A 115,343-nucleotide genomic window follows, 5' to 3' on the forward strand; every position below is an offset into this window, starting at 1 on the left:
AACCAGTTGTAGAAATGGCTAAAAAACTTGGTGTAGAACAAGATATATTACCAGTACCAGCCATTGCTTTAGGTACGCCAGATATTAGTGTTTACGAAATGGTAGCAGCCTATTCTACTTTCGCTAATAAAGGGGTTTACAATAAGCCAGTGATGGTTACGCGTATAGAAGACAAAAACGGAACGGTGCTATATCAATTCACTCCAGAAAGTAAGGATGTTCTAAGCGAAGAAGTGGCATATGTTACTGTTAACTTAATGGAAGGTGTTACCCAAGGAGGATCAGGTACTAGATTAAGACATAGTTGGGCTGTTAATAAACCAGAATACAAGGAAATTATAACAGGGTATCCCTATGAATTTGATAACCCTATTGCCGGTAAAACCGGAACTACTCAAAATCATAGCGACGGCTGGTTTATGGGCATGGTGCCAAACTTAGTAACTGGTGTATGGGTTGGTGCCGAAGATAGAGCAGCTCATTTTAGCACGATTACCTATGGTCAAGGTGCCTCAATGGCATTACCAATTTGGGGTTTATATATGAAAGCGTGTTATGCAGATGAAACGCTTAATGTTTCAAAAGGTGAATTTGAAGAACCTTCAGAACTTACTATCAGAACTGACTGTACTGTCACACCGTTAGAGGATCAGAATAATGATAAAGAATTGGTTGACGATATTGAAGATTTTTCAGATTTCTAAAACGCCTTTTTTACACCTCTATTTTGAATGAAATTCCTGTGATAATAGGGCATTGTTTTGTACTTTTCAAGAAGCAAACAACTAATTTATGATTACTAAAAAAGTATTAAATGTTGAAGAAGCATTACAGGGTGTTTCAGATAACATGACTTTTATGCTTGGTGGCTTTGGACTATCAGGAATACCTGAAAAAGCAATCGCTCAACTCGTAAAATTAAATGTAAAAGGCCTAACATGTATTTCTAATAATGCAGGAGTAGACGATTTTGGTTTAGGGCTTTTGCTTCAACAAAAACAAATTAAAAAGATGATATCCTCCTATGTTGGGGAAAATGATGAATTTGAGCGTCAAATGCTTTCTGGTGAACTTGAAGTTGAATTGATACCACAAGGGACTCTCGCAGAACGATGCAGGGCCGCGCAGTCAGGGTTCCCAGCTTTTTATACGCCTGCAGGTTATGGTACAGAGGTTGCAGAAGGAAAAGAGGTAAGAGAATTTAATGGCAAAATGCACATTTTAGAATATGCATTCAAAGCAGATTTTGGATTTATAAAAGCATGGAAAGGGGATACCGCAGGGAATTTGATATTTAAAGGCACGGCAAGAAATTTTAATCCAAATATGTGCGGTGCGGCTAATATAACTGTCGCTGAAGTCGAAGAGCTTGTTCCTGCAGGCCATTTAGATCCGAATCAAATACACATACCAGGGATTTTTGTACAACGCATATTTGAAGGCGTTAATTATGAAAAGCGTATAGAACAACTAACTGTAAGACAACATCAGTAATATGTTAGACAAAAATGGAATAGCAAAACGAATTGCTAAAGAAGTTAAGGACGGCTACTATGTTAATTTGGGAATAGGCATTCCTACATTAGTAGCAAATTTTGTTAGGGAAGATATTGAAGTTGAGTTCCAAAGTGAAAATGGTGTTCTTGGGATGGGTCCTTTTCCTTACGAGGGTGAAGAAGATCCAGATATTATCAATGCGGGGAAACAAACTATAACGACATTGCCTGGTGCTAGTTTTTTTGATTCTGCCATGAGTTTTTCAATGATTAGAGGAAAACATGTTGACCTTACAATTTTAGGCGCTATGGAAGTTGCTGAGAATGGTGACATCGCCAATTGGAAAATACCTGGTAAAATGGTAAAAGGTATGGGAGGCGCAATGGATTTGGTGGCAAGTGCGGAGAATATCATTGTGGCTATGATGCACACCAATAGAGCTGGCGCCTCGAAACTACTAAAACGATGTACACTTCCTTTGACTGGCGTAAATTGCGTAAAAAAAATTGTTACAAATATGGCTGTTTTAGAGGTTACTAAAGAAGGCTTTAAACTTTTAGAACGCGCCCCTGGTGTTTCAGTTGAAGAAATAAAAGATGCAACTGAAGGACATCTCATTGTTGAAGGTGAAATACCAGAGATGACTATTTAATTTATTAGGGCACAAAATCAATAATGCTCTACATATAATTTTGGAGTTTTATTAGAAGCGCAAGCCAATAAAAAGTTTAATTGTAGATGAACTTTTTTATAACAGGGCCATCATCTGTATTTATTCTAATTATATAAGCTCCTGAATTTAATTCTAATAAATCGTATTCATTGTAAGATCCTTGTTGAAGCTCTAAATCAAAAATTATTCTTCCATTTAAATCTATAATTACTAACGCTTTTAAATTAATTAAATCTGGGTTTACAATAACGATTTTACGTTTGTTATAATCATAGTGAATACTGAGGTTTTCTAATTCCCTATCTTGTATGGATAAAGAATCCAAATTTGAAAAGGTAATCTTAAACCTATTTAAGTATTGACCAGGCTCTAGATAAGTTGAGTAATTATGGGCTCTTAAATCATGGTACGAGTCCGAAATGGTATCATAAAGATAAATGACTAAGTCATCTGGAATATTTTCTAGCATTTCTATTGAAATATTTACAGAACCACTTTGATCTATAACCAAACCTAAAGGTAATTCCTGATCGCTATTAAAGTTATTAACCGCTTGTATAACAAACTCAGTATTTTCAATAATCCAATAGAAATCTTCAGTAGCTTTATCTAACATAGGCGCGTCATAGCCAAGATCAAAAGAGTTTGTTGCATTATCGTCTAATGCTACCATTATCTGTCTATGTAAACCGGTTGAAGAATCAAATTTTAGTCTAATTAATGAGCGTAAATCGGAACTGTTATCATCATCAATGGATTTGTTTGAAAAACCGATCCCTTCATTTCCCTTTTTTTGAGCTTGTTTCATGAACGAGGAACTCAATGGCTCTTCAGGGATGTAAACTCTTTGCGAATTATTAAAGATAATATCCCCACCATCAATGACAGTAATACCTGTCAAACCAGAATCTAGAGATGTACTTACGAAGAAACCTTGGTTAACGGGAATGTAACGTCCAGGTATCTTTATACCGCTTTCACCGGTTGCATTAATAAGTTCATCGTTTGCAATTGCAGGGACACCTCCAACTAAATTTCTTGTTGCATAACCTCCAATGTAAGAACCTAATATATGCGAGTTTTCTTCTCCAAAGTGATCCCAAAAATATAATGCGCCATTAAAAATATTGCCATTAGTGTTGTTGCCACCATCTGCAATACTTATGTTATCCATAATAAATTTCTCTGCGTCAATTGCTGAAGGGTAGGGATTTCCAACAAGCCTATCATTTCCTAAGCTTAAGGTCAGATTAATATCACCATTAAATGGTTTTCCTCTGTATACATAGTTTTGATGGGTTGTGATGGATTCAGTTCCAGAGCTGCCCTTCATGGTGTAACCTTCGCCTGGTAACATAGATGTGGTTTCATTTATGTTTTGCCACGAGTTATAGTCGTCATTAGCACCATTAAACTTAAAGAGCCAATACGAACTTATAGTAATAGGGTCAGTAACGCCTGCGTCAGCAGCTGTATGTGATCCTTGAAAATTTATTGTCTTTGGAAAAACACCATCATCTGGTAGAGATCCATCTAAAAGCACACCCTGAACAGTGTGGTTTGTATTTAAACTTGCTGTACCACGAGGCCCAGAAGACCCAATTGGCCCTACTGAAGATGACCAATAATTGTAGTTGAAGCTATTTGCCGTTCCTTGTTGGTCTCTTTCAATGTATCCAGAGCTATTAGCATCCAAAATACTTCCAGAGGTTTGGACTAATTGTGATTCGCCAACCAAATCTATAATGCCATCTAGTTCTAAGTATTTTGTCACCGTTAGGCTTTGACCACTATTATTATAATCTAATGGTTCTGACGGTTCTGCCATGGTTAATTCCTTGCCTGCCGTATCAAGTAATAGTCCTAATACAGTAATGTCTTTATCTCCTGAATTAATAGCATGAGAAACTTGAACTATATTCCAATCTATTGACGTTGCTCCATCAATTCCTATACTGTTTGGTGTTTTTACATCAGTAAAATTGGTCCATGTATCAGCAGTATTCCAGTTTTGGTTATCGATACGGGTACTGTATGGCAATGGAGCTGTTTGAGATTGGCTTGTGGTTGTATTTCTATTTACACCAAAGAAGTTGTTTGCCGATTTATCCTCGGCAACGTCGTCAGTAAATGTGTAGTAACCAATTAAGTTTTCCCATAATAAATCATCTGAAATATCAAGTGGTATAATCTTGCCTCTAACCTTTGTGCCATTGGTTTCGATTTCTTGGTTCATCATTTCATGAATTTGTTGCTCCGTTAAAGCAACATCCCAAATTCTTACTTCGTCTATAAATCCATCGAAATATTTTTTTGGGGTATTTGGCGTATCACTGTCATAGAGTGCGCCTAAAAGAAACTTTTCGGTACCAGAACTAGGGGTTACTGCAATGTTTTCTTCCGCAATTTTTACGCCATCAATAAATAAAGACGCTCTTGCTCCATCAAAGGTCGTAGAGATGTGGTACCATTTATTGTTAGTAATCGCATATGGAGAAACCATGTTCAAAATTAATGTGCCTGAAGCATCGTACCATTTTACGGTTGGAAAATTGTTTTCAAGCGCTACTACATACCCACGTTTATTACCTATTTTATCGTCACCTTTAGATAGAATTGTACCTGAGCTCGTGGTAGATTCTTGTAAAAACCAAGCCTCTACAGAGAATGGTCCTGAAAAAGAATGAGTATCACCAAAGTCAATATGGTCGTCGACACCATCAAAATCAATCTGCGTTGATGTGACGTCCAAATATGCAGTCTCCTTATCTGTCACTGCGTTCTCCAGTCCTTCTTTAGCTGTAGCGCGATAGGAAAATGAACCGGTCTGATTTAGAAATAGCTCATACTCGTAAGTATTAGAGCAACTTGTGGTGTTAACTAAGGTTGGCGTAATGGGCGTGCCCATCATATCTATTTCAAGGTCTGTGATATCATATGCGCCAAAAGGATCGGTTACCTCTGCTCTTAAATAAACTGCGTTACCGGCTTCTGAAGTGGTTATTGCAGTGCCTCCAGGATAGGGTGCGTCATAGACTTCAAAAGACGCTATTTCAATATAAGTTGAGGTATCAAACTCCACTTTTGAAGGTTTGGAAAGGCTATCAAACTCAATTTCAAATTCCAGACCAGACTCATTAGACCCAATAACAAGTGTTATTGCATCACCAGCTGGTATAGTGTTGTCTGCATCTAAAGACCCAGACCATGTTATGAGATTTGATGTTGCATCAAAAATCGGATCTGTAAGTGTTATAATAGTATTGGAGCAACTCGATTTTAAAATTGCAGTAATATCAGGATTATCTGGCATAGTACCGTTTACTACATTCACATAAGTCTCAACTGTAATTGGTGTATTTTCTTTTATCGTGAAAGGACTACAAAATTCGGGTGTTTGTCTAAAAGAAACGGCATTTAATGAATAGGTAACGGTTAGAATTGGTGGGTTTGCAGATTCTCTTGTGTCATACTCAGCCTCTCTATTTCCCATGCCACCACTTTCTTGATAAACACTAAGAGCCATACCATTATTAACCGAAACACCAGAAACCCAATCCTCGACCAAACAGGTTACGGGCCAGGTTTGAATTCCTGTTGAATTTACATTTATCGTCGATAATGGTGTTCCGCTATTGGAATTAGGCCCTATGGCACCTTCGGCACTCCAATTTTCTGTTGGTGTGCGTTGTAACCAATTCGATGCGCCACTAGCACCACATTGCGTGCCTTCATCCCAAACATCAGCATCTGCTATTTTAAAAACGCTAACATCCATGTCTGCGCCGGATGTACAATTCATTTTTAGTTCTGCATACTCAACCACTGCACCTGGAGGTAGTGAGGATAAGTCAAACTGAACCAACATCCTTTGACTATCTGTAGTTTCACGATCAATAATTATTGAAGTACAAGACCCGTAATTATTAGAATCATTTTTAAGCTTTATACCAGTATCTTTTGTCGCTATTAAATCAACAGTAACTGTTGTTCCCACCGTTAATATTGGAGATGTTGCTGTTGTATTGTCACCACTAGCAACAGGATCTATTCGGTCTAATGCTAGAGACGGATCTGAAAGGTATAGTTGTTTGGTAGCTTCTAAAAGGCCTAAAGATCTAGTGTCGCCATTGCAAAAACCATTATTCGGAGTTACGGAAATGGTTCCAGTTAAACTTCCTACAGTAACCGTAATACTATTTGTTGTACCTCCAGCAGTTTGTATCCATCCTGCTGGTAATACCCAGTTATAAGTAACTCCAGGGACATTTTCTACGCTATAGGTTTCAATTGCGCCTAGTGAAGGACTTGTGTTGCCAGTAATTTCACTTGGTAAATCTGGAGGAAAGATACCAACTCCTGAATCCCTTGAAAATGTAATATTAGATGGTTTTGTATCGCTATCGTAATCTATATAAAATGATACATTGGGTTCTGTTGTAGCAACTGTTAATGCGAGAGCCTCACCAGCTGGGATAGAAATATCTGACCCAAGAACTCCGGTCCACGTTAATAGGCCAGAAGCATTATCATAAGTTGGGTTGGTTAATGTAATTATATTGGTTGCACCATAATGCAATTCTGCAGATATTGATGGATTTACTGGCATGGTGCCACTTTCAATACTGATATAATTAGAAACGGTAATTGTCTCACTAGCCTTTATGGTTAGGGTGTTACATAGTGCAGGGGATTGTGTAAATGTTGTGTCTTCATTAGTACCTGGATTTATTGAAATCCCAGCTCTTGCTACTTCATTACTGGACGCACTGCTCCATGACATTAATGTTGATGTGGTTGTTGCTGTTTTAATACTTGACGCACCGGCAATTTCATCTCCTGATGATATATTGTATATTTCTGTTTGAGAAGGGTTTATTGTCTGTGTGCCATTTCGAATGGTAGAAACATCAAAAACCATTGAACCGATGGCCGAAGGAACATTTAAATCAAATGGACTTTCCCCACTATCTTTGTATGCTGCCGAAGCAAATGCCCCAAATGGATTTGAAGGATTTACTCCGGTAAAATTGTTAACTCCTACAACGATACCTTTGTCATAGTCTGAATCTAGTGTAACAATTACATTTGCTGTTCCAATAGGTGGATTAATAAAAGAATAAATGTACACATGAGACTTATCACCTGACTGAACTGGTGCTTGTGTAGAAACATTAGTATCGTCTAAATAACCGACCAGATTTAATCCTGTACCATCATAAGTTACAGAGGTAACTCTGGCATCCTTGCATGAAACACCAACAAGCATTAAGCGATCATTACCTGATAGAACCTGAACATTTGGAAGGGAAAAAACACTATTGTTATCGGCATCAAATCCAGTAAAACTATTTACAAAGTTCACTGTTGCCGTAGGAAAATAGCCTAATAATTCTGATTGTGAAGTAGTATTGTCTCCTGAAGCAACAGGGTCAATTAAATCCAAGGATTGTGACGGATCCGATAAAAACAGTTGTTGAGATACCGTTTGACCAGTCATACAAGATGGCATACCAATAATACATATTAATATGACCAACATTACTCGTAATGTGCCTAACATAATGCGGTTAAGGTTTTTAATTAAGGGTTAAGAGGGACAATGGATTTAGGACGCAAAATATAAAAAAGAAATAAAACATCGATTAACGTATGTTAATATCCGATGAAAAGCAATAAAAATTAACATTTATTAGAATTTGAAGAATAACCCTATAAGAATAAAATCACCTATGAATTTGTAAGAAAACACTTTTATAAATGCTTAAATGTTAAAAATAAATGTATTTTATCGATTAATTATGTATTTAAACTGATATATTAAAAATAAATATCATATTAGCAATCCCAAATTAAAATAACCAAGTTTACCATAAACTTAATTTATGATTTGTCCCAAATCTATCATAAACTTAACTTATGAAAACAGAACAGAATCTACCAGAACCTACGTTAACAGAAAACAATATGTTTTCTAATTTTAGAAAAACTATGAGGTTAGTCTCAAATGTTTTAAAATTAACTAAGAAAATTTTCATGCTATAGCTTCATGTTATGGCATGAATTTTTTTATCCTTTAGGAATAGCGTCAATTAATTTTTTGGTATAACTCTTACTAGGTGAATTAAAAATAGCATCTGCATCACCAATCTCCTCTATTTTACCAGCATTCATTACCAATAATTGATCTGCCATATACTTAACTACAGCAAGATCATGGGATATAAATATATAGGTAAATTTAAATTGTTCTTTTAGATCACTAAGTAGATTTAATACTTGGGCTTGTACCGATATATCTAGAGCGGAAACAGACTCATCACAGATTATTAATTTGGGTTGTAAGGCAATTGTCCGAGCAATACCAATACGTTGACGTTGGCCGCCAGAAAATTCATGTGGATATCTATTAAAGCTATCCTTTTGTAAACCTACTTTCTCGAGAATGTTTAGAACTTTTTGTTTACGTTCGTTATTGTTTTTACCAATACCATGAACTCTCATGGGTTCCATAATAGCTTCACCTATCATGAGTCTTGGATTTAGTGATGCATAAGGATCTTGAAAAATGATTTGAATTTCCTTTCTTATAGTCCTTAATTCGGTTTTATTCAGGTTGGTAATATCTTTTCCTTTATACTTTATTTTACCTGAAGTTGCCTTATCTAAATGGAGAATGGCATTACCCAAGGTGGACTTACCACATCCAGATTCGCCAACTAGCCCTAATGTTTCCCCAGGATAAACCTTAAAACTAACATCATTAACTGCCTTAAATGTATTTTGTTTTGAGAACCATCCTGTCTTTTTAAAATATGCTTTTTCTAAGTTATTTATTTCTAAGAGAGGCTCCTGATTGTACAAATCATGGTGCAATTTTGAGCGTTGAGCATTTGTGATAATTTCATTACTTAAGTTCCCTTGTATGTAATCCTTAATAGTAGGCAATCGTTTAAACCTTATTTCTGTAGAAGGTCTTGCATTAAGTAGCGCTTTTGTATAATTGTGCGAAGGTGATTTAAAGACTTTTTTGGTATTACCCTTTTCAACAATTTCACCATTATACATTACAATTACATTTTCAGCAAATTCAGACACAACCGACAAATCGTGCGATATAAACAAAATGCTCATTTTTGTTTCTTTTTGTATTGACTTTAACAAGTCTAAGATGTCCTTCTGCACGGTTACATCGAGCGCTGTAGTGGGTTCGTCGGCGATCAATAGTTTTGGCTTACAGGCAATTGCCATAGCTATCATAACACGTTGTTTTTGTCCACCAGATATTTGATGTGGGTAGGCATTGTAGATTCTGTTTGACTCAGGAAGCTTTACCTTATCAAAAAGCTCTAGTACTTGCGCTTTTATTTCGTTTTGGCTTAGGTTGGTATGTCGCCTTAGGATTTCTTCTACTTGTTTGCCGCAGCGCATCGATGGGTTCAATGAGCTCATTGGTTCCTGAAAAATCATCGCTATTTCGTTCCCTCTTAAAGATTGATACGTTTCTTCTGATAAACCAACAAGTTCAGTGCCATTAAATTGGATTGAACCTGATTTAATTCTGGAAATTTTAGCGGGCAACAAGCCCATAACAGAAAGTGAAGTTATAGACTTACCTGATCCGGATTCTCCTACGATAGCCGTTATTGAATTCTCTAGTATTCTAAAGCTTATATTTTTTAGAATATCAGCTTCTGTTTCATTATTATAAAATGAAATAGAGAGCGCTTTTACCTTTAATAAAATGGGATTATTCATGCTTAGATGTAAAAATAATAAAGTATAAGCAACCCATTTTCACAGGGTTATGTAAAAATTCTAAAAGTATAATAAAATTGTAAACTGTTGATAAGCATGTATTTAGAAATTAACAAGATCTACAAATATGCATTTCATCGAATAAATATGCATTTTATGGATAAAAATTCAAATAAAAGTATATATTAGCACCCTATTAATTTCATTATTAACCCCAAACTAATGAGAAACTTTACCTACTTAATGTTAGTGCTTTTGTTTGCGCTACAAAATTCTTATTCACAAGAAAAATATTCTAGGGTTAGGATTTCTAATCCAACTCAAAATCAAGTTTTAAGTATTCAAAAGCTTGGTATAGATCTTAACTGTGGCAGTAGTCATCATAACCATGATCTTATTGTAGAAATTTCAGACCGCGAAAAACTGCAATTAGAGCAACGTGGTATAAGTTATACAGTATTACAAGATGATCTTACAAGTTTTTATGCCGAAAGAGCAAGTAATGAATTGCCTCGTGCAAAAGCGTTACTTAAAGCAGAAAAAGCACGTGCTACTAACATTGCAAAGAGTTCAGTTTCGAATGTAGTTTTTGATAATGCCATACAATACACAGGTTGTGATGAAATTGATTGGGCTGTACCGAGTAATTTTAATTTTGGTAGTATGGGTGGTTGCTTAACTTTGAGCGAAATGAAGGCTGAGTTAGATAATATGTATACATATTCTCAATCCAATAGCCTGAATATTGTCTCACAAAAACAAGATGCTTCACCAACAAATCAAACTACCTGGGGAAATCCTAGTGGTACGATTACTAATAACGGATTAACTTATAGTGGCCAAGGAACAACACGTTGGAACCCTGAAACAATCTGGTATGTAAGAATTACAGGAAACGAAGATTCTACACCAGAAGGAACAAAACCACAGATATTATTTACTTCTATGATACATTCAAGAGAGTTGAGTGCTCTTATGAACAACATTTATTTTATGTGGTATATCATAGAAAATTATGAGACCGATGATGCTATTAAGGAGCTGGTTGACAATAATGAATTATATTTTGTACCTGTTGTTAACCCTGACGGACTTAGGTGGAATGAACACTTAAGCCCTGGCGGTGGAGGAATGCAACGTAAAAATCTAAGACCTAATACCGGCCCTACTACAAACACTACTCCTGATAGAGGGGTCGATTTAAATAGAAACTTTGATTACTATTGGGGATTGAATAATATAGGATCTTCTGGTACGCAGTCTAGTGGAACATATAGAGGACCTTCTCCGGCCTCTGAACCAGAAACCCAAATCATGGTTGACTTCATATCTAGCAGAAATTTTGAGACTGGTGTATGGAACCACTCATTTACAAACTCATTACCACACCCTTACGGAGGTGTACCTACTTTGAATTCTGGTCGAGAGGACGAATTTCATAGATGGCATGAAGAAATGAGTCGTTACAATAGATATTTGTATGGTGCAACCATATTTTATGAGTCAAACGGAATACCAGATGATTGGATGCTTGGTGGTGCACCCGATAACAATGGTTCTACCGGTTTTAATCAGGCTGTATTAGCCACAACACCCGAACACGGTGGTTCAAGCGAAGGTGGTTTCTGGCCAAGTTTATCTAATATTGTACCTATTGCCAAACGCTCTATGCGTGTTTCGCTGGCAACAGCTTATTATGGTGGCAAATATGCTAAGTTGCATGATCTTACTCAGAGTGATATTTCAAGTTTAAACTCGAATTTAGATTTTGGCATAGAACGTATTGGTCAAGCAGATAGTGATTTTACAGTAACTGTAACACCTGTTTCCACGAACATTGTTAGTATTAACTCACCTGCTACACAAACCGGTATACCGGTTTTAGAGCAAAGAAGCGTTACGGCAACTTTAGAATTAGATCCTGGGATTTCACCCAATGATAAGATAGAATATAACGTAAAGCTTATTAATGACAATGGTATTATTTATGAAGCTAACTTTGAAAAATACTACCAACCTACCGTATTATTTAATCAAAATCCAGATAATGATGGACTTACAGGATGGACGCAATCTGGCGGTTGGGCGACGACGACAGCAGACGCTTATTCAGGTAGTACATCTATAAACACGGGTACTTATTCTACAAATAATAATAAAACATTAACTACAGCGAGTAGTTATGATTTTTCCAACTCCTCAGAAGTATCTATTCAGTTTTATACAAAATGGGATATTGAGCGAAACTACGATTATGTGGAATTTCTTGCTTCACCTGATGGAGGAAGCAACTGGGTAACGCTTTGTGGAAAATACACTAAGCCTAATGCCACAAGTTTTACGACTAACCACGATAACAAAAGTGGCACATTTGCAAACTTTCAAAATAATAGTGGTGGTCAAATTTATGACGCAGATCGTATGGATAACTGGGTAATGGAAGAATATGTTATAGACAATACATATGCTTCTATCTTAAACTCGAGTAATGTAAGATTACGCTTTAATTTTAGAACTGATGGTGCCAATGTAATGGAGAATTATACAAGTACCTTAGATGGGTTCTTTATTGATGATTTTAAAATTATTGGTCTGACTATTCCTTGTGCTACAACCGTACCATCAGGTTTAGCGGTAGCATCTATAACCGCGTCAGGAGCAGATGCAAACTGGGACAATATACCATCTGCTACTTACGACATAAGATATAAAGAAACCCTTTCTTCTACTTGGATTGAAGTCACGGATTTGGCATCACCAAGCTACGCCATTACTGGTTTAACACCAACAACAGATTATGAGGTACAGGTAAGGACAAGATGTACAACAGCGACATCTGCATATACAGCATCAGTAAACTTTACAACAACTGATTTAACATACTGTACCGCTAGCGGTGCAAGTATTGCTGACGAGTATATAGGTGGAGTCACGTTGAATTCTATAACAAATGATACTTCGCCTTCTGGTAGTGGAACTTCTTCAGGTTACTCTGATTTTACAGGGTCATTCATTTTTGATCCAATTCAATTAGGAAGTACAGGTAATACTATTTCAGTTTCAAAATATTGGAATAATGTTTATAACGAAGCTGTATCTGTATGGATTGATTTTAATAAAAATGGAACCTTTGAGGTTTCTGAAAAAATATTAGAAGATGGAGCTAATCAAAACACACCAATTTCAAACACCTTTAGTGTCCCATTATCAGCTAGCACAGGGAATACAACGATGCGTGTAATAATGAAGTATATAGGAGGATTAGGTACCTTACAGACAGACCCGTGCGAAGACTTCAACTATGGTGAAGTTGAAGATTACAGTCTATATCTATATGATGGGTTGCTTTATACAAGTGGTACTTGGTATCCTAATGCACCAGATGCTACTACTGGATCAGAAAATGTTCTTATATTAGATGGGACATTTAACGCGAATACAAATTTTGAAGTCAATAATTTAACGATAAACACTGGCGCCACATTAAATTTAGATAAAGCTAATGCAATTACGGTTAATGGTAATGTTGCAGCGAACGGTATTTTAGTTTTAAATTCAGATTCAAACGAGTTCTCAAGTTTATTGGTTACTGGCAATGTAACTGGAGATGTAAAATACCATCGTCATGTTAACTCTAATACAGATGATAATGATTTAATTGCTCCTCCAGTTAGTGGCGAAACGTTTGTAGATTTCTTATCCAATAATAATAACGTGTTTGCGAATGGCACCCAAACTTTATTCTTGTTTGGAGATTTCGAAAAACCTTCAAATCAATATCAACTGTATTCAAATACTGAAACGGCAACTTTAGTTGCGGGTAAAGGTTATAGAGCAGCATCAACCGATGATGGAACGTTTGAATTTACTGGGACCGTTACGACCAGTGATCTCGTTGTACCTATAGAGAGAACAGGTACGACCTATACACAGTGGAATCTTATAGGAAACCCTTATACCTCATATATTAGATTATCGGATTTCTTGACGACAAACATTGGTGAACTGGACCCTTCTAGTGCGGCGGTTTATGGTTACGACGCAGACGATTCTAATGGTAGCAATTGGGCTATTTGGAATTTTGCCTATTCTGATGCAAATCCTGGTTCTTTAATAGCACCAGGTCAAGGATTCTTTGTGTCTGCAAGAACAGGCTCTAATGTTAATATTACTTTTGAGTCTACCATGAGAACAGCAGGTAATTCTGATGATTTTATTGCTGGTAGAAACAATACCTCAACAATTGCGCACTCTGTTTTTGAAATTGTAAAAGGAAGCGATTCTTATGAAACAGAATTGTATTTCACAGACAATGCTAGTGCTGGTCTTGATTTAGGTTACGATGCTGAACATTTTGGAGGCGCACCTTCTGATTTTTCTATATACACTGAGCTTGCAGAGGATAATACAGGAACAGATATAGCAATACAATCGATCTCTTTTAATGATGTTTCAAACGGAGTGATAATACCTGTTGGATTAAGTCTAAACCAAGGTGAACAAGCAACAATAAGAATGACAAATTCTGATGCATCTTTTGATATATTTTTAGAGGATACCCAAGAGAATTCATTCACATTGTTGAATAATTCTGAGTATACATTCACTGCGGATTCTAATATATCAGATATTGGGAGATTCTATTTGAGATTTAATGCAGATGTTCTTTCTACCAATGAATCGTCCTTAGATCGCATTCAAATTTATAATGATAATGATTTGGAAGAGATTATAATTAAAGGGCAATTAAATTCAAAAACAGCACTTTATTTATATGATATACAAGGGCGTGAAATATTAAACACAACTCTAAAAACGAATAACTCAATTAATAAAATTAATACAACAGGGTTTATGAGTGGTGTGTACTTGGTGAAATTACAGAACAGTTCAACAGCAATTACTAAAAAACTAATAATCAAATAATTTTATTTCAATAATTTAGAGAAAGGCCTAGACTTAAATCTGGGCCTTTTTTTATAGGCTAAAGAAAAAACTGACATATCGTTACGGTTTTTCCGCAATTTATAGAGTCAATCTAACAAATTTTATCTTTCTTAAAAGTATGTTAAAGAAAATTAACTACTTTGTTACGGAATGCTATTAATAAATTTATAACCCTAGCCATTATGAAAGTAAAATTACTTTTACTCATTCTAGTAATGAGTACATCCCTCAATTGGGCTCAATCAAAAGTGTTCTGGCAACAGCAAAATTTGCGCAATAACACTATTACAAAACCGAGCCATCAATCATTAAAGTCGTATCAAACATTTAGTTTGGATACCCAAGCGCTGAGGCAAGCACTAGTGAATGCTCCTGACCGTAACTCTAATGCCACCAGCTCAAATGTTGTTTTATCGTTCCCTAATTCTGAAGGAACATTGGAACGTTTTGCTATTATGGAAGCTTCTGTAATGCATCCGGATCTACAGGCAAGATATCCAAATATTAGATCTTATGTAGGTCAGGGTGTCGACGATGCGTCATCAGTGATTAGGTTTAGTATTACACCTCAAGGATTTAATGCTATGATTTTATCTGGCCATGGACCAAGTACTTTTATCGAGCCTATAGCACGCAATTCCAATAGCTATATCGTGTTTAATAGACGTGAAAGAATAGATTACAATGACAACTTTGAGTGCCAGGTTACAGACCACATAAATTCTTCAATGAGTTCTGGTACAGCATTAAGAAATGCCGATGATGGTATTTTACGAACTTATAGATTGGTTGTTTCTGCAACTGGAGAATATACACAGTTTCACGGTGGTACAAAGGCACAAGCACTCGCGGCAATAAATACCACGATGACTCGCGTAAATGGTATTTACGAAACTGATTTTAATGTTACTATGGTTCTCATTGCCAACACAGATGATGTAATTTATACAAATACTGCTACCGATCCCTATGGTAATACAACAAGTAACTATAACTCACAACTGCAAAATACCTTGACAAGTGTTATTGGAGAGTCCAATTATGACATTGGCCATTTATTTGCCAACCTTCAAAATAATGGTAATGCAGGTTGTATTGGTTGCGTTTGTGTAAACGGTCAAAAAGGCAGTGGATGGACCTCTTTAACCATACCAGAGGGCGATCCATTCGATGTGGATTATGTAGCTCACGAAATGGGCCATCAATTTGGCGGTAACCATACTTTTACATTTAGTAATGAAGGCACTGGGGCTCAGATGGAGCCAGGTAGTGGATCTACAATAATGGGTTATGCCGGTATCACTGGTGCTACTGATGTACAATCAAATAGCGATCCTTATTTTCACGCAGCTTCTGTACAACAAATTACAGATTACATTAAAACTACATCATGCCAAACAAATACTGCAACTGGTAATGCTGTTCCAGTTGTTAATGCAGGGCCAAACCATACAATTCCTGCAGGAACACCTTTTGTTTTGGATGGTACAGCAACAGATGCTGACACGGGCGATGTACTAACTTATTGTTGGGAACAATTTGATGTTGGCTCGCCAACAACCACTAATCCCAGTGTGAATAATACATCTGGAACTGCATTTAGATCTTTTACCCCAACCACAGATACTAAGCGATACTTTCCAAGATTAGCTACTGTAAAAACTGGTGCCACATCTTGGCAATGGGAAGCAGTACCAAATGTTTCTCGCAATATGACCTTTAGGTTAACAGTTAGAGATAATCAAGCAGGAGGTGGCACCAATAACAGTGATGATGTAGTTGTTTCCGTGACCGCTAATGCTGGCCCCTTTGTGGTCAATTCACCAAACACTAATGTTACTTGGGATGCAGGTACAACCAGAACTGTAACATGGAATGTAGCTGGGACTACAGGAAACAGTGTAAATGCTGCTAATGTTGATATCTTCTTGTCAACAGATGGTGGTGATACGTATCCTATAACTTTAGCAACAGGTGTTCCTAATGATGGTTCGCACGATATTGTAGTGCCAAACAATCAGGGGAATCAGAATAGAGTAATGGTTAAGGGAGCAAATAATATTTTCTTCGATATTTCCAATACCAATTTTACTATTGGACCACCAGTAGTGTGCAATGCAACCGTTCCAACTGGTTTAGCAGCTTCAAATGTTGGCGCAACAACCGCTACATTAAGTTGGAATGCTGTTCCAGGCGCAAGTTATGATTTAAGATATAGACAAGTTGGTACCTCAACATGGACTACAGAATCAGTTTCAGGCATCTCATCTTCTTTGAGTGGATTAACCACATTAACCCAATATGAAGCGCAAGTAAGAAGTAAGTGTGCAGGTGGAGCAACATCTGCTTATAGCGGATTAATAAATTTCACTACTACCGATGTGCAACTTAACTATTGCAACTCTGCAAGTACAAATGTTAACGATGAGTTTATTAGTAGAGTTCAATTAAATACAATTGATAATTCATCAGGAGGTCAATTCTATTCTGATTTTACAAGTATTTCAACAACGCTTACAAAAGGAACACAATATACAGTTACAATTACACCAACTTGGACTGGAACGGTTTATGCCGAGGGATACTCAGTTTGGATCGATTATAACCGAGATGGTGATTTTATTGATGCCGGCGAACAAGTCTTTACACAAGCACCAACACAGGCTACTCCTGTAAGTGGTAATTTTACGGTTCCTGCAGGCGCTACAGAGAATTCTACTAGAATGCGGGTTACGTTGAGTTACAATGCCAATGTTGGACCTTGCGATTCATTCACATATGGTGAAGTTGAAGACTATACCATTGTAATAGAAGGAAGTGGGCCAGATACTACACCACCTGTCATTACCTTAAATGGAGCTTCTCCAATAGACCTAACATTAGGCGGTACATATACAGAGTTGGGAGCATCTGCCAACGACAATGTTGATGGTGATATTTCTGCAAATGTTATAATTGGAGGTGATACAGTTGATACAAATACTCTTGGTACTTATATCGTTACCTATAATGTCAGCGATGCCGCAGGTAATGCGGCTACTGAGGTTACTAGAACAGTAAATGTAAATGAACCTTCGAATGGATGTTCAGGTGGTATATCAACATATCCTTACAACGAAGGATTTGAAGGAAGTATTGGATTATGGTCACAAAATACTGGAGATGATTTGGATTGGACCGTAAATTCAGGTACAACCCCTTCAAATAATACAGGACCATCTAGTGCTATTCAAGGATCAAGCTATATATATGTTGAGGCTTCAGGAAACGGTACAGGCTATCCTAATAAACGAGCAATAATTACATCACCTTGTTTTGACCTTAATGGAGTAGCATCTGCTTCTTTTGATTTCCAGTATCATATGTTTGGTGCTACAGATATGGGAACTATTGATTTAGAAATCACTAATGATGAGGGTGCTACATGGACCAGTATCTGGAGTCAGTCTGGTAATCAAGGCAACCAATGGAATAGCCAAAGTGTTAGCTTAGATAGCTATGTAGGTAGTGGTGTTCAACTTCGATTTAACAGATTTGTGGGAAGTACTTGGCAGGCTGATATTGCTATTGATGCTATTGCTTTGACAACTTCTGGTCCTGACGTTACACCTCCAGTTATTACTCTGAATGGCCCGGCTACTTTAGATTTAAATGTTGGGGAAACCTATACAGAACAGGGTGCAACAGCAACCGACAATGTTGATGGCGACCTTACAAGTTCCATAGTAATAGGAGGAGATGTTGTTAATACATCACTAGCAGGTGTTTATGTGGTGACCTACAATGTTAGTGACGCAGCAGGCAATGCGGCAACGCAAGTTACAAGAACCATTACGGTAATTGCCGACACGACACCTCCAGTTATTACTCTGAATGGCCCGGCTACTTTAGATTTAAATGTTGGCGAAACCTATACAGAACAAGGTGCAACAGCAACCGATAATATAGATGGCGATATTTCAAGTTCTATAGTTATTGGAGGTGATGCAGTGAATACATCTGTTGCTGGCGTTTACGTCGTGACTTACAATGTTAGTGATGCTGCAGGGAATGCGGCTACACAAGTTACGAGAACCGTAACAGTAATAGCCGACACGACACCTCCAGTTATTACCTTAATCGGAGCATCAACAATCGATTTGAACGTTGGCGAAACCTATACAGAACAAGGTGCAACAGCAACCGATAATATAGATGGCGATATTTCAAGTTCTATAGTTATTGGAGGTGATGTAGTGAATACATCTGTTGCTGGCGTTTACGTGGTGACCTATAATGTAAGTGATGCTGCAGGGAATGCGGCTACACAAGTTACGAGAACCGTAACAGTAATAGCCGACACGACACCTCCAGTTATAACTCTGATAGGTGCATCAATAATTAACTTAGAATTAGGCGATTCTTACACAGATCAAGGGGCTACGGCAACGGATAATATAGATGGTGATTTAACATCTAGTATTGTTGTTGGTGGAGCTATTGTTGATACAAATACAGTAGGTTCTTACGTAATTACCTATAACGTCAGTGATACAGCAGGCAATGCGGCTACCCAAGTTACAAGAACTGTAAATGTGAATCCAGACATAACACCACCTGTTATAACATTAATTGGGGCTAATCCAATAGACTTGAATGAAGGGGACACTTACAATGAATTAGGAGCAACGGCAACGGATAACATAGATGGCGATATTAGTGCAAACATTGTGATTACAGGAACCGTTAATACTGCCGTAGCAGGAACCTATTTTGTTAATTATAATGTTAGTGATGCTGCAGGAAACGCTGCGACTCAAGTTACAAGAACAGTTAATGTAATTGCAGATACAACACCACCAGTTATTACATTAATTGGAGCGTCAACAGTTAATTTATTTGTTGGGGACACCTATACGGAACAAGGTGCCACAGCAACAGATAATCTTGATGGTGACATAACAGCAAGCATTATTATTACAGGCAACGTAAACACAAATGTTGCTGGAAACTATCAAGTTGAATATAATGTGAGTGATAATGCTGGGAATGTAGCTACTGAAGTTATAAGGTCTGTTAATGTTTCTGAACTATCTACTGGCTGTTCAGGAGGCATTACAACATATCCCTACTCAGAAGGATTTGAAGGGTCAATTGGAGCTTGGACGCAATCTGTCGCAGATGACATTAATTGGACTGTTAATTCAAATGGTACGCCATCTTCAGGAACAGGACCTTCGAGCGCAATTGAAGGGACAAGTTACATTTATGTTGAGGCGTCTGGCAATGGAACAGGATACCCAAATAAAAGAGCGATAATTACCTCACCTTGTTTTAATCTATCAGGACTTTCTGAAGCATCTTTCAATTTTAGTTATCATCAGTTTGGTGCTGCCGATATGGGAACAATTGATCTTGAAATTAGTGATGATGATGGTGCTAGTTGGATCTCTATCTGGAATAGTTCAGGTAATCTTGGAAGTTCTTGGCAATTAGCTAATGTTAACTTGAATGCTTATGTTGGTGGTAGTGTACAATTACGATTTAATAGAGTAACCGGTAGCACTTGGCAAGCGGATATTGCGATTGATAATGTTAGTTTAACAGAAGGTGTACCAGTTGTTGAAGGTTGTTCAGGCGGTATTACATCTTTCCCTTACAGCGAAGGATTTGAAAACACATTAGGTGCTTGGACACAATCTACTGCTGACGACTTAAATTGGACTGTTGATGCTAATGGTACACCATCTTCTGGAACAGGGCCATCAAGTGCAATACAAGGGTCATTCTATATTTATGTGGAGGCATCTGGGAATAATGTTGGATATCCTAATAAACAAGCAATAATAAACTCACCTTGTTTTGATTTATCAAGTGTATCTGATGCTAATTTTAGTTTTAATTACCATCAATATGGAGCAACTGATATGGGAACACTTTCACTAGAAGCTAGTAATAATGATGGTGCGTCTTGGGTAAGTATTTGGAGTAGTTCAGGTAACTTAGGCAACTCTTGGCAATCCGAAACGGTAAGTCTTTCAGCTTATACAGGCGGAAGTGTACAACTTCGTTTTAATAGAGTAACCGGTGGTACTTGGCAAGCAGACATTGCAATTGATAATATTAATTTAACCACATCTGGTGCAGCAAGAGAGATTGACAATGTTGCAACTTCAGGAGAATTGAATTTTGACGTTGAGATTTTTCCAAATCCAGTTAAAGGACAATACTTAAATGTAAGAACGAAGCTGAAGGATATTAATTTTGAGGTTTATAATTCAATTGGTCAGCTCGTTTCTAAAGGAAAACTTACTGATTATAATATTAATGTAAGTGCCTTTGATGCAGGCGTATATCATGTACGTTTTATTAGTGAAGATAAAACGATAATTAAACGCTTTATTAAAAATCAGGAATAATAAGTATAAAAAACCCAGAAGATTTCTTCTGGGTTTTTTATATATGTTTAATCTCATCTTTACTCAGAAGTTCATCGCCTCTTAGCCTAAGTAAAATTTGAGCAACAGCGACAGTGTCTTTTTCGCAATAGTTTATAATGCGATCAATGTTCTTTTCTTCATAATAAACCCGATAAACTTCACTGCCGTCAATATCATCTTTTGGCGAAGGAATGCCTAAAACATTAGTGAGAAGTTTTAAAGAAGTATACGTTTTATAGTCGCCGAACTTCCATAACTCGAGTGTATCCAAATGAGGCACCTCCCAAGGTTTTTTGCCAAAGAGATTGAGCTTGTACGGTAATTGGATATTATGAATAATCATGCGACGTGCTATGTATGGAAAATCAAATTCCTTTCCGTTGTGCGCACAAAGTAAATGTTTGTTTTGGCTAAAATGAGCTATGACGAGGTTTTTAAAATCCTTCAGAATCTTTTCTTCTTCACCGTGAAATGAAGTGACCCTAAAAGTCCGTTCTTCGCCATTTAGTTTAAAATAACCAACGGAAATACAAATAATCTTACCAAATTCTGCCCAAATTCCCGCGCGGTCATAAAATTCTTCGGCAGTAAATTCGTCTTTTCTTTGATATTGTGATTTTGCTTCCCAAAGATTTTGCTTTATGGCATCAAGGTCATTGAAATTTTCAGTTTCCGGAACGGTCTCAATATCAAGAAATAGGATATTTTCAAGGTTTAATTTGCGTATCATAGCCCAAGCATTTTATAGGCTTCTTCAATATAAAGCGTTATATCTTTTGTGAACTGACCAATACCTGCGTCTGGAGATTTTTGATGTCCCAGTCTCACAATAATAACATTATCCTCTGGTTGCACTATAACGTATTGTCCTAGGTGGCCTCGCATCATTTTAAAGTTTTTGCCATTAACATCTTTTAACCACCATCCGTAACCATATTCTGGACTTTCAGTAAATCTTGGTGTGATTGATTTCACTACAAAACTTGAGTCCAAGAGTTGATTTCCATTCCATTTACCATAGTCTTTAAATAGTTTGCCATAGCGTGCAAAATCCTTTGCATTACCGGCAATACAACAGTATGCTTTTACTAAATCATGCTCTTCACTATCCACCTGCCAAAGCACATCATTTTCACTTCCTAAAGGTTTCCAGAAACTTTCTTCAAAATAATTGTATAATTTTTTGCCAGTTGCTTTTTCTATAACCATGGCTAGCATTTGTGTGTCACCACTAGCATATTTAAAAGCTGTACCAGGGGTTTTAACAACTTTAAGTCCATTGGAGACTTTAGCCAAATCGTCATCAAAATAAGCTCTTGTTGTTATTGAGAATGGTGAGTAATAGCGTTCGTCCCAATTTGTGCCAGATGCCATACTAGATAAATCACCAACAGTCATTTTTAGAGCTTCTCCTTCACAAAAATTAGGGAGAAAATCACAAACAGGCTGTTCAAGACTCTTAATATAACCTTCCTCTATTGCTTTACCCATTAAACCAGAGACATAACTCTTGGCCATGGAGAAGGAGTTGGATTTAGAATCTTCATTAAAGCCATCGTAATATTCTTCAAACCAGATACTATCATTCTTTATAATAACATAGGCAATTGTCCCCCAATCCTTATTGGCGTTTTTAAGTCTTTGGGTTACTTCTGCACTGTTATAATCTTTATGGTTTGGCCATGGTTTTGGATTGTCACTTGCTTCAATTTTTTGATTGTCAAAGTATTTGTAGTCCTCTAGAAAAGCGGTAGTGTGCCCATTTAAGTAAATAGTCCTTACTGCCTTTAAAAGATAATCCGTATCAGTGACATAGAGTAGCCCAACGATAACAACTAAAAATATAATAATGAATTTTAATGTCTTCTTTAAAAATTTCATAGATCAGAAAGCTTAGTGGTTTTTTTACGAGTTTTTATTTTATTCTTGTAGAATTTCTTATCTGCAATGTATAGTGTTTTGTTAAATGAAGCAATAGTATTATTGTTTTCGTCTACAAGCGACATGGCTTTTACAATATCTAATTGATTGTCGTTTTTAATTTTTTCCTTAATTTTTTCAATTTCTTCCTCAGTAAAAATGAATTCCCCATAGATTGTGCCCTTAGCTGGTTTTTTATATTTGGCATCAACAGCTTTATCCCAAACTACATAGTTGTCTCCCAAGATTTGAATGAGCTGAATCATGTAGATAGGATCTGTTGCAGCCAACATACTTCCACCAAACATAGTCCCAGCGTAATTTCGGTTTTTCCAGTTGAGTTTTAGTCTAATTTTAATATAAAGTAAATCGTCGCTGACCTCAATGATTTTTGCTGTTGTCCTTCTATACATAGGAGACCAATTGAACCCGTATTTATATATCGTAGATACTTTAAAGTACTTTTTTAAAAGTTCTGTTCCAGACTTATACATTAAATAAACTTTCCTGTTTGTATTTGCTTTCATGATTTAAAAGCCATCGTTTTCTCTGCAAGCCACCAGCATATCCTGTTAAACTTCCATCAGATCCTATCACCCTGTGACAAGGAATAATCACCCAAAGTGGATTTTTACCATTAGCACTTGCAACTGCTCTTATGGCTTTGGTGTCGCCTAATTGTTTAGATAGCTCCAAATAGGAAATAGTCTTACCAAAAGGAATACACTGTAATTGTTTCCAAACTTTTTTTTGAAAAGCCGTTCCTTCGGGGTTTAATTGAAGATTGAACTCTTTCAATGTTTTGTTGAAGTACGATTTTAACTGGGAAACACAATCATACAATTCTGGAGGGATAGTTTGAGATCTTTCTGCTTTAGTGGCTAAAATTTTTACAGAAGAGATTCCTTTTTCATCTCCACAAATCTCAGCTAGCCCAATAGGTGTGTCAATTATGCAATGAGGCATCAGTTTTCAGGGTTGTCATTTTCAATCAAACCAAGTCGTTTTGCTCTTGTCTCCCAGCTTTTTCTAGCTAGTAACTGAAGATCAGAAACGTTATCGCTCTCATCCATAATTTCCAATCCTAGTAGTGTTTCTATAACGTCTTCCATAGTTACTAAACCACTCACGGAACCATATTCGTCCACAACGAGCGCCATATGGTTTCTGCTTTCAACTAATTGTTCAAATAACTTAGGAATTGGCATGCTTCGGTTTACGATAATAATACTCCGTTTTATTTCAGAAAGTAATTTAGTACCGTTACCTAAGGCCATTTCTTTAAATACTTCATCTTTTAATACCAAACCGGTAATGTTATCGGATTCTTCAGTGTAAACAGGAATTCTGGAGAATCTAATATTTTGGTTTACATCAAAAAATGCCTTAATAGTCGTGCTTTCATCTTCTGTCTTCATGACGGTTCTAGGTGTCATGACGTCTTTAGCCTGGACCTCCTTAAAAGTCAGTAAGTTTTTAATCACTGTGCTTTCACTTTCTTCAAAAACACCCTCCTCCTTTGCGATATCTGCCATGGCAACAAAGCCTTCGCGACTTAAAACACTTCCATGACCTTTTCCACCAATTAACTTTGTTGTTAATTGGAGCAACCACAAAATTCCGGTCCACTTAAGTGGAAAAATTAAAACATTTAGCGCTTTTGCAGTAAAGTTTGCCAACTGTTTCCAATAGGTTGCACCTATAGTTTTTGGAATTATTTCTGAGGCAACAAGGATTAATATTGTCATTACAGTTGAAACCACACCAACCATAACATCTTCTGTAAATTCAACGCCAAAGACACTTCTTTTTGTTGAACCATATAGCTCTTCATATGCTACTTTGGCCTGTACACCAACCAATATGGCACCAACAGTGTGTGCTATGGTGTTTAGGGTTAAAATGGCGATAAGTGGACGGTCAACGTCTTTCTTGAGATCTTCTAAGGATTCAGCATAAGCCTTGCCTTCCTTCTTTTTTATATTAATAAATGTTGGTGTAATACTCAATAAAACGGCCTCTAATATGGAGCACAAAAACGAAAAGAAAATTGAGACTATGGCGTAAAAAATGAGTAAGCCCATTCAGGAAATGTAATTAAGTTGTTGCTAATTTACGAAATCAATCTTACAACCTCCTTAGCAAAATAACTAGCTATAATATCTGCGCCTGCTCTTTTGATAGAAGTAATCTGCTCTAGCATAACGGAATCATGGTCTAGCCATCCCTTTTCTGATGCAGCTTTGAGCATTGCATATTCTCCAGAAACTTGATATACGGCAATGGGAATATCAAAACTATTTCTGACATCTCTTACGATATCTAAATAGCAAAGGCCAGGTTTTACCATCACAATGTCAGCGCCTTCATTGATATCCATTTCAGTCTCACGAATAGCTTCCTCACGGTTTGCAAAATCCATTTGATAGGTTTTTTTATCCTTTGGGACATTTTGCATATCAACAGGGGCAGAGTCTAATGCATCTCTAAATGGGCCATAAAATGCTGAAGCGTATTTAGCACTATAACTCATTATACCTGTATCTATGAAATTAGATTGATCTAATGCTTCTCTTATGCCAAGAATCCGTCCATCCATCATATCGCTTGGTGCAACAAAATCTGCACCAGCTTCGGCATGAGAAATGCTCATCTCTGCTAACACCTCAACCGTAGCATCGTTAACTATTTTTCCATTTTCAACAATACCATCATGGCCAAATGAGGAGAATGGGTCTAGCGCCACGTCAGTCATTACTAACATATCTGGACACACTTCTTTAACGGTTTTAATAGCACGTTGCATTAATCCGTTTGGATTGAGTGCTTCAGCACCTCTGTTGTCTTTAAGCGCATCGTCTACCTTGACAAAAAGTAAAACCGATTTTAAACCAAGACTCCATAATAATTTAACTTCTTCTTTTAATCGGTCTAAACTATAGCGATAATAATTTGGCATTGAGGCAATCTCTTCTTTAACACCACTACCTTCTACCACAAAAAGCGGTACTAAAAAGTCATTTGGAGAAATGATAGTTTCTCTAACCAAACTTCTTATAGCTTCATTTGTTCTAAGTCTTCTATTTCTTCTAATTGGAAACATAATTATTTTTATTTGAGACCAAGGAATCTGTTTACCCTGTCTGCTGTTTTTATAAATGATTTTGGAGCATTAAATCGATAGCCAATGTAAAATTCTAAAAAAGTAATCGCATCTTCAACTCTTACAGCTCTATCAGAATTATGCTCAAAAAGATTAACACTTGAATTGATTCCTGCGAAAAACGATTCAGAATTATAACCTAAAACGGCTCGACCACCAAACTCAAATAACATAGAGCTAATTTTTCTTTTGCCCAAGTTATTATGATTGAAACCAATACCAGTTGATGCGCCTATACCAAAAATAAATTTCTCTTTCACAACAAAATTATAATAGTATGCTGGAGCAACGGCGATATCAAATGAATTGGCCTTTGATGATGTATTGTTTTCCTCAACATTAAATGTTGTATAATAGTAATGAAGTCCAGGAATAAAACTTCCCGAGCTCCTTCGTTGCCACTCATTTTGAAAGCCTACAGCTCTAAAGGAAAAGTTTTTATTGAAAATATAAGAAATTGATCCACCAATTTTAAACGTTTCTACGCTGGGAAGAATTAATTCGGAGCCATTTAGGTCTGCAAAAAACCCTTTTTGCTGATACAGATCTAGAGTTTTCATCCACTGCCCAAGAAACATACGAAAATTGAGATTGAATAGTTTTGAATTTTCGTTGTCTTGGTTTTGCTTGAGAAAGTTGGGCAGAAATCCAAAATCTAATTCTATTGACCTGAAAAGTAATGAAAAGCCTAAATATTCTCGTGTATTTGGCTTTAAGTTATAGTTTATAGCGTTTTCGCTGTCATTGAAAAAAAATGAATTACCAGTATTGACCAGCCCAACTCTAGCCGTAATCTTTTCAGGAAACGTTCTAATGTAGGCACCTTTTGTATTGTTGTTTTGGACATGCAGGGATGGGTGAATCATCAAAGCAAAAACCATTATATGTATATGTCTTATACCCATTCTTTGGGTTTTTGCAATACTTTAAGTAGTCGCTCTTCATCACTTCCTTTTTCGGGTTTGTGATCATAAACCCACTGCACATGTGGCGGTAAACTCATAAGGATGCTCTCAATTCTACCATTGGTTTTCAATCCAAACAAGGTGCCTTTGTCATGTACAAGATTAAATTCCACATAGCGTCCGCGTCTGATTTCTTGCCAATTGCGTTGTTCTTTTGAATACGGTAGGTCTTTACGTTTTTCTACAATCGGCACATAAGCCTCTAGGAAACTATCTCCAACTTCGGTCACAAAATCATACCACTTTTGCATAGTCATTGTTTCTGACTTTTTGCAATAATCAAAGAACAATCCACCAATACCACGAGCTTCATTACGATGTGAATTAAAGAAATATTCATCACATCGCGCTTTGTATTTAGGATAGAACTCTGGGTTGTGCTTATCGCAAGCAGTTTTGCATACGCTATGGAAGTGTTTGGCATCATCATCAAACAAATAGTTAGGAGTCAAGTCTTGGCCACCACCAAACCATTGGTCTACGATATTTCCTTTCTTATCATACATTTCAAAATAGCGCCAATTTGCATGTACTGTCGGAACCATTGGGTTTTTAGGATGTAAAACAAGACTTAGCCCACAGGCAAAAAAGTCTGCATCTTTAACACCAAAATAGGCCTGCATGCTTTCAGGCAATTTACCATGTACACCAGATATGTTTACACCACCTTTTTCAAATACATTTCCGTTTTCAATTACTCTGGTTCTGCCACCACCGCCTTCAGGGCGCTCCCAAATATCTTGATGAAATTTTGCTTTACCATCAATTGCTTCTAATTTAGAAGTAATACTGTCTTGTAATACGTGTATGTAATTAAAAAACTTGACCTTCATCTTCACTCTACTAAACAGTCTTTCTTTAATATTTCTACAGTTTTTGTTGAGGCTGCAGTAACGCTTAATGGTAATACGAGCACAATTCCCACTAAGGGAACAAGTAATAATAGTATAAAAACAATACCATTACCAATTGCGATACCTCTATTTTTTCTTACAAAGTTTACACTCTCCCTATAATTAAAATGACGTTCTAGCGTGTAGTCCATATTGCCGAAGCCCGCATAATAAGCTTGTACTAGAAACAACAATACCGTTGAAAAAATATTTACCACAGGCACAAATTTTAAAAGAAGAATTGGGATGGTGATAAGAAGTTCTTTTGCAAGATTTCTCATATTTATTCTTATACCGCGCCATAATTGTTGTTGAAAGGATGATTTTCGGTTTTGCTGTTTTTGGACTCCTGTTAGGTGCGCTTCAATTTTCTCTGAAACGGGACTCATAAATGGCGCTGACAAGGCCATGATAATATGCTTGTAAAGTATGAGGCCAATTGCAATTATTACAATAGCACCGATAAATGTAGATATTGCTGTAAAGGTTTCCTTTCCAAAATCCCAAGGCCAAATTCCGGAAATAAATCGCCCAATATTATCCGATAATCCGTAAGCTGTTAAACCTATAGTCAATGCAGTTATTACGCTTATGGCAATAGGGATAGCAAAATATTTCCATAATTTTAACTTAGAAATCAAAGCAAATGAACCTGAATAGGCCTCTATCCCTATGAATATGTTTTTAAGCATTGTATTCTTTTACAGCATCTATAAATGCTTTTGCATTATCTAATGGAATATTTGGCAAGATACCATGACCTAAATTGACAATGTATTTGTCCTTACCAAACTCATCAATCATTTGATGAACCATTTTTTTGATTTCTGAAGGTGGTGAAAATAATCGTGATGGATCAAAATTGCCTTGAAGTGTTATTTTGCCACCAGTTAAGTAACGTGCATTTTTTGCTGAGCATGTCCAATCAATTCCTAAAGCGGAAGCATTAGATTTAGCCATCTCACCAAGCGCAAACCAACAGCCTTTGCCAAAAGCTATAACAGGTGCATCATCTTTTAAGGCTTCTATAATTTGGTTGACGTACTGCCAAGAAAATTCCTGATAATCTACAGGAGATAACATGCCACCCCATGAATCGAAAATCTGAACCGCATTACAACCAGCTTTTACCTTAGCTTTCAGGTATGCAATCGTTGTATCAGTTATCTTTTGAAGTAATTGATGAGCTGCTATTGGATTTGTAAAACAAAACTGCTTTGCCTTGTCAAAGTTTTTACTGCCTTGACCTTGTACACAATAGCATAGAATAGTCCATGGAGAGCCAGCGAAGCCTATTAAAGGAATCTCATCATTCAACAATTCTTTTGTAGCTTTAATTGCTTGCATGACATAATTTAATTCCAAATTAACGTCGGGAATTATAACGTTGTCAACATCTTTTTGGCTACGAACAGGATTTGGCAGGTAAGGACCAAAATTTGGCTTCATTTCTACCTCAATATTCATAGCTTGAGGAATAACTAAGATATCACTAAACAAAATTGCGGCGTCCATACCATATCTGCGAATAGGCTGTACTGTTATTTCACTGGCCAATTCAGGAGTGCGGCATCTAGTGAAAAAGTCATATTTAGCCTTAATCTCCATAAATTCTGGCAAATAACGACCTGCTTGACGCATCATCCATACCGGAGGACGCTCAACGGTTTCACCTTTTAATGCTCTTAGATATAAATCGTTCTTAATCATAGTTGTTTATACATAGTGTTCATTCACCAACTCAATTACACTCTCAACAGTTGGTACTTTTGCTATGCGTACGTCTTCAAAATGTTGACGTGCCACCTTAGCTGTTGTGTCTCCAATACAAAATGCAATACCTTTTGCTTTATTTTGTTTTAAGAAACTTTCTACAGTTGAAGGACTATAAAACATAATACCATCTAAATCTCCTTCCACTTTATCTGCATCAAATTTTGTTTGGTAGGCTTCAACTTCATTTACCGCTATGTTATTTTCTGTTAATATCTTAGGTAAATCATCTAACCTTAAATCGCTACAGAAGTATGTGACTTTCGTTCCTTCAATATATTCTACAAGATATTCTGCCAATTTTTTTGCATTGGTCTCTGTATGTTTTACTTTACCAATACGTTTTTCAATCATCCTTTTGGTGCGTCTGCCAACACAATAGATGTTTTTAAATTGTAATTCAGCAGGCGAGAAGTTGTGTAAAAGTGCTTCCACACTATTCTTGCTTGTTATTATTACATTTTCAATTTCATTTCTAACAACACTTTTTGGAATACGATTTAAGCTAATTTTAACGGCATCATTGCTTTCGGCCACAACGCTGTTATGAAATAATTGCAACTGTCCGTCCGTTAATTTTTTTGTGGAGTAGATATTGGTGTTTTTTTCACTGCGCTGTAATTGGTCCATTAGTGTTTTTCCACCTTTGCTAATAATATACTCTGCACAAAAGTCACCTAAATCATAATGTTCACCAAGAGGGACTACCTTTGAAACCTCTACTTTTTTGGTGCCATCCTTACTTAATAAAACGCCCTTAAAAGTGACTTCTTCATTTTTTATATAAGCTAAAGCACCGATTGGTGCTGTACAGCCACCTTCTAAACGTCTCAAGAATTTACGTTCTATGTTAGTACAGGTTTCTGTGTCTTCGTGATTAATTTCTGCACAGATAGTTCTGATTTCTTCATCACTTTCCAAAGCTGTAACCATAACAGCACCTTGTGCTGGTGCAGGGATCATCCAATGAAGATTAATCGCATTTTCAGGCCTAAGGTTTAATCTACCAATTCCAGCGGCAGCGAAAATAGCAGCATTCCAATCGTTTTGGTTTAGTTTCTCGAGACGTGAGTTCACGTTACCTCTTAACCCGACCACTGTATGCGTTGGATATCTGTTTAACCACTGTGCTCGACGTCTTAAACTGCCAGTTGCAACTATAGCATTTTTAGCAGACAAAAACTCTTCATTGTTCTTAAAAACCAAGGTGTCATTCACATTGCCACGTTTAAGAACTGCAGCTTGTACAATACCTTTTGGTAGTTGTGTGGGTACATCTTTCAAGGAATGAACGGCGATATCAATATCTTCATTGAGCATTGCAATGTCAAGAGTTTTTGTAAAAATCCCTGTTATTCCCAATTCATATAGTGGTCTGTCTAAAACAATATCACCAGTAGACTTAATAGGTACTAATACGGTTTTATGACCAAGTCTTTCGAGTTGAGATTGAACAGTTTTAGCTTGCCACAATGCGAGTTCACTATCGCGTGTGCCAATGCGAATTATTCTAGACATTATTAGTAGTTTCTAACTGGAATATTTTTTTGATAAGCTCTAAGCTTTCGTCTGAAGAATTGTTGTCCTCTCTTAAATGGTGAGCAAACTGATTGGTTATTTTTTGGATGATGTTATTAGTAATTAATTCAGCCTGGTCTTCATTAAAGTTTGCAATTTTCTTTCGCTGTGTATTTAGTTCAGAATTTTTGAGATCAGTTAACTTGTGTTTGATAGCTTGAATTGTTGGTACAAATTTTAAGGTATCTAACCATGCGTTGAATTCACCCAGTATCTCAGTTATGATACCTTCTGCCTGAGGTATATATGCTTTACGTTTCTCTAAAGTATCATCTGTTATCTTCGCCAAATCATCCATATGTACCAATGTCACATTTGAAAGTTCCATGACATTCTCATTTACGTTTTTAGGAATGGATAAATCTAATATGAGTAATGGATGTTTAGTTGAAATTAGAGATTTATAAACTGTTGGATCTGGTGCTCCTGTAGCAACAATAACAATATCAGATTTATTTACTTCAGACTGTAAATCTTGGTAGTCTTTAACAATAAGATTAAACTTGCCAGCAACTTCCTCTGCCTTTGTTTTTGTTCTGTTTATTAAAGTAATGTGAGTGTTTTTAGTATGTTTTACTAAATTTTCGCATGTGTTTCTTCCTATTTTTCCTGTACCAAAGAGTAAAATGTTTTTGTCTGAAATATAGTCTACATTATTTAAAATGTATTGCACAGAAGCGAAAGATACTGAAGTGGCGCCAGAAGACAATTCAGTTTCGTTCTTAATGCGTTTACTTGCTTGTATTACGTAGTTAATCAGTCGCTCTGTAAAAGAATTGAGCAGTCCCTTTGACTTTGAAATGCGTGCACTAGATTTAATCTGACTAATAATTTCAAAGTCACCTAGGATTTGGCTGTCTAGTCCAGATCCAACTCTAAAAATATGATTTATGGCCTCCTTATTTTTGTAGATATAAGCAACATCCTGGAATTCTTCAACAGTCCCTTTTGTGTTTTCACACAATAAATGAATTAGTTGATATGGGTGTTCTGCAAAACCGTATAACTCAGTCCTGTTACAAGTAGAAATGACTACGAGACTTTCAATACCACTCTCCTTTGCATTGTCTAGTAATTTTTTTCTTGCATCATCTGTCAAACTAAAATGACCACGCACTTCAGCATCAGCTTTTAAGTAGCTGAGTCCTAAGGCATAAAAATGTGTACTTTTCTGGTGTTGCATTCGCTCGTTTACCTGACTTGGAAATTAACAAGGCAAATGTAATTTTGATAATTACAAAAAAATAACGCTAGAGGAACTTTAAATGTCGTTTCTGGGTTTTTAAGATTCTTTTTTAAATAAAAATGACAAATGTCATATTTTTGCCCTGAAATAAAGGGATTTTTATCTTTTTGTTTAGAATGAATCTAAATAACATTAAAATGAATTCAAAAAATTACGATTCAAAAAGTGTCGCTGGAGGAACTTTTGAAGAAATTTTATTAGAAGAAGGCTTTTTTGTACTCACCCATAAGAATGAAAATGACTTTGTAGAAGTTCTGGAACGGGAGATTAATAACAGTTATATACAATTTCATTTTTGTACTAAAGGATTGGCTGTATTTGTCTTTAATCAAGGAAATTACAAATTAAACATTAATGAAGAAACCTCCTTATTGTTATATAACCCTCAACTGGATTTACCAATACATGTCGAGTTACAACCACATTCATGGATTGTGTCAGTAGTTATTTCAATAGAAAAGTTTCATAATTTATTTTCAAAAGACGCAAATTATGTAAGCTTTTTAACAGACGATAATAAGGACAAGAAATATTACAATGATGGTAAAATAAATCCTTCGATGACCGTGGTGTTAAATCAAATGATAAGTTATAACCTAAATTCATCAGTGAAGTCATTATACTTTAAAGGTAAAGCTTATGAATTGATGAGTCTATATTTTAATCGTAGCGAAGACGCAGATGTTGAGCAATGTCCATTTTTAGTGGATGAGGTGAATGTGGCCAAGCTTAAGAAGGCTAAAGATATAGTAGTATCACGTATGGCAGAACCACCAAGTTTAAAGGAATTGGCTAGTGAAGTAGATTTGAGTTTAAAAAAACTAAAAGAAGGCTTTAAGCAAATATATGGTGATACCGTTTATGGATTCCTTTTTGATTACAAAATGGAAGTGGCAAGAAAACTACTTGAATCAGGAGAACACAACGTTAATGAAGTGGGTCTTAAAGTTGGTTATAGTACAGCAAGCCATTTTATTGCTGCTTTTAAAAAGAAGTTTGGGACTACGCCAAAGCGTTACATTACTAGTATTAGTTAATAAAGAAATTAACTATCCGACAATATTAAAATACAATTAAAGCATTATCAAATTGGCGATTAGTATCGTATTTTTGCATTGCAAAAAAATGATATGGGAAAAGGAATTTTATTAGTAAATCTTGGTTCTCCGGATACACCAAATCCAAAGGATGTTAAGAAATATCTTGGGGAGTTTTTAATGGACGAACGCGTGATTGATGTACCACGATGGGCGCGTACGCTTTTGGTAAAAGGGATAATTCTAAATACAAGACCAAAAGCTTCAGCTAAAGCTTATAAAAAGATATGGTGGGACGAAGGATCTCCATTAATTGTTTTATCTGAAAGACTTCAAGAAAAAGTACAGAATTTATTGGATGTGCCAGTGGCATTAGCTATGCGCTATGGCAGTATGACTATAAAGAATGGCCTTCAGGAATTAGTAGATAAGGGTTGTACAGAAATAAAAACCATTCCGTTGTACCCTCAATTTGCTATGGCTACTACCGAAACAATAGATGTAAAAGTGGATGAACTGGTTGCGAAGTATTTTCCTCAGCTAAAAGTTACACGAACACCCGCGTTTTATAATCGTCAAGATTATATTGATGTACTTTCTGATAGTATAGCTGAAAAGCTTGATGGTCTTGATTATGAACATATACTCTTTAGTTATCACGGAGTCCCTGAACGCCACATTAGAAAAAGTGATATTACTAACGGCAATTGCAAAATGGATGGCAAGTGTTGTTTCAAAAAAGGTAGTCCGCAACATGAGTTTTGCTACCGCCATCAATGCGAGATTACTACAGTTAATGTTGCTAAGAAATTAGGATTGAAAAATGGGACGTATTCAACAACATTTCAGTCGAGACTAGGTTTTGACCCATGGCTTAAACCTTATACTGATCGTACAATTGAGCGAATGGGTAAAGAAGGGATTAAGAAAATGGCTATTGTAACACCAGCTTTTGTGAGTGATTGCTTAGAAACTCTGGAAGAAATTGCAATGGAAGGTGAAGAAATATTTCACGAAGTAGGTGGAGAAGAATTTACGGTAATTCCTTGTCTTAACGATCGAGATGATTTTGCTCAAATACTTTGTAATATGGTAACTGAGTGGATAGCTACTGAAACTGTGATTGCTTAATGTCCAAAGTAACATCCCAAGATTTAGGTCACGAGCCAATAGGTAAATTGTTGATTAAACAAGCGGTACCGGCCTCTATTGGGATTTTGGTAATGTCTTTAAATATCCTTGTTGACACAATTTTTGTTGGCAACTGGATTGGTCCTGTTGCTATTGCGGCAATAAATGTTGTATTACCTGTTTCATTTTTTATTGCCGCCTTGGGTATGGCCATTGGTATTGGTGGCTCTTCTATTATTTCAAGAGCTTTAGGTGCAAACAAAAGAGACAAGGCGCTCACAACTTTTGGTAATCAAATTACATTAACCTTATTATTAACGGTCTCGTTAGTAATTCCTGGATTATATTTCGTAGATAATATTATCCCAGCTTTTGGTGGTAAAGGCGCTATTTTTGAACCAGCTAAAATCTACTATGTTATTGTACTTTATGGAATTCCGTTTTTAGCCCTTTGTATGATGGGTAATACGGTAATTAGAGCAGAAGGCAAACCAAAGTTTGCGATGTACGCTATGATGATTCCTTCGGTTGGTAATTTATTGTTGGATTATATTCTAATTCGTGTTTTCGATTTCGGTATGTATGGTGCGGCGTGGGCAACAACTGGCTCTTATGTGTTGTGCCTTGCATTCATTCTATGGTTTTTCTTGTCAAAAAATTCAGAGTTAAAAATTACAGATTGTTTTTACAAATTAAAACTGCCTATAGTTAAAGAGATTGGTAGCTTAGGTTTTGTAACCTTATCACGTCAGGCAATCGTAAGTTTAACATACTTATTAATGAACAATATCTTATTTGATTTTGGAGGTGAAACATCAGTAACAGCCTATGCAATTGTTGGACGCATGTTAATGTTCGCTTTATTTCCAGTTTATGGAATCACCCAAGGATTCCTACCGATTGCAGGTTATAATTATGGTGCAGAGCATTACAAACGCGTTAGAGAAACTATAATGACAGCCATCAAATATGGGGCACTATTGGCAGGTGTTGTCTTCGTATTCCTCATGCTATTTCCTGAAGCCATAACAAGCCTTTTCACACAAGATGAGGCGGTTTTAAGAGAAACACCACCAGCAATGCGTTGGGTTTTTGCAGCAACGCCTATTATAGCTGTTCAACTTATCGGAGCTGCCTATTTTCAAGCTATTGGTAAAGCAACTCCAGCGCTAATTTTGACACTGCTAAGGCAAGGCATATTCTTCATACCATTAATATTTATTTTACCACAGTTTTATGGAGAATTAGGCGTGTGGATTGCATTTCCTGTTTCTGATTTATTTGCAACCATTGTAACGGCTTTTTTCTTGCATAGGGAAGTGACATTAAATTTATTGCCAAAGGAAGTAAAATCATATTAAATCCTTAATTTTAGGATTCTTAAAACTAACCATAGACAAAATGAAAATTTCTACATTCTTCACAGTTTTAATTTTATCGTTTTTTAGCTTAAACATTCAATCTCAAGATATCAAGGCGTCAGACTATGAAGCACTAGAATATCGACTTATTGGACCATTTAGAGGAGGGCGAAGTGCTGCAGTAACAGGTGTTCCAAATCGACCAAATCTGTATTATTTCGGAGCAGCCGGAGGCGGTATCTGGAAGACTACCAATGGTGGTCGTGAATGGGAAAATATTTCTGATGGCTATTTTGGTGGAAGTATCGGTTCCATAACGGTTTCTAAAAGTGATCCAAATGTAATCTATGTTGGAGGTGGAGAAAAAACGGTTAGAGGTAATGTGTCATCTGGTTACGGTATCTGGAAAAGTGTTGATGCAGGAAAAACTTGGAAACAATCAGGATTGGAAAAATCCAGACATATCCCAAGAATTGCTGTACATCCAACAGATCACAATATTGTTTATGCTGGTGTGATGGGAAATATTTACAAACCAACCAATGAGAGAGGTGTTTATAAAAGCACTGATGGTGGTAAATCGTGGCGCAAAGTCCTGTTTTCAAATGCTCACGCTGGTGTTGTTGACCTTCAAATTGACCCAACAAATCCAAGAATTTTATATGCTTCAACTTGGCGCATTCAACGCACACCATATAGTTTAAGTTCTGGAGGCGAAGGCTCAGCACTTTGGAAGAGTACTGATAGTGGAGAAACTTGGACAGAAATTTCTTTAAATAAAGGGTTTCCTGAAGGGATATTGGGTATTATTGGTGTAAGCGTGTCACCTATCAATAACCAACGTGTTTGGGCTATAGTTGAAAACAAAGATAAAGGTGGTCTATATAGAAGTGAAGATGGCGGTGAATCTTGGACGCAAGTTAATAGCGAACGTAAATTAAGACAACGCGCTTGGTATTACACAAGAGTTTATGCGGACACAAAAGATGTAAATACAGTTTATGTTCTAAATGTGAGCTATCATAAGAGTACAGATGGAGGGCGCACATTCGGAAATTATAGAGCACCTCATGGCGACCATCATGATTTGTGGATAGCACCAGAGGATCCGAATAGAATGATAATTGGGGACGATGGCGGAGCACAGGTCACTTATGATGGCGCAGAAACGTGGAGTACCTATTACAACCAACCAACCTCGCAATTTTATAGGGTTACAACTGACAATGCCTTTCCATATAGAATATATGTAGCGCAACAAGATAATTCAACTATTAGAATTCCTCACAGAACAGATGGCTACTCTATAAGTGAAGACGATTGGGAGAGTACCGCTGGTGGTGAGTCTGCCCATATTGCTGTAGACCCTGAAGATAACGATATTGTTTATGGCGGTAGTTATGGAGGCTATTTAACGCGCGTTAACCACAAACGAGGAACTACAAGGGCTATCAATGTATGGCCAGATAATCCAATGGGTGCAGGAGCGGAGGCCATGAAATATCGCTTTCAATGGAACTTCCCTATAATTTTTTCAAAGCACAATCCAGATAAGCTTTATACCTTCTCACAACACGTACATGTGTCAGAAAATGAGGGACAATCTTGGGAGATTATTAGTCCCGACCTAACCACAAACGATCCGGAAAAACAGAAGTCGTCTGGCGGCCCAATAACACAGGATAACACCGCGGTTGAATATTATTGCACCATTTTTGCCGCTCAAGAATCACCTTTAAAGGAAGGATTAATATGGGTAGGTAGTGATGATGGGTTAATTCATGTTACTCAAAATGGTGGTAAAACATGGGACAATGTCACTCCTAAAGGAATGCCAGAGTGGATGATGATTAATAGTATAGAACCTAGCGCCTTTGAGGAAGGGACTTGCTATGTGGCTGGGACTAAATATAAAACGGGTGATTTTGCCCCATATTTATATAAAACCACGGATTATGGTAAAACATGGAAGAAAATTACAAATGGTATAAATGAAGAACACTTCACTAGAGTATTACGCGAAGACCCTAAGCAAAAAGGATTACTGTACGCTGGAACCGAAACAGGAATGTATATTTCATTTAACGATGGGAAAGATTGGAAACCATTTCAACTCAATTTACCTATTGTCCCCATTACAGACTTAACTATTAAAGACAATAATCTTATTGTAGCAACTCAAGGACGTAGTCTTTGGATTATTGACGATTTAACCGTTATACACCAATTGTTCAAAGGCGATATTGGCACAAATCATCTGTTTAAGCCTAAAGATTCCTATAGAATGAGTGGCGGTAGCAGAAAAGGGAGCAAAACTACAGGAACAAATCATCCAAACGGTGTAATGACTTATTTTAATTTGAAGGATCTTAAGGAAGATGATAAAATTTCATTGACTTATTTTGATAAGAAGGGAGATACGATAAAAACATTTTCCAATAAAAGCGAAGAGAATAAGCTCAAGGTAAAAAAGGGTGCTAATCAATTTGTTTGGAATATGACTTATGATGGCGCAGAACGATTACCAGGAATGATTTTATGGGCTGCAAGTTTGCAAGGACCAAGGGCTGTTCCCGGAAATTATAGAGTTGCTTTAAATGTTAATGGAGAGGTACAATCACAATCCTTTGCTATACTCGCTGACCCCAGAGCTGAGAGTTCAATTGAAGACATGCAAAAGCAATTTGATTTTATAAAAGATGTAAACGCAACCGTTGATAAAGCACATAAATCCATAAAAAAGATTCGTTCTATAAATAAACAATTATCTGCTTTTCAATCCCAGTATAAGGGTAATGAGGAGGTTAAAGTGTTATTAGATAAAGCAAAAACCTTACAAGAACAACTATCAGAAATAGAAAAAGCACTTTATCAAACAAAAAATAGGAGTAATCAAGACCCACTGAATTTCCCAATTAAGCTTACAGACAAACTAGGTGGTTTAAATTCATTAACAAGACGAGGTGATTTCCCGCCAACAGATCAAGCCATTCTGGTAAAAAATGAGCTTACAGGTAAAATTAATAAGCAATTAGACACGTTTAACGCATTAATTAGTAGTGAAATAAAGACTTTTAATTCGGAGTTTAACTCTAAAGGACTTAACTATCTTTTTGTAGATAATTAATGGAGTACTATAATTATATAAAATCGCTTCATCTCATTTTTGTGATTACCTGGTTTGCAGGGTTATTTTATATTCCTAGATTGTTTGTATATCAAATTGAAGCGTTTCATAAACCTACACCAGATAAAGAAATTTTAGGTAAACAACTTAAACTAATGGCAAAACGCCTCTGGTTCATAATTACGTGGCCTTCCGGAGTTTTAGCAACGGTTTTTGCGATTTGGCTTATGGTACTGATGCCAAGTTGGTTTCATCAAGGATGGATGCATGTTAAGCTGGCCTTTGTTGTATTACTTTTTATCTATCATTATAAAACACATTTGTATTATAAACAGCTTCAAAGGGATGAGGTCAAAGTAACTTCAAACTTTATGCGTATTTGGAATGAAGGTGCGACGTTTATACTATTCGCCGTTGTTTTTCTTGTAATTCTGAAAAATTCTATTAATTGGATTTTTGGTGTTATTGGCATTGTTGTGTTGGCCATTTTAATAATGCTTGGCTTTAAGCTTTACAAAAATATTCGTGCAAAGAATCCAGATGCATAGTTGGCTTGATTATTGCTATATTTAATGCATTATAGTGCGCAATGAAGCTAAAAAAATTATCCTTACGCTCCCGAATTTTTATTGCCATGATACTACTTGTATTATTGGCTTCAATTTTAATAGCGGCTGTTACTATTTTTCAATATAACGAGGAAGCGAGAGATTACCATAGAGAGCGTCTAGAGCGTAAGGAAAAAGCCATAAGACAAAGCATTGATTTTGCAATAAAAGAAACAACTTACCCTGTAACAACTGAGAATATTCCCCTAATATTTAAAGATGAAATTTTTGATATAGATGCTGTTCATAACCTTCAAATAAATCTGTACGATTTTGAAGGTCAGTTGCTAAAAAGCTCTAAGCGAACCATACAGATTGACACTACAGAGATTTGTATTGATGCTGAGATTTTAAACGCATTAGCAAATACGGCAGAACACAGGCACGTTATCAAAATACAAGAGAATGGACAGACCTTTCAATCCTCTTATTCTTATATAACGGATGAAAAGTTTAAGAATTTAGCAATACTTAACTTACCTTATTTAGAGAATGATGATTTCTTAAATAGAGAGTTAAATGAATTCTTATTGCGCTTGGGATATGCCTATTTAGCCATGATTATAGCGGCCATAGTATTTGCATATTTCATATCAAAATACATCACCAAATCCTTAAAAACCATAAGCGATAAAATGAATGAGCTTCGCTTAGAAAAGCGCAATAAAAAAATTGAAATTGAATCCTCAAGTGAAGAAATTGAGAATTTGGTAAAATCGTATAACAGCATGATAGACGAGCTCGAAGCAAGTGCTGTAAAATTGGCTACCAGCGAACGTGAACAGGCTTGGAGAGAAATGGCAAAACAAGTGGCGCACGAAATTAAAAATCCCTTGACTCCAATGCGTTTAAGCGTGCAGAGTTTTCAACGAAAATTTAATCCTGAAGATCCAGAAATAAATCAGAAAGTTAACGAATACAGTAAAACGTTAATTCAGCAGATAGACACAATGAGTTCTATAGCTTCAGCTTTCTCAAATTTTGCCAAAATGCCAGCTCAGAAGAGTGAGGTACTCAATGTCGTTAGCATTGTAAAATTAGCATTGGATATTTTTAACGAGCATTATATTTCTTTTGAAGCAGAGGCTGAAGAAATTATCGCAAAATTCGATAGAACTCAATTGATAAGAGTAGTTACAAATCTTGTCAAGAATAGCATACAAGCTATACCAAGTGATATTGAAAATCCAAAAATTAAAGTAAAAGTTTTTACAACTAAAGATGACGTAAAAATTGCCGTTGAAGACAATGGTGTTGGTATAAACGAAGAAACCAAATCAAAGATTTTTGAGCCAAAATTCACAACAAAAACAAGTGGTATGGGCCTTGGATTGGCAATGGTAAAAAATATAGTTGAAACCTTCAACGGAAGTATTAACTTTACATCTCAAATTGGAAAGGGTACTGTATTTACAGTTTCTTTTCCAAAAGACAAATAATATGAGCTATTCAAATATTCTTTCCCAGTTTTCCAATGGGATAACAACACTTACAATTAACAGACCAAGTAAGCTTAATGCATTAAATAAGCACACAATTCAAGAGCTTCACGATGCTTTGGGTGAGGCAAATAATGATAGTAAAACTAAAGTTATCATAATTACAGGAAGTGGCGAAAAGGCATTTGTCGCGGGTGCAGATATAAGTGAGTTTGCTGATTTTAATGTTGAAGAAGGCGGTAAGCTTGCCGCTCAAGGTCAGACCTTATTATTTGACTTCGTAGAACATCTGAGCACTCCTGTTATTGCTGCAGTCAATGGATTTGCCCTAGGAGGCGGATTAGAATTGGCTATGGCTTGCCATTTCAGAATTGCCAGTAATAATGCAAAAATGGGATTACCAGAGGTTTCGCTAGGTGTAATTCCGGGTTATGGAGGTACACAACGTTTGCCTCAGCTAGTAGGCAAGGGTAGAGCCATGGAGATGGTTATGACCGCTGGGATGATAGATGCGAATCAGGCACTGAGTTATGGTTTGGTGAACCATGTTGTTTCGCAAGAAGAATTATTGCCATTATGCCAAAAAATAGCAGAAAAAATTATGCGTAATTCTTCAGTTGCCATTGCAGAAGCTATTCGAGCCATTAATGCGAATTTTGAAGATGGAGTTAATGGATTTGATGTAGAAATCGAATCGTTTGGAAACTGTTTTGGAACAGAAGATTTTAAAGAAGGAACAACGGCTTTCTTAGAAAAGAGAAAAGCAGATTTTCCTGGAGCTTAATTACTTTACTTCCCAGCCTTTACGGTAGTTTCTGGTTACCCATTCGTTAGCTTTTTCATAGTTGGTAACCTTCATAGCTTCACCGTCCCAGAGTAATTTTCTGCGGCCAGGATAGTCAAATGGTGCCCAATCTGTTGGCCTTTTACCCTCCTTAAGCACTTTATACTGAAATGCCTTTATTGCTAAGTTACCCATTAGAACAGCTTCGGTTAAAGGCCCAGCGTAATCGAATGGAGATGAGGTTTTAGTCCCATTTAAACAAGCCTCAACCCACTGGTCAATATGACCATTTGAACCATTTTTAACCCTTGGAATGGTGGGCTCTGGTTTATTAAAATAGTTCATTGTACTACTTGGCAACAATCTTGGATTACCTGAATAGCAATCGGTAACAAGCATACCCTTTGTGCCATAAAATACAGTGCCACCGCTCCAATCTCCAATAAACTCGCCATCTTTTAATTCGTCTGGTAGATCTGGCATTATGCCACCGTCATACCAATTTAAATCAACATTTCCGTGGTTCTTAGTTTTAAATTTTAGCCTCACTATGGAAGATGGAGGGCAAGCTTTGTTATAATTTGCTTCGACAAAATCTCCAGCCCAGACTGTGGTGCAACTAGCCTCTGCTTCATACGGATGTCCTAATCCAAGAGTTTTAAATGGTGTTTCCATAATATGACAACCCATATCACCTAGACCTCCCGTACCAAAGTCCCACCAGCCTCTCCATTTAAACGGAAGATAGGCAGAGTGATAGGGACGATCTTCAGCAGGACCCAACCATAAATCCCAGTCCAAATGATTTGGGACAGGCTCCCCTTCATTAATATTTCTTAGCCCTTGTGGCCAAACTGGCCTATTGGTCCAGCAATCAACTTTTTCAATAGTACCAATGACACCCGAATCAATCCATTCCTGCGCCTCTCGTATGCCATCACCAGAACTTCCTTGATTTCCCATTTGACTTACAATTCCAGTTTCCTTGGCAACATTTGCCATCAATCTGGCTTCGTATATATTGTGCGTTAGAGGCTTTTCAACGTAAGCATGTTTTTTAGCCCTCATAAAAGGTAGGGCAATAACCGCATGCGTATGGTCTGGAGTGCCAACTGTAAAAGCATCAATTTCATCAATATGACTATCGTATAATTTTCTAAAATCCTTATACTTTTTTGTCTTTGGAAGAAGTTTATAGCTCCCTTCAGCTAATTTATCATCCACATCACAAAGCGCAACAAATTTTACATTATTGTTAGAATTTAATCCTCGTACGATACCAGCACCACGGCCACCAACACCTATTGAAGCAACATATAACGTATCACTTGGAGGGACATGGGTTCTGCCTAAAACAAAACTTGGCACTATGGAAAATGCCACGCTAGCACTGGCGGTCTTTTTGATAAACTTTCTGCGATTCATAAATAGTATGGATTGTTGATTATGACCATAAAAGGTACAACAAAATACCAAATTATATACAGTAGTTAAAAGCCACTCAGAAACAACGCCTCAATTTACCTCGAACTAACTGCCTTATGTAGCATGTAGAATGGGCTTATCAAGACTAATATTAAAATTATTAAAGGACTTAATAGGGCAAGAATAACATATGACGTTTTCATGATTATCAATGTTTTAAACAAAGTTTAAATATTTATAATCATCTCATAACAAGTAAATTAATGCATATGTATGCTATTTTAACATTACAATTTTGAATACAGAATACTACATCTTGTAGCTAGGTTTTGATAGAAGATCATTTAGTTTTATGGAATGAACTACGAATCTTCAATAAAAGGGCGAGGTGCACAATTAAATATTCAAAATCGATTTATTGAATTGACCCATGAAATGAGAAATGATTTTCTCGAGTATTGTGAAAAGGAGGGTGAGGTGAGCCAATGCAATAAAACAAAATATATTGATGTTTATCCAAAAACTATTGTAAACAAGGTTAGCAGTCCAGATGTTGGTATGGCGTATTCAATGAATCCATATCAAGGCTGTGAACACGGTTGCATTTATTGCTATGCAAGAAATAGTCACGAATTTTGGGGATACAGTGCAGGTTTGGATTTTGAACGTATGATACTTGTTAAAAAAGAAGCTCCCAAACTTTTAGAGTCGCTTTTAAAAAAGAAAAGTTGGAAGGCCAAAACAATAGTAATGTCTGGCAATACAGACTGCTACCAACCTGCTGAGAAATACTATGAAATTACCAGGGAATGTTTAAAGGTCTTCCTTAAGTACAAGCATCCTGTAGGAATCATCACAAAGAATGCGCTAATCCTCAGAGACTTGGATATTTTAAAACAATTGGCTAAAGATAATTTAATAGCAGTTAATATTTCAATTACCTCATTAAGTGAAAAAACTAGACGATTATTGGAACCAAGAACAGCAACAACAATAAAGCGTTTGGATGCCGTAAAGATACTTAGCAACAATAATATTCCTGTTAATGTTATGCTAGCTCCAATAATACCATCAATAAATAGTCATGAAATATTGCTATTGGCTAAAGCTGTTGCTGAGGCAGGAGCACTTAACATAGTTCATACCATTGTACGACTAAACGGTGCAATAGGTGATATTTTTACTGATTGGATTAAGAAAACACTTCCAGATAAAGCAGATAAGGTCTTAAACCAAATTGCAGATTGTCATGGAGGACGATTAAATGAAAGCCGATTTGGGATTAGGATGAGGGGTGAGGGACAAATAGCAAAACAAATTCATGATACCATGCGTTTAGCAAAGAAAAAATATTTTAAAGATCGTGCTATGCCTAAATTAAATGACGGGATACACGAGAATAACAAAACCCAACAACTTAAATTGTTTTAAAAAAAGTGGGCCTAAGCCCACTTCCAACTAAATAAAAACTAATATATAAACAACAATCTATATTCTAAAATTTTCGGTAAACACACGGTTGTTAAATTTAACAACTGCAGTATATTCTCCTGGTAGGCTTTCGTCCAATCTGTAAACTCTGTTTAATACCTGATCGCCCTTAACAGTGTCAGAATAAATTAGATTATCCTCAAAATAAAGGGTAACATTCATTTCATTGGTATCTACACCAAGTTTTGAGATTATTAGTCTAGAATCTTTATTTCTAAAAACAGGTTTAAAAATTCTTTCTTTTGAATGAACAAACTTTACTTTTTTGTTCTTTACTTCTATTGAACTCACTTCAATTTCAAAATCTTTATTGATTTCTATTGTGTATACTCCGTTATCAAGTTGTGTAAAATCATATAACCTAGTTAAATTGCCACTATTTTTAACTTTACCTGAGTATATAACAGTACCTTCTGAATTGTAAACTGAAATACGGTTACCTTCACTAACAAAATGGGATGTTTCATAATTTTTTGCATTGTCTAATGCGTAACTAGCGTATGTTCCAAACATCACAGCTACAACTAATATTACTTTTACTAATGTTTTCATCTTTTTCGTTTTTGGGTTTTAAAAAAGAACTGCTAATGTTTTATTTATCGTTATTAATTTTTGTTGAACATTTATTTGTATCGCAGTTCTATTAATTTAACAAGACAAAGTTATTTTAGAACCCTAACATAGAAAACAAGAATATTGGCATATTTATGTTCAAAATTAACCGTATAATTGTAAAACATTAAAAATAAGGTTAAAATAGAACACATTCTTGCTAATTGAGTACACATATTGTTTAGAAGTTAGTTCTAGTTTTGTGTAAATCATATCATTATGAAGGCAAGGAAACCTACATTAGAGAAGATTAGTCCGGAGTTTGGGAGTTCAATGCGTGTGATACGACACGAAACCTTTATAGGTGAAAAGAAACCATTTTGGCATTTTCATCCAGAAATAGAATTAGTCTACGTAAATAAAGGTAAAGGTAAACGGCACATTGGAAATCATTTATCTTATTTTAATAATAGTCAACTATTGTTAATAGGTTCTAATTTACCACATAACGGATTTACAGACAGACTTACTGTTAATGGAACTGAAACGATTGTTCAGTTTAGAGAAGAATTTTTGGGGCAGTATTTTTTTAATGTGCCTGAAATGGAAGGAATAAACAACTTGTTTGAACGCGCAAAGAGTGGTATTTTATTTGGTGTTAAAACCAAACAGAAATTTGGCAAAAGGATAGAAAAACTTTCGGGAAAGGAAGGCTTTAAAAAAATATTACTTTTATTAGAGATTCTTCACGGGTTGGCAAAATCCAAAGACTATGTTATTCTAAATGCAGATGGATACACTTTTGAAACGGAACCACAAGATAGTGCCAAAATAGACATCATTTTTAATCACATAAATGAGAATTTCAAAGAACACATAAGCTTAGATGAAATTGCAGATAAGGTTAGTTTGACGGTTCCTGCTTTTTGTCGCTACTTTAAAAAAGTTACAGGCAAAACATTTACAAAGTTGGTAAATGAATACCGTGTGGTTCATGCGACTAAATTACTATCTGAAAGTCAAATGAGTATAACCGATATAAGTTTTGAGTGTGGATTTAATAATTTTTCACACTTCAACAAGCTATTCAAGGAATTTACTGGTAAAAGTGCTTCCAAGTATAGGAGTGAGTTAAAGTTAATGGTTCAGTAGAACGTTATATTAAGAAAGAGTTTATACTTTACCATTCCACTCTCTATAGAACTGATCTAAAAATCCTTCCATATATTTGTGCCTTTCTGAGGCTAATCTTTTTCCCGTTTTAGTGTTCATTTGATCCTTAATAAGTAATAGCTTTTCGTAAAAATGGTTTAGTGTTGGCGCATTTGAGGCCTTATATTCTTCCTTAGTCATATTGGGATTTGGACTAATTTCAGGATCGTATATGGCTCTATTTTTAAATCCACCATAATTAAAACATCTGGCTATTCCAATAGCACCAATAGCATCTAAGCGGTCTGCGTCTTGTACAACTTCTAGTTCTTTTGATGTGAATACATTTGACGCATCTAAAGAATTTTTAAAGGACATGTTTTCAATAATTCTAACTACATGCTCAATGATCACACTATCTACATTATTGTTGAAGAGAAATTTACTTGCTTTTCTGGGTCCAATTGTTTCGTCGCCGTTGTGAAATTTGGAATCTGCAATATCGTGCAACAATGAGGCTAAAGCCACAACATTTATATCTACAGGCTCTTGCTTGGCAATTAGTATGGCATTGTTAAAAACCCGTTCCGTATGAAACCAATCATGCCCTCCTTCAGCATCCTTTAATTCAGACCTAACAAAGTCCTTTGTTTTTTCAATCAGTTCAATGTCCATCAAATAACAATATCTTTTGTAATGGTTTTTTCAATTCTTGAAATAAGCAACTCATGTTCAGGGTATTCATTGAGTTTTATGGGCTTATGAACCGTGTATTTTATATGCGCTCCGAGACCCATAGGGAATTTTCCGTAACGCAATGTTTTCCATGAGTTGTTTATTGTTATAGGTACTACCAGTGCACTCGGCATATGGTTAAACATGGTTATTAAGCCTTTTGTTTTAAAAGCTTTTGGATTACCATCTCTACTTCGAGTGCCTTCAGGAAAGATAACAGCGGCCCATTTATTATCCTCTATCCGTTGAGCAAATTCCTCAATTGCCTTAATGGAACCTAGTGCGTCTTTTCGATCTATAAGTACCGAACCACCATGTCTTAAATTGTACGAAACACTTGGAATACCTTTCCCGAGCTCCTTCTTACTTATAAACTTCACATGGTGTTTGCGTAAATACCATATAAGAGGAGGAATATCATACATACTTTGATGGTTAGAGACCAATATTAATGGGATTCCTTTTTCTATCTGATACGGATTATTAAACGAGAATCTTGTGCCCAAAACATTAAGACAGCGCATTAGAAAAAACTGTAGAAAATCAACACTAATTTTGTGGGCTTTATAGCCTAATACATTATTGCAAAACCATTGTATTGGGTGAAATACTACTAGAGTTAACCCAAAGCATATATAATATATAACGGTTAATGGATAGGCGATTATTTTTTGCATGACGTAAAATTAAAAAACCACGATTAAAATCGTGGCTTTTGTAAGTTTTCATACTTAAACAATGCAGTTTAACAATGTTCGTTATAGGCGTCCATTAAATTTTCAGCTATAATTTCTGCCGGTCTTCCTTCAATGTGATGACGCTCTAGCATGTGTACCAATTCTCCATCTTTAAATAAAGCCATGCTTGGTGAGCTTGGTGGAAAAGGAACCATATATTCTCTTGCTTTATCGGTAGCTTCTTTATCTACACCTGCAAAAACAGTCACTAGGTTATCAGGACGTTTCGCATTTTGTAAACTCATACGAGCACCTGGTCTAGCATTTGCTGCTGCACAACCACAAACCGAATTAACTACGACTAAGGTAGTTCCTTCTTTTGCTAATGCTTGGTCCACAGCATCTGTTGTATGTAATTCTTCAAAACCAACGTTGGTTAAATCTTCGCGCATTGGTTTAACTAATTCTGCTGGATACATATTCAATTCGTTTTAATTAACACTTTTCAAGTAGCAAAGATACCAAATGTGTAACAAATAGTGCATGCTATACACTAACAAATAGTATATTTAAACATTCATAAAATCTATAGTATTAAATGAGTTTCGCAAAATGGATAGGAGGAGCCATAGGCTGGTCTTTTGGCGGGCCAATCGGAGCAATAATTGGTTTGGCGATAGGAAGTTTTGTTGATAATATGGCAGACTCGAGTAGTCCACTACTTGGAGAAAGGCAGAGTGGTAGAAAAAAGCAAGATCCGTATAGAAGAGTGCCTAATTACCAAACAAAGCGAAGTAAACCAAAGACTCGGTCTGGTGACTTTGAGGTAAGCTTACTTATTTTGGCCTCCATAATTATAAAAGCAGATGGCAAACAAGATCAAAGAGAATTGGATTTTGTACGACAACAATTTAGAAATATGTATGGAAAGGAGCGTGCCAATCATGCTTTTGAATTGTTTAAACGTATATCCAAACAAAACATTTCGAAGCGTCAAGTTTCCCTTCAGATTAAACAAATGATGGATCATCCATCACGTTTACAATTAGTACACTTTTTATTTGGAATTGCTAAAGCGGATGGTCATGTTACAAATGCAGAAATAAAGGAAATATATACCATTTCCGGTTATTTGGGGATTAGCAATAAGGATTACGAAAGTATTAAGGCTATGTTTTATAATAGTACGGATAATGCTTATAAAATCCTTGAAATTGATAAGTCAGTTTCAGATGATGAGGTCAAAAAAGCGTACAGACGCATGGCTAAGAAATATCACCCTGATCGTGTTGGGCACTTAGGAGAGGAATATCAAGAAGGGGCAGAGGAGAAATTTAGACAGGTTCAAGAGGCTTATGAACACATCCAAAAGGAGAGAGGATTTAAATAATTGCTAATATGTTCTGGTTAATTGGCATTGCTTTTATAATTGTTATAGCTTTTATCATAATAAAACTAACTATTAACACAAATGAAAACCCTGATTCTTCTCTGGGAATTTTAGAACATCCTAGCACACATTTAAGAAACAAGAAATAGAGCGCATTGATGAAGTGAAAGATCAGAAGTCTCAAAAAAATTTAGAATTGTAATCTTAATTTAAAAATCGTTTTGTGACGTATTAAGGTTTAATTTTTAGACAACTCTAAAAATATGTTTATATTTGCAAAAAAATATGAATAAATATAAATGAGATTACTCGTATTACTTCTTTTTGTAAATATTTGTTTCGCACAGAAAAGTAAAGTAAATGGCAAGATAATAGTAGACAACGATCCTATTGCATTTGCTTCAATTAAGTTTATTGGAGCTAATGAATCTTATACAAGTTATTCTAATAAAGATGGGTTTTTTTCAGTAGATATACCATTAGGTGATTACCAATTATTAGTCAAGGCGTTAGGTTTTAAACTTAAGAGCAGTGCAATTAAGGTAACCGCACAGAATAAGAATAATTTAGAAATAGAAATGATTGTAGACCTCCTGGGCTTAGATGAAGTAGTTGTGAGCGCAACACGAAACCGGGTTAATAAAAAAGAGGCACCAATTATTGTTAATACCTTAGGTGAAAAGTTAATCAACGCTACACAATCCTTGGCAGTCTCGGAGAGTCTTAATTTTTCTCCAGGTGTAAGAGTAGAAAATAACTGCCAAAATTGTGGATTTACTCAGGTTCGGTTAAATGGATTGGATGGGAGCTATTCACAAATCTTGGTAAATAGTCGTGCTGTTTTTTCGGCACTAAACAGTGTTTATGGTTTAGAGCAGATACCAACTCAAATTATTGATAAAGTTGAAATTGTTAGAAGCGGTGGCTCTGCACTATTCGGTTCAAATGCAATTGCAGGAACTGTAAATATTATTACAAAAGACCCTGTTCTTAATTCTTGGGAAGTTGGAAGTTATTTGGGATTGGTAGATGGAGACACACCAGATAGAGTATTAAATTTTAATACGTCAATTGTATCAGACGATTTAAAAACAGGAGCCACCTTTTATGGTATTCATAGAAATAGGGACGAATGGGATGCCAATAATGATGGTTTTACCGAAATGGTAGAATTAAAGAATACAACCTTTGGTACTAAGGTTTACTATAAACCAACTGATGCTAGTCGATTAACTCTAGATGCGACCGTTTTAAATGAATACAGACGCGGTGGAGACCGTTTAGATCTAGCACCACATTTAACGGACATTACAGAAGAGTTAGAGCACAATACCATAATGGGAGGCATCAGTTATGACTTTAACAACGAAAAGAACAATAAGTTTTATTCCATCTATAGCTCTGTACAGTATACCGATAGAGATAGCTATTATGGTGGCTTAGGAGGTGGAAGAACGGCTCAAGATAGCCTTACAGCGCTCAATGCTTATGGCGTTACTAAAGATTTAGCATTGGCAAATGGTTTCCAATTCACAAGCCAATTTAAAAGAGATGTATTAACCTCTGGTATTGAGTATAATATTAGTAGTACAGAAGACAATATAGTTGGCTACAATAGATTGGTAGACCAAGATGTTCACGCTGTTGGTGTTTATGGACAATACGAGTGGAAACCGAATGAGAAATTTTCGGCACTAATAGGGACACGTTTAGACCACATCAATGTAGATGGTATTTATCAAGTAGGTGATATTGAGCGTGGTGTTGATATTTCCCAAACAACAGTCAATCCTAGAGTTACATTAGCATATAAAATTTCGGATAATATAAAATTAAGAGGTGGCTATGCCAGAGGATTTAGAGCGCCACAAGCTTTCAATGAAGACCTTCATATTTCTTCAGTGGGTGGTGAACCACAATTTGTGATTCTATCGGATAATCTAGAGGCCGAGTTTTCAAATGCATTTACAGGATCTTTTAACTTCACCAAAGATTTTAATACAACACAAACCAACTTCTTACTAGAAGGATTTTATACAAGTTTAGAAAATCCATTTACTTTGGTGAGCACAGGTGCACAATTGCCTAATGGTTCTATTGTTGAGGAGGTCAGAAATGGTGAGGGCGCAAGGGTCTATGGTACAAATTTTGAGTTTGCGGTTTCGCCTTCAAAGAAATGGTTGTTCCAGTTGGGTGGTACCATTCAAAGCGCTGAGTTTAATGAAGACCAAATTCTTTTTGAGGCAGACGGTTCAAACCCGAATGAATCTGATATTCTGATCTCAGAATTTGTTAGAAATCCAAATTTTTATGGGTATTTTAATTCAAACTGGACACCACACGAACGATTTAGTTTATCTGTGACAGGAACATATACTGGTGAGATGATCGTACCTTTTGTTGTTAGTGATTCAGGTTTTTTAAGTTTAAATGAGAGTCCTAGCTTCTTTGATCTAAATCTAAATGCGGAAACCCATTTTGATGTCTCTGAAGATTTTCAGCTAACTTTAAATGCAGGTGTAAAAAACCTGTTTAATAGTTTTCAGGATGATTTTGATATTGGCCCAACAAGAGATTCGGATTATGTCTATGGGCCAGCCTTGCCAAGAACGTTCTTCGTAGGTATTAAAATTGGAAAGTTACATTAATGCGCATTTTAATCGTCATAACACTAATTTTTTGTACAACTCTTGTTCATGGACAAGACGAAAAAGTTAATTGGCTAGATTTTGAACAACTCGAAGAAGCACTTAAGAAGCAACCCAAAAAAGTAATGGTATACTTCTATGCAGATTGGTGTGCGTATTGCAAAAAAATGGATCGTTCAGTATTTACCAAACAAGACGTAATAGCATTGTTAAATGATAACTATTATACTATAAAGTTCAATGTGGAATCCAATGATACAATTCAGTTTGGAGGTAAGACATTTACCAATAAACAATTTGGAAAAAAAAGAAATCCAATCCATCAAATTCCTGAATATTTGGCTAGTAGGCAAAATGCCGAAATAGAATTACCTGCTACTATTATTTTGAATGAAGATTTTGAAATTAAAAAACGATTTTATCGCTATATTTCACCTACTGAAATGCTAAGTATTTTAAAGCAAAATTAGTATGTCCGTAACTTTAACAGAAGAAAATTATCTAAAAGCAATTTATCACATAAGTCAAATGACTAAAACTGATGTAAGCACTAATGCTATTGCAGAAAAGATAGATGCTAAGGCATCTTCGGTCACTGACATGCTCAAGAAACTCTCAGATAAAGGCTTTATTACCTATATAAAGTACAAGGGAGTAAATCTAACTGAAAAAGGACGATTAACAGCAGTAGACATTATAAGAAAGCACAGGCTATGGGAGGTTTTTTTGGTAGATAAATTAAATTTCTCATGGGATGAGGTTCATGATGTGGCAGAACAATTGGAGCATATTAAATCACCAAAGCTGATTAAAGAGTTAGATGCTTTTTTAGACTTTCCTACTCATGATCCACATGGTGATCCCATTCCTGATAAAGATGGCCAAATTAAAAGAACAGATAAGATAATTTTGTCTAAAGCTGAGGTTGGCGGTACTTACAAATGCGTTGGCGTACAAGATTCTTCAACTGACTTTTTAAAGTATTTGGACAAGCATCAAATACAAATAGGAACTGAATTAACGGTAAAAGATATTGAAGATTTTGATCACTCAATGACCTTTACAATTCATCAGCATAACATGACTATGTCTAAAGCGATTACAAATAATATTTATGTAAAAAAACTACAATAGTATGAATGATGTTATACAATATTTTGAGTCTATAGATCCTGTACTTGGAGCACTTTATGCTTCACTTTTTACATGGATATTAACAGCTGCTGGAGCTGCGCTAGTGTTTTTTGTTAGAGGAATGAACAGGGCACTTTTAGATGGAATGCTTGGGTTTACTGGAGGCGTTATGGTTGCTGCAAGTTTTTGGAGTTTATTGGCACCAGGTATAGAGATGAGTGAGGGCGAAGGCTTTGTAAAAGTGATTCCTGCCGTGATAGGTTTTTCAATGGGAGCTCTGTTCATTTTCGGGTTAGATAAAGTATTACCACACCTGCATATTAATTTTAAAGAAAGTGAAAAAGAAGGTGTAAAGACACCTTGGCACAGAACAACGCTATTGGTTTTGGCCATTGCATTGCATAATATTCCTGAAGGATTAGCTGTGGGTGTATTGTTTGGTGGTGTTGCTGCAGGTATTCCTGAAGCTACCATTGGAGGTGCTGTTGCACTAGCTTTAGGTATTGGTATTCAAAACTTTCCTGAGGGACTGGCAGTTTCTATGCCATTGCGACGACATGGTGTGAGTAAGTTTAAAAGCTTTTGGTACGGACAATTGTCTGCGATCGTGGAACCAATAGCTGCTGTTGTTGGGGCATTAGCGGTAACATTTTTTCAGCCGATACTGCCTTATGCCTTGGCTTTTGCTGCAGGTGCAATGATATTTGTGGTTGTAGAAGAAGTAATACCAGAAACGCAACGTGATAAATACACCGATATCGCCACACTTGGATTTATAGGTGGTTTTATTATAATGATGACTTTAGATGTTGGTTTAGGCTAAAGCTTAGATACCAATTAAGCCAAAGGCACCTTGGTGAAGAATTCTGTCTTCAGGGTTTAGACCTTTGTTTTCTTTAATTTCAGTAAAACCGTCATTTTCAAGTCCAATTTCGATTTTACGTTTTGTAAAGTAATAATCTAATTCTGTTTCTCTATCTAAAACCAAAATGAAATTATTGTTGTCCTCTTCCACGATAGCATCACTTAGTAGAGCATTTCCAGATTTAGAAGCTATCAAAATTTCTGCATTTACAAACATACCTGTTAAGAATTTTACGGATTCATCCTTTGGATGTCCATGAACTTTTATGGTCCTGTTTTCATCTAGAGTAGTTCCTACTAGATAAACTTCGGCTTCATAAGTTTGATTGGAAGCTTCAGGAATGGTAAACGTTATTTTTTGCCCTTTTTTAACATTCAAAATATCCTTCTCAAAAACAGACAACTCTAAATGAATATGTTCATTGTTTATGATTTCCAATATGGAATTGGCAGGTGAAACATAAGTCCCTTTATTCACATTTACTTTAGTAATGCTTCCGCTTATTGGTGCATACAAGTTTATGATTGATGTGATTTTTCCACTTTCTACAGCATTTACGGAAATATTAAGCATTTCTAGTTGCTTTCTAAGTCCATTGTACTTTGCCTTAACAGCATTGTAATCGCTCTTAGCCTTAATATAACTTTTTTCAGAAATGACGTTTTCTTCACGCATGGTTTTATGGCGGTCATATTCTGCTCTTTGATAATCAAGTTGGGCTTTAGTTTCCATATAATTTTGTTGTAAGGTGACAAAATCAGGGTTTTCAAGTGCTACAAGAAATGCGCCTTTAGCTACAGTGTCACCTTCTAGTAAAGGCGTCCTAGTGATGTAACCACCCATTGGTGAATTAACTATTGCCTTGTTTTCTGGTGGGACATCTATCATTCCGTTGACCTTTATTTTTAAGGGAAAAGACTTTGTTTCAATTTGGGTAAACGTCATTTTATTTGCTTCAAATTGCGCTTTTGAAATCTTTATGCCGTCGTCCATTTTGGTTACTATAGAAGTCTCATTTTCTTTTTTACCACAGCTAATTGCAAAAAGAAAAATCAGTGCTACCAGTACTTTATGTTGAATACGTTTCATGACGTTAGTTTATAAGGTTAAATAATTAAGTTGTATTACGGTTTGATTGTAGGTGTTGAGTAGCTCTATATAGCCTAATTGAATGTCATATGCGTTTTCAACACTTTGGATATATTGATAAAAATCTATTTCACCATTTTTGTAACTTACTTTCGCAGTTTTCAAAATCTCCTCTGCCAAGAGCGTGCCTTCATTCTCATAGTACATCAATGCTTTTTGATTCTGATTTAATTGAGAACTTAAGGTTTCGAATTTTGTATTGAGTTGTATTTTGTACTCTCTTGATTCTTCACTAGCAATGTCCATTGCTATTTTTGATGCTTTTATTTTTGAGTTTTGAGAACCAAATAATAACGGAATTTTTAGTCCGAATTGATAACCATAAAGGTTTGTATTTAAGCTAGAATTTGAACCTTGAAAATAATTTAAGCTAAGGCCTGGTAATAGTTGCTGTCTTTCAAATTTTCGTTTACTCTCAAGCAACTCTTGCTTTTTATCAAAAAAGATGATTTCTGGACTTGATTTAAGATCAAGAATTTGAAGAGATACCTTACTCAATCGTTCATCTATAAACGTTAGGCTATCTTTAAATTGAACCACCTTGCATAAATTCTCAAAAGCAATACTAAGTTCTTGTAAAGCCTGTTCTAAATTTATATTTACCTGTTTTTGTTTTGAAGATGCGGTAATTTTTTCAAGATAGTTTGTTTCGCCTAATTCAAATCGTCTTTTTGCGATTCTAGAAAAATCTGAGTAGAGACTGTCCAGTCTTTTATAAATCGTCACTTTTTCTTTAGCGTATAAATAGTTGTAGTAGTTCGAGACGATTTGCTGTTTAATAGACTTTTCCTTTATGGTTAAGTTAACCAATTCTAAGCCTACTTGAGCCTTATTTACTTTTTTCTTGGCAAAATAAACAGTTGGGAAATCAAATTCCTGTTGCACTCCAAAAACACCAATAGGCCTTTCGTTAGTCGCTAGATTGTTTTCATCGTAACCATAATAAACTTGAGTCTTATCAAAATCAAAAGCACTTTTAATTAATATTTCTGATTGGTCCACTTTTAAACGACTCGCATTAAGACCTGCATTGTTTTCAAGACCAATTGCTATTAATTCGTTTAGTGTTTTTGGATTGTTTTGACCAAATGAATTTAAGGATGTAAGGCCAATTAAGACAATCAACAATGGCAATTTTGAGTTTGTACTTGTTTTAACTGTTTTATGTGGCTTATTGAAAAATGCATATAATACAGGAAGTACTACTAATGTTAAAAGGGTTGCAGTTATTAAGCCACCAATAACTACTGTAGCTAAAGGTCTTTGAACTTCCGCTCCTGCGCTAGTCGAAATAGCCATAGGTAAAAAGCCAAGGGCTGCTGCTGTTGCCGTCAATAGCACAGCGCGAAGACGATCTTTTGTACCTTGTTTAATAAGTGTTTCCATATCATTAAAGCCTTGTTGTTTTAATTCTTTAAAATGTTCTATGAGAACTATACCATTAAGTACAGCAATACCGAATAATGCAATAAATCCAACACCGGCCGAAATACTAAACGGCATATCTCTCAACCATAGTAATAGCACGCCACCAACTGCAGCCAATGGAATTGCAGAGTATATTAATAGCGCATCCTTTATTGAATTAAATGCGAAGTAAAGCAGGATAAAGATTAGTATTAGTGCAATCGGTACAGCAACCAGCAACCTTGATTTTGCACTTTGTAAATTTTCAAATTGGCCACCATAGGAAATGTTATAACCTACAGGCAAACTCAAGTTATTCTCCAAGATTTCTTTTACATCATCTACGACAGTTTGTAAATCTCTATTACGAACATTTATTCCAACAACAATGCGTCTTCTAGTATCATCTCTAGAAATTTTTGCAGCACCTTTCTGATAGGAAATATCGGCCAATTCACTTAATGGAACTTTGCCTCCAGTAGGTAAATCTACGTATAAGTTCTTTATGTTGTCTATATCTTCTCTGTTGGTTTCTTCTAGTCGCACCACCAAATCAAATCGTTTTTCGCCTTCAAAAACACTTCCAACAGATCTACCAGCAAAACCCATAGAGAGCATATTATTTAAATCTTCAATATTTAGCCCATATCTGGCAACTTTTGTTCTATCATAGTTTACGCTCATTTGCGGAAGGCCATCAATTTTTTCTACAGTTATGTCTGCAGCACCTGCAACATTTTCAATAAGGTTCTTTATTTCACTACCTTTTTCTGATAGAATATCAAGGTCGTCTCCAAATACTTTGATAGCAATATCTGCTCTAACACCTGTAATAAGCTCGTTAAATCGCATTTCGATGGGCTGCGTAAATTCTACTTCCATGCCAGGAATTATGGCAAGCGCTGCTTTGAATTTGTCTGCCAATTCATCTTTTGATTTGGCCGAGGTCCATTCACTTTTAGGTTTTAAAACAATAATAACGTCACTTTCTTCCATAGACATTGGGTCGGTGGGTACTTCTGCAGCACCAATGCGCGTAACAACCTGTTTTACTTCCGGGAAATTATCAAGCAGTATATTTTCGATCTGAGTTGTGATTTCAACAGTTTTGCCTAATGATGTACCAGTTTTTAGTACAGGTTGAATTACAAAATCACCTTCATCCAATGTAGGCACAAATTCGCCACCCATCCTTGAGAACAGATATGACGTTGCTATCAATAGTGCTATGGCTACTACAAGCACGAGTCTTTTACGCTTTAATGCCCAATTAATTACAGGATCATATAGCTTGTTTAGTCTTCGCATTAACCTCACGGAAATATTATTTTCTGATGGTTTATAGGGTTTTAAGAATATAGAAGCAATTACTGGTACGTATGTAAAGCAAAAAAGCATTGCGCCAATTAGTGCAAAACTAAATGTTAGTGCCATTGGTCTAAACATTTTACCCTCAACACCACTTAGCGATAATATTGGTATAAATACAATTAATATGATGAGTTGTCCAAAAATGGCAGAGTTCATCATTTTTGTTGTACCACTAAATGTGATATCATCTTTTAGAACTTGGGTATTTTGCTTATCTAATTGAGAAAATTGAATATGTTCTTTGGTAATTTTAAATGCTACAAATTCTACAATTATTACTGCGCCATCAATGATAATCCCAAAATCAATAGCACCGAGACTCATCAAATTGGCATCTACACCAAAAAGGTACATCAGAGAAAGTGCAAATAACAAACAAAGCGGTATGATTGAAGCCACTACTAAACCTGATCTTAAATTTCCTAGTAAAAGAACAACCACAAAAACAACGATAAGACAGCCTAATACCAGATTTTCTGTAACCGTAAAACTTGTTCTTCCTATAAGCTCACTTCGATCCAAAAATGCGTTTATGTATACACCTTCAGGCAGTGATTTTGAAATGGATGCAACCCTTTCTTTTACAGCATCAATCACTTCTTTGGAATTGGCACCTTTAAGCATCATAACCTGTCCTAGGACTTTTTCACCTTCACCATTTCCTGTAATGGCACCAAATCTATTGGCATTTCCAAAACCAACTTTTGCTACATCCTTAATATATATAGGTACACCATCATCATTTTTAATTACAATATTACTAATATCCTCTAAAGATGACACTAGACCATTACCACGGATAAAATAAGCTTGGTTTACCTTTTCAATGTAACCGCCGCCTGCAACGCTATTATTTTTTTCTAGAGCAATGAAGACGTCTTGGGCGGAAATATGCATTGCGTTTAACTTGTTTGTGTTCAGCGCAACTTCATACTGTTTCAAGAATCCACCCCAAGTGTTAACTTCAACAACACCTGGAATACCGGAAAGCTGCCGTTTCACAATCCAATCTTGAATTGTGCGCAGGTCTTGTGCCGTATATTGCTCTTTATAAGCGTCTTCTACATCTAAAATGTATTGGTAGATTTCACCCAACCCTGTAGATATAGGTCCCATTTCTGGTGTGCCAAAACCATCAGGAATTTTTTCTGAGGCCGATTTGATTTTTTCTGCTATGAGTTGTCTTGGCAAATAGGTGCCAATAGCATCGTCAAAGACAATAGTTACCACTGAAAGCCCGAATTTTGAGACTGATCTTATTTCTTGTACGCCTGGTAAGTTGGCCATTTCTAGCTCAACGGGATAGGTGATGAATTGCTCCATATCCTGAGTTGAGAGATTACGAGAAGTTGTAATAACTTGAACTTGATTATTGGTAACATCTGGTACCGCACCAATTGAAATTTGACTTAGAGAATATAACCCAAATCCAATAATGAATGTGGTGAGCAACAGAATAATAAACTTATTCCTTAAACTAAAATTGATAATATGAGATAGCATAATTCATTGGTTAAATAGATATGCAACTTGTCATTGTTTGCAAGCTGTAAAAAATAAATTAACGAAGTGAATTATATTGATTTAGGAGGTTGTAAAAGGCCCTTTTTATGCAGTGTTGAAAAGGAACTTACATAATGGAAATTAGATTCAGTAGAATCTGTTATTTCAATGGTATTGATATGACTATTTTCAGAATTAACAAGAGCAATAACAGATAATGTATGGCCTTGGTATTGAAAAGGAAGCTGCTCGTGGTCTTTTTGTTCTTCTTGGTGATTTTTGCTGTGTTCGGCTTTTTGCTCACCATAATGTTTTGATAGGAATACAAAAAAACTATCACCATACTCTTGTTTGTGAAATTGAGCATGCTCTATAAGTTCATCTAATTGCAGAATATCATTAACGCCAATCCCAGCACTTTGTACTAGAATTATAAGTGACAACGTTATAACAAATAACTTACTCATTCATTCAAAGTTAGCAATTTCTTTGAAAAGAAAGTTTATAAATATCATTATAAGGAAAAACAAAATAATCTAATGACAGCCACAATCCTTATGACCACAAGATTTAGTCACCTTTTTTTTAGGCCACCAAATAAATGTTTTGAACAAATAAACAAGCGCAATTGTAAGCGCTGAAAAAGCGAGTATGTATTGAATTAGCGTGTTCATTTATTTTAGTATTTGATAAGCGATCAATGCTACAAGATAAGCAAAACCACTCATAATTACCAGTTGATAAATAGGCCATTTCCAAGAATTGGTTTCTTTTTTAACAATGGCTAGTGTACTCATGCATTGCATAGCAAATGCATAAAATAGCAGTAAAGAAATACCAGATGCAAAATTAAATAGTGGTCCGCCAAGTATTGGATTAACCTCGCCTGCCATTCTATTCTTAATAGTCTCTTCTTCATCACTACCAACACTATATATGGTAGCAAGCGTACCAACAAAAACTTCTCTAGCGGCAAAGGAACTAACAATGGCAATTCCAATTTTCCAATCATATCCTAAAGGTCTTATAATTGGTTCTATTGCTCTTCCGGTTACACCTATAAAAGAATGCTCGAGTTTATGCGATGCGATTTTTTGATTTAGTTCTTCTTCACTCAAATTGGTTGTAGCAAATTGTTCCGTTACAATTTGTTCTGCATTGTTAAACTGTTCTCCTGGCCCGTAAGACGCTAAAAACCATAAAACAATAGAAATAGCTAAGATGATTTTACCAGCCCCAAAAACGAAGGCTTTTGTTTTTTCTATAACGGTCAACGCAACATTTTTAGGCAAGGGAAGTTTGTAATTAGGCATTTCCACAACAAAGAAGGTCTTGCTTCTTATCTTAAGAATTTTGTTTAAAATATATGCAGAACCTACAGCAGCACCAAAACCTATAAGATACAATAGCATAAGTGTTAAGGCTTGATAGCTTAATCCTAAAAATCGACCCTCAGGAATAACCAAAGCAATTATAATCAAGTAAACAGGTAGTCTAGCCGAACAGGTTGTAAATGGTGTAACCAAAATTGTGATTAGGCGCTCTTTCCAACTTTCAATATTACGTGTCGCCATAATCGCTGGGATAGCACATGCAGTGCCAGAAATTAATGGTACCACACTTTTACCACTTAAGCCAAAACGACGCATTATTCTATCCATTAAAAAGACAACACGACTCATATAACCACTCTCCTCGAGTATGGCTATAAATAAAAACAAGAATGCAATCTGAGGAATAAAGATTACGATACCGCCTAATCCAGCAATAATACCTTCGGCTAATAAATCTGTAAAGGCACCAGCTGGTAATACCGTTTTAACCCATTCGCTGAGAGACGCAAAAGACTCATCAATAAAATCCATAGGGACGCTAGACCAGTCGTAAATAGCTTGAAAAATGGTTAGTAGGATGACGCCAAATATTAAATAGCCCCAAACCTTGTGTGTAAGAACTCTATCTAATTTAATCCTTAAGTCCTTTGCAGATTTTAAGTCTATTGTTTGACCTTTTTTTAAGGTGTCGTTTATAAATTGATAGCGCTTAATGGTTTCTTTTTGTTGAAGGTGTTTTAGATCTACTTTAGATTTTGTTTTAAAATTTGAAACATCTTCAATGGATTTTCTATCTGTTTTTCCGAAGTTAACATCCTGTGTTATCACCAACCATAATTTATATAACAGCTGATTGGGAAATGCCTTTTGAAGACTTCCAAAATATTGTGGGTCTATTGAGGATGCATTTAAGCAAGGCTTTTTAGACAGTTCTTTATAGGAGGTAATTAGCTCTTTTAAGTCGGATATACCTTCATTTTTTCTTGTACTAACAAGTGCTATTTTAGTCTGGAGTTGCTGTTCTAAGTAATTTAAATCAAGTGAAATCCCTTTATAGGCCATACGATCCGACATGTTAATCACCAAAATTGTTGGAATTTCCAAATCTTTAATTTGCGTAAAGAGTAAAAGATTTCTTTTAAGATTTTCAACGTCACTTACAACTACAGCAACATCTGGGAAGTCCTTATCATTTTTGTTGAGCAATAATTCTATTACTACATTTTCATCCAAGGATGAAGCATTTAAACTATACGTTCCAGGTAGGTCTATGATATGTGCCTTTACGCCACGTGGAAGTTTGCAAATGCCTTCTTTTTTTTCAACAGTGATGCCAGGATAATTGCCAACTTTTTGATTTAAACCGGTAAGTGCATTAAATACCGAAGTTTTACCTGTATTTGGATTTCCTATAAGCGCTACATTTATCTGTTTACCCATCGATTGTTTCAATTAGAATATGAATGGCTGTTTCTTTACGGATAGCTAAATGCGAGCCATTAATATTAAGATACATTGGGTCTGCAAATGGAGCCACTTGTACGAGTTCTACACTATTTCCTGGAAGGCAACCCATTTCTAGCAGTTTAAGAGGTATGTGAATGGATGAAACATCCTTAATTATAGCTTTTTGTCCTCGTTTAATTTCTGCTAAAGTCACCAGATTCTTATTTAGAATAATTTTAAAGAAGCAAAAATAAGGTAAATTTTAGATTGTGCTTGTAGGTTTTTTAAAGAATTTAAGATTCGTCTTTAAGCGTTTTGATATCTTCTAATAGGCGATCTATGTCTTCAGGATTGGTGCCATCATAGAAACCACGAATTTGTCGTTTTTTATCTATAAGCATGAAGTTTTCTGTATGGATCATGTCGTATTCATCACCAGTACCATCCTCTTTTACTGCTAAGTAACTTTTACGTGCAAGTTCATAAATCTGTTTTTTATCTCCAGTTACCAAATTCCATTTTCTATCAATAACACCTTTTTCTTTTGCATACTTTTTAAGTTGTGCTACATCATCAATTTGTGGTGTGACTGAATGTGATAGCAGCATTACGTTATCATCGCTAATGATTTCCCTTTGTATTTTGTACATGTGGTCTGTCATTATTGGACAAATGGTTTGACATGTTGTAAAAAAGAAATCGGCCACATAGATTTTGTCCTTATAGGTATCTTGAGTAATTATTTCGCCATTTTGGTTAATTAGATTAAAATCTGCAATCTTATGGTACTTGGCCTGATGTTGGATTGTACTATCTACAAGCTCTTCACTAACCATGGCTGGTTGATAGATAGGCAAAGGCTTCTTGACATTAAGAATATTGTAGATAATTACAATAATAACAATACATAAAACAGAAAAGAAAATTCCGAATTTTTTATAGTCTTTGAAGAATGAAAGAAAGGACATTTAATACCTGCTTTAATTGGATTGCAAAGGTACAACTACTACTCGTTTCAGGGAATACTTTTAACAGATTTGTAATTAATTAAGACGGATAGTTTTAAATCCTTGTTAAAAATAAAATGATTGAAATTCCATTTGTTTTCTAAATGCCTTGAAAAGATTACTTTTGTCAATCCAAATTCGAAAACAGAAATATGGAATTTGTAATAAAGATATCTCAATTTTTACTTAGTTTATCCCTGCTTATCGTTTTACACGAGCTCGGACATTTTATACCAGCTAAGTTATTCAAGACTAAAGTTGAAAAGTTCTACTTATTTTTTGATGTAAAATTCTCATTGTTTAAAAAGAAAATAGGAGAAACTGTTTATGGTATAGGATGGTTGCCACTTGGAGGCTACGTAAAAATTGCAGGCATGATAGATGAAAGCATGGATAAGGAGCAAATGGCAAAACCACCACAACCATGGGAGTTTAGATCAAAACCTGCTTGGCAACGTCTTATTATAATGCTTGGCGGTGTAACCGTAAACTTCATTTTAGCATATGTCATATATGTAGCCGTTTCCTTTACCTATGGCGATTCTGTAGTAAAGGTAGATAGTTTAAAAGATGGCTACTGGATTGCAAACAGTACTTTACAGGAGGCTGGGTTTGAGACCGGTGATAAAGTGATTGCCATTAACGATACGCCAATTGTGAATGATTCTGACATTGGTTTAAATATTATTAAGGCTGAAAGGATTACCATAAAAAGAGGTGAAGAGACCAAAACAATCAATTTACCAGAGGATTTCCTTGGTCAACTTTCTTCAACAGGAAGTAAAGATTTGTTTGAATATCGCGTTCCATTTATGGTAGCAGAAATTGCAGATAGCTCTGCCAATCGCAATGGTAATATAAAAGTTGGTGATATAATAACAACGATAAATGGTAAAACGCTTAAGTATTTTGATCAATTGGATGATGTCATTGGTGATGTTAAAAATGCTTCAGTAAGTGCAGAAATTCTGAGAGATGATGCTAAACTTACTACAGAGTTAACAGTTAATGAGAATGGAAAGTTTGGTTTACGCCCTTATAGAATTCATCCAAAATTTGAAGATTTGGGCTATTATGAAGTAACACGTAAATCCTACTCCTTTGGGGAAAGTTTTGGTGCAGGTTGGCAAAAATTTACCAAAACAATTAGTAATTATGGTGATCAATTAGCAGCAATATTTAATCCAAAAACAGGAGCATATAAAGGGCTGGGAGGGTTTAAAGCAATATACGATCAGTTTTCAAGTGTGTGGAGTTGGCCTTATTTCTGGGGTTTAACGGCATTCCTTTCAATAATGTTAGCCATTCTTAATCTATTGCCAATACCTGCATTAGATGGTGGTCACGTTATGTTTTTATTATTTGAAATGGTGTCTGGGCGAAAACCAAGTGAACAGTTTTTAGAGCGTGCTCAAATAGTAGGTTTCTTTATATTAATAGCTTTGGTATTATTTGCAAACGGCAACGATGTTTTCAAGGCAATTACCAATTAGATAAATACTAGCTAGGAGCTCAAAAAATTCATTTTTCATATTGTAGAGATTAAAAAAATAAATTATATTTGCGCTCGCTAATGCGAAAAACAATTTTCCTCAGTAGCTCAGTTGGTTAGAGCATCTGACTGTTAATCAGAGGGTCGTTGGTTCGAGCCCAACCTGAGGAGCAGAAAAGCCACTTCAAACGGAGTGGCTTTTTGTTTTAACACTAAATTCTGTTTTTATAAAGGCCTTATAGTTCAAGGGATAGAACAAGAGTTTCCTAAACTTTAGATCCAGGTTCGAGTCCTGGTAAGGCCACCATAGCCAAATTGGTTTATTTGTACTTCTTCCTCAATTCTTTTAGCATAATTTCAGTCATGCTATCAAGATTATGTTTGTGACGCCAGTCCCAATCTTTACGTGCAAAACTATCATCTATTGAAGATGGCCAACTGTCTGCTATGGCTTGTCTAAAATCAGGTTTATATGAAATACTAAAATCAGGTATGTGTTTTTTAATACTTTCAAAAATATCATTTGGCGTAAAGGATATTGCAGAGAGATTATAGGATGATCTAATGGTTAAAACTTCAGAAGGCGCTTCCATGAGGTCAATGGTTGCTTTTATAGCATCCTCCATAAACATCATTGGGAGACTTGTATTTTCAGAAAGGAAACAGTCATAATCACCTTTCTTAATGGCTTCGTGATAGATTTCTACGGCATAATCTGTAGTGCCACCTCCTGGCATGGCTTTATGGCTTATTATACCAGGATACCGTAAACTTCTAACATCTACATTATATTTTTTATGATAGTATTCGCACCAACGTTCGCCAACTTGTTTGGTAATACCATAAACTGTTGTGGGTTCGCAAATGGTGTGCTGAGGTGTATTCTTTCTTGGTGTTGTAGGCCCAAATACAGCAATGCTACTCGGCCAATATACTTTTTTAATAGTACCTGCTTTTGCTAAATTAAGGACATGAAAAAGAGAATTCATGTTTAGGTCCCATGCCTCCATAGGATATTTTTCTCCTGTTGCACTCAAAAGCGCAGCCATTAAATAAATGGTATCAATATTATAATGAAGACAACAATCTTTTATTGCATTGAAGTTTTTTGCATCTATAATTTCAAAAGGACCTGAATTTACAAGCTCTAAATTACGAGTGTTAATATCACTTGCTATGACGTTTTTGGTGCCATGAATTTCACGTAATTTAGAGGTCAATTCAGTACCGATTTGACCACATGCGCCAATTATTAGAATTTTGGATGCCATGTATTGGTTTTAAACTATTGTCAAAAATAACAAGAAACAAACCAAAAAAACTTAAAGAAAACCGAAAAAACAGACATCAAAGTAAGAATGTCGTAACCCTTAATAAACGAAAGACTAAATAACACAAATTAAAGTTTAGTTATATTTACAAATAATTCTTTACAATGAAACAGGGTATATTAATACTAAACGTCTTTCTGTTAATTCTTTGTGCCTGTGATGGTCCAAATGAGACTAGTGCAAATGAGAATTTGGAACAACAAGAAGTGCAAGAATCCTTAAAAATTACGGAAAAATCCATTGAAGAATTTCAGTTTACAGATTACGTTTTAAGTTCTGATGGCGAAAAAGCAGTGTCAAATTGGGAAAAATACCAAGAGCTTGCAATTCAAATTAGCTATTTAAAAAAGGCCGATTTATCCTTTTTTAATGGAGAGTCAAACTTGATAACTGAATTCATAGAAGAATTTAAATCTAATGTCCCTGAAGATCTTGAAACAAACCCTATAGTCTCCAGAGTAGTTGTTTTAGAAACCGCGATGTATCGTCTTAATGCCAACCTCACCCTGGATAATATAGAAGATGAAGAAAAACTAATGAGCGTTAAGGCTGTTTTGGTTGCATTTTCTAACTTAAATAATCAAATAAACAAGAAGTTAGAACGTGATATTTACGACAGAATAACTGTGGAATAAATTGCTTATTTGTTAAAATAAGATAATGATGTAACATAAAGGACCAATAGAAGTCTTATCTAATAACTAATTTGATTCGAATTAATTAAAATAACATTATGAATATCAATCTTAGTCGCGTATTAGCGATATCGGTATTGGCATTTTTTACAGTTCTAGCTTGTAAAGAAGATGCCAAGAAGGACACTGCCATGGCAGAAAAAATCCCAGGAATTGTATTAGAAAACATGGACACTTCAGTGAGTCCAAAAGATGATTTCTACAATTACGTTAATGGAACATGGATGAAAACTAACACAATCCCAGATGACGAATCTCGTTGGGGCGGATTTGGTGTATTGCGTAAATCAACTAGAGCAGATGTGCTTGAAATCATTAACACATCAAAAGAGTTAGGAACCTATAAAGAAGGTTCAGATCAGAAAAAAGCCCTCTTAATATACGAGTCAGAGTTAGACACGATTGCAAGGGCAGAAGCTGGTGTTAAGCCATTAAAACCTTATTTAGATGCAATAAACAACGTTAAGTCTATTAAAGATTTACAAGTACTTGCAGCAACTAATCTAGGTGTCTCAATACCATTTGCAGGCTTAGGAGCAGGTCCAGATTTAAACAATAGCACTATGAATACGTGCTGGGTGGCACCTGGCGGTCTTGGATTACAGCGCGATTATTACCTTGAACAAGATGATAAGAATAAGGAAATAAGAGAGCAATATAAAGCGCATATAACTAGAATGTTGCAATATATTGACTACTCAGAGGAGGAAGCAAGGAAAGCATCTGAACTAATACTAAAATTGGAAACGCAATTGGCAGAACCGAGATTAGACAAAGTTGCTAGTAGAGACGTTAGAAATATGAATAACCCGAGAACTGTAGCAGAACTTCAAGCTATGGCGCCAAGCATCGATTGGACTAAAATGATTGATGATATGGGTATTGAAAAACAAATAGATACGATAATGGTAATGCAACCTAAATACATGGTTGCTATGAACGATTTCTTAAACAACACATCCATAGAGGATATCAAAACCTTATTAACTTGGAGAACGCTAGACGACGCAGCTCAATACTTAAGTCCAGAAATCGAAAAAGCGAATTGGGAATTTTATGGTAAAACATTAAATGGATCTAAAGCGATGAGACCTGCTGAAGAACGTGCTCTTGGTACAATAGATGGTAGCGTAGGAGAAGCAGTTGGTCAATTGTATGTTCAGGCAAAATTTCCTCCGGAAGCAAAAGAAAAGGCAGAAAAAATGATAGCTAATGTCATTAAAGCATTTCAAAATAGAATTGAGAAGTTGGATTGGATGACAGAAAACACTAAGAAGAAAGCCATAGAGAAACTCGACAAGTTTACTGTAAAAATTGCCTATCCAGATGAGTGGAGAGACTACTCTGAAATGAAAGTAAGGGAAGGCAATACTTATGCTGAGAACATGATGGCTGTTGTAGAGTGGCAACAAAAAGAAAACCTAAGTGAAATAAACGAACCAATTGACAAAAAGCGATGGGGAATGCCACCTCAAATGGTCAATGCTTATTTTAATCCTATAAATAATGAAATCGTATTTCCTGCTGCTATTTTGCAACCACCGTTTTATAATTATACTGCAGATGAAGCTGTAAATTATGGTGGTATAGGTGCTGTTATAGGTCATGAAATTTCACATGCATTTGATGATTCTGGAGCACGCTTTGATGCTGATGGAAATGTAAATAACTGGTGGACTCCAGAAGATTTGGCAGAGTTTGAAAAACGAGGAAAAGCGCTTGCGGATCAGTATTCTGCAATCGAGGTTTTAGACAGTGTTTTTGTTAACGGGCCATTTACTTTGGGTGAAAATATTGGTGATTTAGGTGGTGTACTTGGGGCTTATGATGGATTACAATTGTATTTTGAAGAAAATGGAAGACCGGAAAACATTGATGGTTTTACGCCTGAGCAACGTTTCTTTATGTCTTGGGCTACGGTTTGGAGAACTTTGACGCGAGATGATGCTTTACGTAACCAGATTATGACAGATCCACATTCACCTGGTCATGTAAGAGCTGTACAGCCTTTAAAAAATATCGATGCGTTCTACGAAGCCTTTGATATTAAAGAAGGCGATGGTATGTATCTGTCGCCAGAACAACGCGTAAGAATTTGGTAACATTAAGCCAAAATAAAAAAAGCGACCTGTTTAAGGTCGCTTTTTTTATTAATTGAAGTTTATCTTAGTTCTTATTAGCCTCTGTTGCCAGTTGTGCTTTTTGGTTTTCCAAAGCTTGTCTGCTTACTTTTGCCAAATTAAAATTAGGATCGATATCCAATGCATCATTCATTAGCTTTAATGCCATATTGAGATTGGCTTTTTTATCTACAGTAAATTCTAGTAATCCTTTAAGGCACAAAAAAGCAGCCTTTAAAGATGTTTCGTAAGGTTGCTGTGATTCATAGAACGCTCTTTTCTGATCGTCAGTAACATTTGCAAGGCCGTATTCAATATTTGTTCTTGCACCGGCTAAATCATTCGTTTGAATTTTCATATCAGCTAAATCGTAGGCCAAATAAGCATTTGGGCTTCGCTTAAACAATACTTCGTAATGTTCAAGAGCCATTTTTGGTTGATTAAGATTTTTGAGTGCTAGAGCTTTTACCTCAACATTTAAGTCGGAATCGGTTTCATTTTTTTCGACACCAACCGTATTTAGTGCTTGTATATATTTACCTTCCGAGAGGTATAGATAGGCTAATGTGTCTTGTCTTTCTACCGATGGTTCAATGACATTTAGGTGTGTTAAGGCGCTTATGATTCCTTGTACGTCACCTTGTTTTTTCATCTGTTGGTAGTAAGCCTCATAGTGTGATTTTAGTCCGTCATTACCTTGTGCAAAAATGCCAACCGAGAAAAGTAACATTAGTGCAATTGCTGTCTGTTTCATTCTTAATTAATTTTAGGCGCTAAAACTATAAAAATTAATGATAATTGAACTTAAAAATCTATTAATTTCTGTAGTGCGTGTTCAAACTTATACGTCAAAAGCTATACCAATTTTAAACTCTTAACAAATTTTGCTTGGTTTAAGTTTGCAATTACACAACAACGGTAAGCGTAATGATTTACGCTTACCGTTATATGTTTATAATCTTTCCTCTTAAGACCTAAGAGAATTAAAGCATTCGTTCACCTTGAAAACGGATTATTTGAATAGCTTATGATTCATCCTTTGGTACTTAAAAATTTGAAATTATACTACTATTCCAAAATATGGATATTTTTCTCCTTACAAATCTTCTTGAGTTCGTCTGGCCATACAGAAACAGTAACTTCACCTAAGTGTGCCGTTCTCAATAAATACATATATGTTCTCGCCTGACCAATGCCACCACCTATACTAAGCGGAATTTCGTCATTTAAAATTGCCTGATGATAGGGTAGTTCGAGAAAATCTAGCTGATCTGTTAATTCAAGTTGAGCCTTGAGTGAATCCTTTGTAACGCGAATTCCCATTGATGTTAACTCATGTCTTCGTTTCGTAACTGGATTCCAAACTAAAATATCGCCATTCAATCCATAAAATTGTTCACCATCTTTTACAATTGTTGGTGTAATCCAATCATCGTAATCTGCGGCACGCATTTCATGTGGATAGCCATCCTTTAGAACCGAACCAATTCCTATTATAAATACCGCTGGATAATCCTGCAATATTCTTGTTTCCCTTTCTTTTCTAGGTAAATCAGGATACATGTTCAGAATTTCTTCGGCATGCAAAAACTTTAATTTTTCTGGAAAATCAGGATATTTAGGGTCATTAAGTTCAGGGAACTCTTTTTTCACCATAACACCTGCTCCATGAATCACACTCCAAATCTTTTGAACGGTTTCCTTTAAATACTCTAAGTTTCTATCATTTTCAGTGATTCTTTTTTCCCAGTCCCACTGATCAACATAGGATGAATGATCATGATCAAGAAAATAGTCTTTTCTTACTGCACGCATGTCTGTATTGATTCCTTGTCCTACCTCACATTCAAATTGCGCAAGCGCCATTCGTTTCCACTTTGTAGCGGCCTGAACAATCTGAGCTTCGATTCGTTTTTTTAAACCTAATCCTGCCGGAAAATCTACTGGAGTTCTAGATCCATCGCGATCCAGATAATCATTAACGCCACTATCCTTGCTAACTATTAATGGTACTTGAACCATTTGAATATTTAAAGCTTCGGCTAAACCTTTTTCTATATAATCTTTAATCATGTAGAGTGCTTTCATTCTCCTCAAAGGAGACTGTAAAGCAGAATAGTTGTCCGGAAGTATTTCTTTTACTTTTTTGTAAGTACTAATTCCAGGTCCTGCTAAATCTGTTGTTTTATCGTACATATCTTAAAATTTTTAGAATATTGGAGACATAAAAGTCTACAATTGTTTAATTCTAAATATCAAGATTTTAAGGCAAATAATCTATGATAAAAGTCAGTCTATGAGAGGGTTATTAGATTTGAAAAGTTTCAATAAAACAGAATCTAGAATAAGATATTATTTATTTTTTTAACTGAAATAAGACGAATAATATGCTATTTTAACTATAAAACCTATGAGCTTTTAAACAGCGTGTTTAAACTTGTAGCTCAAAAGTTGCATCAGTTTTGAGCTATCAATAATTTTTCCCTTATTAGTCCCTGTTGTTTCAAAGGTAGGCAAGGGTAAAGCCTTGCTCTTGCAATAAGAAGTATAATAACTCTGTCGTGTTGGGTGTGAAGGATATGTGGCATTGAGTTTTACATTAAAAAGCGATTTGTCAATGACTCGTGAAATAATTGCAATACAATCTTCCTTGTGAATTAGATTTATTGGTGCTTTTGGATTTGCAATATTTATTCTTCCCGACAAGAAATTACCAGGATGGCGATTGTCGTCAATTAATCCACCAAATCGGATAATGGTTGTTAAAAATGAATAATTGTTGGAAAGTAATTCTTCAATTTCAATAAGTTGTCTAGCTCCTTCATAATTATTTGGAACGGAAACTTCATTTATAAGAGGAATGTTTTCTTCATCCTTAAAAACAGAGGTAGAGCTAATATAAATAACATGTTTAATAGCGTTTTTCTCAATTGCCCTGGCAAGAAGATCAATTTCTGTAACATGATTTTTATTAGGCGATTTTCTCAGGCCAGGAGGAATATTTATTATAACCAGATCGCTCCCTTCAAGAAATCCGTCTATATCACCAACAATTTCCATTTCATTCAATTCAACCAAAAATGGACTTACAGCTTTTTTTCTAATTTGTTCTAACTTGTCAGACGACGTAGTAGAACCTTTAATAGAATATCCATTATCAACAAGTAATGTAGCCAAAGGTAAACCCAACCAACCACAACCAATAATACTTATCTGCTTTATCAAGAAATCATGACTTTGTTAATCTCAAAATTACGAGATTAAAGGTTGGTTGCCTATTCAATTTTGCTAAATGATTAATTTTAACTAACTTTCATAGAAACACTAAAAATTTAACGTTATGGGCATTAAAAGTTTTCAAGGTTCACGTAAGCAACAGAATGCTGCGGCGCCAATTGCATTAAAAGTAAGAGATTATATGACCACAAGTCTAATAACGTTTAAACCAGAGCAATCTGTACAAGAGGTTGTTGAGGCGTTAATTAAAAATAAAATTTCAGGCGGTCCAGTGGTAAATGATAGGCAAGAGCTTGTTGGTATTATTTCAGAAGGTGATTGTTTAAAACAACTAAGTGAGAGCCGTTATTATAACATGCCACTAGAGCATGACAATGTTGAAAAACGAATGGCGCGAGATGTAGAAACCATTGATGGCAACATGGACGTTTTTGATGCAGCAAATAAGTTTTTAAAATCAAAGCGAAGACGTTTTCCAATTGTTGAGAACGGAAAACTTGTGGGTCAAATTAGCCAAAAAGATATTTTAAAGGCTGCACTTCAACTAAAAGGTCAAAACTGGAATAGTACTGTAAAGAGCTCTTCTTAATCGTTACGCTTTACTAAAGCATAATAATCATTTTCTAACGGAAGGTAACCTTGGTCGTATACAAAATAGTACACCGTACCTGCTTTGGTTTTGTAGATACTTGTTATATAATTAAAATCAAATCCTTTTTCAATTAACCTCGCTCTTGAGGTTTTTGATTTGCCGTTGGGATTCAAAGTTTCTAAAATTCTATAGTTCTTGCGAAGCCTGTTGTTGGTGTTTCTAATTAGATTTTTGGAGTCTTTATTAATGCGATTATTATAGGCATTACGGCATCCATCACTACAAAATTTCTTATCAATCCTTCCCACAATCTTACCACCACACTCTGGACATTGTTTTTGCATAACCCTTTTAATTTCAGCTAATATAGGAAAATATTATTCGTTTACAAATGACTACAAATATTTACAAACGATTTTAAATACGTAATAACCGAATAAAATTTGGAAGGGGTTACATCTTTGCAATGTCGAAACATAAGAACTCGATAGTATTAACTGTTTAACATTAAAAATTAGAATTATGAACACATTACGAAACAAAGTACAGTTGATTGGGAATTTAGGAAACGATCCAGAAATCATCAATCTAGAATCAGGTAAAACATTAGCAAAGTTTGCAGTAGCAACAAACGAAAGCTATAAGAATGCACAAGGCGAAAAGGTCACAGATACACAGTGGCACAATATCGTGGCTTGGGGTAAGACCGCTCAAATAGTTGAAAAATATGTAACCAAGGGAAAAGAAGTGGCTATTGAAGGAAAGTTAACTACAAGATCTTGGGAAGATAAAGATGGCATTAAACGCTACACTACAGAAGTTGTATGCAATGAATTACTAATGTTAGGAAAATGATTAGAACTTATTCTTAAAGATAAAGAGCAACCCAATTTTGGGTTGCTCTTTTTTTATTTTATAAAACTGTGAAAGTTTAATTCTTTACTACTTTTTTAGTAATACTGCTTCCTGTCCTTGAATTGGTGATTTTTATAAAATAAAGGGCATCATCCAAATCGTTTAGGTTGGAAAGTGTAAGTTTACCATTTGAAACATCAATTGTCTGAGACGTTATTAATCTACCGTTAATATCCATTAAGTTTAATTCAAAGGAATCACTATAGCTATTGTTTAAAGTCACTGTGATTTCATCTATAAACGGATTTGGACTTAGGGTTACGTTAGCAACGCTGAACTCGTCAACAGATAAAGCACCAGCACAAATTGACCAGCCCATATCTTGGAAAAAACCGAGGGTAATAAAGCCAGGATTGTGATTTGCCACTCCCGATGAAATACTAGATCGCATTAATGAGTTAACATCACCAATTGGAAATGTCGCATTATCCCAATGGCTAAAGCTAGAACCGGGATTCCATGAGGAAGGTGCAAATATTTTAGGTAGGGTACCTCCCTGTCCAAGCTGCTGAATAGCAGTTGGAGCGTTACAAAACAAATCATTGCCTGTTAATTCCGATCCCAATGTTGCAGAAGGATCAGCAAAACTTAATATATCAGTTCCTGAACCATTTTCAATATATGCTGTATAAATCGCGGGAATGTTATTATTTGGTTCACGGACGGTTCCTATATCGTCAGGGAAACTTGGTGTTACATTTGCCCAACCTCCAGAAAATCCGAGGCCATGTCCTAATTCATGCAAAACCACTGAAACAAAATCAAACTGGTTTGCTGGCGGATTAGCGTCGGTACCAAAGTACCAATTAGTGGGTACGAAGTCACCATTACCATCAAAATAACCGCTACTAAAGTCGGCATTTATATCATTTGATCCACCAAATGGACTCCTATCTGCACCTTCAATTTTTTCCCAAAGGGCAGCTGGATAAAATATATTTGGTTGAGTTCCTGGCGCACCTGAAGTAACAGTTAAAAATGTTGCTGGGCCAGCAGCTCCCAAAACACCTTGTCCAAGAGGTGTAAAAGTAGCACTTATATTAATAGGGACAGAAGACTCTATAGAATGTGCCCAAATATCAACCGCATATTGAAACGCTGCCTGTGCTTCAGGTGTAAATCCATTATAATTAACAACAAAGTTGGCGCATGGTGTGCCGTTAGCATCCATACGTGCAGCCGTTTCAGGTGCTCTTGGAATAGATATTAATCCTACAAACTCACCTGGAGGAAGCTCACAAGCAGGTCTTGAAGGTGTATGTGTTAATGGTTCGGGATTTCCTATTTGAGCTCCCAAAAGGGCAGTGGAGGAAATCACTAAGCAAGCTAAAAAATGCTTGATCGTCAAAGTAATTTTCGTCATAATAATGATTTTTTCCCAAGATAATGCAATTTTTTTTTTGTTATCTAACCTCTTTAAAAATAATTAACACCTCAAGGATAAAATGAAGATTATTAATGTTGAAATACGAATACTAAGAAACGAAAAATGCAATCATCGATAGATTGCATTTATAAATTTGTACTATGCTACTTTTTTTAACAGATCAAAACATGGACATTTTTTACACCGCTTGTGCTCTGCTTTCTTATATTTTTTGCAACATTTGGATTTGACCTTTCCTAAGCCATCCAAGCCACATGATTTAAGAACTTCAATCCGTTCTTTTTTAAGTTTTTTGCCTTTTTTCTTTTTACCCATGTGTTAACGTATACATCAACACAACAAAAATAATTATTTTAATTTATTCTAAATAAACTTTAACATTTAAGCTTGACCACTCAAATCTTGGGCAGCAGAGTTAACAGTGAGCTGTTGTATATCTCTATCAAATAAGTATAAACCACCTTTATCATCACCAATCATGTTAATCTTATCAAGGATAGTTCTAGCAGTGGCCTCCTCTTCAATTTGTTCAGCAACATACCATTGTAAAAAATTATGTGTGGCATAGTCTTTTTCTTGCAAAGAAATATGTACCAGTTCATTGATACTTGTTGAAACAAAAATCTCATGCTCCAACAATTTTTCAAACATTTCCTGGAAGGAGTTAAAGGTTACATTAGGCGCATTAAGCTCCGATACTTGAGCGTGGCCACCACGCTCATTGACAAACTTAACCAGTTTTAGCATGTGTTCCCGTTCCTCGTCAGATTGGTCGTACATAAAATTAGAGATTCCTTCTAATCCTTTTACCTCAGCCCAAACAGCCATGGCTAGGTATACCTGTGAAGATTCTGCTTCTATACGTATTTGTTTGTTTAGAGCCTCTTCTATAGTTTTTGATAACATATAATTTTTATTTTACGTAAATATAATTACTTAATCTATCAAAATGAAGCAGGGTAAGATGTATTCTTTAATTTTAAATACTATGCACTTTAAAAGAAAATCTCCTGGGCTAACCTAAATGTATTGGCATGCGCATTAACAATCGTTTTAATATCTGGCGAATAGCCTCCACCCATTGAACACATAACGGGTATGTTATTTGTTTTACATTGCTCTAAAACAAATCGGTCTCTCGCTTTGCAACCTTCTATTGTAAGTCCAAGTTTTCCCAATTTATCCGAGCTAATAACATCTACGCCACATAAATAGTAGATGAAATCTGGATTTTCTTGCGCGATGAGTTCGGGTAGTATTTTTTTAAGAATTGAAAGATAGGATTTATCATTGGTATCATTTTCTAAGGCAATATCGAGATCACTTTTTTCTTTTTTAAACGGATAGTTACTTTTTCCATGCATAGAAAATGTAAAAACAGAGGCATCATCCTGAAAAATCGCAGCTGTCCCATTACCTTGATGTACATCAAGATCTACGATTAATACTTTATTAGCCTTTCCTTTTGTTTGAAGATATCTAGCACCAATGGCTTGGTCGTTAAGCATACAAAACGCTTCACCTCTATCTGTGTAGGCATGATGCGTACCACCTGCAATGTTCATGGCAATACCGTTTTCTAGTGCATACAAACTTGCTTTTATAGTACCATCTGCAATTATTACTTCGCGTTCTACAAGAACTTCACTTAAAGGGAACCCTATTTTTCTTGCCGCTCGTTGATCTAAGGTAATATTTAAGAGGTCGTAATAATACTCTGGCTCATGAACCGCAAGAATGTACTTGTCGTTAGGTTTTTGGGGTTCAAAAAAGTTATCTCTGCCACATGTGCCCTCATGGAGCAATTGTTGTGGCAGTAAATCATACTTTTCCATTGGGAAACGATGGCCTTTGGGTAATGGGTGTTTATAAATAGGGTGATATGCTATTTTTAGCATTTCTTTTTTAAGGATTAATTTAAAGAAATAGTCTTTTCCTCAACTATAAACGAACCATCATTTGCTAGGCCTTCAATAAAAAGTGTAATTAGCACCTGGGGTTCCTTTATTTTAAAACTGATATTTCCTTCACTGTTTACCGATAATTCTGGCTTCCAGTCAATTGTCCCGTAGCCTTTAAAGAAAGCGTCATTGTAATATTGGTATTTAGGCACATAGAATTTTTTATTAGAAGCGAATGTTAGTGGTATCTCAAATTTCTGAGAGGTTTTTTTGTCATTATTACTAAACATACTTTTGTAAGAGGCATATATTCTTAATACACCATTGCCACCTCTAGCGCCTTCTCCAATTCCACGTCGATTGATTTCCACATAATCTACTTCTGCTAATGGAAATTTGTATAGAAATTCGGTACTAGTTAATGGAAAATCATTAAAATATACTAATGGACCACCTCCACCGCTCACACTTCCACCGGAACCTTGAATTGAAAAAGCGAGGCCAGTATCTGGCGCCCAAAACACATTTACCCTATTTGCCTCTAACCAGTCCTCTAAGTACAAGAAAGTTAACTTGTCTGATTCAGTAACAACCTTGACTTGGCCATGTCTGTGTTCGCTTAATTTTTGAGTCCTAATTCTTATCTCGTCCAGTTTGGACGTTACTACAACTTCATCTAACTGTTGCACTTCGTCCAGAATTTGGGTTTTTGGTGCAACAACTTTAAGGCGCTCGGCAATTTTGTAAGAGGACTTTGGTTCTAGCGGTTTAAGTTTAAGGTTTAAGTACGGCACTTTGCTCGGAACAGACTGTAGATAAAGTTGTGCTGGGACCATTTTGTCGTCCTTTTTTAATCTAGAAATCAAAAGTTTATTTGTTTCATCTGGGAAAATGTTTTCAAAAATAAAACTGGTATTTCCATCTGTGAGTTTTTTATATCTAGGCTCATTATTGTTGAAATGGTGTAGTATAAAAGTATCCTCTCTATGATCTGGGTTGTTAACATTGGCCTTTACGGAAATACCCTGTTCAAAGGCGTAAGGTAGCTTCTCTGGCAAAAAAAGGTTGTTCCAGTCAAAACTGCTCCAGCCTTGGGTTAGCAGTAAGTTGTCCAGATCATAACGTTTCTTTTCATCTACATTCTCAAAATAGTATTTGCCGTACTCAACAGCACCTTTTAGGTAGGGTTGCAAGAAAGTCTGCGATAGGATATTGTGGTGTCTGTTGTACGCTTTTGTCTCGTTTGGTAATGCAGAAATACTTATGTTGTTAAATTGATTTGGATCAACACCTTTAAAGTTTAGTTTTACGGCTATAGAATCACCTTGTCTCGTGGCAGCGATATCTGTAGAACGTATTGTGTCTATACCATTATAATTAAAGAAAAGGCGCTCTGCTATCGGTTGATCGTACTCGTTAAATAATGTAATTATGTTAGTTCCTGTTGGGATGTTAGCATACTCAATACTTTTTGTAACTGTTGTGTTGTCGGTAAAATAAATATCCATGATCTCGTAACCATCACCGTTATGCAACATTAACGTGTACCGCTTGTTCTTAACAAGATTTAGAGTCTCTTTATTAGTAATAATTGAAGCAAATAACTTTGTTTTTAGACGCTTGACCGAAATAACAACACCATTTTTTTTAACGACGTGACCCAGCGGAAAACTGAAATCTTCGTTGGCATACTTAATATTTACTTTGTAAGTATTAGCGATATCTGCCATTAACGGAAATTTACTTATACCAAGCTCATTGGTCTTAAAGGTTGAGATAACCTCATCATTAGCATCTACAACTTCACCAGAAATATTGGCGAGTCCAAAGCCTTGACTATCCTTAATGACAACACCAACATTATTTACTATACCGTGAAGTAAATGGCCACTTTCTGGTAAAAATTGTGCATCAATATCATTTTCTACTAAGGGATTTTCGATATAAGTATCTACCTCAGGATCAATTATTCTTATGGCTTCAGTGTAGTAATTAGGCTCATTGAAGTTTCGCATATAATTGGTGTAGGCTTTTACATTGTAAATACCCGAAGAAAATAACGAGTCTACTTTAATAATATTTGACGCCACACCGTTAGTTACTTTTACTAGTTTTTGCTTTATTTCATTGTTATTTTTATCTGAAATACTCACATAAAGATTTGTGGTTAGCATTGAAGGCGTTTTTTCCTTCTTGTCTAATACATAGGCTGTGAAACCAATATTTTCGCCTTTGACGTATGTGGATTTGTTTAAATGAAGATAAACCACCTCGCGTGGTGCATCAATGTATTCCTCGTAGGATTCAAAAATGTCAGTATTGTTTTGCGCATTATTGTATAAACTGAATGAAAGAAAGAAAATTAAAAGTGTGAATGAGGAGAGGGCTGACTTAGACATAGCTTACGAATTTTCTTATAAAGATACCAAAAAGCGTTCCATAAAAACAGAATTTTAACGCCATTTTAGGCAATAATTCGCATGGTGAAAGGTACTATTTGTAAGCGTTTAGCTGATTTTTAATCCATCAGAAATAGAATCACTATCAGGATTTACAAACACAAGATTTCCGCTTTCATCCTCAGTCATTAAAATCATGCCTTGGCTTTCTACGCCTCTTAATTTTCTAGGCGCAAGATTTACCAGCACAGTAACACGTTTTCCGACTACGTCTTCTGGACTAAAGCTTTCTGCTATTCCAGAAACAATAGTACGTGTGTCAATACCAGTATCAACTTTTAATACCAATAGTTTTTTGGTTTTTGGCATTTTTTCTGCTTCAAGGATGGTGCCTACACGAAGATCTAGTTTGGTAAAGTCATCGAAAGTTATTTCCTCTTTCTGAGGTTCAACAGATTTGTTGGCCAATTCATTGGTTTTTTTGCTTGCTTCTAACTTGTCCAACTGAAGTTGAATGGTTTCATCTTCAATTTTGGAAAATAGAAGTTCAGGTTTTCCCGTTTGAATGCTGTGTTCTGCTGGCAGTAATACCTCTTGAGTTGAAATATCGTTCCATTGGGATACTTTTTCAAGTTCATGTTGGCGGAGAATCTTATTTAGTTTTTTAGAAGTGAATGGCAAAAACGGTTCACACAAAACCGCCAAAGCAGATGCAATCTGAAGGGCTACAAACATAACCGTTTTTGTGCGAGCTTCGTCTGTTTTTATCGTTTTCCAAGGTTCCTCGTCTGCTAGATATTTATTTCCTAGTCTTGCCAGATTCATTAGTTCTTGACTGCCTTCTCTGAATCTAAAGCGTTCAATAGCGCTAGATATAACAGAAGGATAAGCTTTTAAGGTTGTTAGTGTTTCTTCATCAATACTATTGAAATCTGAAGGGGAAGGTACTATACCATCATAGTACTTATTGGTAAGTACTACAACCCGATTTATAAAATTGCCAAATATGGCAACAAGTTCGTTATTGTTTCTCGCTTGAAAATCTTTCCAGGTAAAGTCGTTGTCCTTGGTTTCTGGTGCATTTGCTGTTAAGGCGTAGCGCAACACATCTTGTTGATTTGGAAATTCTTTTAAATAATCAGGAAGCCACACGGCCCAATTCTTAGAAGTAGATAATTTGTTGCCTTCCAAGTTTAAAAACTCGTTTGCCGGAACGTTTTTAGGAAGTATATAAGACCCTTCTGCCTTAAGCATAGCAGGGAAAATGATACAGTGAAAAACAATATTGTCTTTACCAATAAAATGGTATAGCTCCGTGTTTTCATCTTTCCAGTAGTCTTCCCAATTTTTTCCTTCACGAGCGGCCCATTCTTTTGTTGAAGAGATATAACCGATAGGAGCGTCAAACCAAACATAAAGTACTTTACCCTCAGCGCCTTCTAGAGGCACTGGTATTCCCCAATCCAAATCTCTCGTAACGGCTCTTGGTCTTAGTCCGTCATCAATCCAAGATTTAACTTGGCCATAGACATTGGGTTTCCAATCTTTTTTATGGCCTTTTAAAATCCATTCTTTTAAAAAATCTTCGTGTTTATTTAAGGGTAGAAACCAATGTTTTGTTTCCTTAAGTGTAGGTATATTACCTGTAATAGCTGACTTCGGATTTATTAAGTCCGTAGCGTTAAGACTAGTGCCGCAATTTTCGCATTGATCACCATAAGCTTCTTCGTAACCGCATTTAGGACATGTGCCAATGACAAAACGGTCTGCCAAAAATTGGTTCGCTTGGGCATCATATAATTGCTCGGAGACCTCTTCTACAAATTCATTTTTATTATATAGTGTTTTAAAGAATTCTGAAGCTGTTTCGTGATGAATTTTTGCTGATGTTCGGGAATAATTATCAAAAGAGATCCCAAAATCCTCAAAGGATTGTTTTATTATCGCATGGTATTTATCTACTATGTCTTGTGGAGAAACTCCTTCTCTTTTAGCTTTTATAGTAATAGGCACACCATGTTCGTCGCTGCCACAAATAAATGCTACATCATTATCTGTTAACCTTAGGTATCTTGAGTAGATATCGGCTGGAACGTAGACACCTGCAAGATGTCCAATATGTATTGGGCCATTTGTATAAGGTAGGGCTGCTGTTATGGTATATCTCTTGGACATATTTAATTCTTTAGCAAGCCACAAAAGTACATAATATATAAGGCATTTAGAAAAAAAATGTACATTTACAAAAAGCGAGTTTTATGAGTTTGAGACACCTTTTTTTTAGCTTAATAATTGGTGTAATTTTTTTTCTTTCAGATAGCATTTATGCACAAGGTGACACCGAAAATTTTACTGCAATGACCTCAAAATTAACTAGGCCACCATATCTTAAGCCAGGTGACACTGTTGCCATTGTTGCACCATCAGGAATTTTGAAAAGCCGTGAAGGAGAAATACAAAAGGCCATATCATTATTAAAAAGCTGGGGTTTAAATGCCAAAATCGGCCAACATGTTTTTAATAAAGCCGATCATTTTGCCGGAACAGATGATGAGCGTTGTGAAGATTTCCAAAATGCTATGGATGATACTACTGTAAGTGCTATTTGGTGCGCAAGAGGTGGCTATGGAACAGTAAGAATTCTTGATCAATTAGATTATACAAAATTTAGAAAACACCCAAAATGGGTCATAGGTTACAGCGATATTACAGCACTCCATAACCAACTTCATAACGAAGGATTTGAATCATTACATGCCTTGATGTGTGTTAGTTTAGCAGAAGATAAAAATGATATACAGGAGACTGTAGGAAGCTTTAAATCGGCCATTTTCGGGAATCCAGAAAACTACGTTTTAAAAGGTTCTAGCTATAATAAAACAGGTATGGCAAATGGTATGTTGGTTGGAGGCAACCTTACCATGTTGCATACGATGTTAGGCTCTGAAACAAGCATAAATACTAATGGTAAAATTTTGTTTATTGAAGAGATAGGCGAATATAAATATCATATAGACAGGATGCTTCAAAGTCTTAAGCGTGCCGGTTACTTTGATAATCTTATGGGATTAATTGTTGGGGATATGTCTAAACTTAGAAAAAATACAACGCTTTGGGGTACATCAATAGAACAGCTTATTCTTGATGCGTTATCAGAATACAATTTTCCAATAGCCTTTAATATGCCAGCAGGACACGAGAAAGACAATAGAGCTTTGATTATGGGTAGAATTATTGATTTAAAGGTAGAAGAAACTAAAAGTTCCATTATTTTTAAATTATAGCCCTTTACTTTTTTTATTGTTATTACATGGCTCAACACAATGAACTTGGCAAAAAAGGAGAACAGCTTGCTGTAGATTTTTTGGTTGATAAAAATTACCAAATTATTGAGCGCAATTACCGTTTTGATAAGGCAGAGGTAGATATAATAGCGAAAAAGAAAAATATTCTGGCAATTGTTGAAGTAAAGACAAGAAGTAGTTCTGATTTTGGAAATCCACAAGATTTTGTAAAACCAAAACAAATAAAAAACTTAGTAAAAGCTGTTAATGAATATCTTATTGAAAACAACTTAGATACCGAAGTACGTTTTGATATTATAGCAATTGTAGAGGAAAAAGCGTCGTTTAAAGTAGAGCATCTTAAAGATGCTTTTTATCACTTCTAGAGATATAAATTGGTCACAGTAAATAACAAGCTATAGAATAGGACATTGATTACTTTTTGTTTTAATTCTAATGTTTTGAATCTTTTATATTCAGACTTTAAAATGTCAAATGATAATATGGAACTTATGAATACAATACTTAACGCCACGAACCAATAGAGCGATTTTGGGTAAGGCAGGGCTGCATTGGTAATTAGAAATAAAATGACCAATACGCTAGATATAATTAATCGTTTCTCACTTTTAGAATTCAATTTGTTACGCAAAGAGATGCTTCTTACTTTGTTTAAAATAAATAATGAAAAAAGTGAAAGAATAATTATTGTGTATGTCATGATTTATATTCTGATTTTGACTAATAAAAATAGTCATTAGAGCGGCAAAAATAAAATATTAAAGAATTTTTAACGGCACTTTATTTATAAAAATTCATTTCGTCTATATATTTCCACACTTTGTCTGGTAGCATGGGTTTAATACTTCTACCCGCTTTGATTTCTTTTCTAATAAACGTAGAAGAAAGCTCCATTATTGGGGCAGAAATGTTAAATATTTTTGGATGGTTTTCAAATTGCGTTTCTAATTTTCCTTCTGTAAGTCTTGGGTAAACATAAATTGAATGATTTTCAAGAATCTGTTGATAATTTTTCCACTTGTGAAAGCTTTTCAAATTGTCTTCTCCCATGATTAAACAAAATTTGTGTTCAGGATATTTTTCAAAAAGATACGTGAGTGTATCTATAGTGTAGTTAGGCTGTTTTAGGCTAAATTCTATATCACAGGGTCTGAGTTTATCATAGTCCTTTGTGGCCAAATAAACCATCTCCAATCTTTGGTGGTCATCTAGCAAACTACTTTTTTTCTTAAAAGGGCTTTGTGGTGTTACAACAAACCAAATTTGATCCAAATCACTATTCTCAACCAAATGGTTGGCTATTGTTAAATGACCAACATGAATAGGGTTAAAGGTACCAAAGTATAAACCAATCTTCATTTTTATTTTTTCAAAAATTCTGAAACTTTGTTATAGGCGTTTTTTAACGCCTCATCTAAATCGGAATTCACAACAACTGTATCAAAAAGGGGTGCTGTAGCAAGTTCTGCTGGTGCTTTTGCTACACGCATATTAATCTTGTCTTCGCTCTCCTCTCCGCGCTCTTTTAACCTTTTAACCAATTCATTCAGATCTGGCGGTTTAACAAATACAGCCAAGGTTTGCTCGGGAAATTTTCGCTTAATTCTAAGTCCGCCAGAGACATCGATATCAAAAATTACGTGCTTGCCTTTTGCCCAAATGCGCTCAACTTCTTTTTTAAGTGTGCCATAAAAGTTATCTCTATAAACTTCTTCCCATTCTAAAAACTCATCACTCTTAATTTTACTTTTAAACTCTTTTAAGCTTAAAAAATAATAATCTTTACCATGCACCTCATTGCCTCGTTTTTCTCTAGAGGTTGCAGAAATAGAAAATTCTAAATTAAGTTCGGGCTGCTTCAATAAATATTTGACAATAGTAGTTTTACCAGAACCGGAAGGTGCGGAGAAAACGATTAATTTGCCTTTTTCAGTGTTGTCTGTCACAATTATTTACTTTTTATAATACATTCAATAATTGCTCCTTTATTTTCTCAAGCTCGTCTTTCATTTGTACAACAAGTTTTTGCATTGGAGCATAATTAGATTTTGAACCGATTGTATTAATTTCCCTTCCTATCTCTTGCGTTATAAAACCTAACTTTTTGCCATTAGAGTCATCGGAGTTTAAAGCTTTCAAGAAATAATCTAAATGATTGTCCAGCCTTACTTTTTCTTCCGTAATATCAAACTTCTCTATATAATAAATCAATTCCTGTTCAAACCTGTTCTCATCAACTTTTTCTTTTATTTCTGCAATTCCTTTTTCCAGTCGGGATCTCACACCTTCAATACGCTCAGGATCCATAGCAATTACATTGTGTAAGAGTTCTTTTAGGGTTGTAATTCTGTTTTTAAAATCCTGTTTAAGAACAGCACCTTCATCATTTCTGTATGCTACAATTTTGGATAAGGTATTGTCTATGCCGTTTTCAATCTCAGCCCATTCCTCTTCGTCAATGTCATCGCGGTCCGTAATAACAGCATCAGGTAGACGAATTGCCATTTGTAAATAGTCCACGTCATTCCCTGTAGCATCAACATCCCTAAGTTGTTTGATGTATTCTTTAACAACAGCTGCATTTATTTTAGAACTTGTGTCGTCTCCTGTAATTTCTACATACAACGAAAAATCTACCTTCCCACGCACCAGATGGTTTGCTATCATTTTTCTGATATCCAATTCTTTCGCACGATATGCTGAAGGCATACGAGCATTAACATCTAAGTTTTTACTGTTTAAGGATTTAAGCTCGATGGATATTTTTTTTGTTGGGAGTTGTACTATTGTTTTCCCGTAACCTGTCATGGATTGTATCATTACAAACTGTAAAATTAAGTTGCCCAAAGGTACAAAATTGAATGGTTTTGCTTTCTTATGATTAAACATATTGTCTACTGTAATTGCGCTAATACTTTTATACTTTTGCAGTCACAAAAAATAAGACAGTACATGTATAAAAAGCAATTTGAAATAAGATGGAGCGATGTTGATGCCAATGGGCATCTGGCTAACTCAGCGTACACCAATTTTATGAGTCATGCGCGTATGTCATTTTTTAATGAGCATGGATTCTCTATGCCAGAAATAAAAAAATATAACGTTGGCCCAGTAGTCTTCTATGAGCATATGTATTATTTTAAAGAATCCTTTATTGGCGCACCCATTACGGTTACAATTGAGGTTTCAGGTCTCAGTGAAGATGGGATGCTATTTAAGTTTGAGCATAATTTTTATAACCAAAAAGGTGATAACCTCGCATATTGCGAAATGCAAGGCGCATGGATAGATTTGAAGGAACGTAGATTAACTGCATTGCCACAAGAGTTGCTTCAGCTAGCAATTAAGTTTCCAAAATCAGATAACTTTAAGCTGTTAACAAAGGCAGATACTCGTAAACATGGCATAAGGCCTAAGCCTTTAAACCTAGATTAAGGTTATTTAAATGGCTGATGCTGTTTAAAGGATTTTATTTGAACGTTTTTGATAAAAGGTTTTAGAATCTTATTGGGTATATACCTTTTATGCTTACAATAACAAGTTAAGTTTTTTGGTATAGCACCGAGAGTACTTTTAATTTCTGAAGCTGTTCTACCAAGGTTTATCTGCTTGGATTTTGTAGAAATACCCAACCTAACATAATCGTTTAATATTCTTGGATAGATAGCATATTCTTTGTTTTTTGAATAATCTATGCCAATAAAGTGCGCATCTAAATGAGATTGATTTGTCATTGCAGAAAGAAAGCCTACAAGTTTGCCATTTAAAAAGTATCCTTTTACAATAAAAAGATCTTTAAAGGATTCTTTAAGATATATGTAGGTGTCTAGATTAAGAATTTGTGCATTAAAATCTGCATTATCAATAGTGTTTTGATAAAGTTCTTGCAGTTCTGTTTTATACTTAATTATATCTTCTGTATTAAATAGTTTAGATGTGAGGGCTTTGCTTTTTGAGTCTGCTCTATTGGCTTTAACCCTGTATTTAGATTTTAGCGCTTCTTTGAAAGTTTCAAAAGAATCCCATTCTGGTTTTAGATTGATTATCATATTTGATTCTACTTCCATTGAAGCATAATCAAATGACTCAAGATGTTCTGTAATATAGAGCGATTCGTCTTCAAAATCCTTTATAAATATTGTCTGAAGCCGTTTTGTAGATTTACTTAGTTTGGACACTCCTCCAGCTATAGCTTTAAACGTTTCAATTTTGTTTTCACCAACTTTTAAAAAAGTACCATATTCACCACTTAGAAACACATTGCCACAAAAAAGAACGCGTATATGGCTATTACAAAAAAAACGGTTTATCAAATTCCTCAGTTTCGAGGACATTCTTATGTTTTTTGTAATGGTTTCAATACCTATTGTTACAATTTGAGTGTTGGCAAAAGCTACAACATGGTCATTCTTTAAAATGAAAATATAGTTAAAGGCAATAGCTTTATTTGCCTTTTCAAAAGCATATAAAAACTCTGGGGTATAATAAATATTTCCTGTACAATCTAAATCGTCCCAGAAATCATTTGGGATATCTTTTATGGATTGAAATATTTTAGAAACAAATGACAATTAAACTGTGTTTTTCGGTTTTTTAGTTACCAGATAGACACCTGAAAAAATTAATAGCATTGCGGACAATTTAAGTAAATCGAAAAAATCGGCGCCAATGTAAAGCGCAAAGAGTCCTGCAATTACAGGTTGAAGATAAATAAATGTACCAACAGTTGAAGCCTTGAGCTTATTTAGGGCCAAAGGATTTAAAAGGTATGTGCCGAATGTAGCTCCAATTATAACAAATAATACCGAAAAGGTAACAGAAGGTGTAAACGATTGCCATTCCACCTCGCTAAGTTCTTTATACCCAAAGGGTATAATGAGGATTAGGCCAAATAGAAATAACCATTTAATAAATGAAAAAGGATGGTATTTTGCAGTGAGTCTTTTGATAAGAACCACATAAATACTGTAGGAAATAGCATTTATAAAGATAAGTAAATTACCCAATGGGACGTTATCACCAGTTCTAGCAGATTTACCATATATGGTGAGAATTAATGCACCAGTTAATCCCAAACCAATACCAATAATTTTTAATTTGGTAATACTTTCATTTAAAATATAAGCTGATAGAAGTAAAATTATGATAGGAACAATGGTCATAATTGCCGAAGCATGAATAGGAGAGGTAAACTCTAAGCCTTTAAAGAAAAATAACATGTTTATTACAACACCAAACAAAGCCGCAACAAAAAGTTTTATAAAATCTCTTTTCTCAATCTTTTCTTGCGGAATAATAAGACTAATTAGCCAAAATAACAGTGTTGCTCCTGCAACTCTAAGCAATACAAAACCAAAAGGTTTTATATAATTGCCATTCATTACTAATTTGGCGATAGTATAATTAAGGCCATATAATAGTTGCACCATGAATAATGCAAAAAGGGCAAAGCCTCTACTGCTCATTTAAAGCATTTTTAGTAGCTTCTACTACTTTTTTGGAATTTCCTATAAAAATTGCATTGCCAATAATTGTAACAGGTCGTTTTAAAAATGTGTAATGCTCTAAAATATACGTTTTGAAATCATCTTCAGATAGATTTTTATCCTTTAAATCAAGTTCTTTATAAAGACGAGCTCTTTTACTGAAAAGACTTTCATAACTATCTGTTAATTGACGCATTTCTTCTAATTGCACTTTTGTTATAGGGTCGGTTTTTATGTCCTGAAGCACAAAATCATTGGGCAGATTTAATTCGTTAATAATTCTGGCACAGGTATTACACGTACTAAGGTGATACATTTTTTTCATTCTCATGAAGTCTATAATTTTGTGAACACAAAGTAACCTTATTTAAAACTAAAATTAATTACATTTAAGAAAATTATAATTCTATGGATTGGGCTTTTGATATTACTATGAAGAATAGAAAACTATTTAATAGTTTTATTGAAAACTTATCCTTACAAGAGTTAAATAAAATACCCCAGGGTTTTAACAATAACATAATATGGAATATCGCTCACGTTATTGTAACACAGCAATTATTAGTTTATTATCTATCCGGATTGCCAACCTTGGTATCACAGGACATGATAGATTCTTATAGAAAAGAAACAAAACCAAATCATAATTTGAGCCAGGCAGAAATAGATGCAATTAAAAACTTGTTATTTTCAACCATCGATAAAACAAAAGAAGATTATGACGCGAAGATTTTTCAATCGTATAACCAGTATACTGTAACCACCAAGAACACAATAAGGAATGTAGAGGAAGCAATTGAGTTTAATAATTTCCATGAAGGCATTCACTTAGGTTACATTTTAGCATTACGAAAATCAATTTAGTTTTATGGAATATTACTCAATAGCAACAATACTTATTGTAATCTCCGCCATTTTTGGCTATATCAATGTTAGATTTATAAAACTGCCAATTACCATAGGGTTAATGTTAATTACACTTGTTTTTACTGTAATTGTAGTAGCTATAGGACAGTTTGACGATACACTTTTAATTAGGGAAAAAGAGTTTATTTCTAGTATAGATTTTGAAACAGTATTACTCGATATTATGTTGAGTTTCCTTCTTTTTGCTGGCGCTTTGCATACAAATTTTACCCAATTAAAAGTACAACGTGGTCCAATTTTAGCATTCGCAACTTTAGGCGTACTAATGTCAACATTTCTTGTAGGCGCTATTATGCATATTGTACTTGGTTGGATAGGATTTGATATTGCATTTATCTATTGTTTATTATTTGGTGCACTTATTTCTCCAACAGATCCTATAGCGGTTTTAGGTATATTAAAGAAAGCTGGAGCACCAAAAAAATTAGAAACTAAAATTGTTGGAGAATCTTTGTTTAATGATGGTGTGGGTGTAGTTATTTTCCTAACAATATTTTCTATTGCATCCAAGCCAAACGCTAAAGTCAGTTTTTCAGATATAGCAACTCTTTTTGGCCAAGAGGTTATTGGCGGTATTGGCCTTGGTCTTCTTTTAGGATGGATAACCTATAAGTTGATGCAATCCATCGATAATTATGAGATCGAAGTAATTTTGACACTCTCTGCAGTAATGGGAGGTACAATGTTAGCTCATAAGTTTCATTTATCTGCACCATTGGCGATGGTTACAGTTGGATTATTTGTTGGAAATGATAGAGCAAGAAATTCGGCTATGTCTGAAACTACAGAAGCTTATGTTGATAAGTTTTGGGAACTTATTGATGTACTTTTAAACACTGTCCTTTTTGTTTTAATTGGTATGGAAATTCTAGTATTAACCTTAGAGGGAGATTATATCTTTGCTGGCCTGTTAGCCATACCTATAGTCTTACTTTGCCGTTACATCTCACTTTGGTTACCGGTACGATTTTTTGCAAAACGTTTAAATTTTGTGCCCAAAACAAATCTAATCATGACTTGGGGAGGCTTAAGAGGCGGCATTTCAATAGCATTAGCACTAAGTCTAACTGCAGATATGCATAGAGAACTTTTTCTTGTAATAACTTATGTTGTTGTTGTGGTTTCTATTGTAGGACAAGGCTTAACTGTAGAGCCAATAATCAGAAAACTAACTCAAAAGCATCCTAATTAAACTTTAGTAGAGAAGTAATTGCCTCATATGGAATCACAAACTCTGTGTAACCTTGTGCATAGCTTGCTATTTCGTAGGTATTATAGAGCATAATTAAACCTTCTTCACCAAGCCCCATATTTTTTGGTAGCTGAAAAGAGTCGCCATAGAAATAATCTTCAAGGCTAGTGTCGTTTGAGTCTGTTTCAAGCGCTTTGATAAAGTATTCCTTTGCTAATTCTTTTAGCGCAAGTGTGTCGCTCACTAGATTTTCATTTTTTATAACTTCGCCAGATTGAGCATTGATATTAAGAAGCGTTATCTGGTCATTGCCATGGGCGCCTCCCATAAATTCATATGTGCTTATTGCAATAGATATGACTGCCTCAGATTGGTAGGTTTTTTCAGTTTCAACATAAAGTTCCCATATAGGGTCTGATTCATCAGGGAATTCTGATTTAAACTTTAGATATTCCTTATTAAACGATTCTAAAATATCATTTAATGTACTGTCTTTTTCATTAGTGTTTATCGTATTAACAATTGAATTCTCAATGTTTGCATTTATAGCCCTCGTTAATTGAGAATTGCCTTGCGCTTTATCTAGTGTTACTTGGATTTCAGCCTCGTATTTACTATCAATTTCTATGGTTTTAAAAACAACAGGCTTAGGCTCGTTTTCACAACCTATCAAAAACATTGTAAGAATCCCAATTGTAAATAATATTTTCAAGACAAATTAGTTTTGTTAAACATAGTTTAAAGGTATTGTATAGATTTGAATAGAACGAATTATAAAGTAACTTTGTTGCACTTTCAAGAAAATAAAAAATGAAGTATTCTACTAGAAACTTCAAGTAAAAAAATTAGATTTTACATGAAATTTAATACAAAAACCATACATGGAGGCCAAGAACATGACCCTGCTTTTGGCTCAGTTATGCCTCCTATTTATCAAACATCGACTTATGCACAATCCACTCCGGGCGGTCATAAAGGATACGAGTATTCTAGAACGCATAACCCAACGCGTAATGCATTAGAAAAATCTTTTGCAAGTATCGAAAATGGAAAGTACGGACTAGCATTTGGCTCAGGACTGGCAGCAATTGATGCTGTCATTAAACTGCTTAAACCTGGCGATGAGGTTGTGTCTACTAATGATTTGTACGGTGGCACCTATAGGCTTTTTACAAAGATTTATGAAGATTTTGGTATTAAGTTTCATTTTATCGGAATGGAGAGTGCATCAAAAATGGAAAGCTATATCAATAACAATACAAAATTAATTTGGGTAGAAACACCAACAAATCCTATGATGAATGTAATTGATATAGTTTCTGTATCTGAAATTGCAAAAAAGCATGATATTCTTTTAGCTGTCGATAATACTTTTGCTACACCTTATTTACAACAGCCTTTAGAGTTAGGAGCAGATATAGTAATGCACTCGGCAACCAAATATCTAGGCGGTCATAGTGATGTAGTAATGGGAGCCTTGGTTGTAAAAGATGATCAATTAGCAGAACGATTATATTTTATTCAAAACGCTAGTGGAGCCGTATGTGGCCCTCAAGATTCGTTTTTAGTATTGAGAGGAATCAAAACACTTCATGTAAGAATGCAACGGCATTGTGAAAATGGGAGGGCAGTGGCAGAGTACTTGAATAATCATCCTAAAATTGAAAAGGTATACTGGCCTGGTTTCAAATCTCACCCAAATCATAATGTTGCTAAAACTCAAATGAAGGACTTTGGTGGTATGGTCTCATTTACAACCAAAGGAAATAATTATGAGGAGGCCATTCGTATAGTAGAAAACCTCAAAGTATTTACTTTGGCAGAATCACTCGGCGGTGTGGAGTCTTTGGCTGGTCATCCTGCAAGTATGACTCATGCCAGCATACCAAAAGAAGAAAGAGAAAAATCTGGTGTAGTGGATTCTTTAATAAGATTGAGCGTTGGTATTGAAGACGAGGATGATCTAATAAACGATTTAAAACAGGCTATTGGATAAGTTTATTCCATTAGTAAAAACAAAAGCCCGAACAAATAAATAATTAAATTGCTCGGGCTTTTATTTTATATTTTTAATACTAATCTAGGTAATAGATATAACCAAAATTAAACCATAAATTCCAATCATTTGCTTTGTTAGATGGTAACTTGTGATCTAAACCGTCTACAAAATCATCAAAATAATATTGCCACCTTAGTTCGACAAACAGATCAGACAAAACCGTTAATTTGTAACGTGTTCCAATACTTGCCACAATAGACCAGGTTGAGCCGCCTTCATCACTAATAAATGGGTCTCCACCAGAGCCAGCATTCCAAGGATTATAAAAATTGTCTAGGTTATTAATGTCACCTGGTAAACCATAGGTTGTCTCAACCGTTGGATTGAATGAAACAAAATGTGCTCCCAAAGCCCCAAATGGCGCAAATGAATAAGCACCAGCCGCAAAAGCTCTTATACTTTTAGGGAAAAATTCTAACTGCATACCTATATCCCAGTTTTGAGCTTCTCCAGAATGAGATCTAAGTTGTTCTGCTTCGGGTGTGGTTCTATCGCTATCTACCCACTTTCCAAAGTGCTCAAGTTTAGTCTTATTCCAGGCTACTTCTGTTCTAAGTTTAAAGTGGTCATTAAAAAAGGTGTCTGTAGAATAACAATTACAATCTGCTTTGTATGAGAAGTTAATATAGTGTACAATACCAACGGCTATACCAGTATTTCCCGCATTTGTCTCGAAGTTTCTTCGTACACCAAAATCGGACTGAAATGCAACTGGACCAACAAAAGCGCCAATTTCGTGAGCAAATCCAAGTTGAGGATAAATAGACTGCATTGATAGCATCAGTACAATCAGGAGCGTAAGTTTTTTTATGTCTACAGCCATATTGGTTTTGAAAGTTGAGGCACTCACCGAACAAATATATAAAAACTCGATGAAATACAAAATAAAACGGACAAAATGCAAAAAAATTCTCTTTTTTAGGAATTTGTTGACATTCAAAGTTTTTTAAAAATAATTGTCAATATAAAAAAATATTGATGCTATTTTTAGAGATAATGTATATTTGTATCAACTAAATCACATTTTATTAACAATATTTTATATGAAAGATAAGATAGAAGCATTTATGGACCTCGTTAGGGAACGAAATGGCCATGAACCAGAATTTTTGCAAGCTGTACAAGAGGTTGCAGAAACAGTAATTCCGTATATCGTACAACATGATATTTACCACGGAAAAAACATTTTACTTCGAATGGCAGAGCCTGAAAGACTTTTATCATTTAGAGTATGTTGGGTTGATGATTCAGGTGAAATTCAGGTAAACAGAGGTTACAGAATTCAAATGAACTCTGCCATAGGCCCTTACAAGGGCGGATTGAGATTTCATCCAACTGTAAATGCGAGTATTTTAAAGTTCTTAGCATTTGAGCAAGTCTTTAAAAACAGTTTAACCACACTCCCAATGGGAGGCGGTAAAGGTGGATCTGATTTTGATCCTAAAGGAAAATCAGATAACGAAATAATGCGTTTTTGTCACGCTTTTATGACTGAATTATACAGACATATTGGACATAATACAGATGTACCTGCTGGAGACATTGGTGTAGGTGCACGTGAGATTGGTTTTATGTTTGGAATGTATAAAAAATTAAACAACACTTTTACAGGTGTTTTAACAGGAAAGGGTCAGTCTTGGGGAGGTTCTTTAATTAGACCTGAGGCAACAGGTTATGGTACCGTTTACTTTGCAGAAAATATGCTCAAAACTAAGAACGATTCGTTCAACGGAAAGAAAATAGTTATTTCTGGATCAGGGAATGTTGCTCAATATGCAGCCGAAAAATCCATTGAACTTGGTGCCACTGTATTAACATTATCAGATTCGGGAGGCTACGTTTACGACAGTGAAGGTATTGGTACAGAGAAGTTAAAGTTTGTTATGAAGCTAAAGAATGAGAAGCGTGGTAGAATAAGCGAATATGTTGAAAAGTATCCGAATGCGAAATATTTTGCTGGTGAGAGACCTTGGGCGGTTAAGTGTGATATTGCTTTGCCTTGTGCTACTCAAAATGAGCTGAATGGCGAGGAAGCAAAACAATTAGTTTCGAATGGTTGTATATGTGTGTCTGAAGGCGCGAATATGCCATCTACCCCTGAAGCTATTCATGAGTTCCAAAAAGCACGAATTCTATTTGCACCTGGTAAAGCTTCAAATGCTGGAGGTGTTGCAACTTCAGGCTTAGAAATGAGTCAAAACTCATTGCGCTTAAGTTGGACGAGAGAAGAAGTAGATGCAAGATTAAAGGATATCATGGAAGACATTCACGATTCTTGCGTAGAATACGGTAAGAACGATGACGGATCAATAGACTACATAAGAGGAGCAAATATTGCCGGCTTTGTTAAAGTAGCCGATGCAATGTTGGCACAAGGTGTGGTATAATGAAAAGTACATAAAGATTCTAAAGTCTCTATTTTTTAATAGAGACTTTTTATTTTCTATCATATGATTAGCCGAATAATATCGTTACTATTAAATATATTTGAAAACTAATTGAAATTGATGAACAAAACGATTTTAAGATTAATTCTTATTGTATTGGCAATTCCTTGCTCTTCAAGGAGTCAGGAGTTTTCATCGCTTTGGCAAGGCCACTTTTCATATAATAATATAGTAGATGTTGTTGCGGGAAATAATACAATTTATGCCGCAGCAGAAAATGCTGTTTTTAATTTCGACCCAGCAACCAATGAAATAACTACAATTACTACGGTTGATGGCTTGTCAGGGCGCGAAATAACATCAATTTATTTTAGCAATAGTTTTGAATCTTTACTGATAGGATACAGAACCGGTTTAATTGAACTTTATTCATTAATTGATAACTCAGTATTATCAATTGTTGATATTCTAAACAAGGATAATATTACGCCAGATAAAAAGCAAATAAACCATTTTTACGAAAATGAAGGACTTGTTTATATATCAACAAATTTTGGCATTTCGGTTTATGATATTGAACGTCTAGAATTTGGAGACACCTATTTTATTGGAAATGGAGGGTCACAAATAGGCGTAAATCAAGTTTCCGTTTTAAATAATAGCCTCTATGCGGCTTGTGTAGATGGCACGGGATTAAAACGAGCTGATCTAGATAACCCAAATCTCATTGATTTTCAGCAATGGCAAACGGTGCTTGGAGGTAATTTCAGAACGGTAAATACATTTAATGATAAGATTTATTCCACAAGAACTGACAGACAGTTTTTTGAAATTGACGATGCAACAATAATCGAGCTATTTCAATTTGACACATTGCCGACTGATAGCAAAGTTCAAGATGACAATATAATTTTTACTACTAGTGATGAGGCATTATTATATGATGCCAACATTAATCTAGTCAATGTATTTCAAGCACCAGATGAGTACGTATCTAATTTTTCGTCTTCTACAAGTCTTGGTAATAATGTTTACATTGGCACCAATCTTTTTGGAATAATTAGTAGTCAAATAAACGATGGTGTAGAATATAACCAAATACTTCCTAATGGTCCTTTAGAAAACAATGTATTTAGACTTAATGCAACTACAGGAACCGTATGGGCTACATATGGCGAATTTACAGAAGCGTTAAATCCTTTTCCTTTAACGTCAAAAGGAATAAGTTATTTATATGAGGATGAATGGTTTAATATTCCATTTGATAGTGTGCTTGGCGCAAGGGAACTCAATGAGATTACGCCAAATATCTTCAATCCAAATCAGGTTTTTGTCAGTTCATATAAGGATGGTATTTTAGAACTGAATGATTTTCAACCAACCGAACTTTATAATCAAGAGAATAGTGGCCTAGAATCACTAATTATACCTAACAATCCAGACTTTGTAGGCATAAGGGTTTCAGCCGCAGAGTTTGACACAAACGGTTTATTATGGTCAATGACAAGTAGAGTAGATAGGGCCTTAAAATCTTACGACCCTACTACCGGGAATTGGCAAGGCTATAGTTTTTCAGATTTAATTACCAATCCACTTGGGGATGAAACGGGATTCTTTGATATGGAAATTGACAATAATGGTACAAAATGGATTGGTGCGTATTCAAATGGTCTTTTGGCCTATAACGAAAACATACCTAGTAGCCCACTTAGAAACATTAATTCCGAGTCACAAAATGTATTGCCATTTACCCGATTTACAGCGCTGGCTTTAGACAATAGAAACCAATTGTGGATTGGAACAACGAAAGGGTTACGGGTTTTGTTTAACACTATAGGTTTTTATGACGATCCAAACCCAACATTACGGTCAATTATCATTTTAGAGGAAGGAATACCCAAAGAACTATTAGCCAACCAAGGCATTACAGATATAAAGGTTGATGGCTCAAATAACAAGTGGGTTGGAACAGCAGATTCTGGAGTATTTTACTTTTCGCCAGATGGGCAAAATACGATCTATCATTTTACGATTGAAAATTCACCCTTACCTTCTAATACGGTCAATGATATTTCCATAGATGCCGATAATGGTATAGTTTATTTTGCCACAACACGAGGATTGGTGGCTTTCACTGCGGGCGGCTCTGCGCCAAAAGAAACATTGGATGAGGCTTATGTATACCCAAATCCAGTAAGGCCAGAATATGATATACTAGGGTTTAATGATCTTAATGATGTGAACAAAGGAATTAAAATTGCAGGGCTTACTGAACGTGTAAATATAAAAATTACTGACATTGAAGGTAACTTAGTAGCAGAAGCCCAATCTAATGTCAATTTAAGATCATCTCAAGCCAATTATAATTTTGCTATTGACGGAGGGACTGCGATTTGGAATGGCAAAAATTTAGCCAATTCAGTTGTTAGAACTGGTGTTTATTTAATCATGATTTCAGATCTAGATTCATTTGAAACTAAGGTGCTGAAAGTGCTAATTGTTAGGTGATATGGTTGCCTCAAACAATTGTATAGTTCTATCAAAAATTAAGTATGGCGATAACGATCTTATTGTTAAGTGTTTTACTGAAAAGCGTGGTGTAGTAAGTTACATTTTAAGAGGTGTGTTAAAATCAAAAAAAGGTCAGGCAAAAGCCATATATTTTCAACCGCTATCTCAATTAAGGGTTGAAGAAAACTATAAACCAAATCAAACACTTCATATTTTAAAGGAGGTAAAGTTCAGTTATATCTACAAAACACTCCACAACAATATTTATAAAAGTTCTATTGTTTTATTTTTAGCTGAAATACTAACAAATGTTCTAAAAGAGGAAGAACAGGATAAAGATCTTTTTAATTATCTCATACTTGCTTTTCAATACTTAGATAGCGAAGATAGTTTTTCAAATTTCCATCTTTTATTCTTGCTTAGATTAACCAGATATCTTGGATTTCAACCAGACGAAACCAATCCAAACCTTGCATATTTTAACCTAGAATCTGGAAATTTCGAAAATTCACCAGCGGGTGTTCACTCCATTTCAGGGGATAATTTAATCCTATTAAAACGTTTATTAGGCACAAATTTTGATACACTTTCAGATGTAAAAATAAACGCTAAACAAAGACACGATTTTTTAAACATGTTATTGCATTATTTTGAATTACATTTGGGAGGTTTTAAAAAACCCAAATCTTTGCGTGTGCTTAACGACGTTTTTCATTAAACCATTTTTTGTTAGACCTGATTAATGCTGATATCTTTAAAGTGAAATACTTTTATTACACCATCCTATTTATTGTATTTATCCTTCAGCCCATAGGCGCACAGACCATAACTGTAATTGAAGAATCTACAAATGAACCAATCCCAGGTGTTGCACTTTATAATCTAAAGAAAAAAAAGTCATTGGTTACAGATTTAAATGGTAAAGTCTCCATCGGTATTTTTGATGATAATGAAGTGATTTTTTTTCAAAACTTTCTATATAATAAAAGACAATTATTAAAGTCTGACATTATTAAAAACGGTTACGTAGTTGTATTAACACCGAAAGTTGAAGACTTAAATGAAATAGTACTATCTGCTACTAAATTTGAACAAAAAAAGACCGAGATCCCACAAACAATTAAATCGATTGGTGCGGAAGAAATAGCTTTTGACAACCCTCAGACTAGTGCAGATTTATTGGATAATACCGGAAATATTTTTATTCAAAAAAGCCAATTGGGAGGTGGAAGTCCAATGATAAGGGGCTTCTCAACAAATAGATTACTAATTACTATTGATGGTGTACGTATGAATAATGCCATATTTAGAGGTGGCAATGTTCAGAATGTGATCTCTATCGATCCACTTTCCATAAAAAATACTGAAGTAACATTAGGAGCCGGATCCGTTGTCTACGGTAGTGACGCTATTGGAGGCGTTATGAGTTTCTATACAAAAAAACCACAACTGTCATACAAAGAACAATCCTATATAACCGGAAGTTCCCTTTTACGCTATGCTAGTGCAAACAACGAAAATACTGGTCATTTTGATTTTAATATAGGATTCAAAAAATGGGCTTTTCTAACTAATGTGAGCTTTACTGATTTTGATGATTTACGAATGGGGCGACATGGACCTGAGGAATACTTAAGAAATCAATTTGTTATTAGAAGAAATGGAGAAGATATTATTGTTCAAAATGAAGAACCACTTATTCAAAAACCAACGGGTTACAGTCAGGTTAATGTAATGCAAAAAGTACGCTATGAACCCTCCGACAATCTAAATTTTGATTTTGGTTTGTATTTTACTTCTACTTCAGATTACCCTAGGTATGATAGGCTGCTTAGGCCTTCTTCGGATGGATTAAGATCTGCAGAATGGAACTATGGACCACAACAATGGTTTATGACTAATTTCCAGATTACCAAAACGAGTAGTAGCTCAAATCTTTACGACAAAATTCAGACAACATTAGCGTATCAAAATTTTAAGGAGAGCAGAATTGTTAGAAGTTTTCAATCACCTTTACGTGAAACACGAGAGGAGAATGTAAATGCTATTTCATTTAACTTAGATTTGGAAAAGGCATTAAGCGGAAAAACATCTTTATTTTACGGTGCCGAATATCTATTTAATCACGTTGGCTCAACAGGTATAGAAAGAGATTTGGATGAAAACACAAACGTACCAACTTTAACGCGATACCCTGATGGCTCAACTTGGCAGTCTGCAGCGACGTATGCAAGTCTAAAATATAAGCCCAATACAAAGTTCGTTTTTCAAACAGGTCTTAGATTTAATCATGTTCTTGCAAAGGCAAATTTTACGGAGAACAATGTGTTTCTGAATTTACCTTTTGAAAATGCCGAAGTCAATACGGGAGCCCTAACGGGAACGGCTGGAATTACTTGGTCCCCAAGTAAAATGATTCAGTGGAAATTGAATGCTTCAACTGCTTTCAGAGCACCAAATATTGATGATATAGGCAAAGTCTTTGATTCAGAACCAGGTTCTGTAGTTGTGCCAAATAATAATTTACAGGCTGAATATGCCTACGGAGGAGAACTCGGCCTGAAACTTAATTTTAATGATAATGTAGTGTTAGATTTGGCAACTTACTATACATTTTTAGATAATGCACTTATCAGAAGAGACTCAAATATTAATGGTGAATCAGAGATAATTTATGATGGCGAATTAAGTAATGTTCAAGCAATTAAGAATGCATCAAAGGCATGGATATATGGACTCGAAGCAGGTATCGTGATTAACTTTAATGACTATTTAAAATTACGATCCCAGTATAATATTATAGGTGGCACAGAAGACAATGATGGGATTGAAGTACCTGTAAGACATGTAGCTCCTAATTTTGGAAGAACACACTTGGTTTGGGAAAACGATAAACTTCAGGTAGATGGGTTTTTGGTGTACAACAGTACACTTTCATTTAATCAGTTAGCGCCTTCAGAATTTTCAAAGGACTATTTATATGCGACTGATGAAAATGGCAATCCTTATTCACCCTCATGGTACACACTTAATGTAAGAACCCAATTTCGATGGAATGATAAAATGAACTTAACGGCCAGTTTAGAAAATATTACTGACCAGCGTTACAGACCTTATTCTTCGGGAATTGCAGCACCTGGAAGAAACCTTATTTTGGGTATTAGGTATTTGTTTTAAAAAAAACCCGTACTATGAGAACGGGTTTTTAATTATTGCGAAAAATTCTATTGACGTTTAATAGCCTTTTTAGTAATGGTTTGGCCGTTGGAGAGCGTAACTCTTGCAATATATGCTGACTTTTTAAGATTATCCAAATTATAAACCATAGTGGTATCATTTCCATCTAGATTATAAACCGTTCTACCTAATAGATCAACTATTTGAATGTTTGTAATATTAAGATTAGCATTTATGGAAAATTGAACATCACCATTAGCAAGCTCAGTAATTGTTAATTGATTATTGTCTAAAGTAACATCATCATTCGAGAGCACTTCGGCATTGAAAAATATTTGGAATCTATCGTTAAAAACACCAGACTCCGAAGTAAAAGAATAATCCGATTCCTTCAAATTATGAATTGTATTTAAAAGGTTGTCTTTTAAGAATATAGGCTGGGTATTCATAAAATCTCCCTCTACTTGTTGGATAGCAATTGTATAAATTGTTGGTACATCAATTGACGTATTAAATCCTAAATCTATGATTTCATCTAATGATAAATCTGAAGTTGCTTTTCCTTGAATTACAAAATCCTTCTCAGTGTTCGGAATCATAGAAGATATTGAAGCAAATACTCCGGTAGCCATGTTTCTTGGTGAGTCATACGTATTTCCATCAAATTGTGCTGTTGCTCCCGGGACATAACCTACTAATATTTGGCTGGTTACACCATTGTCCGATGTAAGGTTTAACCATAATTTATTATGCTCCGTATTATTTCTAAAAAACTGATCGTTGGGTCCAGTAGATCTCATGGAATTATTAAAAACAACTTCAGATTCACTAATATCACCAGTTGTTGAAATAGGATTTGCCGCATCACTCATGGCAACAAAGAATCCTTGTCCAGAGGGGATGTAAGGATCTGGTGGATTGGATGCATTACCAGAAGTTGCTCCAGTGGAATTTATTGTTGCATAATCAGCACGTGTAAAGTTTAGTATTTCGTTACCATTATTGTTAGCATTGGCATCAGTATCATGAGACCAAAAATGGATATCACCTAAAATGGCACCAGTAGCAGGGTTTGCTGCTGTACTATTGAGATTAAAAAATGGCGTAATATCCACAGCTGATGGATAAGGATTACCAATAAAGTTCCAATTATTGTCATCTAATTCAGAGTTATTTCTGTAAACAGGAACGGTAATAACACCATTATTAAACGGGCCTTCAAAGGTATAATCATAACCCACACCAGGGAAATTAAAGATATCTGGTCTATGGGTTGAGGCATAACCCACGCCAGGTATCATCATATCCGTTCCATTCGCTAAGGTCCAATCATCACCATTGTCATCAATATCATCTTGTCCATCTACAGGCGTATTGTCGTTATTTGTTTCTGCAGTTGCGTCTAAATAATTTGTCGCATCAAAATAAAATCGTCGTATTGGGTTTCCTTCTGTTAACCCATTATCTATTGTTGTGCTTGCGGTAGGAGAGCTCCAATACGTGTACTCAAATGCAGTATCCATTATTGCAGTGGTTTTGGTAACTCTCATAACTCCAGAGCCACTAACTGTACTTAAATCATCAATTTGTACTACCGACCCTGCCGTGGCAACGTTAATTTCTCCATCAGCAATGATATTACTATCAACTTCAATAAAGGTATTATCTTGTACATTTAAAACAGCTCCTGAGTTTACAACTAATATACAAGTAGAGAAGCTACCATCAGTATTAGTGTTGTAATTACCATCAATAATTGCTGCTGTGTTCATATTTGGTAGTCCATTATCCCAAGCAGTTCCATTCCAAGTGGTATCACTAGTGCACTGTCCGCATGTGTAGGTACATCCACCAAGGACAAATGGGGTAGTATTCCTGATATTCCAATTAGTATCAGTGGAAACAGCAGCTAGAATTAGAGAAGGAACTGAGGTAACGGAACAATCATATTTTGCGTTATCTATTTCGTTAAGGTGTATCGCGTTTACTGCGTTGGTTAACGTGGCAGGCAATGCACTCGTATTAGCGTTGACCGCATCAGGCGCCCAGCCTAAAGCATCAAAATTAACCCCATATAAAAAAGTCGGTGTAGCATCTGGACCTTGATAAGCAAAGATTTGATCACCGTTAGCAGCTAATCCAAAACCAGCACTATCAGTAATAGATCCCACTGAACATGTAAAAGGCGATTGGTCGTCCACAATGATTTCTGTTCCACAAGGCAGGTCAGATGTGGCCGTCCATATAAGAGTACCTTCATTGTTTCTAAAACCTCCACCGGCAAACCATCCGTTATCAGTGAATTTTATTTCTGTAGTATTCGTAACATCTGTAAGTAAAACAAAGCTAAATTGATCTGGGTTGACTGAATTAAATCCTGTAATTACAACTTCACCAGCTGATAAAGTAGTTTGACCAAAAGAAATACTTATGCAAAAAACTAGGAAAACGAGGGATAGGTAATTTTTTATCATGAGGGTGATATTTAAATTTGGGTACAAAGTAATTTATATACCACTATAAAGATGCAAATTTAATTATAAAAATGGCTTATTTTTAGGTTGTGAATCTACAAAACACCTATACGGTCGATGAAGCGCAGAAAAAGATGGAAAATTTTTGCGCATATCAGGAACGTTGCCACAAAGAAGTTAGGGCTAAATTAAAGGAAATGAAGATGATACCACAGGCTATAGATACTATAATGGTGCATCTAATTGAGCAAAATTATTTAAATGAAGAACGATTTGCCAGAGCCTTTGTAAGAGGAAAATTCAGAATTAAAAAATGGGGTAAGAATAGACTAAAGCAAGAACTAAACCGGAGAGAAATTTCGGTTTACAGCATTAAAAAAGCTTTTGAGGAAATTGACGATGAAGACTATTATAAAACCCTTGATCAACTTGCCTTAAAACGAATCGCTCAAGTCAAAGAAAGTAATACCTACAAAAAAAGAAAGAAAGTAGCTGATTACCTTCTTTATAGAGGTTGGGAAAGTCACCTTGTTTATGATAAATTGCAGAAATACATAAAATAAAAAAGCCTTCTCATGGAAAAGGCTTTATCTTATGCTAAACAGTTTGTTTTATAAATTAAACGACGCACCTACACTTATAGTAAATTGGTTATGAAGTTCTTCCGCTGGAGATAAGTCGTCTGTATCGTATTTTGCGAAAGGTGTATTTAGTTCGGTGTAAATACCAAATCCATCCGTAAAAAAGTAGCGCATACCCAAATGACCACCAAAGTTCTTTAATCCAAAACTTAAACCAGGATAGACATCAAAATTTTCGTCAATTGCAAGTACATTTCCAATATTAGCATTAAATCTTGCTCTAAGATCAAAGCGGTCTGTGAAATCTGCATCAATACTATCTTCTACACCCAATAAATAAGTGGATGATAGCCCTAAAGAAATATTTTCACCAATTCCGTAGTCGTACGAAGCATTTAATCCTGAACCATTGCTCTGAAAATTAGCACCAACTTGAAATTTACTATCGTCCTTTCCTTTAAACGCTTGAGCATGGACTAATCCAAAAGACACCAAGGTTGTTAATAATATTAAGTTTTTCATAAGTAAGTTATTTTAAATCGTTGGCAAATATACAAATACCAATGAATTAGTGTATTAAATGCTATATAAAACGGTTCGTATTTTCAATTGCTTTTTCATTTTTCCAATCAATCCATTTCTGGCCTTTTAGTTTTCGCATGGCGTTATCATAATTTCGCATTAAAAATACATTGTAAATCGCTTTACCAAGGTTTTTAGGATTTCTAGCCAATGCTCTCAAACTCATTGAAAATCCGGGTGTAATATAGCGCATGTAATGCCAGTAACCTTCTGGCATGTACAGTACTTCGCCATGTTTAAGGTCACAGATCCATCCTTTGGCATGTTTTAAAGCTGGCCACTTTTTAAAATCTGGATTAGCAAAATTTATATCCTCTCTAGTGATTAATGAGTGAGGTATTTTATACAAATAGTTGTTTTGATCTTGATCGAATAGAATGCATTGCTTTTTACCTTCAAAATGAAAGTGAAATATATTTGCAAGGTCTATATCATAGTGCATAAAGGTGTAAGAATCTCGACCACCAAAAAATAGCATTGGAAGGCTTTTTAATAATCGGATTCCAAAGTCAGGATACTCAAAGTCTTTTTGTAGCTCCGGAATTTCTTTAAGGATATTCCAAAGAAAAATTCTGAATTTGGTAGGCTCACGTTTGAGCAAATCAATGTATTCGCTCATTTTCATTGTGGCATGAGCTTCGTTAAAACCATCTTTGTAGTCTACTGGTCTATCATCGTATAGTGGAACCGTTTTATCACCAGCGACTTTCTTCATGTAATCTAAACTCCATTTAGAATACGCAGGCCAGTCTTCAATAAAACGCTCTATCACTACAGGCTTTTGCGGTTTAAAATAGTGTTTTAAAAAGTCGGCCTTAGTTATGGTTTCAACACGAGGAATTTGCTGTAGGTTCAACTCCACTTTTTAGTTGTTTAAAAACCCAAAGTTAATAAAACGTTATGAGTTTTAATTAATTGTTTAAAATAAAGACCCACTAGGTTTCTAAACCTAGTGGGTCAAAAAAGTGTTTTCTAAAAAAGAATCTTATTTATTATCTGAATCTGCTTCTATATCGTCTGCATCCAATTCTTTTTTGTCCTTTCCTTTTAAATACTCAGGTAAATCCATACCAGCCATATTGAACATTTCTTGTAATGGAGGCACCGCTTTATACATGCCAGAGATAAAGTTTGAAGTAGAGGATTTCCCGTCTTTACCGTTGCCATTTTCCCATACGGTAACCTTATCAATTTTTATGTTTTTAATAGCTTCTGCTTGGGTTTTAACTAATTCAGGTAACTTATCAGCAATTAACAAGAGCACAGCGTCTTTAGAATTGTTTCCAGCAGCTTTTACTATTTCATCCAAACCAGCGGCCTGTTTAGTTAACACTTCATATAGTCCTTTTGCTTCTGCCTGTGCCTTGAATAATATTGCATCTGCCTCACCTTTTGCGCGTCTTCTAATACGCTCTGCTTCAGCTTCAGCATCAATCTCGACTTTCTTTTTATCAATTTCTGCAGGAACGATAACATCTGCCATTTGAGATGAGCGCTCACGTTCTGCTCTTGCCGCTTCAGCTTGTTGTTCTGCCGCATAAGATTCTTCCAACGCTTTTGCAGATTGTACTTTTTCCGCAGCAATAGCCACACGCTCAGCCTCCGCTTCGCGTTGACGACGCAAAGAATTCGAATTTGCAACTGAGATTTTTGCCGCATTTTCACCTTCTACAGCTTGTGCATTAGCCGCAGCAACTTGTGTTCTCTCATCTTGTACGGCATTAGCTTCACCAATAGATCCATCTCTCGTTTTTTCAGCTACTGATTTACGTGCCGCATTAATAGCGTGGGCTGCAGCTTCTTTACCAAGTGCTTCAATATAACCTGACTCATCAACAATATCTGTAATATTTACGTTGATTAGTTTTAATCCTACTTTCTTTAATTCAGTCTCAACACTCTGAGATATGTTAGTTAAGAATTTATCACGGTCGTTGTTAATCTCTTCAATATCCATTGAAGCTACAACTAAACGTAATTGACCAAAAATGATTTCTTTTGCCAATTCTTGTATATCTGGTAATCCCAATCCTAATAAACGTTCTGCCGCATTTTGCATTACACCAGGTTCAGTAGAAACACCGATGGTAAAACGCGATGGCACATTAACTCTAATGTTTTGTTTAGAAAGTGCATTTACTAAATTAACCTCAATAGAAATAGGTGTTAAATCTAAGAATTCATAGTCTTGAATTACCGGTATAATAAATGCAGCACCACCATGAATACATTTGGCCGATTGGCCACCACCTACCTTACCATACACTACGAGGATTCTGTCTGATGGACAACGTTTGTAGCGTTTTATTAAAATTATTAAAGTAAGTACAATAAAAAGAGCAACAAATATGAAAAGCATAGGGCCGCCAAAACCCTCCATATTCATGCTGTCTTGAAATAATAAGTTCATAGAAAAAAGTGTTATTTTAGATTAATAAATATTATTCGTTACTGATTAAATGCTTACCGCCAGCATCTAATTCTTTGTTTTTTGTTTTTATTGGTTCAATTGGTTTTCTTGTCTGGTCAACAATTAAAATACCATTAGATGTAACGTCCACAACTTTGATAATAGTACCTGATTTTAATTCGGTCAAAGAATCTGTTAAAGCATCTAATTCACGGATACTACCTTGAACCTTAACGCTCACTTTTCCCATTTTAGAGCGATCTGCACCAATGGTTAAATATACCTCTCCTACAGCATCGATTGCATTTTTGTATTTCAAAGTACCGCTATCAGATAATTTACTGATAAAGTAAAAAAGTGAAGCCATAATTAACATCATTAGTAGACCACTAACAACGGAAATTGTTATAGTAATTGGTTTTGAAAGACCAGCGTCCATACAAGCAATACCACTCCAGCCAAAAATGGTGAAAAAGGCCACAAGATTCTTAAAGCTTATAAACTGAAAACCAGCACCAACATCACCATCAAAATCTGCATCGAAATCGCCAACATCATCAGCATCTCCTCCCGTAAATGCCATAATCATAACAACAATGAAAACCAGTGAACCAATAATGGCAACTGCCCAATAAATTTGTGCTAAGAATTCTAAGTTTGAAAACCATTCTGTCATACGTCTGTGGATTTTTATTGCTTAATAAATATACGACCATTAGTGATTTTATTCACATTAATTTGAAAGTATATTAGTCACATTATTACCACCGGAATGACTAAGAAAGTTCAATGGTTTAAAACCTTGTCGAATAGGGAACTATTCAACTATGGAATATTACTTGTCTTATGATGGTTAAAAAGCGAAGTCGTATAAACTTTAACCCAATAAGCATGGGTAATGACTAACTCTCAATTAATAAGTAGTAAATAATAGAATTTTGTTACAATATCTCACAGAAAAGGATACTTTTTAATCAAAACTATATCTAAAACCAAAAAGTACATTACTTGGTGGCATGGGCACAAATCCTGTTTCAATATATTCTGCGTTAAATATGTTGCTTGCAGTTATGGTAAGCTCCATTTTCTTTAAGCGCATTACTAAAGAGGCATCCCAAACATTATAAGTTTGCCCAGTGGTTCTTTCGGCATATTTGTAGACAATATTCTGACGCACATTTTTAAACAATTGCGCATTAAATCGTGTGATATATTGATGCTTTAATGTATTTAGTGAGTAACGTGAAAGTTCTGGATTTTGTTCTAAAATATCATCATCTAGATAACTATAGCCAATGCCTAAAGTTTGATTAAAACCTTTAAGCTTAAAATTATAAGAAGCATCAAATTCAAGACCTTTGGTATTTACTTCTCTAATATTTGTAGCAGTAAAAATACCTTCTGTTGTGTTTGGTCTAATGTAATCTATGAGATTGTCAGCATCTCTATTAAAAACTGCGATAGAAGCAGAAATATTTTTAGAGAAGTATTTAACTCCCAACTCTTGTGCAAAGGCTTCTTCGGGTTCTAAATCAGGATTTCCGGCAGTTGCTGGATCACTATAGAACAAGTCGGTGTAGGTTGGTATTCTGTAGGTGTAACCAACATTACCATATAATCTAAAATCATCTGAAATAGAGTAGCCTATATCAATACCAGGAAATGCATTAAAATCAAAATCCGAGAAATAGGTCATTGCAACACCAGGCGTAATATCTAATTTGTTATCGGCAAGATTAAATTTATGTTCTAGGAAAGCTGTTGCCATAAATCTGTTTCTGTTACCTAGATTGTTGCTTCGTAAATAAATCTTAGAAAGATCAATACCAAAACCTGTTACACCGTATTTTGAATTATATGAGGCGTTTGCTTCTACACCAATTTTATCTGAAATATGAAAGTTTCTAAAAAATTCGGGTTCAAAGCGTCTTAATAAAAAGACGTCTTGATTACGTCTCCAATAAATTCTAGGCCTAACTTTAAAGTTTTCGTTTTTAAATGTAGTTGTAAATGCTATAAGACTATTCTGCGTTTCCTCATATTCATTAAAAGTCGGATTGGTAGTATAAAAATTTTGAGCACCAAACTTACGCTCCATGAATGTCGCAATCATGGTAATAGGTTGTTTACCTTCATTAAAAGTACTTTTAATAAAATAATTAGCATTGTCGTAATCAGAATTCGTTCTATAGCCTGCCGAGGTTACCCTACCAACATGTACGATATGTGACGAATTGTCTTGATCTAAACCTGCAGTTACATTGCCATTTAATTGACCAAAACTTCCTGTCTCAACATTTGTAGATAAGGTATTATTTAGTTTCTTTTTTGTCACAATATTTATTGCACCTGTAAATGCATTTTGACCGAATATTCGAGCTGCAGGGCCTTTAACAATTTCAATACGTTCAATAACTTCTATGGGTAAGGCTGCATTCATGGTATGATGACCAGTTTGTGCATCGTCCATTTTTATACCGTCAATTAACAGAAGTGTTTGATCAAAACCGCCACCTCTTATAAATAGATCGGCTTGACTACCACCAGTTCCACGGCGTCTTATATCTACGCCAGCAACTTGTTGCAATAAATCTGCAACATTAACTGCAGCACTATTTTTTATATCTGTTGCTGTAATGATATTTACTGTTCTAGAGTTTTCTCTAAATGGTATGTCTATACGGGTTGAGGTTAAAGTAATAGAATCTAAATCTTGTTGTGGTATTGATTGTGCTCCAATACTGGTAAGTACCGATAGCAAAAGTACCATCAGAGATAGGGTTTTATCAACGGTCATTTTATTAGTTAGTTTGTTGCCGCTAAGTTAGAATTATTTTATCGTAAAACTAGTCTTACAGTCTTCACATCGGTACTTGTATCTGGCGGTAAATGGTAATGTTCCTGTGACAAAACCAATTAAGAACGAAAAGAAGGATTTAAAATCTGAAATCGTTGAATATAGACTTACATGTTTGTTATTACAATTTGGGCAGGATACAAGACTGCCCTCGTTATCAATAGTATAGTTTGTAATTGAGTTTAAGATGTCTTTTGCCTTGTTTTTATCTCTAGCTAAAACCTTAAGCTTCACACCTCCAATGGCATTGCTAACTAATGGATCTGTATCAATGGTAATGTTGTCTCTAAGAAAGACCGGAATGCCTTCAGCTTCCAAACGGCCTTTTATGATCTGGGCTTCACTTGAGTAAGTGTATCGTGCAACGGTAACAAAAGTGTCTTGCATAGCATAAAGTTAATATTTTTTGAATAGTACAATTTCAATAAATATTATTGTTTTTCAATAATTTTTATATATTTGTTATCGATAAACAATAAATTTTGTTATGAGGAAATTGATTATTCTAAAAAGTTTGGTTGATTTTATTTGGATAGTGACCTGTATTCCAATGATTGGACTACTAGTTTTCTTTATAGTGTTTATGTTTATTGATCCGGAATCATTGCATCTTGTTTTTGATATGGATGAAGACTTTCTAAAGTCATCAAAAATTATGACACAGATTTTCGGACTTCTATTTGTGCTTCTATTTTTAATTGGCATTTATTGTATTTATCTCTTCAGAAAAACACTGCGCTATTTTCAAAAGGTTAAACCTTTTCACGATGAGGTGATTTTGAATTTTCATAAAATCGGTTATTTGCTGTCTGCGATTGGTTTGGTTGGTGCGATATTGATATTTGTTGCAAGATTAATCTTGAAAAACGAGTTTAAAATTAACCTTGGTCTTAGCCCATATATTTTACTGATTTGCCTTGGTCTGTTTTTTATGGTCTTAAGTGAAGTATTTAAAGTAGCAAAGCATGCAAAAGAAGAAAACGATTTAACTGTTTAATTATGACGAAGAACACACTGCTTAATATTGCAATTTTGATCTCTAGATTTTTAAAGGCTTCAATTATTATTGCAACGCTCGTTTTTACAACCTTATTTGTATATGTTCAGTTTGACAAAGAAACCTTTGCGGATAAAGAGATTATTTTAAGCGCTGATCCTAGTATTATGCGCGTTTCATATATAGAATCAACTGTTTGGAAAGAGGATACAAAGGATACTGATTATGATATGAAACCATATACTCTTGGTAAACTAAAAACTATATCTCTGTATCTAAATTATTTTAAGTTACTCATAATTGCTGTTTTGTTGTTTTTTATTTTAAGATCTTTTCAAACTATTATGCTATCTGTAAAAACTTTAAAAACCTTTAGTACAAAAAACACTAAACGATTCAGGCAAATTGCTTTCTCAATAGTTCTTATTACCATTTTTACAAGTTATAATGTATTACGCTTTGACAACGGTGAACAAAAGCTTACACATATATCCTTGACGCCTGTGATTTACATTATTTTGGCATTTATTATGGCAGAGATTTTTAAAGAAGGCGAGATTTTAAGAGAAGAAAACGATTTAACCATATAGTCATGCCAATTATTATAAACTTAGATAAGGTTTTAGCTGAGCGTGGCATGAAGAGTTATGAATTGGCTGAAATTGTTGGGATTACCACAGCTAATTTATCTATTCTAAAAACCGGAAAAGCTAAGGCGATTCGATTTTCTACACTCGAGGCTATTTGTAAGGCTTTAGATTGTCAGCCTAGTGATATTTTAGAGTATGTTGAGTATTAGTATTTAAAACAACGTGTCCTTTTGAACGGGTTCAATGATATAGGGTTGGTTGGTATCAATGTTGCGCTTATATAAATCACTGCTTACAGCATGTGCAGAAAATGGTTTCGTGGTCATACCAATTGCCATGAGCTCATTGACTTCTGGGATGCTTAAACCACGGTCTAACCAATCTTCAAAATAATGAGGGTCTAAAACCAGTGGCATGCGTTTACCTTTATTATGTACTTCCATAAAAAAGTCATCAGCATCAGTAGTGAGTATGGTTGCGCTTAATGTTTGCTCATCAATGTTGTTATAAAGTCCGGCAAATAAAAACACATCGCCTTCAGGATTCTCGTTGGAAGGCTGATAACAGAAATAGGGTATCGCTTTTCCATTTTCATGATGTGGTTCGTAAAAACCATCAGCTAAAATGAGGCAACGTTTATCTTCGGCACTGTTTCTGAAGGATGCCTTATTAAAAATACTTTCTGAGCGTGCATTTAAGGTATTACTCTTTTTTCGGAATGCTTCGGGATCATGAAGCGCCCAATCTGGTATTATTCCCCAACTTGCATCATATATGGTATCGGGTTCATCCATTTTTATGATTTGAAGATTTCCATGTGTAAATCCGTTAAGATGGTAATACGGTTTATAGGTAGAGCTTGCATCAAATTTAACTGCAATTTGATTGCGCAACTCCTTTTCAATCTTTTCCCGTTCTTTTCGTAATGCTGTTGAGTAACACATGATTCTAAGATAGTGATTTTCCTAATTATTGATGTCTATTGGCCAAAAGAGGTGGTGGTTCGCCCGTAAAAGGATTCCAACGGCTAATGGTTTTAGCTTCCATACCTGCTGCAGACATTATGGCTCTATCGCCATAACGTTCGCGCATTTTGTCCATGGCTTTGCTGAGGTTAAGCTGTATCTCGTTGTCTTCAAACAAGTTGATTTGATGACCACCTTCTACCAAATGACTAAACTTTACACCAATAAGCCGTACTAATAGTCTTCTATTGTAGAGTTTATTAAACAGGTCAAGTACAACAGGAATAATATTGTGGTCCATAGCACTATAAGGAATACGTTTTTGCTGGGTATAAGTTTGAAAATCGGAATACCGAATCTTAAACGTTACACAAGCAGTTAGCTTATTGCCACGTCTTAGTTGATAGGCTAAATTTTCTGCCATAGCAATAACCAAACCCTTTAGCTTGTGAACATTGGTGGTGTCTTGCCCAAAAGTACGCTCGGTAGAAATGGATTTACGTTCGTGGTATTGTATCACAGGACTATTGTCTATACCATTGGCCTTTTTCCAAATAGAGAGTCCATTTTTGCCTAGTACCTTATGCATGAGTTCCATAGGCATATCTTGGACAGTTTTAATACGTTTTACACCCAAATCGCAAAGTGCTTTGTAAGTAACATTACCAACCATAGGAATTTTTTTTACGGATAGTGGTGCCAAGAAGGGTTTTTCGGTACCTGTGGGAATTCTTATTTCGTTGTTAGGCTTTGCTTCACCTGTGGCAATTTTTGAAACGGTTTTGTTAAGGGATAGTCCAAAAGAAATAGGCAGTCCTGTTTCTTTAATGATACGTTGGCGCAATTCTGAAGCTAATTTATGGCAACCAAAAAACTTATCCATTCCGGTAAGGTCTATATAAAACTCATCCACAGATGTTTTTTCGTAAAGTGGTACGCTTTCTTTTATAACATCAGTCACATTTTGTGAAAACTTGGTGTAAACACCAGAATTACCCCTAAGTATAATGGCCTCTGGGCACAGTTGTTTTGCCATACGCATTGGCATAGCAGAATGCACACCAAATTTACGCGCTTCGTAACTACAAGATGCTACAACACCTCTGTCGCTGGTACCTCCAATCAGTACAGGTTTACCGTTAAGCCGACTGTCTAATAAACGTTCGCAAGACACAAAAAAGGTGTCTAAATCCATATGTACTATAGATCTATTTGTGTTCATATTTTGCTTTAAGGTCTTTAAAACTCTTCTTTCTTTGAAATGTTGGATTAGATGAATTAATAGAATAACGTGGGTCTTCAATAACCGCTAAGCGTTCAAACTTTGAAACTTCAATAGACACACAGTCAAACTCTATCATGACCTTACCAGTAATTTCGTAAACACCCTTTCCTCTAAAAGGATATTTGTTGGCAATTGGTGGAAAATGAACCGTATCTATAAAATCACCATCTCTGTCTAAAAATGTGCCGAAATACATGCGCTTTCCATTAGACGTGCTTGTGTTTTTAGTAGTGACCAAATAGCCTTCAATTTTTACATATTTTCCTTCAAGTTGCTCTAAATGCTTAGCGCGTAGCTTACTTGTAGATGGTACTTCTAACAAGTGAAATGGATTACATAGCGGAAAACCTAACAATTCAATTTCATCAAACGCATTTTCTAATGCAGTACTCGGCAGTTCGGGTGTATTGTAGCTAATCTGTCTTGTCTTAAACAGAGTCACTACATGGTCTTGCACTACAGTTTTGCTGATTTTTAGATGTGCTTCCCAAAGTAGTTCGCGCTTATTGATTTTTGTAAACCGAAAGGCATTGATTTTAATTAAGATGCTGATTTGTTCTATGGAAATAGGAACCCGCTCTATAAAATCATCAAGTGATTTAAAGGCTCCGTTTTGCTCACGTTCTTTTAAAATACGTGCTGTGGTTCTAGACTCAAACGATTGCAAAAACATAAACCCTAGATAAATAGTATTGCCTCTAATAATAGCTTGGTTGTACGAGCTGTTTATACATGGTGATTCTATTACACCATTATGCATTCTGGCTTCGTGTACATAGAGTTCTGTGCTGTAAAACCCACCAAAATTATTGATGGTAGCTGTCATATATTCCAGTGGATAGTAAGCCTTTAGAAAGAGACTTTGATAACTCTCCACAGCGTAAGATGCCGAGTGTCCTTTGGCAAAAGCATAACCTGCAAAACTTTCAATCTGTCGCCATATTTCTGCGGTGAGCTCTAAAGGTTTGCCGTCGTTTTTACAATTATCAAAAAATTGCTGTTTTACTTTTAAGAATTCTTCTCTAGATCTAAATTTACCAGACATGCCACGACGTAACATATCGGCTTCACCAAGTGTGAGTCCACCAAAATAATGCGCTACCTTAATTACGTCTTCCTGATACACCATTACGCCATAAGTTTCTGGCATAATATCTAAGAGTACAGCAGGTGCATCTTTTCGTTTTTCAGGATGTCGACAACGTAAAATGTATTGACGCATCATGCCAGATTTGGAAACGCCAGGCCTTATCACAGAGCTTGCGGCCACTAAACCAAGGTAGTCGTCTACTCTCAGTTTTTTTAAAAGCATGCGCATAGCTGGCGATTCTACATAAAAACAACCAATGGCTTTGGCATTTTTAAGCAGATATTTTATGCGTTCATCTTCCTTAAAACGTTTAATATCATGAATATCTACAGGTGGTTGGCCTTGATAGTTTTCATTAATAATTTCTACAGTCTCTTTTATTTTTCCTAGTCCACGCTGACTTAAAATATCAAACTTATACAAGCCGATATCTTCGGCAACAACCATATCAAATTGTGTGGTAGGAAACCCTTTTGGCGGCATAAACGTAGCACCATAGTAATGGACTGGCTTCTCAGAGATTAAAATACCACCTGCGTGTATGCCCAAATAATTAGGGAATCCTTCAATATATTGGCTGTATTTAAGCACAAGTAATGATAGTCGATCTAGATTTTTTACATTAAATCTTCCTCGTGTTAGCATATCCATTTCGGATTTTGGTAGGCCGAAGACTTTGCCCAATTCTCTAACAGATGCTCTATATTTAAAAGTATTGTATACTGTGATGAGCGCTGTATGTTTAAAGGTTTTGAAGATGAATTGAGTAATATCGTCTCTGTCTTTCCATGAGA

The 115,343-nt window shown here is 35.4% G+C and carries 92 protein-coding genes and 2 tRNA genes (2 of these 94 cut by a window edge); 40 read left to right on the plus strand and 54 right to left on the minus strand.

The window, feature by feature from the left end:
* The 3 genes from LBU54_RS02070 to LBU54_RS02080 form a co-directional block, all read left to right on the plus strand.
* A protein-coding gene (locus LBU54_RS02070; RefSeq protein ID WP_224524990.1) for a penicillin-binding protein 1A crosses the window boundary here: on the plus strand, window positions 1–704 show its 3' end. Its footprint begins 1,648 nt before the window's first position; 704 of the gene's 2,352 nt are visible here — the last part of the coding sequence; the start codon falls outside the window, past its left edge; its stop codon occupies window positions 702–704.
* A gap of 88 nt (window positions 705–792) precedes the next feature.
* On the plus strand, window positions 793–1,494 hold the full coding sequence (locus tag LBU54_RS02075) for a CoA transferase subunit A (protein ID WP_224524992.1): 702 nt from the start codon (window positions 793–795) through the stop codon (window positions 1,492–1,494).
* Between the two features lies 1 nt (window position 1,495).
* A complete protein-coding gene (locus LBU54_RS02080; protein ID WP_224524994.1) occupies window positions 1,496–2,149 on the plus strand; it encodes a CoA transferase subunit B in 654 nt (217 codons plus the stop codon).
* Window positions 2,150–2,225: 76 nt separating this feature from the next.
* Here LBU54_RS02080 and LBU54_RS02085 read toward each other — a convergent pair whose 3' ends face one another.
* Window positions 2,226–7,733, minus strand: coding sequence for a LamG-like jellyroll fold domain-containing protein (locus LBU54_RS02085; protein ID WP_224524997.1), 5,508 nt, complete (start codon window positions 7,731–7,733; stop codon window positions 2,226–2,228).
* Between the two features lie 506 nt (window positions 7,734–8,239).
* On the minus strand, window positions 8,240–9,928 hold the full coding sequence (locus LBU54_RS02090; RefSeq protein ID WP_224525001.1) for an ABC transporter ATP-binding protein: 1,689 nt from the start codon (window positions 9,926–9,928) through the stop codon (window positions 8,240–8,242).
* Window positions 9,929–10,150: 222 nt separating this feature from the next.
* On the opposite strand from LBU54_RS02090, the gene LBU54_RS02095 reads away from it, so the two are divergent.
* Both LBU54_RS02095 and LBU54_RS02100 read left to right on the plus strand, forming a co-directional pair.
* A complete protein-coding gene (locus LBU54_RS02095; RefSeq protein WP_224525003.1) occupies window positions 10,151–14,854 on the plus strand; it encodes a M14 family zinc carboxypeptidase in 4,704 nt (1,567 codons plus the stop codon).
* Between the two features lie 203 nt (window positions 14,855–15,057).
* Window positions 15,058–21,273: an immunoglobulin-like domain-containing protein gene (locus LBU54_RS02100; protein WP_224525006.1), complete on the plus strand. Its 6,216-nt coding sequence runs from the start codon at window positions 15,058–15,060 to the stop codon at window positions 21,271–21,273.
* Window positions 21,274–21,310: 37 nt separating this feature from the next.
* Here the strand turns inward: LBU54_RS02100 and LBU54_RS02105 are convergent, their stop codons facing one another.
* From LBU54_RS02105 to hemA, 12 genes are read right to left on the minus strand one after another with little or no spacing between them, the layout of a single operon-like run.
* A complete protein-coding gene (locus LBU54_RS02105) occupies window positions 21,311–22,024 on the minus strand; it encodes a 3'-5' exonuclease (RefSeq protein ID WP_224525023.1) in 714 nt (237 codons plus the stop codon).
* On the minus strand, window positions 22,021–23,175 hold the full coding sequence (locus tag LBU54_RS02110) for a serine hydrolase domain-containing protein (protein WP_224525026.1): 1,155 nt from the start codon (window positions 23,173–23,175) through the stop codon (window positions 22,021–22,023). The genes LBU54_RS02105 and LBU54_RS02110 overlap by 4 nt, the downstream gene beginning before the upstream one ends.
* Window positions 23,172–23,741, minus strand: coding sequence for a DUF4442 domain-containing protein (locus LBU54_RS02115; RefSeq protein ID WP_224525030.1), 570 nt, complete (start codon window positions 23,739–23,741; stop codon window positions 23,172–23,174). The genes LBU54_RS02110 and LBU54_RS02115 overlap by 4 nt, the downstream gene beginning before the upstream one ends.
* Window positions 23,701–24,180 (minus strand): methylated-DNA--[protein]-cysteine S-methyltransferase, encoded by a 480-nt coding sequence (locus LBU54_RS02120; protein ID WP_224525033.1) that lies wholly within the window; start codon window positions 24,178–24,180, stop codon window positions 23,701–23,703. Before LBU54_RS02120 ends, LBU54_RS02115 begins: the two co-directional genes overlap by 41 nt.
* Window positions 24,180–25,298, minus strand: a complete 1,119-nt coding sequence (locus LBU54_RS02125) for a CNNM domain-containing protein (RefSeq protein WP_224525037.1) — start codon at window positions 25,296–25,298, stop codon at window positions 24,180–24,182. Before LBU54_RS02125 ends, LBU54_RS02120 begins: the two co-directional genes overlap by 1 nt.
* A 29-nt stretch (window positions 25,299–25,327) precedes the next feature.
* Window positions 25,328–26,317: a porphobilinogen synthase gene (gene hemB, locus LBU54_RS02130; RefSeq protein WP_224525039.1), complete on the minus strand. Its 990-nt coding sequence runs from the start codon at window positions 26,315–26,317 to the stop codon at window positions 25,328–25,330.
* An 8-nt stretch (window positions 26,318–26,325) separates the two neighbouring features.
* Window positions 26,326–27,282: a DUF4421 family protein gene (locus LBU54_RS02135; protein ID WP_224525042.1), complete on the minus strand. Its 957-nt coding sequence runs from the start codon at window positions 27,280–27,282 to the stop codon at window positions 26,326–26,328.
* Complete coding sequence (gene hemF / locus LBU54_RS02140; protein ID WP_224525043.1) at window positions 27,273–28,175, minus strand: oxygen-dependent coproporphyrinogen oxidase; 903 nt, start codon at window positions 28,173–28,175, stop codon at window positions 27,273–27,275. Before hemF ends, LBU54_RS02135 begins: the two co-directional genes overlap by 10 nt.
* Before the next feature lie 2 nt (window positions 28,176–28,177).
* Window positions 28,178–28,927: an EI24 domain-containing protein gene (locus tag LBU54_RS02145; protein ID WP_224525046.1), complete on the minus strand. Its 750-nt coding sequence runs from the start codon at window positions 28,925–28,927 to the stop codon at window positions 28,178–28,180.
* Window positions 28,920–29,945 (minus strand): uroporphyrinogen decarboxylase, encoded by a 1,026-nt coding sequence (gene hemE / locus LBU54_RS02150; RefSeq protein ID WP_224525049.1) that lies wholly within the window; start codon window positions 29,943–29,945, stop codon window positions 28,920–28,922. The genes LBU54_RS02145 and hemE overlap by 8 nt, the downstream gene beginning before the upstream one ends.
* Before the next feature lie 6 nt (window positions 29,946–29,951).
* On the minus strand, window positions 29,952–31,526 hold the full coding sequence (gene hemC / locus LBU54_RS02155; protein ID WP_224525053.1) for a hydroxymethylbilane synthase: 1,575 nt from the start codon (window positions 31,524–31,526) through the stop codon (window positions 29,952–29,954).
* Window positions 31,519–32,769, minus strand: a complete 1,251-nt coding sequence (gene hemA / locus LBU54_RS02160; RefSeq protein ID WP_224525055.1) for a glutamyl-tRNA reductase — start codon at window positions 32,767–32,769, stop codon at window positions 31,519–31,521. The genes hemC and hemA overlap by 8 nt, the downstream gene beginning before the upstream one ends.
* A gap of 200 nt (window positions 32,770–32,969) precedes the next feature.
* Between hemA and LBU54_RS02165 the strand changes: the two genes are divergently transcribed.
* From LBU54_RS02165 to LBU54_RS02195, 7 genes are all read left to right on the plus strand, one after another.
* On the plus strand, window positions 32,970–33,869 hold the full coding sequence (locus tag LBU54_RS02165; RefSeq protein WP_224525059.1) for an AraC family transcriptional regulator: 900 nt from the start codon (window positions 32,970–32,972) through the stop codon (window positions 33,867–33,869).
* Between the two features lie 93 nt (window positions 33,870–33,962).
* Window positions 33,963–35,000: a ferrochelatase gene (gene hemH / locus LBU54_RS02170; protein ID WP_224525070.1), complete on the plus strand. Its 1,038-nt coding sequence runs from the start codon at window positions 33,963–33,965 to the stop codon at window positions 34,998–35,000.
* Window positions 35,000–36,361, plus strand: coding sequence for an MATE family efflux transporter (locus LBU54_RS02175; RefSeq protein ID WP_224525072.1), 1,362 nt, complete (start codon window positions 35,000–35,002; stop codon window positions 36,359–36,361). Before hemH ends, LBU54_RS02175 begins: the two co-directional genes overlap by 1 nt.
* Window positions 36,362–36,401: 40 nt before the next feature.
* The gene (locus LBU54_RS02180) at window positions 36,402–39,488 is read left to right on the plus strand and encodes a VPS10 domain-containing protein (RefSeq protein WP_224525074.1); all 3,087 of its coding nucleotides are present in this window, start codon (window positions 36,402–36,404) and stop codon (window positions 39,486–39,488) included.
* Complete coding sequence (locus LBU54_RS02185; protein WP_224525076.1) at window positions 39,488–40,036, plus strand: CopD family protein; 549 nt, start codon at window positions 39,488–39,490, stop codon at window positions 40,034–40,036. The genes LBU54_RS02180 and LBU54_RS02185 overlap by 1 nt, the downstream gene beginning before the upstream one ends.
* An 86-nt stretch (window positions 40,037–40,122) precedes the next feature.
* Complete coding sequence (locus tag LBU54_RS02190; protein WP_224525080.1) at window positions 40,123–41,535, plus strand: sensor histidine kinase; 1,413 nt, start codon at window positions 40,123–40,125, stop codon at window positions 41,533–41,535.
* A 1-nt stretch (window position 41,536) separates the two neighbouring features.
* On the plus strand, window positions 41,537–42,319 hold the full coding sequence (locus LBU54_RS02195) for an enoyl-CoA hydratase/isomerase family protein (protein ID WP_224525083.1): 783 nt from the start codon (window positions 41,537–41,539) through the stop codon (window positions 42,317–42,319).
* Here LBU54_RS02195 and LBU54_RS02200 read toward each other — a convergent pair whose 3' ends face one another.
* A complete protein-coding gene (locus LBU54_RS02200) occupies window positions 42,320–43,744 on the minus strand; it encodes a Gfo/Idh/MocA family protein (protein WP_224525085.1) in 1,425 nt (474 codons plus the stop codon).
* Between the two features lie 357 nt (window positions 43,745–44,101).
* On the opposite strand from LBU54_RS02200, the gene LBU54_RS02205 reads away from it, so the two are divergent.
* Entirely contained in the window at window positions 44,102–45,175 is a 1,074-nt protein-coding gene (locus tag LBU54_RS02205; protein ID WP_224525087.1) for a PA0069 family radical SAM protein, read from the plus strand.
* Between the two features lie 57 nt (window positions 45,176–45,232).
* Here the strand turns inward: LBU54_RS02205 and LBU54_RS02210 are convergent, their stop codons facing one another.
* Entirely contained in the window at window positions 45,233–45,787 is a 555-nt protein-coding gene (locus tag LBU54_RS02210) for a hypothetical protein (protein ID WP_224525090.1), read from the minus strand.
* 279 nt (window positions 45,788–46,066) lie between these two features.
* Between LBU54_RS02210 and LBU54_RS02215 the strand changes: the two genes are divergently transcribed.
* Window positions 46,067–46,939: an AraC family transcriptional regulator gene (locus LBU54_RS02215; RefSeq protein WP_224525093.1), complete on the plus strand. Its 873-nt coding sequence runs from the start codon at window positions 46,067–46,069 to the stop codon at window positions 46,937–46,939.
* A 21-nt stretch (window positions 46,940–46,960) separates the two neighbouring features.
* Here LBU54_RS02215 and LBU54_RS02220 read toward each other — a convergent pair whose 3' ends face one another.
* The 3 genes from LBU54_RS02220 to LBU54_RS02230 form a co-directional block, all read right to left on the minus strand.
* Window positions 46,961–47,614, minus strand: a complete 654-nt coding sequence (locus tag LBU54_RS02220; RefSeq protein WP_224525095.1) for an HD domain-containing protein — start codon at window positions 47,612–47,614, stop codon at window positions 46,961–46,963.
* The gene (locus tag LBU54_RS02225; protein ID WP_224525097.1) at window positions 47,614–48,351 is read right to left on the minus strand and encodes a lysophospholipid acyltransferase family protein; all 738 of its coding nucleotides are present in this window, start codon (window positions 48,349–48,351) and stop codon (window positions 47,614–47,616) included. Before LBU54_RS02225 ends, LBU54_RS02220 begins: the two co-directional genes overlap by 1 nt.
* A 68-nt stretch (window positions 48,352–48,419) precedes the next feature.
* Window positions 48,420–48,830 (minus strand): BrxA/BrxB family bacilliredoxin, encoded by a 411-nt coding sequence (locus LBU54_RS02230; protein ID WP_224525099.1) that lies wholly within the window; start codon window positions 48,828–48,830, stop codon window positions 48,420–48,422.
* Between the two features lie 119 nt (window positions 48,831–48,949).
* Here LBU54_RS02230 and LBU54_RS02235 point away from each other — a divergent pair, with 119 nt between their 5' ends.
* The 5 genes from LBU54_RS02235 to LBU54_RS02255 all read left to right on the plus strand — a co-directional run bounded on the left by LBU54_RS02235 (window position 48,950) and on the right by LBU54_RS02255 (window position 54,346).
* On the plus strand, window positions 48,950–49,741 hold the full coding sequence (locus LBU54_RS02235) for a TerB family tellurite resistance protein (protein ID WP_224525101.1): 792 nt from the start codon (window positions 48,950–48,952) through the stop codon (window positions 49,739–49,741).
* Between the two features lie 299 nt (window positions 49,742–50,040).
* On the plus strand, window positions 50,041–52,389 hold the full coding sequence (locus LBU54_RS02240; protein WP_224525103.1) for a TonB-dependent receptor: 2,349 nt from the start codon (window positions 50,041–50,043) through the stop codon (window positions 52,387–52,389).
* The gene (locus tag LBU54_RS02245) at window positions 52,389–52,859 is read left to right on the plus strand and encodes a thioredoxin family protein (protein ID WP_224525104.1); all 471 of its coding nucleotides are present in this window, start codon (window positions 52,389–52,391) and stop codon (window positions 52,857–52,859) included. Before LBU54_RS02240 ends, LBU54_RS02245 begins: the two co-directional genes overlap by 1 nt.
* A gap of 1 nt (window position 52,860) precedes the next feature.
* On the plus strand, window positions 52,861–53,523 hold the full coding sequence (locus tag LBU54_RS02250) for a metal-dependent transcriptional regulator (RefSeq protein WP_224525121.1): 663 nt from the start codon (window positions 52,861–52,863) through the stop codon (window positions 53,521–53,523).
* Window position 53,524: 1 nt separating this feature from the next.
* A complete protein-coding gene (locus tag LBU54_RS02255; RefSeq protein WP_224525124.1) occupies window positions 53,525–54,346 on the plus strand; it encodes a ZIP family metal transporter in 822 nt (273 codons plus the stop codon).
* Window positions 54,347–54,349: 3 nt separating this feature from the next.
* On the opposite strand, the gene LBU54_RS02260 is transcribed toward LBU54_RS02255, so the two are convergent.
* The 6 genes from LBU54_RS02260 to LBU54_RS02285 all read right to left on the minus strand — a co-directional run bounded on the left by LBU54_RS02260 (window position 54,350) and on the right by LBU54_RS02285 (window position 63,566).
* Window positions 54,350–55,477: an efflux RND transporter periplasmic adaptor subunit gene (locus LBU54_RS02260; protein WP_224525128.1), complete on the minus strand. Its 1,128-nt coding sequence runs from the start codon at window positions 55,475–55,477 to the stop codon at window positions 54,350–54,352.
* Window positions 55,478–55,486: 9 nt separating this feature from the next.
* On the minus strand, window positions 55,487–59,818 hold the full coding sequence (locus tag LBU54_RS02265; protein ID WP_224525131.1) for a CusA/CzcA family heavy metal efflux RND transporter: 4,332 nt from the start codon (window positions 59,816–59,818) through the stop codon (window positions 55,487–55,489).
* Between the two features lie 71 nt (window positions 59,819–59,889).
* Window positions 59,890–60,285, minus strand: coding sequence for a hypothetical protein (locus LBU54_RS02270; RefSeq protein WP_224525133.1), 396 nt, complete (start codon window positions 60,283–60,285; stop codon window positions 59,890–59,892).
* 207 nt (window positions 60,286–60,492) lie between these two features.
* Window positions 60,493–62,592, minus strand: a complete 2,100-nt coding sequence (feoB, locus tag LBU54_RS02275; protein ID WP_224525135.1) for a ferrous iron transport protein B — start codon at window positions 62,590–62,592, stop codon at window positions 60,493–60,495.
* On the minus strand, window positions 62,585–62,812 hold the full coding sequence (locus LBU54_RS02280; protein ID WP_224525138.1) for a FeoA family protein: 228 nt from the start codon (window positions 62,810–62,812) through the stop codon (window positions 62,585–62,587). The genes feoB and LBU54_RS02280 overlap by 8 nt, the downstream gene beginning before the upstream one ends.
* A gap of 79 nt (window positions 62,813–62,891) precedes the next feature.
* Entirely contained in the window at window positions 62,892–63,566 is a 675-nt protein-coding gene (locus LBU54_RS02285) for an SCO family protein (RefSeq protein WP_224525141.1), read from the minus strand.
* A 191-nt stretch (window positions 63,567–63,757) separates the two neighbouring features.
* Between LBU54_RS02285 and rseP the strand changes: the two genes are divergently transcribed.
* The 3 genes from rseP (at window position 63,758) to LBU54_RS02300 (ending at window position 65,404) form a co-directional block, all read left to right on the plus strand.
* A complete protein-coding gene (gene rseP, locus LBU54_RS02290) occupies window positions 63,758–65,098 on the plus strand; it encodes an RIP metalloprotease RseP (protein WP_224525144.1) in 1,341 nt (446 codons plus the stop codon).
* Between the two features lie 96 nt (window positions 65,099–65,194).
* A tRNA-Asn gene (locus LBU54_RS02295) sits at window positions 65,195–65,268 on the plus strand.
* 61 nt (window positions 65,269–65,329) lie between these two features.
* A tRNA-Arg gene (locus tag LBU54_RS02300) sits at window positions 65,330–65,404 on the plus strand.
* Between the two features lie 13 nt (window positions 65,405–65,417).
* Here the strand turns inward: LBU54_RS02300 and LBU54_RS02305 are convergent.
* Window positions 65,418–66,368 carry an NAD-dependent epimerase/dehydratase family protein gene (locus LBU54_RS02305; RefSeq protein WP_224525146.1) on the minus strand — a complete coding sequence of 317 codons (951 nt, stop codon included), beginning with the start codon at window positions 66,366–66,368 and terminating at the stop codon, window positions 65,418–65,420.
* Between the two features lie 164 nt (window positions 66,369–66,532).
* On the opposite strand from LBU54_RS02305, the gene LBU54_RS02310 reads away from it, so the two are divergent.
* Both LBU54_RS02310 and LBU54_RS02315 read left to right on the plus strand, forming a co-directional pair.
* On the plus strand, window positions 66,533–67,063 hold the full coding sequence (locus LBU54_RS02310; RefSeq protein ID WP_224525149.1) for a hypothetical protein: 531 nt from the start codon (window positions 66,533–66,535) through the stop codon (window positions 67,061–67,063).
* Between the two features lie 98 nt (window positions 67,064–67,161).
* Window positions 67,162–69,225 (plus strand): M13 family metallopeptidase, encoded by a 2,064-nt coding sequence (locus tag LBU54_RS02315; RefSeq protein WP_224525152.1) that lies wholly within the window; start codon window positions 67,162–67,164, stop codon window positions 69,223–69,225.
* Window positions 69,226–69,289: 64 nt separating this feature from the next.
* Here the strand turns inward: LBU54_RS02315 and LBU54_RS02320 are convergent, their stop codons facing one another.
* The 3 genes from LBU54_RS02320 to LBU54_RS02330 all read right to left on the minus strand — a co-directional run bounded on the left by LBU54_RS02320 (window position 69,290) and on the right by LBU54_RS02330 (window position 72,468).
* Window positions 69,290–69,997 carry a hypothetical protein gene (locus LBU54_RS02320; protein ID WP_224525154.1) on the minus strand — a complete coding sequence of 236 codons (708 nt, stop codon included), beginning with the start codon at window positions 69,995–69,997 and terminating at the stop codon, window positions 69,290–69,292.
* A gap of 314 nt (window positions 69,998–70,311) precedes the next feature.
* Complete coding sequence (gene asnA / locus LBU54_RS02325; RefSeq protein ID WP_224525156.1) at window positions 70,312–71,439, minus strand: aspartate--ammonia ligase; 1,128 nt, start codon at window positions 71,437–71,439, stop codon at window positions 70,312–70,314.
* A 222-nt stretch (window positions 71,440–71,661) separates the two neighbouring features.
* A complete protein-coding gene (locus LBU54_RS02330; RefSeq protein WP_224525158.1) occupies window positions 71,662–72,468 on the minus strand; it encodes an NAD(P)H-binding protein in 807 nt (268 codons plus the stop codon).
* A 115-nt stretch (window positions 72,469–72,583) separates the two neighbouring features.
* Here LBU54_RS02330 and LBU54_RS02335 point away from each other — a divergent pair, with 115 nt between their 5' ends.
* Window positions 72,584–73,069, plus strand: coding sequence for a CBS domain-containing protein (locus tag LBU54_RS02335; protein WP_224525161.1), 486 nt, complete (start codon window positions 72,584–72,586; stop codon window positions 73,067–73,069).
* On the opposite strand, the gene LBU54_RS02340 is transcribed toward LBU54_RS02335, so the two are convergent.
* Window positions 73,066–73,416, minus strand: coding sequence for a hypothetical protein (locus LBU54_RS02340; protein ID WP_224525162.1), 351 nt, complete (start codon window positions 73,414–73,416; stop codon window positions 73,066–73,068). The genes LBU54_RS02335 and LBU54_RS02340 overlap by 4 nt on opposite strands.
* 178 nt (window positions 73,417–73,594) lie before the next feature.
* On the opposite strand from LBU54_RS02340, the gene LBU54_RS02345 reads away from it, so the two are divergent.
* Window positions 73,595–73,927, plus strand: coding sequence for a single-stranded DNA-binding protein (locus LBU54_RS02345; protein WP_224525164.1), 333 nt, complete (start codon window positions 73,595–73,597; stop codon window positions 73,925–73,927).
* Between the two features lie 76 nt (window positions 73,928–74,003).
* Here the strand turns inward: LBU54_RS02345 and LBU54_RS02350 are convergent, their stop codons facing one another.
* The 6 genes from LBU54_RS02350 to metG all read right to left on the minus strand — a co-directional run bounded on the left by LBU54_RS02350 (window position 74,004) and on the right by metG (window position 81,849).
* A complete protein-coding gene (locus LBU54_RS02350) occupies window positions 74,004–75,350 on the minus strand; it encodes a T9SS type A sorting domain-containing protein (RefSeq protein WP_224525166.1) in 1,347 nt (448 codons plus the stop codon).
* Between the two features lie 162 nt (window positions 75,351–75,512).
* Window positions 75,513–75,689 (minus strand): hypothetical protein, encoded by a 177-nt coding sequence (locus LBU54_RS02355; RefSeq protein WP_224525168.1) that lies wholly within the window; start codon window positions 75,687–75,689, stop codon window positions 75,513–75,515.
* 66 nt (window positions 75,690–75,755) lie between these two features.
* On the minus strand, window positions 75,756–76,280 hold the full coding sequence (locus tag LBU54_RS02360) for a ferritin (protein WP_224525171.1): 525 nt from the start codon (window positions 76,278–76,280) through the stop codon (window positions 75,756–75,758).
* A gap of 89 nt (window positions 76,281–76,369) precedes the next feature.
* Window positions 76,370–77,272 (minus strand): histone deacetylase family protein, encoded by a 903-nt coding sequence (locus LBU54_RS02365; RefSeq protein WP_224525174.1) that lies wholly within the window; start codon window positions 77,270–77,272, stop codon window positions 76,370–76,372.
* A 14-nt stretch (window positions 77,273–77,286) separates the two neighbouring features.
* On the minus strand, window positions 77,287–79,674 hold the full coding sequence (locus LBU54_RS02370) for a hypothetical protein (RefSeq protein ID WP_224525177.1): 2,388 nt from the start codon (window positions 79,672–79,674) through the stop codon (window positions 77,287–77,289).
* Window positions 79,675–79,782: 108 nt separating this feature from the next.
* Window positions 79,783–81,849 carry a methionine--tRNA ligase gene (gene metG, locus LBU54_RS02375; protein ID WP_224525201.1) on the minus strand — a complete coding sequence of 689 codons (2,067 nt, stop codon included), beginning with the start codon at window positions 81,847–81,849 and terminating at the stop codon, window positions 79,783–79,785.
* Window positions 81,850–81,932: 83 nt separating this feature from the next.
* On the opposite strand from metG, the gene LBU54_RS02380 reads away from it, so the two are divergent.
* The gene (locus LBU54_RS02380) at window positions 81,933–82,958 is read left to right on the plus strand and encodes a S66 peptidase family protein (RefSeq protein ID WP_224525203.1); all 1,026 of its coding nucleotides are present in this window, start codon (window positions 81,933–81,935) and stop codon (window positions 82,956–82,958) included.
* Window positions 82,959–82,984: 26 nt separating this feature from the next.
* Window positions 82,985–83,344: a YraN family protein gene (locus LBU54_RS02385; RefSeq protein ID WP_224525205.1), complete on the plus strand. Its 360-nt coding sequence runs from the start codon at window positions 82,985–82,987 to the stop codon at window positions 83,342–83,344.
* Between the two features lie 415 nt (window positions 83,345–83,759).
* Here the strand turns inward: LBU54_RS02385 and nadD are convergent, their stop codons facing one another.
* The 3 genes from nadD to LBU54_RS02400 are packed head-to-tail and all read right to left on the minus strand — an operon-like array spanning window position 83,760 to window position 85,799.
* A complete protein-coding gene (gene nadD / locus LBU54_RS02390) occupies window positions 83,760–84,338 on the minus strand; it encodes a nicotinate (nicotinamide) nucleotide adenylyltransferase (RefSeq protein WP_224525216.1) in 579 nt (192 codons plus the stop codon).
* 2 nt (window positions 84,339–84,340) lie between these two features.
* Window positions 84,341–84,928: a guanylate kinase gene (gene gmk, locus LBU54_RS02395; RefSeq protein ID WP_394370850.1), complete on the minus strand. Its 588-nt coding sequence runs from the start codon at window positions 84,926–84,928 to the stop codon at window positions 84,341–84,343.
* A 10-nt stretch (window positions 84,929–84,938) separates the two neighbouring features.
* On the minus strand, window positions 84,939–85,799 hold the full coding sequence (locus tag LBU54_RS02400; RefSeq protein ID WP_224525886.1) for a YicC/YloC family endoribonuclease: 861 nt from the start codon (window positions 85,797–85,799) through the stop codon (window positions 84,939–84,941).
* Between the two features lie 132 nt (window positions 85,800–85,931).
* Here LBU54_RS02400 and LBU54_RS02405 point away from each other — a divergent pair, with 132 nt between their 5' ends.
* Window positions 85,932–86,414: an acyl-CoA thioesterase gene (locus LBU54_RS02405; RefSeq protein WP_224525223.1), complete on the plus strand. Its 483-nt coding sequence runs from the start codon at window positions 85,932–85,934 to the stop codon at window positions 86,412–86,414.
* Between the two features lie 2 nt (window positions 86,415–86,416).
* Here LBU54_RS02405 and LBU54_RS02410 read toward each other — a convergent pair whose 3' ends face one another.
* The 3 genes from LBU54_RS02410 to LBU54_RS02420 are packed head-to-tail and all read right to left on the minus strand — an operon-like array spanning window position 86,417 to window position 88,790.
* Complete coding sequence (locus tag LBU54_RS02410) at window positions 86,417–87,550, minus strand: hypothetical protein (RefSeq protein ID WP_224525225.1); 1,134 nt, start codon at window positions 87,548–87,550, stop codon at window positions 86,417–86,419.
* Complete coding sequence (locus LBU54_RS02415; protein WP_224525229.1) at window positions 87,551–88,444, minus strand: DMT family transporter; 894 nt, start codon at window positions 88,442–88,444, stop codon at window positions 87,551–87,553. It lies immediately after the preceding gene.
* Window positions 88,434–88,790: an arsenate reductase family protein gene (locus LBU54_RS02420; RefSeq protein WP_224525888.1), complete on the minus strand. Its 357-nt coding sequence runs from the start codon at window positions 88,788–88,790 to the stop codon at window positions 88,434–88,436. Before LBU54_RS02420 ends, LBU54_RS02415 begins: the two co-directional genes overlap by 11 nt.
* A gap of 83 nt (window positions 88,791–88,873) precedes the next feature.
* Here LBU54_RS02420 and LBU54_RS02425 point away from each other — a divergent pair, with 83 nt between their 5' ends.
* Both LBU54_RS02425 and LBU54_RS02430 read left to right on the plus strand, forming a co-directional pair.
* Complete coding sequence (locus LBU54_RS02425) at window positions 88,874–89,329, plus strand: DinB family protein (RefSeq protein WP_224525233.1); 456 nt, start codon at window positions 88,874–88,876, stop codon at window positions 89,327–89,329.
* 4 nt (window positions 89,330–89,333) lie between these two features.
* Window positions 89,334–90,584, plus strand: coding sequence for a cation:proton antiporter (locus LBU54_RS02430; RefSeq protein ID WP_224525237.1), 1,251 nt, complete (start codon window positions 89,334–89,336; stop codon window positions 90,582–90,584).
* On the opposite strand, the gene LBU54_RS02435 is transcribed toward LBU54_RS02430, so the two are convergent.
* Window positions 90,577–91,296, minus strand: coding sequence for a DUF3298 and DUF4163 domain-containing protein (locus tag LBU54_RS02435; RefSeq protein ID WP_224525239.1), 720 nt, complete (start codon window positions 91,294–91,296; stop codon window positions 90,577–90,579). The genes LBU54_RS02430 and LBU54_RS02435 overlap by 8 nt on opposite strands.
* A 144-nt stretch (window positions 91,297–91,440) precedes the next feature.
* On the opposite strand from LBU54_RS02435, the gene LBU54_RS02440 reads away from it, so the two are divergent.
* Window positions 91,441–92,580, plus strand: a complete 1,140-nt coding sequence (locus LBU54_RS02440) for a cystathionine gamma-synthase (RefSeq protein ID WP_224525242.1) — start codon at window positions 91,441–91,443, stop codon at window positions 92,578–92,580.
* 79 nt (window positions 92,581–92,659) lie between these two features.
* Here the strand turns inward: LBU54_RS02440 and LBU54_RS02445 are convergent, their stop codons facing one another.
* Complete coding sequence (locus LBU54_RS02445) at window positions 92,660–93,466, minus strand: THC0290_0291 family protein (RefSeq protein WP_224525245.1); 807 nt, start codon at window positions 93,464–93,466, stop codon at window positions 92,660–92,662.
* Between the two features lie 220 nt (window positions 93,467–93,686).
* On the opposite strand from LBU54_RS02445, the gene gdhA reads away from it, so the two are divergent.
* The 4 genes from gdhA to LBU54_RS02465 all read left to right on the plus strand — a co-directional run bounded on the left by gdhA (window position 93,687) and on the right by LBU54_RS02465 (window position 100,718).
* Window positions 93,687–95,030, plus strand: a complete 1,344-nt coding sequence (gene gdhA, locus LBU54_RS02450) for an NADP-specific glutamate dehydrogenase (RefSeq protein ID WP_224525248.1) — start codon at window positions 93,687–93,689, stop codon at window positions 95,028–95,030.
* Window positions 95,031–95,150: 120 nt separating this feature from the next.
* Window positions 95,151–97,538: a type IX secretion system anionic LPS delivery protein PorZ gene (gene porZ, locus LBU54_RS02455; RefSeq protein ID WP_224525252.1), complete on the plus strand. Its 2,388-nt coding sequence runs from the start codon at window positions 95,151–95,153 to the stop codon at window positions 97,536–97,538.
* A 1-nt stretch (window position 97,539) separates the two neighbouring features.
* On the plus strand, window positions 97,540–98,259 hold the full coding sequence (gene recO / locus LBU54_RS02460) for a DNA repair protein RecO (RefSeq protein ID WP_224525253.1): 720 nt from the start codon (window positions 97,540–97,542) through the stop codon (window positions 98,257–98,259).
* A 41-nt stretch (window positions 98,260–98,300) separates the two neighbouring features.
* Window positions 98,301–100,718: a TonB-dependent receptor gene (locus tag LBU54_RS02465; RefSeq protein WP_224525256.1), complete on the plus strand. Its 2,418-nt coding sequence runs from the start codon at window positions 98,301–98,303 to the stop codon at window positions 100,716–100,718.
* A gap of 47 nt (window positions 100,719–100,765) precedes the next feature.
* On the opposite strand, the gene LBU54_RS02470 is transcribed toward LBU54_RS02465, so the two are convergent.
* On the minus strand, window positions 100,766–103,192 hold the full coding sequence (locus tag LBU54_RS02470) for a T9SS type A sorting domain-containing protein (protein ID WP_224525257.1): 2,427 nt from the start codon (window positions 103,190–103,192) through the stop codon (window positions 100,766–100,768).
* 89 nt (window positions 103,193–103,281) lie between these two features.
* On the opposite strand from LBU54_RS02470, the gene LBU54_RS02475 reads away from it, so the two are divergent.
* Window positions 103,282–103,755 carry a regulatory protein RecX gene (locus tag LBU54_RS02475; protein ID WP_224525259.1) on the plus strand — a complete coding sequence of 158 codons (474 nt, stop codon included), beginning with the start codon at window positions 103,282–103,284 and terminating at the stop codon, window positions 103,753–103,755.
* 48 nt (window positions 103,756–103,803) lie between these two features.
* On the opposite strand, the gene LBU54_RS02480 is transcribed toward LBU54_RS02475, so the two are convergent.
* From LBU54_RS02480 to LBU54_RS02505, 6 genes are all read right to left on the minus strand, one after another.
* The gene (locus LBU54_RS02480) at window positions 103,804–104,295 is read right to left on the minus strand and encodes a DUF6646 family protein (RefSeq protein ID WP_224525261.1); all 492 of its coding nucleotides are present in this window, start codon (window positions 104,293–104,295) and stop codon (window positions 103,804–103,806) included.
* 61 nt (window positions 104,296–104,356) lie between these two features.
* Window positions 104,357–105,217: a cupin-like domain-containing protein gene (locus LBU54_RS02485; RefSeq protein WP_224525263.1), complete on the minus strand. Its 861-nt coding sequence runs from the start codon at window positions 105,215–105,217 to the stop codon at window positions 104,357–104,359.
* A gap of 123 nt (window positions 105,218–105,340) precedes the next feature.
* Window positions 105,341–106,714 (minus strand): flotillin family protein, encoded by a 1,374-nt coding sequence (locus LBU54_RS02490; protein ID WP_394370851.1) that lies wholly within the window; start codon window positions 106,712–106,714, stop codon window positions 105,341–105,343.
* An 82-nt stretch (window positions 106,715–106,796) separates the two neighbouring features.
* The gene (locus tag LBU54_RS02495) at window positions 106,797–107,441 is read right to left on the minus strand and encodes a hypothetical protein (RefSeq protein ID WP_224525270.1); all 645 of its coding nucleotides are present in this window, start codon (window positions 107,439–107,441) and stop codon (window positions 106,797–106,799) included.
* Window positions 107,442–107,735: 294 nt separating this feature from the next.
* Window positions 107,736–109,562: a TonB-dependent receptor plug domain-containing protein gene (locus LBU54_RS02500; RefSeq protein WP_394370848.1), complete on the minus strand. Its 1,827-nt coding sequence runs from the start codon at window positions 109,560–109,562 to the stop codon at window positions 107,736–107,738.
* A 33-nt stretch (window positions 109,563–109,595) separates the two neighbouring features.
* Window positions 109,596–110,009: a putative signal transducing protein gene (locus LBU54_RS02505; RefSeq protein WP_224525274.1), complete on the minus strand. Its 414-nt coding sequence runs from the start codon at window positions 110,007–110,009 to the stop codon at window positions 109,596–109,598.
* A 100-nt stretch (window positions 110,010–110,109) separates the two neighbouring features.
* On the opposite strand from LBU54_RS02505, the gene LBU54_RS02510 reads away from it, so the two are divergent.
* The 3 genes from LBU54_RS02510 to LBU54_RS02520 are packed head-to-tail and all read left to right on the plus strand — an operon-like array spanning window position 110,110 to window position 111,418.
* Entirely contained in the window at window positions 110,110–110,619 is a 510-nt protein-coding gene (locus tag LBU54_RS02510) for a DUF2975 domain-containing protein (RefSeq protein WP_224525277.1), read from the plus strand.
* A gap of 2 nt (window positions 110,620–110,621) precedes the next feature.
* Window positions 110,622–111,209, plus strand: coding sequence for a DUF2975 domain-containing protein (locus LBU54_RS02515; RefSeq protein ID WP_224525280.1), 588 nt, complete (start codon window positions 110,622–110,624; stop codon window positions 111,207–111,209).
* 2 nt (window positions 111,210–111,211) lie between these two features.
* Window positions 111,212–111,418, plus strand: coding sequence for a helix-turn-helix domain-containing protein (locus LBU54_RS02520; protein WP_224525284.1), 207 nt, complete (start codon window positions 111,212–111,214; stop codon window positions 111,416–111,418).
* 3 nt (window positions 111,419–111,421) lie between these two features.
* Here LBU54_RS02520 and LBU54_RS02525 read toward each other — a convergent pair whose 3' ends face one another.
* The 3 genes in view from LBU54_RS02525 to LBU54_RS02535 are tightly spaced (at most 25 nt apart) and all read right to left on the minus strand, a layout consistent with a single transcriptional unit that may run on beyond the window.
* Window positions 111,422–112,153, minus strand: a complete 732-nt coding sequence (locus LBU54_RS02525) for an SOS response-associated peptidase (protein WP_224525287.1) — start codon at window positions 112,151–112,153, stop codon at window positions 111,422–111,424.
* A 25-nt stretch (window positions 112,154–112,178) separates the two neighbouring features.
* Window positions 112,179–113,396 (minus strand): DNA polymerase IV, encoded by a 1,218-nt coding sequence (gene dinB, locus LBU54_RS02530; protein ID WP_224525302.1) that lies wholly within the window; start codon window positions 113,394–113,396, stop codon window positions 112,179–112,181.
* Window positions 113,383–115,343, minus strand: partial view of a DNA polymerase III subunit alpha gene (locus tag LBU54_RS02535; RefSeq protein WP_224525305.1) — the 3' portion only. 1,066 nt of this gene lie beyond the right edge of the window; only the last 1,961 of its 3,027 coding nucleotides appear in the window; the start codon falls outside the window, past its right edge; it ends in the stop codon at window positions 113,383–113,385. Before LBU54_RS02535 ends, dinB begins: the two co-directional genes overlap by 14 nt.

The sequence above is a fragment of the Winogradskyella alexanderae genome (assembly GCF_020166335.1).
In the GTDB taxonomy this organism is placed as follows: Bacteria; Bacteroidota; Bacteroidia; order Flavobacteriales; family Flavobacteriaceae; genus Winogradskyella; species Winogradskyella alexanderae.

What these genes read in the sequence shown, in the direction of transcription:
- LBU54_RS02075 (WP_224524992.1), top strand. Translation starts at nt 793, where the DNA reads ATGATTACTAAAAAAGTATTAAATGTTGAAGAAGCATTACAGGGTGTT.
- LBU54_RS02080 (WP_224524994.1), top strand. Translation starts at nt 1,496, where the DNA reads ATGTTAGACAAAAATGGAATAGCAAAACGAATTGCTAAAGAAGTTAAG.
- LBU54_RS02085 (WP_224524997.1), bottom strand. Translation starts at nt 7,733, where the DNA reads ATGTTAGGCACATTACGAGTAATGTTGGTCATATTAATATGTATTATT.
- LBU54_RS02090 (WP_224525001.1), bottom strand. Translation starts at nt 9,928, where the DNA reads ATGAATAATCCCATTTTATTAAAGGTAAAAGCGCTCTCTATTTCATTT.
- LBU54_RS02095 (WP_224525003.1), top strand. Translation starts at nt 10,151, where the DNA reads ATGAGAAACTTTACCTACTTAATGTTAGTGCTTTTGTTTGCGCTACAA.
- LBU54_RS02100 (WP_224525006.1), top strand. Translation starts at nt 15,058, where the DNA reads ATGAAAGTAAAATTACTTTTACTCATTCTAGTAATGAGTACATCCCTC.
- LBU54_RS02105 (WP_224525023.1), bottom strand. Translation starts at nt 22,024, where the DNA reads ATGATACGCAAATTAAACCTTGAAAATATCCTATTTCTTGATATTGAG.
- LBU54_RS02110 (WP_224525026.1), bottom strand. Translation starts at nt 23,175, where the DNA reads ATGAAATTTTTAAAGAAGACATTAAAATTCATTATTATATTTTTAGTT.
- LBU54_RS02115 (WP_224525030.1), bottom strand. Translation starts at nt 23,741, where the DNA reads ATGAAAGCAAATACAAACAGGAAAGTTTATTTAATGTATAAGTCTGGA.
- LBU54_RS02120 (WP_224525033.1), bottom strand. Translation starts at nt 24,180, where the DNA reads ATGCCTCATTGCATAATTGACACACCTATTGGGCTAGCTGAGATTTGT.
- LBU54_RS02125 (WP_224525037.1), bottom strand. Translation starts at nt 25,298, where the DNA reads ATGGGCTTACTCATTTTTTACGCCATAGTCTCAATTTTCTTTTCGTTT.
- hemB (WP_224525039.1), bottom strand. Translation starts at nt 26,317, where the DNA reads ATGTTTCCAATTAGAAGAAATAGAAGACTTAGAACAAATGAAGCTATA.
- LBU54_RS02135 (WP_224525042.1), bottom strand. Translation starts at nt 27,282, where the DNA reads ATGGGTATAAGACATATACATATAATGGTTTTTGCTTTGATGATTCAC.
- hemF (WP_224525043.1), bottom strand. Translation starts at nt 28,175, where the DNA reads ATGAAGGTCAAGTTTTTTAATTACATACACGTATTACAAGACAGTATT.
- LBU54_RS02145 (WP_224525046.1), bottom strand. Translation starts at nt 28,927, where the DNA reads ATGCTTAAAAACATATTCATAGGGATAGAGGCCTATTCAGGTTCATTT.
- hemE (WP_224525049.1), bottom strand. Translation starts at nt 29,945, where the DNA reads ATGATTAAGAACGATTTATATCTAAGAGCATTAAAAGGTGAAACCGTT.
- hemC (WP_224525053.1), bottom strand. Translation starts at nt 31,526, where the DNA reads ATGTCTAGAATAATTCGCATTGGCACACGCGATAGTGAACTCGCATTG.
- hemA (WP_224525055.1), bottom strand. Translation starts at nt 32,769, where the DNA reads ATGCAACACCAGAAAAGTACACATTTTTATGCCTTAGGACTCAGCTAC.
- LBU54_RS02165 (WP_224525059.1), top strand. Translation starts at nt 32,970, where the DNA reads ATGAATTCAAAAAATTACGATTCAAAAAGTGTCGCTGGAGGAACTTTT.
- hemH (WP_224525070.1), top strand. Translation starts at nt 33,963, where the DNA reads ATGGGAAAAGGAATTTTATTAGTAAATCTTGGTTCTCCGGATACACCA.
- LBU54_RS02175 (WP_224525072.1), top strand. Translation starts at nt 35,000, where the DNA reads ATGTCCAAAGTAACATCCCAAGATTTAGGTCACGAGCCAATAGGTAAA.
- LBU54_RS02180 (WP_224525074.1), top strand. Translation starts at nt 36,402, where the DNA reads ATGAAAATTTCTACATTCTTCACAGTTTTAATTTTATCGTTTTTTAGC.
- LBU54_RS02185 (WP_224525076.1), top strand. Translation starts at nt 39,488, where the DNA reads ATGGAGTACTATAATTATATAAAATCGCTTCATCTCATTTTTGTGATT.
- LBU54_RS02190 (WP_224525080.1), top strand. Translation starts at nt 40,123, where the DNA reads ATGATACTACTTGTATTATTGGCTTCAATTTTAATAGCGGCTGTTACT.
- LBU54_RS02195 (WP_224525083.1), top strand. Translation starts at nt 41,537, where the DNA reads ATGAGCTATTCAAATATTCTTTCCCAGTTTTCCAATGGGATAACAACA.
- LBU54_RS02200 (WP_224525085.1), bottom strand. Translation starts at nt 43,744, where the DNA reads ATGAATCGCAGAAAGTTTATCAAAAAGACCGCCAGTGCTAGCGTGGCA.
- LBU54_RS02205 (WP_224525087.1), top strand. Translation starts at nt 44,102, where the DNA reads ATGAACTACGAATCTTCAATAAAAGGGCGAGGTGCACAATTAAATATT.
- LBU54_RS02210 (WP_224525090.1), bottom strand. Translation starts at nt 45,787, where the DNA reads ATGAAAACATTAGTAAAAGTAATATTAGTTGTAGCTGTGATGTTTGGA.
- LBU54_RS02215 (WP_224525093.1), top strand. Translation starts at nt 46,067, where the DNA reads ATGAAGGCAAGGAAACCTACATTAGAGAAGATTAGTCCGGAGTTTGGG.
- LBU54_RS02220 (WP_224525095.1), bottom strand. Translation starts at nt 47,614, where the DNA reads ATGGACATTGAACTGATTGAAAAAACAAAGGACTTTGTTAGGTCTGAA.
- LBU54_RS02225 (WP_224525097.1), bottom strand. Translation starts at nt 48,351, where the DNA reads ATGCAAAAAATAATCGCCTATCCATTAACCGTTATATATTATATATGC.
- LBU54_RS02230 (WP_224525099.1), bottom strand. Translation starts at nt 48,830, where the DNA reads ATGTATCCAGCAGAATTAGTTAAACCAATGCGCGAAGATTTAACCAAC.
- LBU54_RS02235 (WP_224525101.1), top strand. Translation starts at nt 48,950, where the DNA reads ATGAGTTTCGCAAAATGGATAGGAGGAGCCATAGGCTGGTCTTTTGGC.
- LBU54_RS02240 (WP_224525103.1), top strand. Translation starts at nt 50,041, where the DNA reads ATGAGATTACTCGTATTACTTCTTTTTGTAAATATTTGTTTCGCACAG.
- LBU54_RS02245 (WP_224525104.1), top strand. Translation starts at nt 52,389, where the DNA reads ATGCGCATTTTAATCGTCATAACACTAATTTTTTGTACAACTCTTGTT.
- LBU54_RS02250 (WP_224525121.1), top strand. Translation starts at nt 52,861, where the DNA reads ATGTCCGTAACTTTAACAGAAGAAAATTATCTAAAAGCAATTTATCAC.
- LBU54_RS02255 (WP_224525124.1), top strand. Translation starts at nt 53,525, where the DNA reads ATGAATGATGTTATACAATATTTTGAGTCTATAGATCCTGTACTTGGA.
- LBU54_RS02260 (WP_224525128.1), bottom strand. Translation starts at nt 55,477, where the DNA reads ATGAAACGTATTCAACATAAAGTACTGGTAGCACTGATTTTTCTTTTT.
- LBU54_RS02265 (WP_224525131.1), bottom strand. Translation starts at nt 59,818, where the DNA reads ATGCTATCTCATATTATCAATTTTAGTTTAAGGAATAAGTTTATTATT.
- LBU54_RS02270 (WP_224525133.1), bottom strand. Translation starts at nt 60,285, where the DNA reads ATGAGTAAGTTATTTGTTATAACGTTGTCACTTATAATTCTAGTACAA.
- feoB (WP_224525135.1), bottom strand. Translation starts at nt 62,592, where the DNA reads ATGGGTAAACAGATAAATGTAGCGCTTATAGGAAATCCAAATACAGGT.
- LBU54_RS02285 (WP_224525141.1), bottom strand. Translation starts at nt 63,566, where the DNA reads ATGTCCTTTCTTTCATTCTTCAAAGACTATAAAAAATTCGGAATTTTC.
- rseP (WP_224525144.1), top strand. Translation starts at nt 63,758, where the DNA reads ATGGAATTTGTAATAAAGATATCTCAATTTTTACTTAGTTTATCCCTG.
- LBU54_RS02305 (WP_224525146.1), bottom strand. Translation starts at nt 66,368, where the DNA reads ATGGCATCCAAAATTCTAATAATTGGCGCATGTGGTCAAATCGGTACT.
- LBU54_RS02310 (WP_224525149.1), top strand. Translation starts at nt 66,533, where the DNA reads ATGAAACAGGGTATATTAATACTAAACGTCTTTCTGTTAATTCTTTGT.
- LBU54_RS02315 (WP_224525152.1), top strand. Translation starts at nt 67,162, where the DNA reads ATGAATATCAATCTTAGTCGCGTATTAGCGATATCGGTATTGGCATTT.
- LBU54_RS02320 (WP_224525154.1), bottom strand. Translation starts at nt 69,997, where the DNA reads ATGAAACAGACAGCAATTGCACTAATGTTACTTTTCTCGGTTGGCATT.
- asnA (WP_224525156.1), bottom strand. Translation starts at nt 71,439, where the DNA reads ATGTACGATAAAACAACAGATTTAGCAGGACCTGGAATTAGTACTTAC.
- LBU54_RS02335 (WP_224525161.1), top strand. Translation starts at nt 72,584, where the DNA reads ATGGGCATTAAAAGTTTTCAAGGTTCACGTAAGCAACAGAATGCTGCG.
- LBU54_RS02340 (WP_224525162.1), bottom strand. Translation starts at nt 73,416, where the DNA reads ATGCAAAAACAATGTCCAGAGTGTGGTGGTAAGATTGTGGGAAGGATT.
- LBU54_RS02345 (WP_224525164.1), top strand. Translation starts at nt 73,595, where the DNA reads ATGAACACATTACGAAACAAAGTACAGTTGATTGGGAATTTAGGAAAC.
- LBU54_RS02350 (WP_224525166.1), bottom strand. Translation starts at nt 75,350, where the DNA reads ATGACGAAAATTACTTTGACGATCAAGCATTTTTTAGCTTGCTTAGTG.
- LBU54_RS02355 (WP_224525168.1), bottom strand. Translation starts at nt 75,689, where the DNA reads ATGGGTAAAAAGAAAAAAGGCAAAAAACTTAAAAAAGAACGGATTGAA.
- LBU54_RS02360 (WP_224525171.1), bottom strand. Translation starts at nt 76,280, where the DNA reads ATGTTATCAAAAACTATAGAAGAGGCTCTAAACAAACAAATACGTATA.
- LBU54_RS02365 (WP_224525174.1), bottom strand. Translation starts at nt 77,272, where the DNA reads ATGCTAAAAATAGCATATCACCCTATTTATAAACACCCATTACCCAAA.
- LBU54_RS02370 (WP_224525177.1), bottom strand. Translation starts at nt 79,674, where the DNA reads ATGTCTAAGTCAGCCCTCTCCTCATTCACACTTTTAATTTTCTTTCTT.
- metG (WP_224525201.1), bottom strand. Translation starts at nt 81,849, where the DNA reads ATGTCCAAGAGATATACCATAACAGCAGCCCTACCTTATACAAATGGC.
- LBU54_RS02380 (WP_224525203.1), top strand. Translation starts at nt 81,933, where the DNA reads ATGAGTTTGAGACACCTTTTTTTTAGCTTAATAATTGGTGTAATTTTT.
- LBU54_RS02385 (WP_224525205.1), top strand. Translation starts at nt 82,985, where the DNA reads ATGGCTCAACACAATGAACTTGGCAAAAAAGGAGAACAGCTTGCTGTA.
- nadD (WP_224525216.1), bottom strand. Translation starts at nt 84,338, where the DNA reads ATGAAGATTGGTTTATACTTTGGTACCTTTAACCCTATTCATGTTGGT.
- LBU54_RS02400 (WP_224525886.1), bottom strand. Translation starts at nt 85,799, where the DNA reads ATGATACAATCCATGACAGGTTACGGGAAAACAATAGTACAACTCCCA.
- LBU54_RS02405 (WP_224525223.1), top strand. Translation starts at nt 85,932, where the DNA reads ATGTATAAAAAGCAATTTGAAATAAGATGGAGCGATGTTGATGCCAAT.
- LBU54_RS02415 (WP_224525229.1), bottom strand. Translation starts at nt 88,444, where the DNA reads ATGAGCAGTAGAGGCTTTGCCCTTTTTGCATTATTCATGGTGCAACTA.
- LBU54_RS02420 (WP_224525888.1), bottom strand. Translation starts at nt 88,790, where the DNA reads ATGAAAAAAATGTATCACCTTAGTACGTGTAATACCTGTGCCAGAATT.
- LBU54_RS02425 (WP_224525233.1), top strand. Translation starts at nt 88,874, where the DNA reads ATGGATTGGGCTTTTGATATTACTATGAAGAATAGAAAACTATTTAAT.
- LBU54_RS02430 (WP_224525237.1), top strand. Translation starts at nt 89,334, where the DNA reads ATGGAATATTACTCAATAGCAACAATACTTATTGTAATCTCCGCCATT.
- LBU54_RS02440 (WP_224525242.1), top strand. Translation starts at nt 91,441, where the DNA reads ATGAAATTTAATACAAAAACCATACATGGAGGCCAAGAACATGACCCT.
- LBU54_RS02445 (WP_224525245.1), bottom strand. Translation starts at nt 93,466, where the DNA reads ATGGCTGTAGACATAAAAAAACTTACGCTCCTGATTGTACTGATGCTA.
- gdhA (WP_224525248.1), top strand. Translation starts at nt 93,687, where the DNA reads ATGAAAGATAAGATAGAAGCATTTATGGACCTCGTTAGGGAACGAAAT.
- porZ (WP_224525252.1), top strand. Translation starts at nt 95,151, where the DNA reads ATGAACAAAACGATTTTAAGATTAATTCTTATTGTATTGGCAATTCCT.
- recO (WP_224525253.1), top strand. Translation starts at nt 97,540, where the DNA reads ATGGTTGCCTCAAACAATTGTATAGTTCTATCAAAAATTAAGTATGGC.
- LBU54_RS02470 (WP_224525257.1), bottom strand. Translation starts at nt 103,192, where the DNA reads ATGATAAAAAATTACCTATCCCTCGTTTTCCTAGTTTTTTGCATAAGT.
- LBU54_RS02480 (WP_224525261.1), bottom strand. Translation starts at nt 104,295, where the DNA reads ATGAAAAACTTAATATTATTAACAACCTTGGTGTCTTTTGGATTAGTC.
- LBU54_RS02490 (WP_394370851.1), bottom strand. Translation starts at nt 106,714, where the DNA reads ATGCTTTTCATATTTGTTGCTCTTTTTATTGTACTTACTTTAATAATT.
- LBU54_RS02495 (WP_224525270.1), bottom strand. Translation starts at nt 107,441, where the DNA reads ATGACAGAATGGTTTTCAAACTTAGAATTCTTAGCACAAATTTATTGG.
- LBU54_RS02500 (WP_394370848.1), bottom strand. Translation starts at nt 109,562, where the DNA reads ATGACCGTTGATAAAACCCTATCTCTGATGGTACTTTTGCTATCGGTA.
- LBU54_RS02505 (WP_224525274.1), bottom strand. Translation starts at nt 110,009, where the DNA reads ATGCAAGACACTTTTGTTACCGTTGCACGATACACTTACTCAAGTGAA.
- LBU54_RS02510 (WP_224525277.1), top strand. Translation starts at nt 110,110, where the DNA reads ATGAGGAAATTGATTATTCTAAAAAGTTTGGTTGATTTTATTTGGATA.
- LBU54_RS02515 (WP_224525280.1), top strand. Translation starts at nt 110,622, where the DNA reads ATGACGAAGAACACACTGCTTAATATTGCAATTTTGATCTCTAGATTT.
- LBU54_RS02520 (WP_224525284.1), top strand. Translation starts at nt 111,212, where the DNA reads ATGCCAATTATTATAAACTTAGATAAGGTTTTAGCTGAGCGTGGCATG.
- LBU54_RS02525 (WP_224525287.1), bottom strand. Translation starts at nt 112,153, where the DNA reads ATGTGTTACTCAACAGCATTACGAAAAGAACGGGAAAAGATTGAAAAG.
- dinB (WP_224525302.1), bottom strand. Translation starts at nt 113,396, where the DNA reads ATGAACACAAATAGATCTATAGTACATATGGATTTAGACACCTTTTTT.